This is a genomic window from Streptomyces sp. NPDC092369 (genome assembly GCF_044755245.1).
Taxonomy (GTDB): Bacteria; Actinomycetota; Actinomycetes; order Streptomycetales; family Streptomycetaceae; genus Streptomyces.
Genome location: NZ_JBIVQP010000007.1, coordinates 563,820 through 670,998, shown reverse-complemented (window position 1 = coordinate 670,998; position 107,179 = coordinate 563,820). Strand labels below are relative to the sequence as shown.

Annotated in this window: 105 protein-coding genes, 1 rRNA gene and 1 riboswitch (1 of these 107 running past the window's edge); of the genes, 66 read left to right on the top strand and 40 right to left on the bottom strand. The window is 70.7% G+C overall.

Annotation, left to right across the window (positions count from 1 at the left end; all coding sequences use genetic code 11):
• From rrf to ACIQI8_RS37945, 11 genes are all read left to right on the top strand, one after another.
• Window positions 1-95: ribosomal RNA gene (gene rrf / locus ACIQI8_RS37995) — 5S ribosomal RNA — on the top strand; the annotation flags it as partial.
• Window positions 96-202: 107 nt separating this feature from the next.
• Window positions 203-811: a CDP-alcohol phosphatidyltransferase family protein gene (locus ACIQI8_RS37990; RefSeq protein WP_402361305.1), complete on the top strand. Its 609-nt coding sequence runs from the start codon at window positions 203-205 to the stop codon at window positions 809-811.
• Window positions 812-923: 112 nt separating this feature from the next.
• A complete protein-coding gene (locus ACIQI8_RS37985) occupies window positions 924-3,419 on the top strand; it encodes a sugar phosphate nucleotidyltransferase (protein WP_402361302.1) in 2,496 nt (831 codons plus the stop codon).
• Between the two features lie 98 nt (window positions 3,420-3,517).
• Window positions 3,518-4,426 (top strand): DUF881 domain-containing protein, encoded by a 909-nt coding sequence (locus tag ACIQI8_RS37980; RefSeq protein WP_402361299.1) that lies wholly within the window; start codon window positions 3,518-3,520, stop codon window positions 4,424-4,426.
• Complete coding sequence (locus ACIQI8_RS37975; protein ID WP_003988855.1) at window positions 4,423-4,755, top strand: small basic family protein; 333 nt, start codon at window positions 4,423-4,425, stop codon at window positions 4,753-4,755. Before ACIQI8_RS37980 ends, ACIQI8_RS37975 begins: the two co-directional genes overlap by 4 nt.
• A gap of 5 nt (window positions 4,756-4,760) precedes the next feature.
• Complete coding sequence (locus ACIQI8_RS37970; protein ID WP_402361296.1) at window positions 4,761-5,624, top strand: DUF881 domain-containing protein; 864 nt, start codon at window positions 4,761-4,763, stop codon at window positions 5,622-5,624.
• A gap of 61 nt (window positions 5,625-5,685) precedes the next feature.
• Window positions 5,686-6,591: an FHA domain-containing protein gene (locus ACIQI8_RS37965; RefSeq protein WP_402361293.1), complete on the top strand. Its 906-nt coding sequence runs from the start codon at window positions 5,686-5,688 to the stop codon at window positions 6,589-6,591.
• Between the two features lie 19 nt (window positions 6,592-6,610).
• Window positions 6,611-7,348 carry a MerR family transcriptional regulator gene (locus tag ACIQI8_RS37960; protein ID WP_402361290.1) on the top strand — a complete coding sequence of 246 codons (738 nt, stop codon included), beginning with the start codon at window positions 6,611-6,613 and terminating at the stop codon, window positions 7,346-7,348.
• A gap of 84 nt (window positions 7,349-7,432) precedes the next feature.
• Entirely contained in the window at window positions 7,433-7,906 is a 474-nt protein-coding gene (locus ACIQI8_RS37955) for a bifunctional nuclease family protein (RefSeq protein ID WP_004002801.1), read from the top strand.
• A gap of 215 nt (window positions 7,907-8,121) precedes the next feature.
• Entirely contained in the window at window positions 8,122-8,805 is a 684-nt protein-coding gene (locus ACIQI8_RS37950) for a MerR family transcriptional regulator (protein WP_402361287.1), read from the top strand.
• A 67-nt stretch (window positions 8,806-8,872) separates the two neighbouring features.
• Window positions 8,873-10,279, top strand: a complete 1,407-nt coding sequence (locus tag ACIQI8_RS37945; RefSeq protein ID WP_402361284.1) for a DNA polymerase IV — start codon at window positions 8,873-8,875, stop codon at window positions 10,277-10,279.
• 224 nt (window positions 10,280-10,503) lie between these two features.
• Here the strand turns inward: ACIQI8_RS37945 and ACIQI8_RS37940 are convergent, their stop codons facing one another.
• The gene (locus tag ACIQI8_RS37940) at window positions 10,504-10,881 is read right to left on the bottom strand and encodes a PRC-barrel domain-containing protein (protein WP_402361281.1); all 378 of its coding nucleotides are present in this window, start codon (window positions 10,879-10,881) and stop codon (window positions 10,504-10,506) included.
• A 113-nt stretch (window positions 10,882-10,994) separates the two neighbouring features.
• Window positions 10,995-11,090: riboswitch (glycine riboswitch) on the top strand.
• A 176-nt stretch (window positions 11,091-11,266) separates the two neighbouring features.
• On the opposite strand from ACIQI8_RS37940, the gene gcvP reads away from it, so the two are divergent.
• Window positions 11,267-14,152, top strand: coding sequence for an aminomethyl-transferring glycine dehydrogenase (gene gcvP / locus ACIQI8_RS37935; RefSeq protein ID WP_402361278.1), 2,886 nt, complete (start codon window positions 11,267-11,269; stop codon window positions 14,150-14,152).
• Window positions 14,153-14,218: 66 nt separating this feature from the next.
• Here gcvP and ACIQI8_RS37930 read toward each other — a convergent pair whose 3' ends face one another.
• From ACIQI8_RS37930 to ACIQI8_RS37905, 6 genes are all read right to left on the bottom strand, one after another.
• Entirely contained in the window at window positions 14,219-14,638 is a 420-nt protein-coding gene (locus ACIQI8_RS37930; protein WP_402361275.1) for a molybdopterin-binding protein, read from the bottom strand.
• A 27-nt stretch (window positions 14,639-14,665) separates the two neighbouring features.
• Window positions 14,666-15,874 carry an ABC transporter ATP-binding protein gene (locus ACIQI8_RS37925; protein ID WP_402361273.1) on the bottom strand — a complete coding sequence of 403 codons (1,209 nt, stop codon included), beginning with the start codon at window positions 15,872-15,874 and terminating at the stop codon, window positions 14,666-14,668.
• A gap of 91 nt (window positions 15,875-15,965) precedes the next feature.
• Window positions 15,966-16,847, bottom strand: coding sequence for an ABC transporter permease (locus tag ACIQI8_RS37920; protein ID WP_402361380.1), 882 nt, complete (start codon window positions 16,845-16,847; stop codon window positions 15,966-15,968).
• A complete protein-coding gene (modA, locus tag ACIQI8_RS37915; RefSeq protein WP_402361270.1) occupies window positions 16,847-17,674 on the bottom strand; it encodes a molybdate ABC transporter substrate-binding protein in 828 nt (275 codons plus the stop codon). The genes ACIQI8_RS37920 and modA overlap by 1 nt, the downstream gene beginning before the upstream one ends.
• Before the next feature lie 217 nt (window positions 17,675-17,891).
• Complete coding sequence (locus tag ACIQI8_RS37910; protein WP_402361267.1) at window positions 17,892-18,287, bottom strand: molybdopterin-binding protein; 396 nt, start codon at window positions 18,285-18,287, stop codon at window positions 17,892-17,894.
• Between the two features lie 82 nt (window positions 18,288-18,369).
• Window positions 18,370-20,319, bottom strand: a complete 1,950-nt coding sequence (locus ACIQI8_RS37905) for an amino acid transporter (RefSeq protein WP_402361264.1) — start codon at window positions 20,317-20,319, stop codon at window positions 18,370-18,372.
• Between the two features lie 373 nt (window positions 20,320-20,692).
• On the opposite strand from ACIQI8_RS37905, the gene ACIQI8_RS37900 reads away from it, so the two are divergent.
• The 4 genes from ACIQI8_RS37900 to ACIQI8_RS37885 all read left to right on the top strand — a co-directional run bounded on the left by ACIQI8_RS37900 (window position 20,693) and on the right by ACIQI8_RS37885 (window position 24,942).
• Window positions 20,693-21,988, top strand: a complete 1,296-nt coding sequence (locus tag ACIQI8_RS37900; protein WP_402361377.1) for an extracellular solute-binding protein — start codon at window positions 20,693-20,695, stop codon at window positions 21,986-21,988.
• Between the two features lie 35 nt (window positions 21,989-22,023).
• Window positions 22,024-23,022: a carbohydrate ABC transporter permease gene (locus tag ACIQI8_RS37895; protein WP_402361261.1), complete on the top strand. Its 999-nt coding sequence runs from the start codon at window positions 22,024-22,026 to the stop codon at window positions 23,020-23,022.
• 65 nt (window positions 23,023-23,087) lie between these two features.
• On the top strand, window positions 23,088-23,852 hold the full coding sequence (locus tag ACIQI8_RS37890; protein WP_402361373.1) for a carbohydrate ABC transporter permease: 765 nt from the start codon (window positions 23,088-23,090) through the stop codon (window positions 23,850-23,852).
• A 55-nt stretch (window positions 23,853-23,907) separates the two neighbouring features.
• On the top strand, window positions 23,908-24,942 hold the full coding sequence (locus ACIQI8_RS37885) for an endo-1,4-beta-xylanase (protein ID WP_402361258.1): 1,035 nt from the start codon (window positions 23,908-23,910) through the stop codon (window positions 24,940-24,942).
• Between the two features lie 158 nt (window positions 24,943-25,100).
• Here ACIQI8_RS37885 and ACIQI8_RS37880 read toward each other — a convergent pair whose 3' ends face one another.
• Window positions 25,101-25,307, bottom strand: coding sequence for a DUF5999 family protein (locus tag ACIQI8_RS37880; RefSeq protein ID WP_124000496.1), 207 nt, complete (start codon window positions 25,305-25,307; stop codon window positions 25,101-25,103).
• A 388-nt stretch (window positions 25,308-25,695) separates the two neighbouring features.
• The gene (locus tag ACIQI8_RS37875; RefSeq protein ID WP_402361255.1) at window positions 25,696-26,280 is read right to left on the bottom strand and encodes a hypothetical protein; all 585 of its coding nucleotides are present in this window, start codon (window positions 26,278-26,280) and stop codon (window positions 25,696-25,698) included.
• A gap of 553 nt (window positions 26,281-26,833) precedes the next feature.
• Between ACIQI8_RS37875 and ACIQI8_RS37870 the strand changes: the two genes are divergently transcribed.
• Window positions 26,834-28,348 carry a glutamate-cysteine ligase family protein gene (locus ACIQI8_RS37870; RefSeq protein WP_402361252.1) on the top strand — a complete coding sequence of 505 codons (1,515 nt, stop codon included), beginning with the start codon at window positions 26,834-26,836 and terminating at the stop codon, window positions 28,346-28,348.
• 8 nt (window positions 28,349-28,356) lie between these two features.
• Here the strand turns inward: ACIQI8_RS37870 and ACIQI8_RS37865 are convergent, their stop codons facing one another.
• Window positions 28,357-30,126 (bottom strand): substrate-binding and VWA domain-containing protein, encoded by a 1,770-nt coding sequence (locus ACIQI8_RS37865; RefSeq protein WP_402361249.1) that lies wholly within the window; start codon window positions 30,124-30,126, stop codon window positions 28,357-28,359.
• Between the two features lie 186 nt (window positions 30,127-30,312).
• Between ACIQI8_RS37865 and ACIQI8_RS37860 the strand changes: the two genes are divergently transcribed.
• Window positions 30,313-31,113 (top strand): CPBP family intramembrane glutamic endopeptidase, encoded by an 801-nt coding sequence (locus tag ACIQI8_RS37860; RefSeq protein ID WP_402361246.1) that lies wholly within the window; start codon window positions 30,313-30,315, stop codon window positions 31,111-31,113.
• Between the two features lie 21 nt (window positions 31,114-31,134).
• On the opposite strand, the gene ACIQI8_RS37855 is transcribed toward ACIQI8_RS37860, so the two are convergent.
• Window positions 31,135-31,944, bottom strand: a complete 810-nt coding sequence (locus tag ACIQI8_RS37855; protein WP_402361243.1) for a PhzF family phenazine biosynthesis protein — start codon at window positions 31,942-31,944, stop codon at window positions 31,135-31,137.
• 172 nt (window positions 31,945-32,116) lie between these two features.
• Between ACIQI8_RS37855 and ACIQI8_RS37850 the strand changes: the two genes are divergently transcribed.
• A complete protein-coding gene (locus tag ACIQI8_RS37850; protein WP_402361240.1) occupies window positions 32,117-32,902 on the top strand; it encodes a cyclase family protein in 786 nt (261 codons plus the stop codon).
• The gene (locus tag ACIQI8_RS37845) at window positions 32,899-34,575 is read left to right on the top strand and encodes a thiamine pyrophosphate-binding protein (protein ID WP_402361237.1); all 1,677 of its coding nucleotides are present in this window, start codon (window positions 32,899-32,901) and stop codon (window positions 34,573-34,575) included. The genes ACIQI8_RS37850 and ACIQI8_RS37845 overlap by 4 nt, the downstream gene beginning before the upstream one ends.
• A 19-nt stretch (window positions 34,576-34,594) precedes the next feature.
• Here ACIQI8_RS37845 and ACIQI8_RS37840 read toward each other — a convergent pair whose 3' ends face one another.
• Complete coding sequence (locus ACIQI8_RS37840) at window positions 34,595-35,479, bottom strand: helix-turn-helix domain-containing protein (protein ID WP_402361234.1); 885 nt, start codon at window positions 35,477-35,479, stop codon at window positions 34,595-34,597.
• 146 nt (window positions 35,480-35,625) lie between these two features.
• On the opposite strand from ACIQI8_RS37840, the gene ACIQI8_RS37835 reads away from it, so the two are divergent.
• On the top strand, window positions 35,626-36,642 hold the full coding sequence (locus ACIQI8_RS37835; RefSeq protein ID WP_402361231.1) for an aldo/keto reductase: 1,017 nt from the start codon (window positions 35,626-35,628) through the stop codon (window positions 36,640-36,642).
• 13 nt (window positions 36,643-36,655) lie between these two features.
• Here ACIQI8_RS37835 and ACIQI8_RS37830 read toward each other — a convergent pair whose 3' ends face one another.
• Window positions 36,656-37,546, bottom strand: a complete 891-nt coding sequence (locus ACIQI8_RS37830) for an aminoglycoside phosphotransferase family protein (RefSeq protein WP_402361228.1) — start codon at window positions 37,544-37,546, stop codon at window positions 36,656-36,658.
• A 128-nt stretch (window positions 37,547-37,674) separates the two neighbouring features.
• Here ACIQI8_RS37830 and ACIQI8_RS37825 point away from each other — a divergent pair, with 128 nt between their 5' ends.
• A complete protein-coding gene (locus ACIQI8_RS37825; protein WP_402361225.1) occupies window positions 37,675-38,316 on the top strand; it encodes a PadR family transcriptional regulator in 642 nt (213 codons plus the stop codon).
• A gap of 90 nt (window positions 38,317-38,406) precedes the next feature.
• Here ACIQI8_RS37825 and ACIQI8_RS37820 read toward each other — a convergent pair whose 3' ends face one another.
• Complete coding sequence (locus ACIQI8_RS37820) at window positions 38,407-38,847, bottom strand: SRPBCC family protein (protein ID WP_402361222.1); 441 nt, start codon at window positions 38,845-38,847, stop codon at window positions 38,407-38,409.
• 131 nt (window positions 38,848-38,978) lie between these two features.
• Entirely contained in the window at window positions 38,979-39,167 is a 189-nt protein-coding gene (locus ACIQI8_RS37815) for a hypothetical protein (RefSeq protein ID WP_402361219.1), read from the bottom strand.
• Between the two features lie 198 nt (window positions 39,168-39,365).
• Between ACIQI8_RS37815 and ACIQI8_RS37810 the strand changes: the two genes are divergently transcribed.
• Window positions 39,366-39,911: a Clp protease N-terminal domain-containing protein gene (locus ACIQI8_RS37810; protein ID WP_402361217.1), complete on the top strand. Its 546-nt coding sequence runs from the start codon at window positions 39,366-39,368 to the stop codon at window positions 39,909-39,911.
• A gap of 121 nt (window positions 39,912-40,032) precedes the next feature.
• Window positions 40,033-41,031, top strand: coding sequence for an EamA family transporter (locus ACIQI8_RS37805; protein WP_402361214.1), 999 nt, complete (start codon window positions 40,033-40,035; stop codon window positions 41,029-41,031).
• 387 nt (window positions 41,032-41,418) lie between these two features.
• On the opposite strand, the gene ACIQI8_RS37800 is transcribed toward ACIQI8_RS37805, so the two are convergent.
• Both ACIQI8_RS37800 and ACIQI8_RS37795 read right to left on the bottom strand, forming a co-directional pair.
• Window positions 41,419-42,075: an FMN-binding negative transcriptional regulator gene (locus tag ACIQI8_RS37800; RefSeq protein WP_402361211.1), complete on the bottom strand. Its 657-nt coding sequence runs from the start codon at window positions 42,073-42,075 to the stop codon at window positions 41,419-41,421.
• Window positions 42,075-42,761, bottom strand: coding sequence for a pyridoxamine 5'-phosphate oxidase family protein (locus ACIQI8_RS37795; protein ID WP_402361209.1), 687 nt, complete (start codon window positions 42,759-42,761; stop codon window positions 42,075-42,077). The genes ACIQI8_RS37800 and ACIQI8_RS37795 overlap by 1 nt, the downstream gene beginning before the upstream one ends.
• A gap of 64 nt (window positions 42,762-42,825) precedes the next feature.
• Between ACIQI8_RS37795 and ACIQI8_RS37790 the strand changes: the two genes are divergently transcribed.
• On the top strand, window positions 42,826-44,169 hold the full coding sequence (locus tag ACIQI8_RS37790; protein WP_402361206.1) for an aminotransferase class I/II-fold pyridoxal phosphate-dependent enzyme: 1,344 nt from the start codon (window positions 42,826-42,828) through the stop codon (window positions 44,167-44,169).
• Window positions 44,170-44,204: 35 nt separating this feature from the next.
• Here the strand turns inward: ACIQI8_RS37790 and ACIQI8_RS37785 are convergent, their stop codons facing one another.
• Window positions 44,205-45,278, bottom strand: coding sequence for a DMT family transporter (locus ACIQI8_RS37785; RefSeq protein WP_402361203.1), 1,074 nt, complete (start codon window positions 45,276-45,278; stop codon window positions 44,205-44,207).
• Between the two features lie 74 nt (window positions 45,279-45,352).
• On the opposite strand from ACIQI8_RS37785, the gene ACIQI8_RS37780 reads away from it, so the two are divergent.
• Window positions 45,353-46,255, top strand: coding sequence for a LysR family transcriptional regulator (locus ACIQI8_RS37780; RefSeq protein WP_402361200.1), 903 nt, complete (start codon window positions 45,353-45,355; stop codon window positions 46,253-46,255).
• Between the two features lie 35 nt (window positions 46,256-46,290).
• Here ACIQI8_RS37780 and ACIQI8_RS37775 read toward each other — a convergent pair whose 3' ends face one another.
• Window positions 46,291-46,758, bottom strand: coding sequence for a pyridoxamine 5'-phosphate oxidase family protein (locus ACIQI8_RS37775; RefSeq protein WP_402361197.1), 468 nt, complete (start codon window positions 46,756-46,758; stop codon window positions 46,291-46,293).
• Window positions 46,759-46,918: 160 nt separating this feature from the next.
• On the opposite strand from ACIQI8_RS37775, the gene ACIQI8_RS37770 reads away from it, so the two are divergent.
• On the top strand, window positions 46,919-47,575 hold the full coding sequence (locus ACIQI8_RS37770) for a cysteine hydrolase (protein ID WP_402361194.1): 657 nt from the start codon (window positions 46,919-46,921) through the stop codon (window positions 47,573-47,575).
• On the opposite strand, the gene ACIQI8_RS37765 is transcribed toward ACIQI8_RS37770, so the two are convergent.
• Complete coding sequence (locus ACIQI8_RS37765) at window positions 47,562-48,053, bottom strand: Rieske (2Fe-2S) protein (RefSeq protein ID WP_402361191.1); 492 nt, start codon at window positions 48,051-48,053, stop codon at window positions 47,562-47,564. The two genes, ACIQI8_RS37770 and ACIQI8_RS37765, sit on opposite strands and share 14 nt — an antisense overlap.
• 203 nt (window positions 48,054-48,256) lie before the next feature.
• Here ACIQI8_RS37765 and ACIQI8_RS37760 point away from each other — a divergent pair, with 203 nt between their 5' ends.
• The 7 genes from ACIQI8_RS37760 (at window position 48,257) to ACIQI8_RS37730 (ending at window position 54,511) form a co-directional block, all read left to right on the top strand.
• Window positions 48,257-49,036 carry a HipA family kinase gene (locus ACIQI8_RS37760; protein WP_402361188.1) on the top strand — a complete coding sequence of 260 codons (780 nt, stop codon included), beginning with the start codon at window positions 48,257-48,259 and terminating at the stop codon, window positions 49,034-49,036.
• Entirely contained in the window at window positions 49,033-49,482 is a 450-nt protein-coding gene (locus ACIQI8_RS37755; RefSeq protein ID WP_402361186.1) for a DUF3037 domain-containing protein, read from the top strand. The genes ACIQI8_RS37760 and ACIQI8_RS37755 overlap by 4 nt, the downstream gene beginning before the upstream one ends.
• Before the next feature lie 147 nt (window positions 49,483-49,629).
• Window positions 49,630-50,391 carry a 3-oxoacyl-ACP reductase FabG gene (gene fabG / locus ACIQI8_RS37750; protein WP_402361183.1) on the top strand — a complete coding sequence of 254 codons (762 nt, stop codon included), beginning with the start codon at window positions 49,630-49,632 and terminating at the stop codon, window positions 50,389-50,391.
• 13 nt (window positions 50,392-50,404) lie between these two features.
• Window positions 50,405-51,175 (top strand): SDR family oxidoreductase, encoded by a 771-nt coding sequence (locus tag ACIQI8_RS37745; protein WP_402361180.1) that lies wholly within the window; start codon window positions 50,405-50,407, stop codon window positions 51,173-51,175.
• Between the two features lie 201 nt (window positions 51,176-51,376).
• Window positions 51,377-52,960 carry an ABC transporter substrate-binding protein gene (locus tag ACIQI8_RS37740; RefSeq protein WP_402361177.1) on the top strand — a complete coding sequence of 528 codons (1,584 nt, stop codon included), beginning with the start codon at window positions 51,377-51,379 and terminating at the stop codon, window positions 52,958-52,960.
• Between the two features lie 118 nt (window positions 52,961-53,078).
• Entirely contained in the window at window positions 53,079-53,762 is a 684-nt protein-coding gene (gene ung / locus ACIQI8_RS37735) for a uracil-DNA glycosylase (protein WP_402361174.1), read from the top strand.
• Between the two features lie 137 nt (window positions 53,763-53,899).
• A complete protein-coding gene (locus tag ACIQI8_RS37730; RefSeq protein WP_402361370.1) occupies window positions 53,900-54,511 on the top strand; it encodes a hypothetical protein in 612 nt (203 codons plus the stop codon).
• A 35-nt stretch (window positions 54,512-54,546) separates the two neighbouring features.
• Here ACIQI8_RS37730 and ACIQI8_RS37725 read toward each other — a convergent pair whose 3' ends face one another.
• Both ACIQI8_RS37725 and ACIQI8_RS37720 read right to left on the bottom strand, forming a co-directional pair.
• Entirely contained in the window at window positions 54,547-55,011 is a 465-nt protein-coding gene (locus ACIQI8_RS37725) for a hypothetical protein (protein ID WP_402361172.1), read from the bottom strand.
• A gap of 151 nt (window positions 55,012-55,162) precedes the next feature.
• On the bottom strand, window positions 55,163-55,678 hold the full coding sequence (locus tag ACIQI8_RS37720) for a DinB family protein (RefSeq protein WP_402361170.1): 516 nt from the start codon (window positions 55,676-55,678) through the stop codon (window positions 55,163-55,165).
• A gap of 150 nt (window positions 55,679-55,828) precedes the next feature.
• Between ACIQI8_RS37720 and ACIQI8_RS37715 the strand changes: the two genes are divergently transcribed.
• On the top strand, window positions 55,829-56,734 hold the full coding sequence (locus ACIQI8_RS37715) for a Gfo/Idh/MocA family protein (RefSeq protein WP_402361167.1): 906 nt from the start codon (window positions 55,829-55,831) through the stop codon (window positions 56,732-56,734).
• Here the strand turns inward: ACIQI8_RS37715 and lnt are convergent.
• Both lnt and ACIQI8_RS37705 read right to left on the bottom strand, forming a co-directional pair.
• Window positions 56,658-58,223, bottom strand: a complete 1,566-nt coding sequence (gene lnt / locus ACIQI8_RS37710) for an apolipoprotein N-acyltransferase (protein WP_402361164.1) — start codon at window positions 58,221-58,223, stop codon at window positions 56,658-56,660. The genes ACIQI8_RS37715 and lnt overlap by 77 nt on opposite strands.
• Window positions 58,224-58,294: 71 nt before the next feature.
• Window positions 58,295-58,780, bottom strand: a complete 486-nt coding sequence (locus ACIQI8_RS37705; protein WP_402361161.1) for a nuclear transport factor 2 family protein — start codon at window positions 58,778-58,780, stop codon at window positions 58,295-58,297.
• Window positions 58,781-58,880: 100 nt separating this feature from the next.
• Between ACIQI8_RS37705 and ACIQI8_RS37700 the strand changes: the two genes are divergently transcribed.
• Window positions 58,881-59,867 carry an MsnO8 family LLM class oxidoreductase gene (locus ACIQI8_RS37700; protein WP_402361155.1) on the top strand — a complete coding sequence of 329 codons (987 nt, stop codon included), beginning with the start codon at window positions 58,881-58,883 and terminating at the stop codon, window positions 59,865-59,867.
• Between the two features lie 22 nt (window positions 59,868-59,889).
• Here the strand turns inward: ACIQI8_RS37700 and ACIQI8_RS37695 are convergent, their stop codons facing one another.
• Complete coding sequence (locus ACIQI8_RS37695; RefSeq protein WP_402361152.1) at window positions 59,890-61,047, bottom strand: FAD-dependent monooxygenase; 1,158 nt, start codon at window positions 61,045-61,047, stop codon at window positions 59,890-59,892.
• 136 nt (window positions 61,048-61,183) lie between these two features.
• Here ACIQI8_RS37695 and ACIQI8_RS37690 point away from each other — a divergent pair, with 136 nt between their 5' ends.
• Window positions 61,184-61,924: an SDR family NAD(P)-dependent oxidoreductase gene (locus ACIQI8_RS37690; RefSeq protein ID WP_402361149.1), complete on the top strand. Its 741-nt coding sequence runs from the start codon at window positions 61,184-61,186 to the stop codon at window positions 61,922-61,924.
• Between the two features lie 18 nt (window positions 61,925-61,942).
• Here the strand turns inward: ACIQI8_RS37690 and ACIQI8_RS37685 are convergent, their stop codons facing one another.
• The 3 genes from ACIQI8_RS37685 to ACIQI8_RS37675 all read right to left on the bottom strand — a co-directional run bounded on the left by ACIQI8_RS37685 (window position 61,943) and on the right by ACIQI8_RS37675 (window position 63,757).
• A complete protein-coding gene (locus ACIQI8_RS37685) occupies window positions 61,943-62,512 on the bottom strand; it encodes a chloramphenicol phosphotransferase CPT family protein (protein ID WP_402361146.1) in 570 nt (189 codons plus the stop codon).
• Between the two features lie 49 nt (window positions 62,513-62,561).
• Complete coding sequence (locus ACIQI8_RS37680; RefSeq protein WP_402361143.1) at window positions 62,562-62,741, bottom strand: hypothetical protein; 180 nt, start codon at window positions 62,739-62,741, stop codon at window positions 62,562-62,564.
• A gap of 140 nt (window positions 62,742-62,881) precedes the next feature.
• Window positions 62,882-63,757: an undecaprenyl-diphosphate phosphatase gene (locus ACIQI8_RS37675; RefSeq protein WP_402361140.1), complete on the bottom strand. Its 876-nt coding sequence runs from the start codon at window positions 63,755-63,757 to the stop codon at window positions 62,882-62,884.
• Between the two features lie 369 nt (window positions 63,758-64,126).
• Here ACIQI8_RS37675 and ACIQI8_RS37670 point away from each other — a divergent pair, with 369 nt between their 5' ends.
• Both ACIQI8_RS37670 and ACIQI8_RS37665 read left to right on the top strand, forming a co-directional pair.
• On the top strand, window positions 64,127-65,278 hold the full coding sequence (locus tag ACIQI8_RS37670; protein ID WP_402361137.1) for a Gfo/Idh/MocA family protein: 1,152 nt from the start codon (window positions 64,127-64,129) through the stop codon (window positions 65,276-65,278).
• The gene (locus ACIQI8_RS37665) at window positions 65,275-66,201 is read left to right on the top strand and encodes a PmoA family protein (protein ID WP_402361134.1); all 927 of its coding nucleotides are present in this window, start codon (window positions 65,275-65,277) and stop codon (window positions 66,199-66,201) included. The genes ACIQI8_RS37670 and ACIQI8_RS37665 overlap by 4 nt, the downstream gene beginning before the upstream one ends.
• Window positions 66,202-66,238: 37 nt before the next feature.
• Here the strand turns inward: ACIQI8_RS37665 and ACIQI8_RS37660 are convergent, their stop codons facing one another.
• Window positions 66,239-66,709: a winged helix-turn-helix transcriptional regulator gene (locus ACIQI8_RS37660; RefSeq protein WP_402361131.1), complete on the bottom strand. Its 471-nt coding sequence runs from the start codon at window positions 66,707-66,709 to the stop codon at window positions 66,239-66,241.
• A 141-nt stretch (window positions 66,710-66,850) separates the two neighbouring features.
• Between ACIQI8_RS37660 and ACIQI8_RS37655 the strand changes: the two genes are divergently transcribed.
• Window positions 66,851-68,020: a thiolase family protein gene (locus ACIQI8_RS37655; protein ID WP_402361128.1), complete on the top strand. Its 1,170-nt coding sequence runs from the start codon at window positions 66,851-66,853 to the stop codon at window positions 68,018-68,020.
• A 146-nt stretch (window positions 68,021-68,166) separates the two neighbouring features.
• Here ACIQI8_RS37655 and ACIQI8_RS37650 read toward each other — a convergent pair whose 3' ends face one another.
• A complete protein-coding gene (locus ACIQI8_RS37650; protein ID WP_402361126.1) occupies window positions 68,167-68,949 on the bottom strand; it encodes a TVP38/TMEM64 family protein in 783 nt (260 codons plus the stop codon).
• Between the two features lie 50 nt (window positions 68,950-68,999).
• Here ACIQI8_RS37650 and ACIQI8_RS37645 point away from each other — a divergent pair, with 50 nt between their 5' ends.
• From ACIQI8_RS37645 to ACIQI8_RS37630, 4 genes are all read left to right on the top strand, one after another.
• Complete coding sequence (locus ACIQI8_RS37645) at window positions 69,000-69,725, top strand: DNA alkylation repair protein (RefSeq protein WP_402361123.1); 726 nt, start codon at window positions 69,000-69,002, stop codon at window positions 69,723-69,725.
• 271 nt (window positions 69,726-69,996) lie between these two features.
• A complete protein-coding gene (tuf, locus tag ACIQI8_RS37640; protein WP_402361121.1) occupies window positions 69,997-71,166 on the top strand; it encodes an elongation factor Tu in 1,170 nt (389 codons plus the stop codon).
• A gap of 116 nt (window positions 71,167-71,282) precedes the next feature.
• Window positions 71,283-72,128, top strand: coding sequence for a spermidine synthase (locus tag ACIQI8_RS37635; protein ID WP_402361119.1), 846 nt, complete (start codon window positions 71,283-71,285; stop codon window positions 72,126-72,128).
• Window positions 72,121-72,351: a hypothetical protein gene (locus ACIQI8_RS37630; RefSeq protein WP_402361116.1), complete on the top strand. Its 231-nt coding sequence runs from the start codon at window positions 72,121-72,123 to the stop codon at window positions 72,349-72,351. Before ACIQI8_RS37635 ends, ACIQI8_RS37630 begins: the two co-directional genes overlap by 8 nt.
• 18 nt (window positions 72,352-72,369) lie before the next feature.
• On the opposite strand, the gene ACIQI8_RS37625 is transcribed toward ACIQI8_RS37630, so the two are convergent.
• Both ACIQI8_RS37625 and ACIQI8_RS37620 read right to left on the bottom strand, forming a co-directional pair.
• On the bottom strand, window positions 72,370-73,350 hold the full coding sequence (locus ACIQI8_RS37625; RefSeq protein ID WP_402361113.1) for a threonine/serine dehydratase: 981 nt from the start codon (window positions 73,348-73,350) through the stop codon (window positions 72,370-72,372).
• Between the two features lie 28 nt (window positions 73,351-73,378).
• Window positions 73,379-73,828: a nuclear transport factor 2 family protein gene (locus ACIQI8_RS37620; RefSeq protein ID WP_402361111.1), complete on the bottom strand. Its 450-nt coding sequence runs from the start codon at window positions 73,826-73,828 to the stop codon at window positions 73,379-73,381.
• A 114-nt stretch (window positions 73,829-73,942) separates the two neighbouring features.
• Here ACIQI8_RS37620 and ACIQI8_RS37615 point away from each other — a divergent pair, with 114 nt between their 5' ends.
• Window positions 73,943-74,539 (top strand): TetR/AcrR family transcriptional regulator, encoded by a 597-nt coding sequence (locus ACIQI8_RS37615; RefSeq protein ID WP_402361108.1) that lies wholly within the window; start codon window positions 73,943-73,945, stop codon window positions 74,537-74,539.
• A 4-nt stretch (window positions 74,540-74,543) separates the two neighbouring features.
• Here the strand turns inward: ACIQI8_RS37615 and ACIQI8_RS37610 are convergent, their stop codons facing one another.
• Window positions 74,544-75,560, bottom strand: coding sequence for a hypothetical protein (locus ACIQI8_RS37610; RefSeq protein WP_402361106.1), 1,017 nt, complete (start codon window positions 75,558-75,560; stop codon window positions 74,544-74,546).
• Between the two features lie 238 nt (window positions 75,561-75,798).
• Between ACIQI8_RS37610 and ACIQI8_RS37605 the strand changes: the two genes are divergently transcribed.
• Both ACIQI8_RS37605 and ACIQI8_RS37600 read left to right on the top strand, forming a co-directional pair.
• Entirely contained in the window at window positions 75,799-76,236 is a 438-nt protein-coding gene (locus tag ACIQI8_RS37605) for a DUF4442 domain-containing protein (protein ID WP_124001482.1), read from the top strand.
• Between the two features lie 34 nt (window positions 76,237-76,270).
• Entirely contained in the window at window positions 76,271-76,846 is a 576-nt protein-coding gene (locus tag ACIQI8_RS37600; RefSeq protein ID WP_402361103.1) for a hypothetical protein, read from the top strand.
• Between the two features lie 57 nt (window positions 76,847-76,903).
• Here ACIQI8_RS37600 and galU read toward each other — a convergent pair whose 3' ends face one another.
• Window positions 76,904-77,890: a UTP--glucose-1-phosphate uridylyltransferase GalU gene (galU, locus tag ACIQI8_RS37595; protein WP_402361101.1), complete on the bottom strand. Its 987-nt coding sequence runs from the start codon at window positions 77,888-77,890 to the stop codon at window positions 76,904-76,906.
• A gap of 363 nt (window positions 77,891-78,253) precedes the next feature.
• Here galU and ACIQI8_RS37590 point away from each other — a divergent pair, with 363 nt between their 5' ends.
• The 4 genes from ACIQI8_RS37590 (at window position 78,254) to ACIQI8_RS37575 (ending at window position 85,357) form a co-directional block, all read left to right on the top strand.
• The gene (locus tag ACIQI8_RS37590; protein WP_402361098.1) at window positions 78,254-80,164 is read left to right on the top strand and encodes a ricin-type beta-trefoil lectin domain protein; all 1,911 of its coding nucleotides are present in this window, start codon (window positions 78,254-78,256) and stop codon (window positions 80,162-80,164) included.
• Between the two features lie 406 nt (window positions 80,165-80,570).
• Window positions 80,571-83,036 (top strand): beta-glucosidase, encoded by a 2,466-nt coding sequence (locus ACIQI8_RS37585; RefSeq protein ID WP_402361095.1) that lies wholly within the window; start codon window positions 80,571-80,573, stop codon window positions 83,034-83,036.
• Window positions 83,033-84,610 carry a carboxylesterase/lipase family protein gene (locus ACIQI8_RS37580; protein WP_402361092.1) on the top strand — a complete coding sequence of 526 codons (1,578 nt, stop codon included), beginning with the start codon at window positions 83,033-83,035 and terminating at the stop codon, window positions 84,608-84,610. Before ACIQI8_RS37585 ends, ACIQI8_RS37580 begins: the two co-directional genes overlap by 4 nt.
• A 96-nt stretch (window positions 84,611-84,706) precedes the next feature.
• On the top strand, window positions 84,707-85,357 hold the full coding sequence (locus ACIQI8_RS37575) for a DedA family protein (protein ID WP_402361089.1): 651 nt from the start codon (window positions 84,707-84,709) through the stop codon (window positions 85,355-85,357).
• Window positions 85,358-85,397: 40 nt separating this feature from the next.
• On the opposite strand, the gene ACIQI8_RS37570 is transcribed toward ACIQI8_RS37575, so the two are convergent.
• Window positions 85,398-85,931: a gamma carbonic anhydrase family protein gene (locus ACIQI8_RS37570; protein ID WP_402361086.1), complete on the bottom strand. Its 534-nt coding sequence runs from the start codon at window positions 85,929-85,931 to the stop codon at window positions 85,398-85,400.
• A gap of 75 nt (window positions 85,932-86,006) precedes the next feature.
• Between ACIQI8_RS37570 and ACIQI8_RS37565 the strand changes: the two genes are divergently transcribed.
• Window positions 86,007-86,804: an acyltransferase gene (locus tag ACIQI8_RS37565; RefSeq protein ID WP_402361083.1), complete on the top strand. Its 798-nt coding sequence runs from the start codon at window positions 86,007-86,009 to the stop codon at window positions 86,802-86,804.
• Between the two features lie 494 nt (window positions 86,805-87,298).
• On the opposite strand, the gene ACIQI8_RS37560 is transcribed toward ACIQI8_RS37565, so the two are convergent.
• Window positions 87,299-88,156, bottom strand: coding sequence for an EamA family transporter (locus tag ACIQI8_RS37560; protein ID WP_402361080.1), 858 nt, complete (start codon window positions 88,154-88,156; stop codon window positions 87,299-87,301).
• Window positions 88,157-88,248: 92 nt separating this feature from the next.
• On the opposite strand from ACIQI8_RS37560, the gene ACIQI8_RS37555 reads away from it, so the two are divergent.
• Complete coding sequence (locus ACIQI8_RS37555; protein ID WP_402361077.1) at window positions 88,249-88,824, top strand: helix-turn-helix domain-containing protein; 576 nt, start codon at window positions 88,249-88,251, stop codon at window positions 88,822-88,824.
• 29 nt (window positions 88,825-88,853) lie between these two features.
• Window positions 88,854-89,414: a YbaK/EbsC family protein gene (locus ACIQI8_RS37550; RefSeq protein ID WP_402361074.1), complete on the top strand. Its 561-nt coding sequence runs from the start codon at window positions 88,854-88,856 to the stop codon at window positions 89,412-89,414.
• A 46-nt stretch (window positions 89,415-89,460) separates the two neighbouring features.
• On the opposite strand, the gene ACIQI8_RS37545 is transcribed toward ACIQI8_RS37550, so the two are convergent.
• From ACIQI8_RS37545 to ACIQI8_RS37535, 3 genes are all read right to left on the bottom strand, one after another.
• On the bottom strand, window positions 89,461-90,651 hold the full coding sequence (locus ACIQI8_RS37545; protein WP_402361071.1) for a 4-hydroxybenzoate 3-monooxygenase: 1,191 nt from the start codon (window positions 90,649-90,651) through the stop codon (window positions 89,461-89,463).
• A gap of 116 nt (window positions 90,652-90,767) precedes the next feature.
• The gene (locus ACIQI8_RS37540) at window positions 90,768-92,405 is read right to left on the bottom strand and encodes an APC family permease (RefSeq protein WP_402361068.1); all 1,638 of its coding nucleotides are present in this window, start codon (window positions 92,403-92,405) and stop codon (window positions 90,768-90,770) included.
• Between the two features lie 134 nt (window positions 92,406-92,539).
• Window positions 92,540-92,947, bottom strand: a complete 408-nt coding sequence (locus tag ACIQI8_RS37535; protein ID WP_402361065.1) for a CoA-binding protein — start codon at window positions 92,945-92,947, stop codon at window positions 92,540-92,542.
• Between the two features lie 159 nt (window positions 92,948-93,106).
• On the opposite strand from ACIQI8_RS37535, the gene ACIQI8_RS37530 reads away from it, so the two are divergent.
• The 9 genes from ACIQI8_RS37530 (at window position 93,107) to ACIQI8_RS37490 (ending at window position 102,554) form a co-directional block, all read left to right on the top strand.
• Window positions 93,107-93,856, top strand: coding sequence for a cupin domain-containing protein (locus tag ACIQI8_RS37530; protein ID WP_402361062.1), 750 nt, complete (start codon window positions 93,107-93,109; stop codon window positions 93,854-93,856).
• Window positions 93,853-94,884, top strand: a complete 1,032-nt coding sequence (locus ACIQI8_RS37525) for a hypothetical protein (RefSeq protein ID WP_402361059.1) — start codon at window positions 93,853-93,855, stop codon at window positions 94,882-94,884. The genes ACIQI8_RS37530 and ACIQI8_RS37525 overlap by 4 nt, the downstream gene beginning before the upstream one ends.
• Window positions 94,881-95,996 carry a hypothetical protein gene (locus tag ACIQI8_RS37520; protein ID WP_402361056.1) on the top strand — a complete coding sequence of 372 codons (1,116 nt, stop codon included), beginning with the start codon at window positions 94,881-94,883 and terminating at the stop codon, window positions 95,994-95,996. The genes ACIQI8_RS37525 and ACIQI8_RS37520 overlap by 4 nt, the downstream gene beginning before the upstream one ends.
• Window position 95,997: 1 nt before the next feature.
• Window positions 95,998-97,017, top strand: a complete 1,020-nt coding sequence (locus ACIQI8_RS37515; RefSeq protein ID WP_402361053.1) for a hypothetical protein — start codon at window positions 95,998-96,000, stop codon at window positions 97,015-97,017.
• Window positions 97,018-97,075: 58 nt separating this feature from the next.
• Complete coding sequence (locus ACIQI8_RS37510; RefSeq protein ID WP_402361050.1) at window positions 97,076-97,603, top strand: hypothetical protein; 528 nt, start codon at window positions 97,076-97,078, stop codon at window positions 97,601-97,603.
• 78 nt (window positions 97,604-97,681) lie between these two features.
• Window positions 97,682-99,463 carry an asparagine synthetase B family protein gene (locus ACIQI8_RS37505; protein ID WP_402361047.1) on the top strand — a complete coding sequence of 594 codons (1,782 nt, stop codon included), beginning with the start codon at window positions 97,682-97,684 and terminating at the stop codon, window positions 99,461-99,463.
• A 221-nt stretch (window positions 99,464-99,684) separates the two neighbouring features.
• Window positions 99,685-101,037, top strand: coding sequence for an aldehyde dehydrogenase family protein (locus ACIQI8_RS37500; protein WP_402361044.1), 1,353 nt, complete (start codon window positions 99,685-99,687; stop codon window positions 101,035-101,037).
• A 168-nt stretch (window positions 101,038-101,205) separates the two neighbouring features.
• Window positions 101,206-102,009: a hypothetical protein gene (locus tag ACIQI8_RS37495; protein WP_402361041.1), complete on the top strand. Its 804-nt coding sequence runs from the start codon at window positions 101,206-101,208 to the stop codon at window positions 102,007-102,009.
• Window positions 102,006-102,554 carry a SixA phosphatase family protein gene (locus tag ACIQI8_RS37490; protein ID WP_402361038.1) on the top strand — a complete coding sequence of 183 codons (549 nt, stop codon included), beginning with the start codon at window positions 102,006-102,008 and terminating at the stop codon, window positions 102,552-102,554. Before ACIQI8_RS37495 ends, ACIQI8_RS37490 begins: the two co-directional genes overlap by 4 nt.
• A 65-nt stretch (window positions 102,555-102,619) precedes the next feature.
• On the opposite strand, the gene ACIQI8_RS37485 is transcribed toward ACIQI8_RS37490, so the two are convergent.
• Complete coding sequence (locus ACIQI8_RS37485) at window positions 102,620-104,626, bottom strand: amino acid transporter (RefSeq protein WP_402361035.1); 2,007 nt, start codon at window positions 104,624-104,626, stop codon at window positions 102,620-102,622.
• 107 nt (window positions 104,627-104,733) lie between these two features.
• On the opposite strand from ACIQI8_RS37485, the gene ACIQI8_RS37480 reads away from it, so the two are divergent.
• The 3 genes from ACIQI8_RS37480 to ACIQI8_RS37470 all read left to right on the top strand — a co-directional run.
• Window positions 104,734-105,360: a YigZ family protein gene (locus tag ACIQI8_RS37480; protein WP_402361033.1), complete on the top strand. Its 627-nt coding sequence runs from the start codon at window positions 104,734-104,736 to the stop codon at window positions 105,358-105,360.
• 175 nt (window positions 105,361-105,535) lie between these two features.
• Window positions 105,536-106,699: an exonuclease SbcCD subunit D gene (locus ACIQI8_RS37475; protein ID WP_402361030.1), complete on the top strand. Its 1,164-nt coding sequence runs from the start codon at window positions 105,536-105,538 to the stop codon at window positions 106,697-106,699.
• Window positions 106,696-107,179: the 5' portion of an AAA family ATPase gene (locus tag ACIQI8_RS37470; protein ID WP_402361027.1), read on the top strand. 2,525 nt of this gene lie beyond the right edge of the window; the window shows 484 of its 3,009 coding nt (coding positions 1-484); its start codon is at window positions 106,696-106,698; the stop codon falls past the right edge of the window. The genes ACIQI8_RS37475 and ACIQI8_RS37470 overlap by 4 nt, the downstream gene beginning before the upstream one ends.

The window sequence follows — 107,179 nt, the reverse complement described above, 5'->3', positions numbered from 1 at the left end:
AAACGCCCGGTTACATTCCGAACCCGGAAGCTAAGCCTTACAGCGCCGATGGTACTGCAGGGGGGACCCTGTGGGAGAGTAGGACACCGCCGAACTCCTTTTAGAGCTCCGGTTCTTGGGCATCAGCCCAAGAACCGGAGCTTTTTTGCGTTGAGGTAGGGTCAGGGGGCATCGTTGGAACGTTCCCACAGGAGGCCCCCGGGTGGAGGTCCAGGAGACCCGTGTCCAGACGGAACGGGTGCTCACCATCCCCAACATCCTCAGCATGGCGCGGCTGGCCGGTGTGCCGCTCTTCCTGTGGCTGATCCTGAGGCCGGAGTTCGGTGGTCCGCAGAGCGACGTCTGGGCCCTGCTGGTCCTGATGCTGAGCGGGATCAGCGACTATCTGGACGGCAAGCTGGCACGGCGTTGGAACCAGATCAGCAGCCTTGGCCGGCTGCTCGATCCCGCGGCCGACCGGCTCTACATTCTCTCGACTTTGGTCGGTCTGACCTGGCGCGAGATTCTGCCAATCTGGTTGACCGCTGCACTGCTGGCGCGCGAGCTGGTTCTCCTGGTGATGGTGGGCATCCTCCGGCGGCACGGCTATCCGCCGCCGCAGGTGAACTTCCTGGGGAAGGCCGCCACCTTCAACCTCATGTACGCCTTCCCGTTGCTTCTGCTCAGTGACGGAAGTGGATGGATCTCGTCACTCGGTGCTATTTTCGGATGGGCGTTCGCAGGATGGGGTACAACGCTGTATTGGTGGGCAGGAGTCCTCTACGTGGTACAAGTCCGCCGTCTGATCCGTGCGGACCCCAAGGCCGACTGACCCCGCCGTTGTGTGCTGCTCGTCGCCCGATGGCCCCCGGCGGAAAAGTGCGGGACAATCTGACGGGTGAAGTCGGCTAGACCGTCGTCTCTTCGAGGAGGACGCTTCCGACATGAAGGCCGTCGTGATGGCCGGAGGTGAAGGCACACGCCTTCGCCCCATGACCTCAAGCATGCCCAAGCCACTCCTGCCAGTGGTCAACCGCCCGATCATGGAGCATGTGCTGAGGCTGCTCAAAAGGCACGGGCTGAACGAGACCGTCGTGACTGTCCAGTTCCTGGCCTCCTTGGTCAAGAACTATTTTGGCGACGGCGAAGAGCTCGGAATGGAGCTCTCCTATGCCAACGAGGAGAAGCCACTCGGTACTGCGGGGAGCGTCAAGAACGCGGAAGAGGCGTTGAAGGATGATGCCTTCGTCGTCATCTCCGGTGATGCCCTGACCGACTTCGACCTCACCGAGCTCATCAATTTCCACAAGGAAAAGGGTGCGCTCGTCACCGTGTGTCTGACTCGGGTGCCGAATCCGTTGGAGTTCGGAATCACGATCGTCGACGAAGAAGGCAAGGTCGAGCGCTTCCTTGAGAAGCCGACCTGGGGACAGGTCTTCTCCGACACCGTGAACACGGGCATCTACGTCATGGAGCCCGAAGTCTTCGACTATGTCGAACCCGATGTGTCCGTCGACTGGTCCGGCGATGTCTTCCCGCAGCTGATGAAGGAAGGCAAGCCGATCTACGGCTATATCGCCGAGGGCTACTGGGAGGACGTCGGTACGCACGAGAGCTATGTGAAGGCCCAGGCCGATGTCCTGGAGGGCAAGGTCGACGTCGAGATCGACGGGTTCGAGCTCTCCCCGGGTGTCTGGGTGGCCGAGGGTGCCGAAGTGCATCCCGATGCCGTTCTCCGTGGGCCGCTCTACATCGGCGACTACGCCAAGGTGGAGGCCGGCGCCGAAATCCGTGAGCACAGCGTCGTCGGCTCCAACGTCGTCGTGAAGTCCGGGGCCTTTCTGCACAAGGCCGTCGTGCACGACAACGTGTACGTGGGGCAGCACAGCAATCTGCGTGGCTGTGTCATCGGGAAGAACACCGACATCATGCGGGCTGCGCGGATCGAGGACGGCGCGGTCATCGGTGACGAGTGCTTGATCGGTGAAGAATCGATCATCCAGGGGAATGTGCGGGTCTACCCGTTCAAGACCATCGAGGCCGGCGCCTTCGTCAACACCTCCGTCATCTGGGAGTCCAGAGGGCAGGCCCATCTCTTCGGCGCGCGCGGTGTCTCCGGAATCCTGAACGTGGAGATCACGCCCGAACTCGCCGTGCGTCTCGCCGGCGCCTATGCGACAACCCTGAAGAAGGGCTCTACGGTCACCACCGCACGCGATCACTCGCGTGGTGCTCGTGCGCTCAAGCGGGCGGTCATTTCCGCCCTGCAGGCCAGCGCCATCGACGTACGCGACCTGGAGAACGTACCGCTGCCCGTGGCCCGGCAGCAGACCGCTCGCGGTAGCGCCGGCGGGATCATGATCCGGACCACTCCTGGAGTGCCGGATTCCGTGGACATCATGTTCTTCGACGGGCGGGGAGCCGACCTGTCGCAGGGCAGTCAGCGGAAACTGGACCGGGTGTTCGCGCGGCAGGAGTACCGGCGCGCGTTTCCCGGTGAGATCGGGGACCTGTATTTTCCGGGCAGCGTCTTCGACTCGTACACGGGTTCGTTGCTGCGGAACGTCGACACCACCGGGGTCGCCGATTCCGGGCTGAAGGTCGTGGTCGACGCTTCGAACGGCAGTGCCGGGCTGGTGCTGCCCAGCCTGTTGGGCAAGTTGGGTGTGGACTCGCTGACCATCAACCCTGGCCTGGACGAGTCCAGGCCTACGGAGACCGGGGATGTGCGGCGGTCGGGGCTGGTGCGGCTCGGTGAGATCGTGGCGTCCTCGCGGGCCGCGTTCGGAGTGCGCTTCGACCCGGTCGGTGAGCGGCTTTCGCTGGTCGACGAGAAGGGCCGGATCGTCGAGGACGACCGCGCGCTGCTCGTCATGCTCGACCTGGTGGCCGCGGAGCGGCGCAGTGGGCGGGTGGCACTCCCGGTGACCACGACGAGGATCGCCGAGCAGGTGGCGGCCTACCACGGCACTCAGGTGGAGTGGACGACGACCTCGCCCGACGACCTGACCCGGGTGGGGCGTGACGAGACCACCATCTTCGGTGGTGACGGCAAGGGCGGCTTCATCGTCCCTGAGTTCAGCAGCGTCTTCGACGGTACGGCGGCTTTCGTACGGTTGATCGGACTGGTGGCGCGGACGCAGCTCACGCTCAGCCAGATCGACGCGCGGATTCCGCGTGCGCATGTCCTGAAGCGGGATCTGGCGACTCCGTGGGCGGTCAAGGGACTTGTGATGCGGCGGGTCGTCGAGGCGGCCGGAGAGCGCTTCGTGGACACCACCGACGGTGTGCGTGTGGTGGAGACCGACGGGCGCTGGGTGATGGTGCTGCCGGACCCTGCCGAGGCGGTCACCCATCTGTGGGCCGAGGGGCCGGACGACGCGTCCGCCCAGGCGCTGCTCGACGAGTGGTCGGCGGTCGTGGACAGCGCCGGCCGCTGAAAGACGAAGCACGCGTGCGTGCCGGACAAGTGTCCCCAAGGGGGCCTGTCCGGCACGCCGGTGGGGCCATTCGGAGGTAGCGGCCACGACGTGCGACGATGTGCGGCATGCCGCAGCAGCCCCCCATTCGGAGGACACCCACGCGCCGTCCGGACGCGTCCATGTCGCTGCTCACCAACGTCATGGATCACAGCCTCGACGACGGCTATGCCGAGGCGGCTGACCGGAAGAAGGCCGCGGGGGCCGGTGGCATGCCCAAGACCCTCCGCGCCAGGCTGGGTCTTGCCGCAGGGCTGGTGCTCGCGGCGCTGGTCGTCACCGTGGGTGCGGCGCAGGCGCGCGTGGCGGCTCCCGTCGTGGCCAAGGAGCGCGAGGAACTGATCGACCGTATCGATCGGGAGACCGACGCGGCCGACAAGTTGGAGGGCTCCGTCGACAAGCTGCGTGACGACGTGGGCGATCGGCAGCGGGCGGCCCTCAAGAAGAGCGGTGGCGAGGACCAGTCGGAGCTCGTGGGCATCCTGTCGGGTGCTGTCGCTGTCCATGGTCCGGGCGTGAAGCTCGTCGTGAACGACGCGAAGGAAGCCACCACCGGCGGCGACGGCAACCCGCGCGAGACCAACGGGTTTTCCGACACGGGTCGGGTGCGCGACCGGGACATGCAGCGCGTGATCAACGGGCTGTGGGAGTCCGGTGCCGAGGCCGTCTCCATCAACGGACAGCGGCTGACGGCACTGTCGGCGATCAGGGCCGCGGGTGACGCGATACTGGTCGACAACAAGCCACTTGTTCCGCCGTATACGGTGCTCGCCGTGGGGGACGGCAAGCGCTTGAGCACCAGGTTCCAGAACAGTGCCGACGGGCTGTATCTGCATGCCCTGCAGGAGAACTACGGGATCCGGACCGCCATCTCCACGGAGGCCGACGTCCGGTTGCCCGCCGCACCGAGTGTGATCGTCCGTACCGCACAGCCGAACACCGAGAAAAACGAGAAGGGCACATCGTGATCGCCGTACTGGGCCTCGTCGTGGGAGTCGTGGCCGGCCTCTTGGTCCGGCCCGAGGTTCCGGCGGTCGTCGAGCCTTATCTGCCGATCGCCGTCGTGGCGGCGCTGGACGCCGTCTTCGGCGGTCTGCGGGCCATGCTCGACGGCATCTTCGACGACAAGGTCTTCGTGGTGTCGTTCCTGTCCAATGTGGTCGTGGCCGCGCTGATCGTGTTCCTGGGCGACAAGTTGGGCGTGGGCGCTCAGCTGTCGACCGGTGTCGTCGTCGTCCTGGGGATCCGCATCTTCTCGAACGCCGCCGCGATCCGCCGGCACGTCTTCCGGGCGTGAGGCCGATGAGCGAGAACGAAGAGACGCCGGAGACGACGCCCGAGCACAGGCTGCGCAAGGAACTGCCCGAAGAGGTGCCCGCGACGGTTTCCGAGGCCGCCGAGCCGGCGGAGGCCGCGCAGACGCCCTCCGAGCCGACGCCGGGGCTGACCGGGCGCCAGCGGCTGGCGAAGGGTGTCTGGCCGCCGCGCGTCACCCGGGCCCAACTCATCGTCGCCGTACTGCTGTTCGGGCTCGGCTTCGGGCTGGCCGTGCAGGTCGCCTCGAACAGCGACAGTGACAGCGCCCTGCGTGGAGCACGTCAGGAGGATCTCGTTCGCATTCTCGATGAACTGGACGACCGTACTCAGCGTCTTGAGGACGAGAAGCAGGGACTGGAGAAGCAGCGCGACGAGCTGGAGAACAGCTCGGACCAGGCCGAGGAGGCCCGCAAGCAGACCGTCGAGAAGGAAGGGCAACTCGGCATTCTGGCGGGCACCGTGGCCGCGCAGGGACCTGGCATCACGATGACCATCGACGACACGAAGGGGACGGTCGAGGCGGACATGCTGCTCGACGCGATCCAGGAGTTGCGCGCGGCCGGCGCGGAGGCGATCCAGGTGAACGGCGTGCGAGTCGTCGCGGGCACCTACCTGACGGACTCCGACAAGAGCGTGAGCGTCGACGGGAACAAGATCAACGCGCCCTATCGTTTCAAGGTCATCGGCAAGCCGGAGGACCTGGAGCCGGCGCTCAACATCCCTGGAGGCGTGGTGCAGACTCTCGAGAAGGAGCAGGCCACCGTTACCGTCGAGCGGTCGACCAAGATCGTCGTGGACGCCTTGCGGGCGGCGAAGCAGCCTGACTACGCTCGGTCGTCCTCTCAGTGAACCGGCGGTGCATGGGGGCCGTCCGGCAGGGGCATGAGGTTGCGGGGGGTCGGCGCACCGAATGGGTGGTGCGTGGTGGAAACTGTCTGGTGGATACGGACGTTGTGAGGATGTCCGGGTCGGCCGGTGTATGCAATCAGGGTTCGTCCTGCCCCACGGGCGGGTCTGTTTCGGTCAAGGGGAATCGCCCGTGAAGTTGTTTGCGAAGTTGTTCGGCAAGAGCGCGCGAGAGGGTAGCGACAATGCGAACGCGACCGCTCGTCATCGCGCACAGCCAGACGCGGAAGGCGAGCGTCCGCTGTTCCGGGACCAGGTGGGCGGTCAGGGTGGCGACGTTTTCGGAGGTCAGGGCGCGCCGTCTGTTGACCCTGCGCAGTCCGGCGGCATAGGTTTCGGGCAGCCGTCAACCTCAAGTACGGGTGGAGGGTTTTCCCCTATGTCGGCCCTGGTGTGTACGAGGTGCGGTCACCGCAACGCGGAGAACAGTCGCTTCTGTTCCAACTGCGGTGCGCCGTTGCGAGGCGGCGCCGAGCGGCCGTCCGAGACGACTTCGACGATCTCCATCTCCGGTCTCGAGGCGTACGACGCCGAGGTGACCGGACAGACGCAGATTCCGGCGCTCTCTCCCGAGGCGCAGGCCGCGGTGGACGCGCTGCCGCTGGGCTCCGCGCTCCTCGTGGTGCGCAGGGGACCCAACTCGGGTAGCCGCTTCCTGCTGGACGGTGACCTGACCACGGCCGGGCGTCACCCGCAGAGCGACATCTTCCTGGACGACGTGACGGTCTCCCGCCGGCACGTGGAGTTCCGCCGCGCCGCGGACGGTTCGTTCACGGTGGCCGACGTGGGCAGCCTGAACGGCACGTACGTCAACCGCGAGCGGATCGACTCGGTCGCGCTGAACAACGGCGACGAGGTGCAGATCGGCAAGTACCGGCTGGTGTTCTACGCGAGCCAGCGAGGCTACTGACCCTCCACGGAGAAGGTCCATGCTTCATACACCGAGCGGCGGGGCCGGACACGGCGCCGCCGCCGCGGACAGTGGACTGATGAGCATCGGCACGGTGCTGAACGTGCTGCGCGACGAGTTCCCCGAAGTCACCATCTCCAAGATCCGTTTCCTGGAGTCGGAGGGGCTCATCGAGCCGCAGCGGACCCCCTCGGGGTACCGCAAGTTCAGCCCCGGAGACGTCGAGCGCCTCGGTCACGTCCTGAGGATGCAGCGGGACCACTATCTGCCGCTCAAGGTCATCCGTGAGCACCTGGACGCCATGGAGCGCGGTGAAGCCGTACTGCTGCCCGCAGTGGGACGTCAGCGGGACGGTGAGCCCGCCCTGGAGGCCCACGAGGGGCCCACGGCCGCCCGGATCGGCCGGGACGAGCTGCTGGCGGCGGCCGGCATCGGCGAGCAGGAGCTAGAGGAGTGGGAGTCGTACGGGCTCGTCGGGCCGTTGCCGGACGGGGCGTACGACGCGGAGGCGGCCACCGTGGCCGTGCTCGTCGTCGAGCTGGGCCGGTTCGGGATCGAGCCGCGACACCTTCGGGTGATGAAAGCGGCCGCGGATCGCGAGGCAGGGCTCGTGGACCAAGTGGTCGCCCCGTTGAAACGCCATCGCAATCCGCAGACCAGGGCCCACGCGGAGGCCCGTACGAAGGAGCTGGCGGCGCTCACCGTACGGCTGCACGCCGCGCTCGTGCAGACCGCGCTGGGCGTGCGCCTGCCCTGAGCCGGGCGCCACGCGGCGGCCGGATCATCCCCCCGTTCCCTGCCCGACTACCCAAACGTCCCGGGCACGTCCTAGGGTTGCTGTGTGAACGAGCTCGATGTCGTAGGTGTCCGGGTCGAAATGCCCTCCAACCAACCGATCGTGCTCCTGCGTGAAGTGGGAGGCGACCGTTACCTCCCCATCTGGATCGGGCCGGGCGAGGCTACGGCGATCGCCTTCGCCCAGCAGGGCATGGCCCCCGCGCGACCGCTGACCCACGACCTGTTCAAGGACGTGCTGGAGGCAGTCGGCCAGGAGCTCACCGAAGTGCGCATCACCGACCTGCGCGAAGGCGTCTTCTACGCCGAACTGGTCTTCGCCAGCGGGGTCGAGGTGAGCGCGCGCCCGTCCGACGCCATAGCGCTGGCGCTGCGCACGGGCACGCCGATCTACGGCAGCGACGGGGTGCTGGACGACGCCGGCATCGCGATCCCGGACGAGCAGGAGGACGAGGTGGAGAAGTTCCGCGAGTTCCTCGACCAGATCTCACCCGAGGACTTCGGCACCAGCAGCCAGTGAGACGCGGGGCGCGGACGAAATGCCGGCAATTGCCGGAGGCCACTGCGAGCGTCCTGGGCCTTGCTCCGGGCACATTCGGCTAGCCTTTCCCCGCGGTTGGGTGCGGGAAACCACTCCTAGGGTGATTATCACCCGGCGTGCCGAGTGTGGCGATCGTTGACGCACCCCTGGTGACTGCCTACCGTCGTGAAGGCAGGTCAAGGACGGAGGTCGGCGTGAGAAGCAGCGGCGACGGTACGGCTGGGGGTGCCCCGGGACACGGTCTCGGGGAGAGCGGTCCGTACCCTCCCCCAAGCTCTCAACTGCGTTCGAGTTGGGGGGATCCCCATCACAGCAGCGCGCCCGGCCACGTCCCGCAGCGGCCGGCGGCCGTGCCGAGCAGCGGAGGGGCGACGTCCATGGCGTCCGAGCAGATCGGCTACCGAGGTCCTACGGCCTGCGCGGCCGCTGGGATCACCTACCGCCAACTGGACTACTGGGCTCGCACCGGGCTCGTGGAGCCGAGTGTGCGGCCCGCCCACGGATCGGGCACGCAGCGGCTCTACAGCTTCCGGGACGTCGTCGTCCTGAAGATCGTCAAGCGGTTCCTGGACACCGGTGTGTCCCTGCAGAACATCCGCACCGCGGTCCAGCATCTGCGCGCGTGCGGTTTCCGGGACCTGGAGCGCATGACGCTGATGAGCGACGGCGCCACGGTCTACGAGTGCACCTCGCCGGACGAGGTCCACGCGCTGCTCCAGGGCGGCCAGGGCATCTTCGGGATCGCCGTCGGTGTGGTGTGGCGGGACGTCGAGAGCGCGCTCTCGCAGCTGCACGGCGAGCGCGTCGACACGGGCGAGACGCTGGTCGGGAACAATCCCGCGGACGAGCTGGCACGGCGCCGCAACCGGGCCGTCTGAGCGGCTCGAGGCGGCACCCGGCGGTCGTGCGGGTGCGTTGTCAGTGGCGTAGTGCAGCATCGGAGATGTGAGAAACGCGCCCACGATCCTGCATCTCGACATGGATGCCTTCTACGCCTCGGCGGAGCAGGCGTCCAAGCCGAGTCTGCGCGGGAAGGCCGTCGTGGTGGGCGGGCTCGGGCCGCGTGGGGTGGTCGCGACCGCCTCGTACGAGGCACGGGTGTTCGGGGTCAGGTCCGCGATGCCGATGGCCCAGGCGCGGCGGCTCGCGCCGAACGCCGCGTATCTGGTGCCGCGCTTCGGGTTCTACCGGGCGATCAGCGAGCAGGTCATGGGGCTGCTGCACTCGTTGTCGCCGCTGGTGGAGCCGCTCAGCCTGGACGAGGCGTTCGTGGACCTGGAGACCGATGGAGCCGCCTGGGACCGGGCGTCGGCGCGGCTGGTCGGGGAGAAGCTGCGCGCGGACATACGGGCGGTCACGGGGCTGACCGGATCCGTCGGCCTGGCCGCGTCCAAGATGCTCGCGAAGATCGCCTCCGAGGAGGCCAAGCCGGACGGCCTGGTGCTCATCGAGCCGGGGACCGAGAGGGCTCTGCTCGGGCCGATGCCGGTGCGGATCCTGCCGGGGGTGGGGCCGGCGACGGGGGACCATCTGCGGCGGGCCGGGATCACCACGGTCGACGATCTCGCCGAGGCCGGTGAGGACGAGTTGGTGCGGCTGTTGGGGAAGGCGCACGGGCACGGGCTCTACGCGATGGCGTTGGCGCGTGACGATCGGCCTGTCGTCGCTGAGCGGGGGACCAAGTCGGTGTCGGTCGAGGACACGTATGACGTGGACATCCATGACCGGGTGCGGGTGGGGCTGGAGGTGCAGCGGCTGGCGGATCGGTGTGTGCGGCGGTTGCGGGCGGCGGGGTTGTCCGGGCGGACGATCGTGCTGAAGGTGCGGCGGTACGACTTCTCGACGTTGACTCGGTCCGAGACCTTGCGAGGGCCCACGGATGATCCGGGAGTGGTGCGGGAGGCTGCCGGGCGGTTGTTGGAGTCTGTGGACACGACCGGGGGTGTGCGGTTGCTGGGGGTGGGGGTCAGTGGGCTTGCCGACTTCACGCAGGAGGATCTTTTTGCGCAGGCGGCGGGGGCGAGGGTGGGGGCGGGGAGCGGTGCGGATGCGGAGTTCTCTGATGCGGAGGTTGAGTCGGGGGAGGCGGAGGTGGTCGAGGAGCAGGTGGTTGCTGCTGCTGAGCGGCGGTGGCCTTCGGGGCATGATGTGCGGCATGCGCAATTCGGGCATGGGTGGGTGCAGGGGAGTGGGCTGGGGCGGGTGACTGTGCGGTTTGAGACGCCGGGGTCCGAGCCGGGGCGGGTGCGGACGTTTCGGGTCGATGACCTTGAGTTGGAGCCGGCGGATCCGTTGCCGTTGGTCGAGGGGGGCGGAGGGGCCGGGGTTTCGGTGGACGGGGTCCGGACGTGAGCGTCGGCTCTGGCGGGGCGGGGCGTTGCGCAGCCCGGCGTTGCGGGGTGCCGCCTGCGCCCACCCGTGCCGCCCCAGCAGCACGACTGCCCGCAGGCTGGTCGGGTGGGGGGGTGGGCGGAGTTGTGCCGCGGAGCCACAACGGCAGGACTGCCCGCAGGCTGGGCGGGTGGGGGCGGCGGGGGACTGTCCGCAGGCTAGGCGGGTTTTATTGGCCGGAGGCCTCAGGCGTCCGCGTCCTCTGTGCCTGCCAGCTTGCCGAAGTCTCTGTCCGGGAACGTTGGTGGGGGTGCTGTGTCGAGGCCGTAGTGGTGGTAGAGCTGGAGTTCTTGTTGGGGGGAGAGGTGGCGGCCCACTCCGAAGTCGGGGGCGTCTTTGATGAGGGCGCGTTCGAAGGGGACGTGGAGGGTGCCTTCGACCAGTTCGCTGGGCTCCAGGGGGACGAAGGCGTCCCGGGAGAAGAGGCCGGTGCGTATGGCGGCCCACTCCGGCACTCCGGTCGCGTCGTCGAGGTAGATCTCGTCGATCGTGCCGATCTTGGTGCCGTTGCGGTCGAACGCCTTGCGGCCGATCAGGTTGCGTGGATCGATGTCGGTCTGCACGGGGCCTCCACGTGGTCGCGACGCACTCGTAAACTCTACAAAAGAGCACATTGGTGATGGTGGCCACTCGAAGGCCCGTGCGGTGCGCTCGCTGATAGGCTGGGAGCGGCTGCTGACCCCGTGCGGGAGAGTCCTCCAGACATCATCGGAGGCGCCGAAGGAGCAAATCCTCCCCGGAATCTCTCAGGCCCACGTACCGCACGGACGAGGTCACTCTGGAAAGCAGAGCGGGTGTCGAAGGCCTCCGCTCTCACCGACGGTGAAAGCCGGGCTCCTTCGGGATGTCCGGTGAAGCTCTCAGGTCGAGATGACAGAGGGGGAGGCCGTCGGGGTACCCGTGCCGTGGTACCCCCCGAAGGTCGTGACCGACCAGGAGGCCTCCGCAATGACCGCCCATCGCACTCCGCTCTCCGAGCTCGAAGCGGGAATCCCGTTCGAGCAGCGCCACATCGGGCCCGACCAGGAGGCGCGGGCCAAGATGCTCGCGCAGGTCGGCTACGGCTCGCTGGACGAGCTCACCGCCGCCGCGGTGCCCGACGTGATCAAGAACGCCGATGCCCTGGACCTGCCCGGTGCGCGCACCGAGGCCGAGGTGCTGGCCGAGCTGCGGTCGCTCGCCGATCGGAACCAGGTCCTCGACTCCATGGTCGGCCTCGGCTACTACGGGACCTTCACCCCGCCCGTCATCCTGCGCAACGTGATGGAGAACCCGGCCTGGTACACGGCCTACACGCCGTACCAGCCGGAGATCTCGCAGGGCCGACTTGAGGCACTGCTCAACTTCCAGACCATGGTCGCCGACCTCACCGGCCTGCCGACCTCCGGCGCCTCGCTGCTCGACGAGGGCACGGCCGCCGCCGAGGCCGTGGCGCTGTCCCGGCGCATGGGCAAGAACAAGAAGGGTCTGTTCCTGGTCGACGCGGACGCGTTGCCGCAGACCATCGCCGTGATCCAGACGCGGGCCGAGCCGGCCGGCGTGGAGGTCGTGGTCGCCGACCTCGCCGACGGCATCCCGGCCGAGGTCGCGGAGCGGGAGATCAACGGCGTTCTCGTCCAGTACCCCGGCGCCTCCGGTGTCGTACGGGACATCAAGCCGTTGATCGACCAGGCGCACGGGCTCGGTGCGCTCGTCACCGTCGCCGCCGATCTGCTGGCGCTGACGCTGCTGAAGTCGCCCGGCGAGCTGGGCGCGGACATCGCCGTCGGTACGACGCAGCGGTTCGGTGTGCCGATGGGCTTCGGCGGACCGCACGCGGGCTACATGGCCGTACACGAGAAGTTCGCGCGCAGCCTGCCCGGGCGGCTCGTGGGTGTGTCCGTGGACGCCGACGGGCACAAGGCCTACCGGCTCGCGCTGCAGACGCGTGAGCAGCACATCCGTCGGGAGAAGGCCACCAGCAACATCTGTACCGCGCAAGTGCTGCTCGCCGTCATGGCCGGCATGTACGCCGTCTACCACGGGCCCGAGGGCCTCCGGGTGATCGCGCGGCGCACCCACCGCTACGCCACGATCCTGGCGGAGGGGCTAAGGGCCGGCGGGGTCGAGGTCGTGCACGGGACCTACTTCGACACGCTCACCGTGCGCGTGGAAGGGCGGGCCGCCGAGGTCGTCGCCGCCGCGCGGGACAACGGGGTCAACCTGTACCTCGTCGACGCCGATCACGTGTCGATCGCCTGTGACGAGACGACCGCGCGGGCCCAACTGCGTGCCGTGTGGGCTGCGTTCGGGGTCGCGGGGGACGTGGACGCGCTGGACGCGGTTGCCGGGGAGACGATTCCGCAGGCGCTGTTGCGGAGCGACGAGTTCCTCGTTCACCCCGTCTTCCAGCAGCACCGTTCCGAGACGGCGATGCTGCGGTACCTGCGCAAGCTGGCCGACCGTGACTACGCGCTCGACCGCGGCATGATCCCGCTGGGCTCCTGCACGATGAAGCTCAACGCGACCACGGAGATGGAGCCCGTCACCTGGCCCGAGTTCGGGCAGCTGCACCCCTTCGCGCCCGCCGAGCAGGCGCAGGGCTATCTGACACTCATCCGGGAGCTGGAGGAGCGGCTCGCCGAGGTCACCGGGTACGACAAGGTGTCGCTGCAGCCCAACGCCGGGTCGCAGGGCGAGCTGGCGGGGCTGCTCGCCGTACGCGGATATCACCGTGCCAACGGGGACGAGCAGCGGACCGTGTGTCTGATTCCGTCGTCCGCGCACGGGACCAATGCCGCGAGCGCCGTGATGGCGGGCATGAAGGTCGTCGTCGTGAAGACCGCCGGGGACGGCGAGATCGACGTCGAGGATCTGCGGGCGAAGATCGAGCAGTACCGCGACGAGCTGTCGGTGCTGATGATCACGTACCCGTCGACGCATGGTGTGTTCGAGGAGCATGTCGCGGACATCTGCGCGCAGGTCCACGAGGCCGGTGGGCAGGTGTACGTCGACGGCGCCAACCTCAACGCCCTTGTGGGGCTTGCCAAGCCGGGGCACTTCGGCGGGGACGTCTCGCACCTGAATCTGCACAAGACGTTCTGCATTCCGCACGGTGGTGGCGGTCCCGGTGTCGGGCCGGTCGGTGTGCGCGAGCACCTGGCGCCGTACCTGCCGAACCACCCGCTGCAGCCGGCGGCCGGGCCCGAGACCGGTGTGGGGCCGATCTCGGCCGCGCCCTGGGGGTCGGCCGGCATTCTGCCGATCTCGTGGGCGTACGTCCGCCTCATGGGCGGCGAGGGGCTGAAGCGGGCCACGCAGGTGGCGGTGCTCAGCGCCAACTACATCGCCAAGCGCCTGGAGCCGCACTACCCCGTGCTCTACACCGGGCCCGGCGGGCTGGTCGCGCACGAGTGCATCATCGATCTGCGGCCGCTGACCAAGGCGACCGGTGTGAGCGTCGACGACGTCGCCAAGCGGCTGATCGACTACGGGTTCCACGCGCCGACGATGTCCTTCCCGGTGGCCGGCACGCTGATGATCGAGCCGACCGAGTCCGAGGACCTGATCGAACTGGACCGGTTCTGCGAGGCGATGATCGCCATTCGCGCGGAGATCGAGAAGGTGGGGGCGGGGGAGTGGCCCGCGGACGACAATCCGCTGCGGAACGCTCCGCATACGGCGCGTGTGTTGGGCGGTGTCTGGGAGCACGCGTACACGCGTGAGGAGGCCGTGTTCCCGGGCGGGGTCTCGGTGGCCGACAAGTACTGGCCGCCGGTTCGGCGTATCGACCAGGCGTTCGGTGACCGGAACCTGGTGTGCTCCTGCCCGCCGTTGGATGCGTACGAGGACTGACAGCGCTGGATGGACGGAGAGGGCTCCTGCCGGATGTACGTCGGCGGGAGCCCTGCTGTTTCCGCGTCAGGTCGTCGACAGGGAGACTTCCGTCGACTTGATCAGCGCGACCGCGGGGTCGCCGGTCTTGAGGGCGAGGTCGTCGACTGCCGCGCGGGTGATGGCGGCGGTCAGGGCGCCGCCGTCAACGTCGATCTTGACCGAGGCCATCGCTTCGCCGGTGGTGATCTCGGTGATCGTGCCGGGGAGTTGGTTGCGGATCGAGAGGCCCGCGACTGGTCCTGTGGCGAGGGAGACCTCCGTCGACTTCACCAGGGCGCGGACGGGGGTGCCGGGGGCGAGGGCGAGGTCGGTGACGGCTTCGCGGGTGATCGCGGCGGTGAGGCTCTGGCCGCCGGTGAGGAGGATGCCGACCGTGGCCATCACCTCGCCGGGGGTGACGGTGGTGACGGTGCCGGGGAGCTGGTTGCGGATGCTGAGGGTCATGGCCCTCACCGTAGGCCTTGTGAGTGCTTATGCCGGGTACGCGTGTGTCTGCGTCGCCTTGACCGTCGCCCAGACCGAGGCGCCGGGGTGCAGCTCGAGTTCGGCCGCGGCGACCGTGGTGAGGTCTGCGGCGAGGGGGAGTTCGCCGGTGAGGTCGGCGCGGATCTGGTCGCCGTGGGTTTCCAGGCCCGCGACTTCGCAGTGCCAGAGGTTGCGGGCGCTGGTGGAGGTGGGGCGGGTGCGGTGGAGGGTGACGGCGCTGGGCGGGAACGCGACGAAGACCTCGCCGGTGAGGTCTTCCGCGGTGGTGATCTCGGTACCGGAGCCTGGGTCGAGGGTGACTGTGTGGCCGTCCGCGTGGCCCTTGTAGAGGTTGAGGCCTACGAGTTGGGCGATGTAGTCCGTGCGGGGGTGGCGGGCGATGTCTGTGGGGGTGCCTTCCTGGACCACGCGGCCGTCCTCGATGACCACGAGGCGGTCGGCCAGGACCATGGCGTCCAGGGGGTCGTGGGTGACGAGGACGGCTACTGCCTCGAACTCGGCCAGGTGGTGGCGGAGTTGGGTGCGGATGTCGAGGCGGGTGCGGGCGTCCAGGGCGGCCAGGGGTTCGTCGAGGAGGAGCAGGCGGGGGTTGGTGGCGAGGGCTCTTGCCAGGGCTACGCGTTGGGCCTGGCCGCCGGAGAGGTGGCGGGGTTTGGTGGTGGTGTGCGCTTTCAGACCCATGCGGGTCAGCCAGGTTGCCGCTTGGGCTCTTGCTTCTTTTTTTGTTGCGCCGTGGCAGCGGGGGCCGAAGGCGACGTTGTCCAGGGCGGTGAGGTGGGGGAAGAGGAGGTAGTCCTGGAATACGACGCCTACGGGGCGGGATTCGGGGGGTGTGCGGTGCAGAGGCGTGCCGTCGAGGTGGAGGTGGCCGGAGGTGAGGGGGGTCAGGCCGGCGAGGGTGCGTAGGGCGGTTGTTTTGCCTGCGCCGTTTGGGCCCAGCAGGGCTACTACGTCGCCGGGGGCGGCGGTGAGTTCGATGTCCAGGCGGAAGGTGTTGAGGTCTACGACGAGGTGGGCGTGCAGGCCGGTGGTCGGGTGCGGGTGCGGGTGCGGGTGCGGGTGCGTGGAGGGTGCCCGGCCTTCGGCCGGGGAAGAGCTCCCACCCGCACCACCCGTACTTCTTTCGTTGTCGGGTGCGGGTGGCCCCAGTGGGGGCTTCGCGCCGTCGGCGGCCGCGGGGGGAGTGTTCGTCATCAGGGGGTCATCCAGCGGGTGTTCGTAGACGAGCCGTCAGTCCCGTGAGCGCTCGCCTTCGGCAGGACGTCGTCGCTCCAGACCGTCCCCCTCACGCCGGACTCACCCACCGCTCCCGTAGCGCCGCCAGGACCGTGATCGAGACCGCCAGGAGGACCAGGCTCAGGGCGATGGCTGCTTCTGGGTTGTTCTGGAGGGCCAAGTAGACCGCCAGGGGCATGGTTTGGGTGCGGCCGGGGAAGTTGCCGGCGAAGGTGATCGTCGCTCCGAATTCGCCCAGGGCTCGGGCCCAGGCCAGGACGGCGCCTGCCGCGATGCCTGGGGCGATCAAGGGGAGGGTGACTCGGCGGAACGCCGTGAAGCGGGAGGCGCCCAGAGTTGTGGCTGCCTCCTCGTAGCGGGGGTCCGCCGCGCGCAGGGTGCCTTCCACGCTGATGACCAGGAACGGCATCGCCACGAAGGTCTCCGCCACGATGACGCCCGTCGTGGTGAAGGGGAGCGTGATGCCGAACCAGGCGTCCAGCCACTGGCCGACGATGCCGTTGCGGCCTAGGGCCAGGAGCAGGGCTACGCCGCCCACCACGGGGGGCAGGACCAGGGGGAGGGTTACCAGGGCTCGTACCAGGCCGCGGCCCGGGAAGTCCGTGCGGGCCAGCAGCCAGGCCAGGGGGACTCCGATCACCAGGCTTGCCGCCGTCGCCGCTGTGGCGCAGAGGAGGGACAGGCGGAGTGCCTGCCATACCTCCGTGCTGGTGAGTTGGGTGGAGAGGGCGCTCCACGGGGCTCGGACCAGCAACGCGATCAGGGGGAGCAGGAGGAAGGCCAGGCCCAGGAGGGCGGGGAGCAGGAGGGGGAGGGGGACGCCTCTGGTCACGCCTGTGCCTACGCCTCTGCTCACGCCCTTGCGGACACGCCTTCGCCGCGGGCCGGACTCCAGGGTCTCGGCCGCGGCGTCGGACGCGTCGCTCGGGATCACGGCTTGAGGAATCCGGCCTCGGTCAGCACCTTCTGGCCCTCGGCGGACTGCACCAGGGCGATGAACGCCTTGGCCGCCGCCGCGTTCGGCGCGTCCTTGAGGAGGGTGATCGGGTAGTCGTTGATGGCGTCCGACGATTCAGGGAAGTCCACGCCTTCCACCTTGCCACCCGCCGCCTTCACGTCCGTCTTGTAGACGACCGCGGCGTCGGCCTCCTTCAGGACCACCTTGTTGAGGGCGGACTTGACGTCCTCTTCGTAGGAGACCGGCGTGAGCTTCAACTTGCCTGCGTCCAGGGCCTTTTGAGCGGCGGCGCCGCAGGGCACCGTCTTGTCGCACAGGACGACCTTGAGGCCCGACCTGGTGAGGTCCTTGAGAGAGGCGACCTTGTCGGGATTGCCCGGCAGGGTGGCGATCTCCAACTGGTTGCGGACGAAGGTGGCGGGCGTGCCGACGCCGTCACCCTTGTCCGTCACGATCGCCATCGTCTTGGGACTGGCCGAGGCGAACACGTCGGCCGGGGCGCCGCCCGTGATGCTCGCGGCCAGCGAATCGCTGCCGCCGAAGCTGAAGGTGACCTTGGTGCCCGGGTACTGCTTCTCGAACTCCTTGCCCAGCGTCGAGAAGCTCTCCTGGAGCGAGGCGGCGGCGAAGACGGTGACCGTGCCGGACAGTTTCGGCGACGAGGAGGTCGACGCCGAGGAGTCCGACTTGGTGGAGTCGGAGTCCGAGTCGGAGGAGCACGCGCTCAGGGCCAGCAGCGCGGCGGCTCCGGCACCTGCCACTTGCAGGGTCCGGCGGGTCCTGCGCGCGGAACGGGTCATCACGGGTCCACTCCCTCTGTCTTCTCGTGGAGGAACCCCTCGGGCGCCTCCCGTGCGCCGATCATACTGGCGCATTTGCGAGGCGTAAGTCTCCTGTCGCATCGCATGAGCTGGAGCGATGCCGATGTGGGGTGGCATGTGCGTTCGTACGGGAGTGATGTGCCGGGTGGGTCGGATGTGGCTTTACGGGAGTGATCTGCCGGGTGAGTCCACCGAGTCACGTGCGGTCGACGTGGACGTTTGTCGACTTGACCCGGGCCGTGGCCTCCATGCCGACCTCCAGGCCGAGGTCCTCGACGGCCTCGCGGGTCAGCAGTGAGACGAGGCGGTGCGGGCCGGCCTGGATCTCCACCTGGGCCGCCACGTCCCCGAGTTTGATCGCGGTGACGATCCCGGGGAAGGCGTTGCGCACGGAGGTGTGGGACGGGGCCTCCTCCTCGCCGTCCGCCTTCGCGAGTTCGACCGAGAAGGCCGCCAGGTCGCGCCCCTCGATGAGCCGGCGGCCGCTGTCGTCGCGGTGGGTGGTCACCCGGCCGGCATCCGCCCAGCGGCGCGCGGTGTCGGGGCTCACGCCGAGCAGCCGCGCTGCCTGGCCGATTGTGTAGGACTGCATGCGGATCACGATAGGGCCGTGAACGCACCTTGCGGGATGAGCTGCGGGACAGAAGCCCCTTGTCGGACCCGCGTGGGCCGGGTCAGCCCGTGTGCACCCGCGGCCTGCGGTCGCGGTTCGGTTCCGCCTCGCGGAGTACCTCTCGGGTGACCGGGGCGACCTCGCCCTGGCCGAAGAGGAAGAAGCGCAGGAACTGGGCGAAGGGGCTGCCCTCGGTCCACTCGAAGTAGATGTGCGGGGTGCAGCCGGTCTCGTCGCGGACGTGCAGGAGCAGGGCGGCCAGGGCGTTGGAGATCGAGGACGACTCCAGGGTCAGCACCCGGTAGCGGTTGTGCAGGACCTCGCCCCGGACCGTCAGGCCCGACTCGAACTCGGACGGGTCGGTCACCGTGACCTCGACGAAGACGAAGTCCTCCTGCTCCGGCATGTCGTTGTCGTTGCGGATCTGCTCGATCTTGTCGCGGTACTCGGCCTTGTCGCGCTGGTCGGGCTCGTTGGCGATGAAGCGGATCTTGCGGCTCGCCATATCCCGGATGAATCGTTCCGCCATGGCGTCCAGCTCGACATGGGTGACGCGCAGCTCGAAGGCGCGGGCCAGCCGGGAGAGCAGGGAGACGAGGATGATGCCGGCGATGAAGCAGGCGCCGATCTTGACGCCGTCGGGCCGCTCGATGACGTTCACGACGGTGACGTAGAGCATGACCGCCGAGACGGCCGTGAAGGCGATGGTCCAGTTGCGTTGGCCGGCGCGGCGGGCGGCGATGGTCACGGCGATCGCCGCCGAGGACATCAGGACCAGTACACCGGTGGCGTAGGCGCCGCCCTGGGCGTCGACGCTCGCGTCGAAGATCCAGGTGACCAGGAAGGCGACCAGGGTGAAGACGATGACCATGGGGCGCACGGCGCGGGCCCAGTGCGGTGCCATGCCGTAGCGGGGCAGATAGCGCGGCATCAGGTTGAGCAGGCCCGCCATCGCGGAGGCGCCGGCGAACCAGAGGATGGCGATGGTCGAGACGTCGTAGACCGTGCCGAAGGCGCTGCCCAGGTACTCGTGGGCCAGGAAGGCGAGGGCGCGGCCGTTGGCCTGGCCGCCTGCCTCGAACTCCTTCTCCGGGATCAGCACGGTGGTGATGAAGCTGGTCGTGATCAGGAAGACGCTCATGATCAGCGCGGCGGCCGTGAGGAGCTTCTTCGTGTCGCGGATGCGGCCCTTGGGGTTCTCCTCGGTGTCCTCCGGGTCGCCCTGGACGTGCGGCATGACCGCGACGCCGGTCTCGAAGCCGGACAGACCGAGCGCGAGCTTGGGGAAGACCAACAGGGACACGCCGATCATGGCGAAGACGTTGCCGTGTTCGGCGGTCAGGGCGCTGGACCAGTCCGTGACCACGTGACCGGCCGTGGCGACATGCCAGATGCCGACGATCACCACGACGACGTTCAGCCCGAGATAGATCACTACGAGCGCGACCGCGACGCCGATCGCCTCCAGGAAGCCCTTGAGGAACACCGCGCCGAGCAGGGCGACCAGGACGAGGGTGATCAGCATCCGGTGGTCGTGCAGGGCGTCGGTGAGGTGCGGGTTCTCCACCAGGTGGGTCGAGGCGTCCGCCGCCGAGAGCGTGATGGTGATCAGGAAGTCGGTCGCGGCGAACCCCAGCAGCGTCAGGACGAACAGCTTGCCCTTCCAGAAGGACAGCAGCCGCTCCAGCATCGCGATCGAACCCTCGCCGTGCGGGCTCTCCTCCGCCACGCGCCGGTAGACGGGCAGGGCGCCGGCGAGCGTGACGACGACCAGCACGATGGTCGCCACCGGCGAGAGCAGTCCTGCGGCCAGGGCGGCGATGCCGGGCTGGTAGCCGAGCGTGGAGAAGTAGTCGACGCCGGTCAGGCACATCACGCGGTACCAGCGCTGGCCCTTGTGGGCGGGCTGCGCCTGGGCGGCCGGGCGCGCGCGGCCGGCCTTCCCCATGTCGGACAGTCCCTCCAGCATCCACTCACGCAGGCGACTGGGAGGGTGCTCGGTGGTGGCCATGGGTGTGCTCCTGAGGCGTCTCAGCGTGTGGGTTCCGGCCATCACGCGGACGGCCGAACCAGCGTAAGCGGAGAGTGACGTCAGGGCCTGTGCGGGACCGGGGCGCAGGCGTCAAGCTTCCGTTAAGACTGGCTGCGTCGCGGGCCGCGCCGTCTGAGCTGCGAGGGCGAAACATTCGCCATGACTCGCGAATATTACGAAGCACTCCCACCGATCTCGGGCGCTTGGGGATTCGCTGTGTCCAAGGGGTTGCCACTCTTCGGAAGCTGTCTCTAGGGTGCGGCAACAACGCATCTTTCAGGATCATCTCCGAAACTTTCGGTCACAGCGGACGGCCGTGGACGCGCCGTCCCGTACCCCCAAGGAGCGCATGATGGGCGACCGGGCACTGTCCCGCCGCGGCTTTCTCGCGGCCTCCGCCGCGGCCGGTCTGGGCGTGACGGCACTGAGCGGATGCGGCGGGGACTCGGACGGAGGGTCGTCCTCGGGGACGACCACCGTCGAGTGGTGGAACATCTCCACCACCCAGCCGACCAAGAGCGTCTGGGCCGCCCTGGCCAAGAAGTTCGAGGCGCAGAACCCCAAGGTGAAGCTGAAGATCGTCCAGCTGGAGAACGACGCCTACAAGTCGAAGATGACGGCCCTCACCGCCTCGGGGAAGCTCCCGGACGTCTTCCACACCTGGGGCGGTGGCGTCCTCAAGCAGCAGATCGACGCCGGGCTGGTCGAGGACCTCACCGACAGGACCAAGCCGTGGGCCGACGGACTGCTGCCGGTGGCGAAGCAGCCGTATCTCGTGGACGACAAGGTGTACGGGATCCCGTTCGACATCGGCATGATCGGGTTCTGGTACAACAAGGCGCTGTTCAAGCAGGCCGGCATCGGTCAACCGCCCACCACCTGGGGTGGCTTCCTCGATGCCGTGCACAAGCTGAAGGCCAAGAACATCACGCCCCTCGCCCTCGCGGGCAAGGAGACGTGGACCGGCATGTACTACTGGGCCTACCTCGCGATGCGCACCGCGGGCATCGACGCCCTGCAAAAGGCGAACGAGGACAAGGACTTCACGGGAGCCGGGTTCGTAGAGGCCGGGCAGCACTTCAAGGACCTCATCCAACTCCAGCCGTTCCAGAAGGGGTTCCTCGGGGCCGCGTACTCGACGCCGACCGGCCAGGCCGCGACTGTCGGTAACGGCAAGGCGGCCATGGAACTCATGGGCCAGTGGGCTCCGGTGGTCGAGGCGGACGCCGGCAAGGGGCTCGGCGCGAACCTCGGCTTCTTCCCGTTCCCCGCGGTCGAGGGCGGAAAGGGCGTCATCACCGAGGTGTTCGGCGGAGGCGGCGGACATGCCCTGCGCAAGGGCGCCCCACAGGCGGCCGTGGACTTCCTGAAGTTCTTCGCCTCCGAGGCCACCGACCTCGAACTCGTCAAGAAGACCGGCGCCCTGCCCGTGGTGCCGGCCGCCGCGAGCGCGCTGTCCGACCCCAACACCAAGGCCGTACAAGCCCAGTTGACGGGCGCCACCGGCTTCCAGCTCTACCTCGACCAGGCCTACGCCCCCGCCGTCGGCCAGGAGGTCAACGACAGCGTCGGCGCGCTCATCGCCGGCTCCAAGTCCCCCCAGCAGGTCGCGCAGTCGATCACCAAGGTCGCGAAGGAAGAGCAGTAGCCGCCGATGACCTCCACACTCCTCCCGGACCGCCGATGACCTCCACTTTCCTCCCGGACGAGCGGACCGGTCCCGAGCTCGCCGTCCCGCCCCCGACCAAGGACTCGGCCCGGGGGCGGGCCCGGCGGCGCACGCTGAACTGGCTCACCGCGGTCGGCTTCCAACTGCCCGCGCTGGTCCTGTTCGTGGGCCTGGTGCTGCTGCCGATGCTGTTCGCGGTGTACGCGGCCTTCTTCCGCTGGGGCGGCTTCGGCATGCCCTCCGACTACACGGGCGCGGACAACTTCACCCGGCTCTTCCAGGACCCGGTGTTCCTCGGCGACCTGTGGCGCTGCCTGGTCCTGGTGCTGCTGTCGCTCGCGCTCCAACTTCCGTTCGCGCTGGCCATGGCGGTCCTGCTCAACCAGCGGCTGCGCGGCCGGGCCGTGTACCGGATGCTGTTCTTCGCGCCGTACGTCCTGTCCGAGGCCATCACCGGCGTGCTGTTCAGCATGGTCTTCGCGCCGGACGCCGGGCTCGCCGACCATGTACTCGGCGGGATCGGCCTGGACGGTCTGGGCGGGGAGTGGTTCGCCGACCCCTCCTACGTCATGGCGACCCTGTTCCTGGTCATGACGTGGAAGTACTTCGGCTTTCACATGATGCTCTACCTCGCCGGACTCCAGTCCATCCCGGCCGAGTTGACGGAGGCCGCGCTGATCGACGGCGCCAACGCGTGGCAGCGGTTCCGCAATGTCACGCTCCCGCTGCTCGCGCCCACCCTGCGCATCAGCGTCTTCCTGTCCGTCATCGGGTCGATCCAACTCTTCGACCTGGTCTGGGTGGTGACCCAGGGCGGCCCCGACCACCACTCCGAGACGATGGCCGTGACCATGTTCCAGTACGGCTTCAAGCGCTACCAGGTGGGCTACGCCAGCGCGATCAGCGTGGTCATGTTCGGCATCTGTCTCGTCTTCGCCCTCGCCTACCAGCGGTTCGTGCTCCGCCGCGACCTCGAAGGGGCGACCACCACGATGAGGGGAGACGGCAAGTGACCCGCAAGGCCGGCGCCGTACGGACCCTGCCGCTGCACGTGATCCTCCTCGCGGTCGGCGCGGTGATGGTCGTCCCCCTGGTGTACGCGGCCCTGTCCGGCTTCAAGTCCACCGACGAGCTCTCCCGCAACCCCTTCGGACTGCCCGAGCACTGGCTGACCGGCAACTACACCGACATCCTCGGCTCCGGCGACTTCTGGCGGCTGGTCGGCAACAGCACGCTGATCGCGGTGGGTACGACCGTGCTGGTGGTCGCCGTGTCCGCGCTCGCCGCGTTCTCCTTCGCCCGATTCGCCTTCCGCGGGCGGGAGTTGCTGTTCACCGTGTTCACGATGGGGCTGATGTTCCCCTTCGCGGTGGCGGTCCTGCCGCTGTTCCTGCTGCTGCGCTCGATCGGTCTGCTCGACAACCCGCTCGGCGTGATCCTGCCCCAGGCCGCCTTCGCGCTGCCGATGACGATCATCATCCTGCGCGGCTTCTTCCGGCAGATCCCGGGCGAGTTGGAGGAGGCGGCCACGCTCGACGGGTGCAGCGCCTTCGGATTCTTCTGGCGGATCCTGCTGCCCATGGCGCGGCCCGCGCTCGGCACGGTCTCCGTGCTGGCCGTGGTCACCAGCTGGAACAACTTCTTCCTGCCGCTGCTGGTGTTCACCGACGCCAAGTTGTGGACCCTGCCGATCGGCGTCCAGCAGTTCCAGGGCCAGTACTCGGCGGAGTACGCCCGCGTCTTCGCCTACCTGGTCCTCGCGATGGTCCCCGCCCTCGCCTTCTACTCGGTCGCCGAGCGCCAGCTCGTCGGCGGCCTCACCGCCGGCGCGACGAAGGGATGACGCGCGCCGACGGACGTACGGCTCACCCACACACCCGCACGTGAGGAGTCGCACCATGCGCAAGAACCGTCTCAGACTGGCCGGAGCACTCACGGCCGTGCTGATCGCCGGCACGGCCCCGGGCGTTCAGGCGCACGAGAAGCCGCTCACCCTCGCCGACCTGGCCCAGCGCCACGGCCGCTACTTCGGCAGCGCCACCGACAACCCCGAACTCACCGACACCGCCTACAAGGCCCTGCTCGGCAGCGAGTTCGACATGATCACCCCCGGCAACGGCATGAAGTGGTACGCCACCGAGCCCGAACAGGGCGTCTTCGACTGGACCAACGGCGACGAGATCGTCGACCTCGCCCGCGGCAGACACCAGCGGGTCCGCGCCCACACCCTGGTCTGGCACAGCCAGTTGCCGAGCTGGCTCACCGATCGTGAGTGGGGCGCCGACGAGCTGCGGGCCGTACTGAAGAAGCACATCCAGACGGAGGTACGGCACTACCGCGGCAAGGTCTACTCCTGGGACGTCGTCAACGAGGCGTTCAACGAGGACGGCACCTACCGCGAGACCCTCTGGTACAAGACGCTCGGCCCCGGTTACATCGCGGACGCGCTGCGCTGGGCCCACCAGGCCGACCCGCACGCCAAGTTGTACCTCAACGACTACAACATCGAGGCGGTCGGCCCGAAGAGCGACGCCTACTACGCCCTCGCCAAGGAGCTGAAGGCGCGGCGCGTCCCGCTCGACGGCATCGGGCTCCAGGCCCATCTCGCCCTGCAGTACGGCTATCCCGCGACCCTGGAGGACAACCTCCGCCGCTTCTCCCGGCTGGGCCTCGACACCGCGCTCACCGAGGTCGACGTGCGGATGATCCTGCCCGCGACCGACGCGAAGCTCGCCCAACAGGCCGAGTGGTACCGGGATCTCACCGAGGCGTGCCTCGCGGTGCGCCGGTGTGCGGGGATCACGGTGTGGGACTACACCGACAAGTACTCGTGGATCCCCGCGTTCTTCCCGGGTGAGGGCGCCGCGCTGCCGTGGGACGAACAACTCCTGCCCAAGCCCGCGTACTTCGCGATCAGGGACGCGTTGAAGTAGCGCGAGGGAGAACGCAAGAGAATCCGTGGACTCACGCGCACGGACCCGGGGCACTACACGGAGTGATCGACCCCGAACGTGCGTCGGGGCCGGCTCGCAGTGTTCCTGCGACCGGCCCCTCAAGTCTCCGGGCGATGCGCCATACCGCCCGGTGGCGCTCAGGCGGCGGTCATCACCGGGTTGGTGCCCTCAGGGCGGTGCGGGGCGATGATCTGGCCGTCCGGCAGGAGCTCACCGGTGTCCTCGAAGAGCAGGACGCCGTTGCACAGCAGGCTCCAGCCCTGCTCCGGGTGGTGCGCCATGAGGCGGGCGGATTCCCGGTCGGCCGAGTCGGCTGAGGGGCACGGTGACTGGTGCTGGCACATTGGTGGGATCTTTCGCTGTGTCGTGAGGTGTGTGGTGGCTGTCTTGTCTGTCTCGCGGCTGGAAGTCTCGTCCATGGCCGCCCCCCGTTGTGATAAGTCGGTCAGAACCCAGTGTTGCCCCACGGGCGTCAATCCGCAGGGATTTAGCGGCACCGCTTCCTCACAGGTTGATGACGCATCACCCGGCCGGACGGTTCATTCCAACTGCACTGTCACTTTGGATGGTTCTCGGTGGCCTGATGGGGCTAGTCCGTCCAGGTCAGAGCGCGCTTCCGGCTCGTACGAGCGATGAATTGCTCGTACGAGCAGAATGGGGCCGGTAAATGCGAAGTACCCCGCCGACCGGAATTCCGGGGCGGGGTACGAGTGCCGTCGCGAAAGGGGGATGTCAGGCGGGCGAACCCAGGAGCGGGGCCGGAGTCACCCGATGGGTCAGCACCGGGAGCAGTTCGGCCACCCGGTGCGGGCGGTGGGCCGCGATACCGGGTGGGGCGGGCGCCAGCGGGACGAGCAGATCGGTGGCCGCGGGGTGGCCGGTGGCGCCGTCCGCGCCGCAGTCCCCGTGCAGCCACAGGGTGAGCATGTACAGGGCGGGCACGGAGAGCAGGCGGGGCTGGTAGTGCTGGGTCATGGTGTCTGCCTGGCGCAGGGCGCGCTCGGTGGCGGCGATGTAGGGCCCCTCGAAGAAGTGCGAGAAGGCCCAGCCGTCCGGGGTCAGCCGGGTCTCGGCCGCGGCCACCGCGCGCTCGCCGCAGCGGATCAGAAAACGCCACCCGGCCAGTCGGGTGGCGGATGCGCCTGCTGGGGTGATCTCGTCCAACACGTGTACGGGCAGGGGGAGTTCGGGTGTCGCGGGCCCCTGGGAGCGCAGCAGGGCAGGGGTCCTGGCCTCGCGGACCGCGGTGGGCGAGGCGAGTGCGGTGAGAACGGTGCGAAGGGCGGGCGCGGGAGCCGGGGGGACATGCAGCGGCATGGTGGGTCGCCTCTCATTCGACAGGCACGGTGGCGCGAGGGCGGGGGCGGACGGCGCTGTCTGCTCGCGGGGGCAGAGAGGCGGGAGCCGGGGTCTGGGAACGAGGAGTGTGGGTGAGGCCTGCCGCACGTCACCTCGACGGCAGGTTCCAGGACCGCGGGCGCCACCCCTCTGCCTTGTTCGCGGAGTTTATACGAGGAGTGTTCTGACGATGTTTCGTCTAGCCGCTTCCGGTGTACCCGGCAAGAGTGCATTCGGTCGGAGTTTCGCGGGGAACATCCCGATTCCGATCGAGCCCTGCTGCGGTGACCTCGGGAAATGCCGGGAAAGCGGTCGGCCCGTTCTCGTCGGCGTTTTTCACGAGTCTGTCGGACCGTCGATACTGCGTGATGTCGCATGCCCGGTGAATGTGCCGCCGGTCACATCTGGCCAGAGTAGCGGGCGGTGGGCCGGTTCGGGGACGTTATCCATCGGCTCGGCTGGGCATCATCCCACGTGACCCGGGACGCCGGCGGCCGATCTTCGGCCTGTCCGTGAGAGGAGGGATGCTCCGATGGGGGAGAAGGTCGTCGCAGGTGGGTTCGATCTGTCCGATCGGCAGCGTTACCGCGCCAAGCTTCGACGGTGTCTGACGGGGCTGGAGCGATTGCTGGAGCAGAAGCTGTTCGACCGGCCCCAGAACCTCATGGGGGTTGAGATCGAATTGAATCTGGCCGGCCCCGACGGTATGCCGAGAATGCTCAATGCGCAGGTGCTTGAACGGATCGCGAGCCGAGATTTCCAAACAGAACTCGCCATGTTCAATCTGGAAGTCAACATAGCCCCACATCGGTTGGGTGGTCGGGTATTCGACCAGCTCGCCGAGGAACTCCGTACGTCGTTGGCATATGCGCACCGGAAAGCGGGGGAACTCGATGCCGGAATCGTGATGATCGGTATTCTGCCGACCCTCGACCGGGACGATCTGATCTCCTCCAACCTCTCCGACGTCGACCGCTACACGCTGCTGAACGACCAGATCGTGGCCGCCCGCGGTGAGGATTTCGTCCTCGACATCGACGGCGTGGAACGGCTCACCTGCACCTCGAAGTCCATCGCCCCGGAGGCCGCCTGCACCTCCGTGCAACTGCACCTCCAGGTGACGCCCGACCGCTTCGCCGACGTGTGGAACGCCGCGCAGGCCGTCGCCGCCGTGCAGGTCGCCATCGGCGCCAACTCGCCCTTCCTGTTCGGCCGTGAGCTGTGGCGCGAGTCCCGGCCGCCGCTCTTCCAGCAGTCCACCGACACCCGCCCGCCCGAACTCCAGGCCCAGGGAGTGCGCCCGCGCACCTGGTTCGGGGAGCGGTGGATCACCTCCGCCTACGACCTCTTCGAGGAGAACCTGCGCTTCTTCCCCGCGCTGCTGCCGATCACCGACGAGGAGGAGCCCCTCGACGTCCTCGACGCCGGCGGCATCCCGAGCCTGGCCGAACTCGTCCTGCACAACGGCACGGTGTACCGCTGGAACCGCCCGGTCTACGGCATCGCGGACGGCGTCCCGCACCTGCGCGTGGAGAACCGCGTGCTGCCCGCGGGCCCCACCGTCACCGACGTCATCGCCAACGCGGCCTTCTACTACGGCGTCGTCCGTGCCCTCGCCGAGGAGTCGCGGCCGGTGTGGAGCAGGCTGCCCTTCGAGGCCGCCGCCGCCAACTTCGACGAGGCCTGCCGGCACGGCATCGACGCCCGCCTGGAGTGGCCCCGCGGCCGGTACGGCGGCACCGCGCAGATCGACGCGGTGACCCTCGTACGCGACGAACTGCTGCCGCTGGCCGAGGTCGGGCTGGACGCGTGGGGGGTGGAGCCGGCCGACCGGGATCTGTATCTGGGGGTCATCGAGGAGCGCTGCCGGCGCCGGGTCAACGGCGCGTCCTGGCAGGCGGCGACCTTCCACGGGGCGCTGGAGGCGGGGCTCGCGCGGGATGCCGCCTTCGCCGCGACGACTCGGCGGTACAGCGAACTCATGCACAAGGGAGACCCCGTGCACACCTGGCCGGTGGGCCCTCCGGAGCCCGTGCCGCTGGGGTGAGCCGCCGGTCAGTCGCCGGTGTCGCCCTGGGCGCCCGCCGCCACGATCGCCTTGAGGATGACCGTGTGGATCTGGGCCGGGTTGCTGACGGACTGGCCCGAGCCACCGGTGGCTTCGGCGATCTCCTGGGCCTCCCCCTTGTCGGCGTCGGGGCCCACGGCGATCACGATGAGCGGCACCGGGCGCTCGGGGTTGGTCAGCTTCTGCAACTGGGTGATCAGGGCGGTGCGGGAGATGCTGCCCGGGTCCTGGTTGACGCCGTCGGTGAGGATGACCAGGGCGTTGAACTTCCCGTCGGCGTACGACTCGGTGGCCGCCTTGTACGCGGCGAGCGTGGTGTCGTAGAGCCCGGTGGCCCCGTCCGGGACCGGCTTCAGGGCGCTGAACGCCGCCGACAGCTTGTCGCGCTGGGTGCCGGCGGCCTTCTGGTCGCCGAGCCGCTCGGTCGGCACCAGGACGCGGTAGTCCTTCTTGCCGTCCAGCTTGGTGGAGAACTCCCACAGGCCGATCTCGTCCTCCGGGGTGAAGGTGGCGAGAGCCTGCAGCAGCGACGCCTTGGTCACGTCCATGCGCGACTGACCGGTCTTCGGCACCGGCTCGGACATCGACGAGGAGGCGTCCACGACCGTGGTGATCCGCGCGCTCTGCACGGTGATCGTCCAGGTGCCCAGCGCCTCCTGCAGCGCCGCGTCCTCGGCCGGCTGGGGCGCGGCCTCCGCGTACGGCTGCGGGCTGCTGCCGCCGGCCTTGGCGACCACGGCCGCCGGCGCCTGGTCGTCGTCCGTGCGGAAACCGTACTTCTCCAGCAGCCGCAACTGCTCGGGCTGGCGCAGGTAGTTCATGAACCGCAGCGCGGCCCGGCTCTGGTCGGTGGTCAGCTGATCGACCATCGCGTACGGGTAGTTCAGCCGGGGCGAGCCGTCCTTCGGGTAGAACATGTCGAGGCTGCCGTCGGTGTCGTTCGACGTGTTGTACGCGTACGCCGCCTGCTCGGTGAGGATCAGCGCCTGGTTGCGCTTGGGGTTGCCCTGCTCGGTGCCCGAGGAGTCCCGGGGCAGCGTGTCCAGGACCTGGCCGTCGGTGTCCGAGGTGCGCTGCGAGAGCGTCTTCATCATCGCCGCGGCCTGGGTGTCGCCGTTCTTGAGACCGGAGGCGGCCGTCCCGATCCGGGTCAGCGCGAGCAGCCCGGTCGCACTGCGCGAGGGGTCGGCCGCGCCCAGCTTGAGCGAGTCGCTCTGCAGGGTGGCGCCGGCCAGTTCGATCCAGCTGTACGTCTTCTTCGGCCACCCCAGCGCCTTGGCCGCCGTCGGCACCATCGCCACGCCGACCGGGGTGGAGGCCACGGCGCCCGACGGGGTCACGTCGGTCGCGCCGCTGTCGGCGGTGATCCGCTGGATCCACAGGTCGGCGTCCGGCACCCACACCTGCTCGTCGATCTTCTTGCCCGCGCCGAGTGTGTCGGCGACCTTGTACGACTCGCGGGCGTGCACCGTGACGGCGACGCAACGGCCGTCGGAGGTGATGTCCTCGGTGCGGGCGCGCTTCGCGGCGGCCGTCAGGGCGGGGGCGATGTCCGGGGAGGCGGCGAGCGAGAGCCGTACCGGGTCGTCCTGGCAGTTCGACCCGAAGGAGAGCAGACCGCTCTTCGCGGCAGCCGCGGTGCCGCCGGCGACGGTGAGGACGAGGGCCGTGGCGACGGCCACCGTGCGGCGGCGGGCGCGGGGACGGGGGTCGCTGACGCCCGCCCCATACTGAGTGGGCAAGCTGTGACGTCCCATGACGGTGGTGCCCCTCCCTGTTGAACCTCGTGCCGGATTGCAGCCGTACGGCATGGAACGGGGGAGGCACGCCCGTACGGCGTCCGTCCCCCCGACGGCCTGTCACGCACGATCTTCGTAAGTTCTTTCGAGACCCTAGCGGGGCGAAGATAGGCATGAGGCGGGATTGAACAACTGGAGGCAGGTGTGCAGGCAGAGGCGGGTCCGGTGGCCGATTCTTTTCCTCAGGAGCGGCCCTCGCGACGGATTCTGCGGGACGAGACACTGCTCGTTCTGGGACTTTCGCTCGGTGCGAGTGGAGTGTCCGCCCTGATCAGTTTTGTCGGATCGGTCACGAAACCGGGAGGTCTCAAGGACCAGGCGGCGACACTCAACGCGTCGGCCGCGCCGGGCCGTCCCTGGCTCGATCTCGCCTGGCAGTTGTTCGGGATCACCTCGGCCCTGGTGCCGGTCCTGCTCGTCGCGCACTTCCTGCTGCGGGAGGGGCAGAGCCTGCGCACGCTCGGCTTCGACCGCACCCGGCCGTGGCCCGACCTCGGCCGGGGCGCGGGGGTCGCGGCGGTGATCGGCAGCACCGGGATCGCCTTCTACCTGGCCGCTCGCGGGCTCGGCTTCAACCTCACGGTGGTGCCGGAGGCGCTGCCCGACGTGTGGTGGAAGTACCCGGTGCTGATCCTGTCGGCGATGCAGAACGCGATCCTCGAAGAGGTGATCGTCGTCGGGTATCTGCTGCGCCGGCTGAGGCAGTTGGGCTGGACACCGGGAGCCGCGCTGGTGGCCAGTTCCGTACTGCGCGGTAGCTACCACCTCTACCAGGGCATCGGCGGCTTCCTCGGCAACATGGTGATGGGCCTGGTGTTCGTCTTCCTGTACCGCCGATGGGGCCGGGTGGGTCCCCTGGTGGTGGCGCATTCCCTGCTCGACATCGGGGCGTTCGTGGGGTACGCGCTGCTGGCGGGGAAGGTGGGGTGGCTGCCGACGGCGTGACCGTCGGCAGGACCCCAGGCCCTAGGCGAGCAACTCGCCCTCGATCACGGTGACCGCGCGGCCGTTGAGCAGGGTGCGGTCGCCGCGCAGTCGGGTGCGGACGCGCCCTGAGCGGGGCGAGGCCTGCAGGCCGGTCAGGTCGGGGCGGCCCAGACGCTCGGACCAGAAGGGCGCGAGGGCCGTGTGCGCGCTGCCGGTGACCGGGTCCTCGTCGATGCCGATGCGCGGGAAGAAGCAGCGGGAGACGAAGTCGTAGCCGGTGGCCGGGTTCTCGGCGCGCGCGGTGGCGATGACGCCCCGCTCGGAGTACGCGGCCAGGGCCCGGTGGTCCGGCGCGAGAGCGCGCACCGTCTTCTCGTCCGCCAGCTCCAGCACGAGGTCGCCGACGTTCGGGCCGGTGTCGAAGGCGACGAGCGGCTCGGCGCCCAGCGCCTCGGCGACACCGGACGGGACCTCGACCGGGGTGAGCGGGGCCGTCGGGAAGTCCAGGGTGATCGAGCCGTCCGCCTCCGGCGTCGCCCCGAGGACACCACTGCGGGTGGCGAACCGCACCGGCCCCTCGTGCGCGCCGGTGCTGTGCAGGACGTGGGCCGTGGCGAGCGTCGCGTGACCGCACATGTCGACCTCGGTGGCGGGCGTGAACCACCGCAGCGCCCAGTCGGCGCCGCCGCCCCCGGGCAGCGGGTGCGCGAACGCGGTCTCGGCGTGATTCACCTCCAGGGCCACCTGCTGGAGCCGTTCGTCGTCCGGGAACGCGTCGAGGAGCAGGACCCCGGCCGGGTTGCCGGTGAAGGGACGGTCGGTGAAGGCATCGACGATTCGGAGAGGCATGCCGCTGACGGTAGGGGGCGGGTGGCCTGGGCGGCCAAGGCCAATTCGGCGGTACTGGACCGATTTTGGGGCGCGCAGGTGGCGGCCCGTATTCGGCTCTACCGTGGAGGCGCAGGCGCGCGTCAGCGTGTTGTGCGCGGTCGTGAGTCCAGCACCGTCCCAGGAGGCCGTCATGTCCCAGCCGTCCGTTCTCGCCGCGCTGCTCGCCGGGTTGCGCGGGGGTTCGATCGAGGTCGTCGATCTCACGTCGCCGCTGTCGTCGGCCACACCGGTGATCCAGTTGCCGCCGGAGTTCGGGCAGACCCAGGTGTTCGAGCTGGAGGAGATCAGCCGGTACGACGACCGGGGCCCGGCCTGGTACTGGAACAACTTCCGCAGCGGTGAGCACACCGGCACCCACTTCGACGCGCCGGTCCACTGGGTCACCGGAAAGGACCTCACGGACGTGGCGTCGATTCCGGCGGGCCGGCTGCTCGCGCCGGCGGCCGTGCTGGACTTCTCCGAACAGGCCGCCAAGGACGCCGACTTCCTCGTCGAGGTGAGCCACATCAAGGCCTGGGAGGCCGAGCACGGGCCGCTGCCCGACGGGGGCTGGCTGCTGCTGCGCACCGGCTGGGACGCCCGCTCCGAGTCGCAGGAGGCGTTCCTCAACGCCGACGAGAACGGTCCCCACACGCCCGGTCTGTCGGCGGAGTGCGCGCGCTGGGTGGCGGAGGAGGCGCCGGTCATCGGGCTCGGCGTGGAGACGGTCGGCACGGACGCGGGGCGGGCGCACTCGTTCGAACCGGCGTTCCCCTGTCACTCGTATCTCCTCGGCAGTGACAAGTACGGGCTCACCCAGCTGCAGAACCTCGGCGCGCTGCCGCCCACCGGGGCCGTCGTCATCGCCGGGCCGCTGCCCATCGTCAGTGGATCCGGTGCCCCCGCGCGCGTGCTCGCCCTGGTGGAGCGGTCGTGAAGGTCGCCGAGGCCGTCGGGCGGGCGCTGACCGCGGCCGGGGTCGACCACGTCTTCGGCGTGGTCGGTTCGGGCAACTTCCACCTCACCAACGCCATGGTCGCGGCGGGCGCCCGCTTCGTCGCCGCCCGGCACGAGGGCGGCGCCGCCACCATGGCCGACGCGTACGCCCGCACGAGCGGCACCGTCGCCGCGGTGAGCGTGCACCAGGGGCCGGGGCTGACCAACGCCGTCACCGGCATCGCGGAGGCGGCCAAGAGCCGTACTCCGTTGCTGGTCCTTGCCGCCGAGGCGACGCAGCCGAACTCCAACTTCCGGATCGACCAGGCGGTCATCGCGCACTCGGTCGGCGCCGTCACCGCGCGCCTGACGACGGCCCACGACGCGGTCGCCCAGGCCCTCGCCGCGCTGCACCGGGCCCGGCACGAGCGCCGTACCGTCCTGCTGGACCTGCCCCTGGAGGTGCAGGCCCTGGACGTGCCGGACGAAGTGGCGCGAGCCTTGAGCGCGGAGCAGGGACTGGATGCGCCACAGGCCTTCGCCCCGGCGCCCGAACCCGTGCCGGTCGAGCCCTCGACGGCCGAACTGGCCGAGCTGGTACGGCTGTTGCACCGCTCGCGCCGCCCGGTCTTCGTGGCCGGCCGGGGTGCGCGTACGCCGGACGCGCGGGACGCGCTGGTGGAGCTCGGCGAACAGCACGGCGCGCTGCTGGCCACCTCCGCGGTCGCCCGGGGCCTGTTCCAGGGCGGCGACTGGTCGCTCGACGTGTCCGGCGGCTTCGCCTCACCCCTGGCCGCGGAACTGATCCAGGGCGCCGATCTGATCGTCGGCTGGGGCTGCGCCCTGAACATGTGGACCATGCGGCACGGCAACCTCATCGGCGCCGACGCCACCGTCGTACAGGTCGACGACGATCCGTCCGCGCTCGGCGTGCACCGCGAGGTCGCCCTCGGCGTCACCGGTGACGTGGCACGGACCGCGCGGCGGGCGCTGGAGTCGGGCGGTCGGCGGCGCGAGGGGTACCGGACGCCCGAGATCGGGGCCGCCCTCGCCGCGCGGGCGCGGTGGCGGGACGTGCCGTACGAGGACGAGGGCACCCGTGAGCGGATCGATCCGCGGACGCTGAGCATCGCGCTGGACGGCCTGCTCCCGGCCGAGCGGGTCGTGGGCGTGGACTCCGGGAACTTCATGGGCTATCCCAGCGCGTACCTGTCGGTGCCGGATCACGAGGGGTTCTGCTTCACGCAGGCCTTCCAGTCGATCGGCCTGGGCCTCGCGACCACGATCGGCGCGGCGCTGGCCCGCCCGGACCGGCTGCCGGTGGCCGCCCTCGGCGACGGCGGGTTCCTCATGAGCGCCGTGGAACTCGACACCGTGCGCCGGCTCGGACTGCCGATGGTGGTCGTCGTGTACAACGACGACGCCTACGGGGCGGAGGTCCACCACTTCGGGCCCGAGGGCCACCCGCTGGACACGGTCACCTTCCCGGAGACGGACCTCGCCGCGATCGCCCGCGGCTACGGCTTCGAGGCGGTCACCGTCCGTACCGGGGCCGACCTCAAGACGGTCGAGGACTGGCTCTCCGGGCCCCGCACGGCGCCCCTGCTCATCGACGCCAAGGTGACGCGCGACCACGGCGCCTGGTGGCTGGAGGAGGCGTTCCGGGGCCACTGAGCCGGCCCGCCGAGCGGCTTCAGGGGCGTGGGGCGTCCGATTGTGCGGCCGGTGCGGGGTGTTGGGAGGACCGGGACCAACTGGCCAGCAGCTTCAGGCGTTCCGCGGAGGCGGACCCTGGTTCGACGGTGGAGAGGCCCAGGATCTGCTCGGGGTCGTCGGTGGGGGCGAACGCCTCGTAGCCCAGGACGAGTTCGCCGACGACGGGATGGTGGTAGCGCTTGGTGCCGTGGGTGCGCTGGAAGACGTCGTGGTCGGCCCACCAGTGGCGGAAGTCCGCGTCCTGGACGGAGAGTTCGCCGACGAGCTCCGCCAGGGCGGGGTCGTGCGGATGGCGTCCCGCGTACAGGCGCAGTGAGGCGACGATGCCGCGGGCGGACCCTTCCCAGTCGGCGTACAGGGCCCGGAAGTGGTCGTCGAGGAAGACCAGCCGGGCCATGTTGCGGCTGCGGGCGGGCAGGGCCTCGAAGTCCGTGTACAGGGCGCGGGCGAGGTCGTTGGCGGCCAGGACGTCCATGCGGCGGCCGTAGACGAGGGCGGGGACGTCGGTGAGGCTCTCCAGCAGCAGGCGCAGACCGGGGCGTACGCGCTGCGGGGGCAGCGGGCGAGGGCGGGTGCGGGTCGGTCTGGCGATCCGGAACAGATGGGCGCGCTCCAGATCGTTGAGGCGCAGGGCACGGGCGATCGCGTCCAGGACGGACGCGGAGACGTTCAGGTGGCGGCCGCGCTCCAGGCGGACGTAGTAGTCGACGCTGACGCCGGCGAGCTGGGCGACCTCCTCGCGCCGCAGACCCGGCACGCGGCGGGTGCCCGGCTGGGGCGCCAGACCCGCCTCTTCCGGGGTGATCCTCGCGCGGCGCGAGCGGAGAAAGTCCCGCAGCTCGCTGTTCGGTTCCTGGGCCATGCCTCCACCGTAGACCGGGTGACCTGGGGAGTGGCCGTGTCAAAGGGGGTCTGCCGGACCCCCGGTCGGAGCGGGTCTCCCACCCCGGCCGCGAGCGGTGCTGCTCTGGTGGAAGGCAAGTGAGCACGCAGATGGAGGTACCTCTCATGAAGCGCAGGATTCTCGGCGGCACCGGCATGTCGGTGAGCGAGTACGCGCTCGGCGCGATGATGTTCGGCGCGATGGGCAACACCGACCACGACGAGTCGGTCCGCATGATCCACACGGCGCTGGACGCCGGGATCAACCTCGTCGACACCGCCGACGTGTACTCCGGTGGCGAGTCGGAGGTGATCGTGGGCAAGGCGCTGCAGGGCAGGCGCGACGACATCGTCCTGGCCACCAAGTTCGGGCTGCCGATGGGTGAGGACCCCAACCGGCGCGGCGGCTCGGCCCGTTGGATCCGTCGCGCGCTGGAGGACAGCCTGCACCGCCTGGACACCGACCACGTCGACCTCTACCAGATGCACCGCCCCGACCCGCACACCGACATCGACGAGACCCTCGGTGCCCTGTCGGACCTGGTCCGGGCCGGGAAGATCCGTGCCGTGGGCGGCTCGTTCTTCTCGCCCGAGGAGATCGTCGAGGCGCAGTGGACGGCCGAGCGCCGCGGTCACCAGCGCTTGCGCACCGAGCAGCCGCCGTACTCGATCCTCACCCGTGGTGTGGAGAGCCGGGTGCTGCCCACCGCCCAGCGCTACGGCATGGGCGTGCTGACCTTCGGCCCGCTCAACTCCGGCTGGCTCTCCGGTCGCGCGGATCCCACCGCCGGACACCGCAGCGCCGGCGCCGGGGCGAAGATGTTCGACCTCACCCAGCCGGGTGTTCAGGCCAAGGCCGACGCCGTGGGCAAACTGACCGCTCTGGCCGCCGAGGCCGGCCTGCCGCTGCCTCATCTGGCCACCGCTTTCGTCCGGGCGCATCCGGCGGTCACCGCGGTGCTCATCGGGCCCCGCCGCCCCGAGCAGCTGGCCGACCTCCTCGCCGCGGCCGACGTGGAACTGAGCGACGACATCCTCGACCGCATCGACGAGATCGTCCCGCCCGGCGTCGACGTGAACTCCGGCGACTTCTACATCGACCCCACCCCGCCGATCACCGACAAACGCCTGCGGCGCCGCTGAAGGCCGCTCGCGGTCATTGCGTCGACTCCAGAAGGCGGTCGAGTGTCCGGCGTCCCAAGCTGCTCATCGCCGGATTGGTCTCGACGTAGTACCAGACAAGACCCACTGCCTGTTCGAACGCCCATGCCTTGCCGCGCTCCCACTCCAGATCGTCACAGGCAAGTCTCCGCCGGAGTACTTCGCGCGGGCCCGGCCGCAACAGGTGCCAGGCGCTGACCAGATCCAGCGCGGGGTCCGCCGCGCCGAAGCCGCCGGTGTCGAGCACACCGCTGAGCCGGTCTCCCTCGACCAGCACGTTGCCGGGGATCAGGTCACTGTGGCTCATCACGTCGGCACCCGTGCGGGGCAACTCCCGGAAGTGGCTCCACACTTGGCGCAGCCGGTCCACGTCGAGCAGCCCCTCGCTCTCCGCGAAGCACTTCGCCATCCAGTCGTCGTGGTGAGCGAGGACGCCACCGCGGTTGTCGCCGCTGAAGACCCGCCCCCGCGTGCCGGCGTCCCGCAGGGCCGCGATGAAGGCCGCGAGGTCCTCGGCGAAGGCGTCCGATCCGCTCGGGTCGGCATCGGAGGCGACCGTTCCCGGCAGCCAGGTCTGGACCGACCACGGCATGGGGTAACCCGCTCCGGGCTTTCCCAGGGCGACGGGTTCGGGGACGGGGAACCGGGACACCAGTGCCAGCTCCGCGCTCGCCCGGGCTTCCTGTTCCAGCACCGCCAGTGCCTCGGAGGCATCGGCGAGGCGCAGGGGGAAACGCGCCGAGAGGTCGTTCCCGATCCGGAAGATGGCATTGACGGTCCCGGTCGACGACACGCGTCGAATCGTCTCGCCGCTCCATCGGGGGAACTGTTCCCGGATCAGGGCCGCGACGATGTCGGTGGTCACGTCCACTTGGTCAGCGTGCATGAACAGCCAGTATTCATACGCCGGGGTCCGGATCCACTGAGATTGTCGAGAGGGGGCTTGCCAGGCGATCGCTACCGATATATCGTTGACGCATCGCGACAGATCAACGAATGAATGGAGTGATTGCGATGCGTTCCCATGGACACGAGCATGGACACGGTGGCCCCGGCTCTCGCGGCCGAGGCGGTTTCGACGGTCGGCGCGGCGCCTTCGGGCCCTTCGGACCGGGAGGTCCGGGTGGACCTGGTCCCGGTCCCGGCTTCGGTTTCGGTGGACCCGGGTTCGGTCCCGGGCCCTGGGGCCCGAGGGGCCGGGGCGGACCGCGCGGCAGGGCACGGCGAGGCGACGTACGCGCGTCGATCCTGGCCCTGCTCAAGGACCGTGCGATGCACGGTTACGAGATGATCCAGGAGATCGCCGAGCGCAGCGGCGGGGCGTGGAAGCCCAGCCCCGGTTCGGTGTACCCCACCCTCCAACTGCTGGAGGACGAGGGCCTGATCGCGAGTGAGTCCGAGGGCGGCAAGAAGCTGTTCTCGCTCACCGACGCCGGCCGCACCGCGGCCGACGAGGGCCCGGACGCGCCCTGGGAGGAAGCCACCCGAGGCGTCGACTGGGAGGCCCTGGGCGAGATCCGGCAGGCCGGCTTCGGTCTGATGGAGGCCTTCGGCCAGGTCTGGAAGACCGGCAGCAAGGAGCAGCGCGAGAAGGCGCTGAGCGTCATCAACGACGCTCGCAAGAAGCTGTACCTGATCCTCGCCGACGAGGACTGACGAGAACCGGTAGGTACTGACGGCCTCCCCGCCGTGAGCGAGGCGCCCCGTGGAGCGATCCGCGGGGCGCCTTCGTGCGTCCGGCGCGGGTCAGGCCACCGGCCGGGCCACCAGACCGTCCAGCTTCCGCAGTGACTCGTCCAGCGCGGCCGTCGCCGAGTCCTTGAGCTTGCCCGCCATCAGCGAGACGGCGGCACCGGTGAACTCGCCGTCGATGCGCACCGTCGTGGCGTCACCGTCGGGGATGAGCGTGTAGCGCGTGGAGACGGTCACCTGCATCGGCCCCTTGCCGCGAATGGCGAACACCCGGGCCAGCTCCAGCTCCTCGATGGTCCAGTCGACCTCCGCCGGGAAGCCCATCAGCTTCATGTTCTCCTGGAAGGTCCCGCCCACCGCGAGTGTCTCGGGGCCGCCCTTGGGGAAGTTGGTGTGGGTCGCGTTCCACTCGCCGTACGCGGACCAGTCGGTGAGTTGTGCCCACACCTTCTCGGCGGGGGCTCCGATGCGTGCCTCCGCGCTGACTTCGGCCATGCGACCACCCCTTCGGTTCGGGCTCCGGTGTCGCGGAACGTAGCCGCACGGACCGCAATGTTCAAGACTGATGAACCGTCAGAAATGAACCGGCGGAAAGGGGTCGGCGGAAAGGGAGTACCGGAAACCCTTCAGCCGACCCGTCGTATCTGCGCCGCGTCGAAGAGATCCCACGCGCGCGGGAGCGCGCTCTCGTCGTGGCAGTGCCAGGCGTCCCAGAACAGGTCGGCGGGCAGTGCGTCCTCCGGGGCGTACACCCGGTACACGTACTGTTTGCCGTCGACGGCCGGCAGTGCGACCAGCCAGCACCTGCTCTCCACGTCCCTGAGGGACGAGCGACTCGGGCGCCGCGGTTGCGCACCGGGCGCATCACACAGCGGCGCGCGCCCCCGCGCCGAGAACGGCCTGATCTCATCCGTAAGGAGGAGATTTCGGCCGTCGGACTCCACTCTGTGTGGGACGGGAAGATGCTTCCGCCCGGGGATGACCGAATGCCCTGGGACTGATGGGGTGGGGATGTGCAACCCCGGATCCCTCGGCAGTCGGTCGGCGAGCAGGCCCTCGGCCCTCGCGCGGACACCGCCGCCACGCTCAGTGCGGAGCTGGCAGCGGTCGTCACCGCTGCCCGCCGCCGCGCGGTGCGGGACGGGGACCGGCAGATCGACACGGCGCACCTTCTGCACTCCCTTCTCGAGTACGACGCCGACGTGCGCGCCGTCTTCGACGACGGTCCCGAGATCGCCCGGCTGCTCGGCTACCTCGTGCAGCGCAGCATCGGCTACGGACTGCGCTGGCAGGGCAGCGTCGAGGACTCCGGCGCGGTACCCGTGGTGCAGGAGAGCGAGGGCCTGTCGCCGCTGGCCGCCGGCGCGATGGGGAACGCCTGCGACCGCGCTGCCCGGCGCGGCGACGAACCGGCCTGCGGGGTCGACCTGCTCGCGGCGCTCGTCGTGGACCCGCAGGCGCGCGCCGTCGAGGTGCTGGACCGGGCCGGAATCGACCGGCACGAGGTGACCGCCCGCGTCGAGGACTTCCTGTCCCAGTCCGGCTCGTCCAGCCGATGACGGCGAAGAGGGATGAAGGCGAAGAGGGGATGAAGGCGAAGACGGCGGTCCGGCTCGTCCAGCCGGTGAGACAGGAGTCATCGGGGGTGACGCTCCTGTCGTGCCCTGTCATCATGTCCGGGTGCAGACGTCGAAGAGCAGTCAGGGCAGTGCCGGCAAGGGCGTCGGGCTCGGTCTCGCGATCGGATCGGCGATCGCCTTCGGAGGGTCCGGGGTCGCGGCCAAGCCGTTGATCGAGGCAGGCCTCGACCCGCTCCACGTGGTGTGGCTGCGGGTGGCGGGCGCCGCCCTGGTGATGCTGCCGGTCGCCGTCCGCCACCGCGCGCTGGTCCGCCGACGCCCCGCGCTGCTCGCCGGGTTCGGACTGCTCGCCGTGGCCGGCGTCCAGGCCTGCTACTTCGCCGCGATATCCCGGATACCCGTCGGGGTCGCGCTGCTGGTCGAGTACCTCGCGCCCGCCCTCGTCCTCGGCTGGGTGCGGTTCGTGCAGCGCCGGCCGGTGACGCGTGCCGCCGCGCTCGGCGTGGTCCTCGCCGTCGGCGGCCTCGCCTGTGTCGTCGAGGTCTGGTCGGGCCTGAGCTTCGACGCGATCGGCCTGCTGCTCGCCCTCGCCGCCGCCTGCTGCCAGGTCGGCTACTTCGTCCTGTCCGACCAGGGCAGCGACGCCGGCGAGGACGCCCCCGATCCGCTGGGCGTGATCGCGTTCGGCCTGCTGATCGGCGCGCTCGTCCTGACCGTCGTGGCCCGCCCCTGGACCATGGACTGGTCCGTGCTCAGCGGCTCCGCCGACATGAACGGCACCTCCGTGTCCGCCGCCGTCCTGCTGGCCTGGATCGTGCTGATCGCCACCGTCCTCGCCTACGTCACCGGAGTGGTCTCCGTGCGCCGGCTCTCCCCGCAGGTCGCGGGCGTCGTCGCGTGTCTCGAAGCGGTCATCGCGACCGTGCTGGCCTGGGTCCTGCTCGGCGAGCACCTGTCCGCCCCGCAGATCATCGGCGGCGCGATCGTCCTCCTCGGCGCGTTCATCGCCCAGTCGACCGCCCCGGCCAAGGGCTCCCCGGACCCGGTGGCGAGCGGCGGCCCGGAACGCGAGCTGTCCGCGAGGGGCACGGGCACGTGAGCGGCCGAGGCGGCGACGGAGCCGGCCGTCTGAGCCGCCAACTGCATGGTGGGGGCGGGCCGTCTGCGTGGCCGACCGCATGGTGGGGCCGGTCGTCTGAGGGACCAACTGCACGGTGAGACTGGCTGTCTGAGCGGCCGACCGCACGATGGGGTCGGTCGCCTGAGTGGCCGACCGCGCGGTGGGGCCGGCCGTCCGGGCGGCCAACTGGACTGTGGGGCTGGTCACCTGAGCGGCCAATCGCGCGATGGGGTCGGTCACCTCAGTGGCCAACCGCGCGGTAGGGCCGGCCGTCCGAGCGGCCAACTGGACTGTGGGGCTGGTCACCTGAGCGGCCAATCGCGCGGTGGGGCCAGCCGTCTGAGCGGCCGACCGCACGGTGGCCGGTCACTTGGTCGGCGTCCACACTCCCCGCCGCCGCACCTGATGCTCCCGGGCCGCCGCGTCCCCGGTCCCGTCCCGCTCCGCGAGCCCCGCCACGATCCGGTCCTGCACGTCCGCCGGTTTGTGACTGGCGTACTTGAACTTCGCCTGTACGTCGATGACTTGGAGCACCAGCCCCCGGATCCCGGAGAGCATCCGGCCGTAGGGCTCCTCGCCCGCCGCCGCCCGCGCGGAGCCGCCCTCCGGCTGGAAGTGGCCGACCTGGCGGTTCAGCAGCTCGGCCTTCTGTGCCGGATCGTCCACGACCCGGGCCAGGCAACGGAGTTGGACGGCCGCGTAGAAACTGGTCGGTACGCCGTGCTCGGACGGGGTGTCCGGCGGGGCCTGCCAGGGACCGGGGATGTACGCGTAGTCGTCGACCACGCTCAGCAGCACGTCCGGGGATGCCTCCAACGCCGGCCAGAGCGGGTTGGGCCGGGCGAGGTGCGTGACGACCTCGCCCCGCTCGCCGCGCTCGGGCTCGTAGGCGAAGTGCAGCGGCTGGACGTGCGGCGGCTGCCCCGGCAGGCCGTTGACGGCGAGCTGCCCGAAGTCGTGGACGGAGAGCCAGTGTTGCCACTCGGCGTCGTCGCGGGGCGCGTCCCAGGGGTGGATCAGCATCACGGCACGGCCAGGTAGTCGGGGAGCTCGATGCCGGGGGTCAAGTCCGCGTCGGACACCGGGGTTTCGTAGCCCTTGCGGAGTGGGACGACGCCGGCCCAATGGGGGAGGGACAGGTCCTCGGGCTCGTCGTTGACCCCGCCGGTGCGGAGCTTGGCGGAGACCTCGTTCAGGTCGAGGCGGATCACGGCGGTGGCGGCCAGCTCCTTCTTGTTCGCGGGCCGGGAGTCCGCCGCGCGGCCCGGGACGACGTGGTCGACGAGGGAGTCGAGGGCCGCGCGCTTCTCCTCCGGGTCCGTCACGTCGTAGGCGATGCCGTGTACGACCACGGACCGGTAGTTGATCGAGTGGTGGAAGGCGGAGCGGGCCAGGATCAGCGCGTCCACGTGCGTCACCGTCAGGCACACGGCGAGCCCCGGGTCGGCCTTGCCGGTCATCCGCAGCGGGCGCGAGCCGGTCGAGCCGTGCACGTAGAGCCGGTCACCGACCCGGCCGTACAGCGTGGGCAGCACGACGGGTGCGCCGTCGCGGACGAAGCCGAGGTGGCAGACATAGCCCTCGTCGAGTATCGAGTGCACCAGCTCCTTGTCGTACGACGCCCGGTCCGGGGAGCGGGTGGGGACGGTGCGGTCGGTCGGCGTGTAGGCGGCGGGCTGCGACGTCGTCGGCTGGGCGGTCCCCTGCATGGCGTTCTCCGTAGGCGTTCGTGGCGTGTTGCGTCCGATATTGCACTAGTGCATAATCTTCTTTGTGCTAGAAGGATATCGGATCGAAGGGCGACGCGCAGCCGAGATCGCGGCGAGCGTCGAGCGTGCGGTGGGCGCCGGGGCGCTGGAGCCGGGGCAAGTGCTGCCGCCCATGCGGGAGTTGGCGGTCAAGCTGGGGGTGAATCCCAATACCGTCGCGTCCGCGTACCGGATCCTGCGGGAGCGAGGGGTGATCGAGACCGCCGGGCGCCGAGGCAGCCGGGTGCGGTCCAAGCCGGCCACCACCGGGCGGGAGTACGTCCGCACGGACGTGCCCGAGGGGGTGCGGGACGTGGCGAACGGCAATCCGGACCCGGCGCTGCTGCCGTCCCTGGGCGAGGCCTTCGCGTCGGCAGCAGCGCGGGGCGACCGGGAGCCGGTGCTGTACGGCGACGCCCTCGTGGAACCGGAGTTGGCGCGGATCGCGCGCGCCGAACTGGACGCCGACGGGGTCCCTGATGGCCCCGTGGCACTCGCCTCGGGCTCGCTCGACGTCATCGAGCGCGTGCTCGCGGCCCATCTCAAGTCCGGGGACACCGTCGCCGTCGAGGACCCCGGCTGGGGCAGCCTGCTCGACCTGGTCCCGGCGCTCGGGCTGCGGGTCGTACCGGTCGGCGTCGACGACGAAGGGCCGCTCCCCGACGACGTACGGCGGGCTCTCGCCGGCGGGGCGCACGCCCTGATCGTCACGGACCGCGCGCAGAACCCGACCGGCGCCGCGGTGACCGCCACGCGTGCGCGTGCCTTGCGCGCTGTGCTCCGGGAGCATCCGGAGGTCCTGCTGATCGAGGACGACCACGGCCTCGGCATCGTCGACCTGCCGCTGCATCCGCTGGCCGGCGTCACCCGCCACTGGGCCTTCGTCCGCTCGGTCGCCAAGGCCTACGGACCCGATCTGCGGCTCGCCGTGCTCACCGGGGACGCCGTCACCGTCGACCGCGTGAACGGGCGGCACCGGCTCGGCCCCGGCTGGGTCAGCCACCTCCTTCAGCGGGCGGTGGTGCGGCTGTGGACCGACGGCGCGCTCGACACGGCGGCGGTGGCGAAGGCGTACCGACGACGGCGCGACCTGCTGATCGACGCGCTCGCGGCACGCGGGGTGGCGGCCAATGGGTGCAGCGGACTCAACGTCTGGATCCCGGTACCGGACGAGACCGGCGCGGTGTCCCGACTCCTGCACGCAGGCTGGGCCGTGGCCCCGGGCGCCCGCTTCCGCCTGAACGCGCCGCCGGGCATCCGGGTCACCGTCGCGACCCTGACCGACTCGGAGGCGACTCCGCTGGCGGACGCGATCGCGTCGGCGGTGGGACCGGCGGAGGGGAAGGCGACGGGGCGGAGGTATGTGTAGCGGGGGTGGGCGGAAGGGGGTCTGTGGAGGGGCGCCTAGGCCTTCGAAGTGGCCGCGGATTCCGCGGTTTTGACCGTGACACCGGCCTCGACCATGGCACCGGCCTGGACTGTGACACCCGCCTCGACCATGGCACCGGCCTCGGCCGCTCTCCGCCCCCGCCCGAGCCGCCGCTTCCGCGGCCTCGCCTGCGTGAGCGCCGCCCCCGCCAGCACGATCGCCGCGCCGACCGGAGTCGACCAGGTCAGGGACTCGCCGAGGATCGTGACACCGGCGGCCGTGGCGATGACCGGGATGAAGTAGGTGACCATCTGCGCGGTGGTGGGGCCGACTTCGGCGACCAGGCCGTACTGGATGAGGACGGCGAGGCCCGTGCCCAGGGCGCCCAGGGCGGCGATCGCGAGGAGGGGGCCGGGGGAGAGGTGGTCCGGGAGCGAGGTGAACAGGGGTGTGACGACGGCCAGTTGGACCGTCGCCAGCAGCAACTGCGCGCCCGTCAGGGAGAGGTGCGAGTGGCCGGTGCCGGCGAGGGTGCGGCGGACGTGGATCCAGCCGATCGGGTAGCTGAGCGAGGCCAGCAGGGCCATCGCCGTGCCCGTGGCGTCCAGGCCGTGGAAACCCTGCCAGGCGCCGAGGACCGTCAGGACGCCGAGGAAGCCGATACCGAGGCCCGCCACGCGGACGCGGGTCGGCCGGTCCTCGGAGAGGGCGACCAGGGACAGGGCCATGCCCCACAGCGGGGAGGTCGCGTTGCAGATACCCGCGAGCGTGGAGGGGATCGTCAGCTCGGAGTAGGCGAAGAGGGAGAACGGCAGGGCGTTCAACAGGAAAGCGGCGACCGTCAGATGGAGCCATGTCCGGCCACCGCCCGGCAGACGCTCCCGCTTCACGACCATCGCCGCCGCCAGGACCGCCGTACCGAACACCAGTCGCCCCAGGGTCACTTGGAACGGGGCGTACCCCTCCGTGCCGACCTTGATGAGGAGGAAGCTGAAGCCCCAGATCAGGGAGAGGGCGCCAAAGCGGAGGCGCCAGTCGGTGCGGGGTGCGGTGGCGGTCTTGGCGGCCCGGGGCCCGGTGGCGGTCTCGGAGGTCGAGGCGGTGGTCATGGCCGTAACGATGCCGCACCTGATCTCGTAGCACCATCGAGATTTCGGCATCGGTATCTCGTAGCATCACTTACATGTTGAATCTGGAGCGCCTGCGCACCCTCGACGCCCTCGCCCGGCACGGCTCGGTCAGTGGGGCGGCCGACGCGCTGCATGTCACCACCTCCGCGGTCTCGCAGCAGATGTCCAAGCTGGAGCGGGAGGTGAGTCAGCAGCTGCTCGCCAAGAACGGTCGGGGGGTGCGGCTCACCGATGCCGGGCGGCTGCTGGCCGAGCACGCGGCGCGGATCCTGTCGCAGGTCGAGCTGGCCCAGTCGGATCTGGAGGCGCAACGCGGGCAGGTGGTCGGCGAGTTGAGGGTGTCGGCGTTCCCCACGGCCGCGCGCGGGCTGTTTCCCCTCGCGCTCGCCGATCTGCGCGCCGAACATCCGGCGCTGCGGGTGCGCTCCACCGAGCTGGAGCCGGAGGCCGGCATCGCCGGAGTGGTCCGCGGCGACCTCGACCTCGCGGTCGTCCTCGACTGGTACAACAAGCCGATGCCGCTTCCCGACGGGCTGGTGAAGGCGCCCGTCCTGGACGACCCGGCCGACCTGGCGATGCCGGCCCGGCACCGGCTCGCCGGGCGCGACGAGGTGGACCTCGGGGAGCTGGCCGAGGACGAGTGGATCACCTGGGGCGAGGGCGAGTTCTGCCACGAGTGGCTGATGTTCACGCTGCGCTCGCGCGGGATCGAGCCGATCGTCGCACACCGGGCCGCCGAGACCCACACCCAACTGGGCCTCGTCCAGGCCGGGTTGGGTGTCTGCATCGCCCCGCTGCTGGGCCGCCACCCGATGCCGGCCGGCGTGGTCACCGTCCCGCTCGTCCAGCGGGTGCGCCGGCATGTCTACGTCGTCTGGCGGGCGGACGCCGACCGCCGCCCCTCGATCAGGGCGGCGGTACGGGCGTTGCAGGACGCGGCGCGGAAGGTGGGCTGACCGTCGTTCGGATCGGCCCGGCGTCGCGTGCCCCGTTACCGCCCGCCCAGCTTCCGGAAGTCCCAGGACACGATCTTGTCCGGCGTCAGCCGTATCCAGGCGTGCCTGCCGTCGTGCGGCATCTCCTCCAGACGGAAGTTCTTGCGGGCGAACAGGGTTTCGGGGACGTCGAGTTCGGCGCGCAGCTCCCCGGTGCGGGGGGCCTCGCCCACGAACTCCACGGCCCCGGACAGCTCGACGCCGCGCAGCTCGTCGTACTCCTCGCCGGTGTCGACCACGATCGCGACCCGGGGATCACGGCGCAGGTCGGTCCACCGCTTGCTGCGCACCACGGAGTACAGCCACATCGAGGTCCCGTCCCAGGCGAACCACAACGTGCTGACGTGCGGCGCCCCGCCCACCGACACCGTGGCCACCCGGCAGGTGCGTTGGCTGGTGAGGAACTCGTCCAGTTCCCCAGGCGTCATCATGATCTTCCGGCCCCGACGCTGAGTGACGGTCATGCGGCCCCCTCTTCTCTCACGTCGTGTCAGAGGAACTCCAGTGATCCTCTGACATCACGTCAGAAAAGGATGGGTCGTCTTCCTTCCCCGCGCAATGGTGGCTAGTCTCGCCCGCTCAACACCGCTCGCTCCGGACCGCCCGCCGCGTCGAGGGAGAATCGTGCCGTCGCAGCAACAGCTCAGCGAACAACTCGACCCGGCGACCACGGTGTTGCTCACCGTCGAGTGCCAGCAGGGGGTCGTCGGACCGGACAGCGCACTGCCCCAACTCGCCCACGAGGCACGCTCGTCGGGAGCCCTGGCCAACGTCGCCCGGCTGGTGGCCGCCGCCCACCAGAGCGATGTCCAGGTGATCCACGCGATCGCCGAGCGCCGCCCCGACGGCCGCGGCGCCAACCACAACGCACGGCTCTTCCGGGCCGCCGAGCGGCTCCCCGTCCAACAGCTCTCCGGCACCACGGCGGTCCGCGTCGCCGCCCCCATCGAGGTCGCCGAACAGGACCTGGTCGTACGACGGTTGCACGGGCTGTCTCCGATCCAGGGCACCGACGTCGACGCACTGCTGCGCAACCTCGGCTGCCGCACTCTTGTGGTGAGCGGGGTCTCGGCCAACGTGGCGATCCCCAACACCGTCTTCGACGCCGTCAACCGTGGCTACACGGTCGTCGTGCCCGCCGATGCCATCGCGGGAGTGCCCTCCGACTACACCCCCGCGATGATCCGCCACACCCTCGCATTGGTCGCTACGGTCGCGACCACGGACGAGGTGCTGGGCTGCTTTGTGGGGCCCCGGCGCGCGCGGGTCAGCCCAGCGTGATCGAGTCCCCGGTCACGGTGATCGTCTGCTCGGGCAGGGGCTGGGTGGCGGGACCCTTCTTCACACTGCCGTCCGCCACCGAGAACTCGCTCTTGTGGCACGGACAGACGATGACGTCACCGGTGATCTGGGTGACCGGGCAGCCCTGGTGGGTGCATTTGGACGAGAAGGCCTTGTAGGTGCCGGCCGTCGGCTGGGTCACCACCACGGCCGGGTCCTTGAAGATCTTGCCGCCGCCCTCGGGTATGTCGGCCGTCTTCGCCAGGGCCGCGCCACCCGCGCCGGACGAGGCGCTGCTGCTCGAGTCCGAGCCGCCGCTCGCGTTGTCCCCGGCCTGGGTGTCGGAGGAGCCGGAGGAGGACGAGTCGTCGCTCGATCCGCACGCGGTGAGCGCGGCGGCGAGTCCCGCCGCGCCCACCGCCGCCACGACGGTTCGTCGGGTGGGGGTCGGGGCGGTGTGGAGCGATTCGCTGGTCATGCGGACGTTCCCTTCCATGGCATGTTTCGTAGATCTGTACAGGGGTACGGGCGTCGACCACCCGTTGTTCATGGGTGTCGCGATCCTGACGCGGGTGGGACCAGAGGTGGGTAAAGCCGCGCTGTCGCTTTGCTGTCGGTGTCGGCGCGCCGCGCCCCGGGGGCCGTCTCGGGGGCCGGTCAACACCCCAGTAACCTGGGGCGATGCTCAAGGAAGTCACCGCCACCCGCTACATCACGCCGCTGCGTGAGGGCGGTTCGCTGCCGGGACTCGTCGAGGCCGACGACCTCGGGACGTATGTCATGAAGTTCACCGGCGCGGGACAGGGCCGCAAGACGCTGGTCGCCGAGGTGGTCTGCGGTGAACTCGCCCGGAGGCTGGGCTTCCGGATGCCCCGGCTGGTGACGGTCGACCTCGATCCGGTGCTGGGCCTCGGCGAGCCCGAGCAGCAGGTGCAGGAGCTGCTGAGGTCCAGCGGTGGCGCCAACCTCGGCATGGACTTCCTGTCGGGTGCCCTCGGCTTCGATCCGCTCGCCTTCACGATCGGTCCCGAGGAGGCCGGCCGGATCATCTGGTTCGACGCGCTGATCAACAACGTCGACCGCTCCTGGCGCAACCCCAACCTGCTGATGAGGCGCGGCGAGCTGTGGCTCATCGACCACGGCGCCACCATGATCTGGCACCACAACTGGCCCGGCGTGGAGAAGTCCGCCGCCCGCCCCTACGACGCCTCGGACCACGCCCTCGCCCGCTTCGCGCCGGACGTCACCGCGGCCGCCGCCGCGCTCGCGCCGCTGGTCACCGAGGAACTCCTCGCCGAGGTGACCGCCGAGATCCCCGACGCCTGGCTGACCGGCGAACCCGGCTTCGACACCCCGGACGACCTGCGGCGGGCCTACGCGCGACCCCTGCTCACCCGCGCCTTCGACATCCACGCGCGCGTGACCGGCATTCCCGCCACCGGCATCGAGGAGGGCAAGTGAGCGAGACCAGCATCTACATGGCCGGACATGTCACCGAGCGCCACATCACCCGGGCGGGCCAGGGCGGCGGCCGGGACGTCTTCGAGTACGCCCTGCTGCGCGTCGTGCCCCGCGTCGAGCGCGGCGAGTGCATCAACGCCGGGGTGCTCGTGTACTGCCGCGCCAAGGCCTACGTCGGCGCCCGCACCCACCTCGACGAGGCCCGGCTGCTCGCCCTCGACCCCGACGCCGACGTGGCCGGGATCCGGGCCGCTCTGGACGCCGTGGAGCGCGTCTGCGGGGGCGGCGGGGCGGCCGGGCAGGCCGCGGGCGACGACCCCGGGCAGCGGTTCCGCTGGCTCGCCGCGCCCCGCTCCACGGTCGTGCAGCCGGGGCCGGTGCACACCGGCCTCACCGTCGATCCGGCGGCCGACGCGGAGCGCTTGCTCGGCCTGCTGGTGAGGTAATGGATCACACCTGCCTCGTGTGCCGTTGACACCGGGTGCCAGGGCTTCTAGCGTCACGTACGCCGAGGGTACTAAGCGGTCGCTCACCGAAGCGCGATCCGGGGCACTCCGGCCGGCGTACTTTCCCCAGGGCGAGGAGAACCAGCAATGTCCACCACTGAGCAGCGGGTCGCCGTTGTGACGGGCGGCGCGCGCGGCATCGGCGCCGCCACCGCCGTACGACTGGCCGCCGAGGGCCGCGCGGTCGCCGTGATCGACCTCGACGAGGCCGCCTGCAAGGACACCGTGGAGAAGATCACCGCGGCCGGTGGCCGGGCGATCGCGGTGGGCGCCGACGTCTCGGACGAGGCGCAGGTGGAGGCCGCCGTCGCGCGCGTGGTCGACGAGCTGGGCGCCCCGACGATCCTGATCAACAACGCGGGAGTGCTGCGCGACAACCTGCTGTTCAAGATGAGCGTCGCCGACTGGGACACGGTCCTGGGCGTGCACTTGCGCGGCTCGTTCCTGATGGCCAAGGCCGTCCAGAAGCACATGGTGGACGCGGGCTTCGGCCGGATCGTCAACCTCTCCTCCTCCTCGGCGCTCGGCAACCGCGGCCAGGCCAACTACGCGGCCGCCAAGGCCGGTATGCAGGGCTTCACCAAGACCCTCGCCATCGAGCTCGGCAAGTTCGGCATCACCGCCAACGCCGTCGCCCCGGGCTTCATCGCCACCGAGATGACCAAGGCCACCGCCGAGCGCGTCAAGATGGGCTTCGAGGAGTTCAAGGCCGCCGCCGCCACCCAGATCCCGGTGGCCCGCGTCGGCGAGCCCGAGGACATCGCCAACGCCATCGCCTTCTTCACCAACGAGGCCGCCGGCTTCGTCTCCGGCCAGGTGCTGTACGTCGCCGGCGGACCGCTCGACTAGGGAACCCGGGACCATGACTGAACAGCCTGAACTGCCCGAACTCTCCGGCAAGGTGGCCGTGATCACCGGCGCGAGCCGCGGTATCGGCTACGGCGTCGCCGAGGCGCTGCTCGCCCGCGGCGACCGCGTCTGCATCACCGGCCGCAACGAGGACGCCCTCAAGGAGGCCGTCGAGGCCCTCGGCGCCGAGCGCGTCATCGGCGTGGCCGGCAAGGCCCACGACGAGGCCCACCAGGCCGTCGTCGTCGAGCGCACGATGGAGGCCTTCGGCCGCATCGACTTCCTGGTCAACAACGCTGGTACGAACCCGGTGTTCGGCCCGATGGCCGACCTCGACCTGAACGTCGCGCGCAAGGTCTTCGAGACCAACGTCATCTCGGCGCTCGGCTTCGCCCAGAGGACCTGGCACGCCTGGCAGAAGGACAACGGCGGCGCCATCGTCAACATCGCCTCCCTCGCCGGTGTCTCCGCCTCGCCGTTCATCGGCGCGTACGGCGTCAGCAAGGCCGCGATGATCAACCTGACGCTCCAGCTGGCGCACGAGTTCGCGCCCGGGGTGCGGGTCAACTCCATCGCGCCGGCGGTGGTGAAGACCAAGTTCGCCGCCGCCCTGTACGAGGGCCGCGAGGCGGAGGCCGCCGCCTCCTACCCGCTGGCCCGGCTCGGCGTGCCCTCCGACATCGGCGGCGCCGCCGCGTTCCTCACCTCGGACCAGTCCGACTGGATCACCGGGCAGACCCTCGTCGTCGACGGCGGCATCTTCCTCAACGCCGGCGTCGGCTGACACGGGCGATCACCAAAGCACTCGAAGCGGGCGTCGTCGGACACGGACGGCGCCCGCTTCCGCGTGCGGGAAAGGTACGGACCTTTGACAACGTCGTCATAAACCCGCTGATCAAGTGCCCTTTCGTGAACCCGGTTGTGCCGGCCGAAGGCTGCGGTATGGTCTGCCGACCCTTGGTACGGCGGATCGAGGAGCGAGCACGTGTTCAACCGGAATCGACCCCTTCGACGGGTGGCGGCCCTGGCGTCCATATCGTCCCTGGTGACCGGGTGCGGCGTGCTCTCGTCGGACTCCTCGGACGACGCGGGACCCATCGAGGTCGGGACCACCAGCGCCCCCAGCACCCTGGATCCGGCCGCGTCCTGGGACAGTTCGTGGGAGCTGTTCCGCAACATCTACCAAACGCTGCTCAGTTACCCCACCGGCGCGACCACCCCGCAGCCCGACGCGGCCGACAACTGCCGCTTCACGGACGGCTCCAACACGACGTACCGCTGCGAACTGCGCTCCGGGCTGAAGTTCGCCAACGGGCACGCGCTGGACGCGAGAGCGGTCAAGTACTCGATCGACCGGATCGGGAAGATCAACGTCAACGGCGGGCCCGCCGGTCTGCTCGGCAGCCTCGACCGGGTGCAGGCGCTGGGCGACAGGGAAGTCGTCTTCCACCTCAACAAGCCGGACGCGACCTTCCCGTTCGTGCTGGCCACGCCCGCCATGTCGATCGTCGACCCCGCCAAGTACCCGGACAACGCCCTGCGCAAGGGCAACGGGGTCGACGGGTCGGGCCCGTACACACTGGCGGGCTACGAGGACGGCAAGAAGGCCCAACTCGCCAAGAACGACAACTACAAGGGCTACGCCGACCGCAAGAACGACGCCGTCACCATCCACTACTACCGGGACTCGGCCCCCATGGTCACCGCGCTGCGCGACGGCACCCTCGATCTCGCCTTCCGCGGCCTCGACCCCGACGACGTCGTCGGACTCCAGCGCCACGACTCGGACGGGGAGCTCGAACTCGTGGAGGGCTCCGGCACCGAGATCAACTACCTGGTGTTCAACCCGAAGGACCCGTGGGCCGGACGGGCCGCCGTCCGCAAGGCGATCGCCCAGGTCGTCGACCGTGCCGCGATCGCGCACAAGGTCTACAAGGGCACCGTCGAGCCGCTGTACTCCATGGTCCCCAAGGGCCTGACCGGACACACCACCGGCTTCTTCGACGACTACGGCGACCCCAGCGCCGCCAAGGCCCGCACGATCCTCTCCGACGCCGGCATCACCCAGCGCGTGCCGCTCACCCTCTGGTACACGACCGACCGCTACGGCTCCTCCACCAAGCTGGAGTTCCAGGAGCTCAAGCGGCAGTTGGAGGGCTCGGGACTGTTCACGGTCACCCTGAAGAGCCGCCCCTGGAAGACGTATGTGACGGGCTACCAGAAGGGCGAGTACCCGGTCTTCGGACGCGGCTGGTTCCCCGACTTCCCGGACGCCGACAACTTCATCGCCCCCTTCGTCGGTGAGCAGAACGCGCTCGGTACGCCCTATCCCGCGCCCGAGATCACCGGCGAACTGCTGCCGCGCTCGCGGGGCGAGAGCGACCGGGGCAACGTGGTCAGGGACTTCGAGGAGGCGCAGCGGATCCTCGTGGACGACGCCCGGCTGCTGCCGCTGTGGCAGGGCAAGCAGTACGTGGCCGCGAGCGACGACATCTCCGGTGCGGAGCAGGCCCTGGACCCGTCGACGATCATGTTGATGTGGACGCTGTACCGCAAGACCAGCTGGTAGCGCGGGGTTGGGCGGTGAGCGGGCCGATTGTCAGTGCCCGCCTGTAGGTTCTGAGACCTGGCGGTGACCGCGCATCGGTCCCCGCCCACCGTTCACCGCACACCGTAAGGAAGTTGACGTGACCGACACCGCCATGCTGCCCGAGTCCTGGCGCGGAGTCCTGGGCGACGAGCTGCAGCAGCCCTACTTCAAGGAGCTCACGGAGTTCGTCGAGGAGGAGCGTGCGCAGGGTCCCGTCTATCCGCCGCGCGAGGAGGTCTTCGCCGCGCTCGACGCCACGCCGTACGAGCGGGTGAAGGTCCTGATCCTCGGTCAGGACCCGTACCACGGCGAGGGCCAGGGCCACGGACTGTGCTTCTCGGTCCGCCCCGGCGTCAAGGTTCCACCGTCCCTGCGGAACATCTACAAGGAGATGCACCAGGAGCTGGGCACGCCGATCCCGGACAACGGCTACCTGATGCCGTGGGCCCAGCAGGGCGTCCTGCTGCTCAACGCGGTGCTCACGGTCCGTGCCGGTGAGGCCAACTCGCACAAGGGCAAGGGCTGGGAGAAGTTCACCGACGCGGTGATCCGCGCGGTGGCCGACCGCCCCGACCCGGCGGTCTTCGTCCTGTGGGGCAACTACGCGCAGAAGAAGCTCCCGCTGATCGATGAGACCCGGCACGTGGTGGTCAAGGGCGCGCACCCCTCCCCGCTGTCCGCGAAGAAGTTCTTCGGCTCCCGCCCCTTCACGCAGATCGACGAGGCGGTGGCCAAGCAGGGCCACGACCCGATCGACTGGACCGTCCCGAACCTGGGCTGACCACCGCCGGGCCGGTTCCGCACGGGGCCGGCCCGGTGCCGCCTGACCGGGAATGTCAGTGCCTGCGGTTAGCGTCGGTGCGGACAAGCGACCGGCCGACGGACCAGGCGCCGGCCGACGAGTGGGCGGAGTACGTGGTGGCCAAGGGACAGGAGCAGACGGCGCCCGATGCCGTGATGACACGGATCGGACAGGTCGTCATGCTGCATCACGCGGGCGACCGCGAGGAGGCCCGGCACCGCTTCCTCCAGCTCTGGGCGGAGATCGGCGAGCACGGCGACCCCCTGCACCGCTGCACGCTGGCCCACTACATGGCCGACACCCAGGACGACCCCGCGGACGAACTGGCGTGGGACCTGCGGGCGTTGACGGCCGCCGAGGAACTCACGGACGAGCGGCTCGCGGAACACGAGGAGGCGCACGCGGACGGGGGGTTCGTCGACGGCGACGGCAAGAAGCCCGGCGCGCGCGAGGGAGCGCTCGCGGTGCGTGCCCTGTACCCCTCTCTGCATCTGAACCTTGCGGCGGACTACGTCAAGCTCGGCCGGGGCGGCGCCGCCCGCACCCATCTGACCCGGGCCCGGGGTGCTGCGGGGGCACTCGCGGACGACCCGTACGGAGACGGCGTGCGGGCGGCCATCAGCAGACTGGAGCTGAGGCTGGCGGAGGAGGGGACCGGCGGGGACGGAAGCTGGGGCCCGCCCCGCACCGGAGAAGGCGGCTGGGGTCCGCCGCGCCAGCGGCCCTGACGCACGTCCACCTCACCGCCCGCCACCCCTCGCCCTCACCTCCCGTACGACTGCTTGCAGATCAGCGACTCCGGGCTGTCCGCCTTCCAACCGCCGTACTTCCGGCCCAGCGCGCACACGTCCGCCGTGTTCTTCGGGACCTGCTTGGTCACGTCGGGGATCTCGACGCCCGGCTGCGGCTTCACGTGGTGCGGGTGCTGCGGCTTCGGGTGCGCCTGCCGTGGGTGGTGGGGGTGCGGCTGCGGGTGCGAGCGGGGGACCGGCGGCTGCTGGGCGGCGGACGGTGCCGAGCGCTTCGCGGTGCGGGGCGCGGGCCCGGTCGGGTCCGGGCGGCGGGAGGGGCCGATCATCTCCAGCGCCTCGCGGGCCGGCGCCTGCACGACCTGCGGCTCCGCCCGGCCGTCGGGGCGTGGAGCGGACGGCTGGGTCGGTGCCGCGGGCGGGCCGGGCGCCGGCGGGCGCTGGACGGTCACACAGCCGGAGAGGGCCGAGACAGCCACGGTGACCAAGAGCGTTGCGGTGGTCGTCGTTCGATGCACCCGCGCAACAATGACGTCTTCGACGGCCCGGGCGACAGCGGACGAGCACAGGTTGGCCCGCACGAGTGATCTCCGCCCCCGTACGGAGGGGGCGTGCGCGGCCGGGGTGACGTCAGTCGCCGGTGGCGCCGTCGAGGCGCTCGCGGAGCAGGTCGGCGTGGCCGTTGTGCCGCGCGTACTCCTCGATCATGTGGGTGTGCAGCCAGCGCAGGTTGAACTGCTCGCCGGTGCGCCGGTGCTTGCCCTCGGTGAGGTCGTCCAGGGCGAAGCGGGCCGCGTTGCGCCGGGCCGCCTCGATCTCGGCCTCCCAGGTGGCGCGGGCCTCGGCCCAGGTGTCCGCCTCGGAGACGTGGAAGTCGCCGTCCGCGTCCTCGTCGGTGCAGTAGATCGCCCCCGCGTCCTCGTTCGCGAGCACCCGGCGGTACCAGCTGCGCTCCACCTCCGCCATGTGCCGCACCAGCCCCATCAGGGTCAGCTCGGACGGCGCCGCGGAGGCGGTCCTGAGCTGGGCGTCGGTCAGGCCCTCGCACTTCCACGCCAGGGTCTGCCGGTGGTAGTCCAGCCAGCCCTCCAGCATGGTGCGTTCGTCGGCGGTGGTCGGGGGTTCGTGGCGCTCGATGCTCGTCATGGCCGTCATCCTCGCGCGGCGCGAGCCCGCCGACCAACGGGTTTACGGTGCCGCACGGCCGCCACCCGCTCGCCGGCCGGCGTCCGCCCCGGCCGCCGTATGCTTCCGGGCAGGTAAGAGCACGCGCAGGCAAGCGACAGGGGAGCCCAAGTGAAGGTCGGCTGCATCGGACTCGGCGACATCGCGCAGAAGGCCTACCTGCCCGTCCTCGGCGCCCTCACCGACGTGGAGCTGCACCTGCAGACCCGGACACCCGCGACGCTCGCCCGGGTCGCCGACAGCCTCCACCTCCCGGCCGGGCAGCGGCACGCCACTCTCGACGCGCTCCTCGCCCAGGACCTCGACGCCGCCTTCGTGCACGCGCCCACCGCAGTCCACCCGGACATCGTGACCCGGCTCCTGGAGGCGGGCGTACCGACGTACGTCGACAAGCCGCTCGCCTACGAACTCGCCGACTCCGAACGGCTGGTGGCGCTCGCCGAGCGGCACGACGTGTCCCTCGCGGTCGGCTTCAACCGGCGCTTCGCGCCCGGGTACGCCCAGTGCGCCGACCATCCGCGCGAACTGATCCTGATGCAGAAGAACCGGATCGGGCTGCCGGAGGAGCCGCGCGCGATGGTCCTCGACGACTTCATCCACGTCGTGGACACCCTGCGCTTCCTCGTGCCCGGCCCGATCGACGACGTGACCGTGCGGGCGCGCGTCGAGGACGGGCTGCTGCACCACGTCGTGCTCCAGCTGGCCGGGGACGGGTTCACCGCGCTCGGGGTCATGAACCGGCTGAGCGGTTCGGCCGAGGAGATCCTGGAGGTGTCCGGGCAGGACACCAAGCGTCAGGTGGTCAACCTCGCCGAGATAATCGACCACAAGGGCCAGCCGACGGTACGGCGGCGCGGTGACTGGGTGCCGGTGGCCAGGCAGCGCGGCATCGAGCAGGCCGTCCTCGCCTTCCTGGACGCGGTGCGCGCGGGCAAGGTGCTCAGCGGCCGGGACGCGCTGGCGACTCATGAACTGTGCGAGCGGGTGGTACGTGCGGTTCAGGGGTCGGCCGCCTGAGTCGCACGGCCCGCGCGCCCTCGAACGCGCACCACAGGGCGAGTACGAGGATCGCGCCGTGCACCGGCCAGTCGCCGAAGCGGACGTACGCCGTCGTGCCGGTCGCCAGCGGAATGTCGTACACCCGGGCCGTGCTGTCGTCCGTGCCGAGCCACGAACCCAGGCGCTGTCCGCTCGCGCCGTAGACCGCGGAGACGCCGGTCAAAGTCGCGTGGACCATCGGGCGACCGGTCTCGGCGGCGCGCAGGGCGGCCAGCGAGGCGTGCTGCTCGGGGGCCCAGCTGTGCTGGAAGGACGACGTGGACGACTGGGCGATCAGCACGTCGGCGCCGTCCTGGGTGAGATGGCGGCTCATGTCGGGGAACGCCGACTCGAAGCACACCATCGGGCCGACGCGCAGGCCGTGTCCGACGTTCATCACCACCTGCTCGGTGCCCCGCTTGCGGTCCTCGCCGGCCGCCTTGCCGACCGAGGTCGCCCAGCCGAGCAGGGAGCGCGCCGGGATGTACTCGCCGAACGGCACGAGCCGCATCTTGTCGTAGCGGTCGCCGGTGAGGCCGTCCGGTCCGACCAGCACCGAACTCTTGTAGATGCCGGGCTTGTCGGAGCGCCGCGCGTCCACGTTCACCATGATGTCGGCGCCCGTCTCGCGGGAGAGCGCCGCGATCCGTCCGGCCAGATCGGGCCGGCCCGCCAGGTCGTAGCCGACGCTGCTCTCGCCCCAGACGATCAGGTCCGGATGCTGCGCGGCGAGGGAGCGCGTGAGCTGTACCTCGCGGTCGAAGCGCTTGTCGACGCCGACGACGACGCCCGGCTGGACGACGGCGATCCGCGTCTCCCCGTCGAGGTCGGGGCGCGGTGACCACACCCAGGCCGCCGAGGTGGCGGCGGCCGTCGCGACCAGGCCGGCGACGGCGGGCACGCGGGACTCGCGCACCGAGACGAGCACGGCCACGCAGACGTTGACGGCCACCACCAGGAAGCTGAGCAGCCACACCCCGCCCACCGAAGCCAGCCGCAGCGCCGGTGCCACCTGCCACTGACTGGAGCCGAGCATGCCCCACGGGCCGCCGAGCCCCTGCCAGGAGCGGACCAGCTCGACCATCAGCCAGCCGGACGGCAGCACCGCGAGCGCGGCCAGCACCCGTCCGGGCCCCGGGACCCCGCCCAGGAAGCGGTGCACCAGCCAGCCCCACGGGGCCCACAGGGCGCCCAGCAGCGCGGCGATCAGGAAGATGAACACGGACAGGCTGGGCAGCAGCCAGTGGTGCACGGCCACCAGGAACCCGAACCCGCCCCACCAGCCGTCGTACGCCGCCCGTTTCCCGGTCGGCGCGGAGCGGACCAGGAGCAGCCACGGGACCAGGGCCACATAGGCCCACCACCACAGCGACGGGGCCGGGAACGCGACCAGGGGCAGAGCGCCGGCCAGCACGGCGATCGCCGAGCGCCGCCACGGGGAGGCGAGCCACTGACCGACGGTCTTCATACGCGCCTCCCTACCCCGTGGGTGGCTTCAGTGTGCGTGTTTTCGATCATCCGGGCCAGAGTGCCCCGGGTTCAGTCCGTCACACCCGCCTTCGCCGGCTCGGGCAGCCGGCGCCACTTCTCCTGCACGACCACCTCGGACAGCCGCCAGCCGTCGTACGTCCGCAGCAGTCCGAAGGAGTAGCGCCCGCCGCACACGAAGTCCGGCGCGGCCGACTCCGTCCCGTCCGCCGCGAAACGCATCGGATTGACGTAGTCCGCCCGCACGCGCGCGGTGTCGCCGGTGTCCTGGTCCAGGGTCCCGAAGGCGACCCGGCGGTTGACGATCAGATGCTGCCTCATCGAGAACAGCCGCAGGTTCTCCTCCAGCCACGCGGCCACCTGCCGTGCGTCCCCCTCGATCCCGCCGGCCGAGCGGTAGTCCGCACGCCCTTCGGGGGTGAACAGTCCTCGATACGCCTCCCAGTCACCGTCGTCCACGGCCACCGCGTACTCGGTGACCACCTCGTCGACGGCCAGCCGGTCCATCACGGTCGCCAACTCCACGCGCTGCGTCATGTGATCAGTGTTGGGTGTCACGCGTGCCGGGCCAAGGGGCGCGCGACGATATTCGGTCGGCGCCCGATCGGCGCTCGGACGCGCTTTCTATACTGGCGCGATGATCAGCATCCCGATCGGCGCCCTCGAAGTGGCCATGGTCCAGACGGGTGCCCGAGCCCTCGACACGGTACGAGACACCACGGCCTTCGCCCAGGGCGTCGAACAACTCGGCTATCAGCGGCTCTGGTACGCCGAGCACCACCACTCCCCGGCGATCGGCGCGTTCCCGCCGGTCGTCCTGACCGCGCACGCGGCCGCTTCGACGGCGTCGATCCGCCTCGGCTCCGGGGGAGTCATGGCGCCGAACCACGCCCCGATCATGCTGGCGGAGCAGTTCGGCACGCTGGCCGCGCTGCACGAGGGACGGATCGACCTGGGCATCGGCCGCGGCCCCGGCACCTTCGACGAGCCGACCATGCGGGCACTGCGACGCGGCGCCGGACCGACGACGGACGCGGAGTACCGCGAGGATGTGTCCGAGATCCTGCGCCTGCTGGTGGACGAGGTGCCTCAAGGACCGCTCCCCGAGCCGTGGTTGCTGTCCTCCAGCACGGCGGGTGCCGCGCTCGCCGCGGAACTCGGCCTGCCGATCGCCTTCGCCCACCACATCCGCCCCGACAACACCCTTGCCGCGCTCGCCCATTACCGCGAGCACTTCACCCCGTCCCGCTGGTGCGAGCGCCCTCGCGTGCTCCTGTGCGTGGAGACGGTGTGCGCCGACACGCAGGAGCGGGCCGCCTGGCTGTCGGGCCCGATGGACGTGGTCAAGGCCGGACTCCTCAAGGACCGGAGCGACTTCCCTTTCCCGACACCCGAAGAGGCGGCCGCCCACGTCTTCACCGAGGGAGAGGCCCGGGCCCTGGCGGGCTTCCGCGCCGCACAGGCCAACGGCACCCCTGAGACCGTCGCCAAGCAGCTGAGCGACCTGGCGGCCCTGACCGGCGCGGACGAACTCATGCTGGTGACGCCCGTGTACGCGCTGGCCGACCGCCTCAGGTCGTACGAACTCGTCGCGGGGTACGGCTCGTTGGAAGCGGCGTCCTGACCGGCACACGGGAAGCGGCCGCCTAGCCGTCGGTTCCCCACGCGGTCGAGTGCGGACCGAACCTGTTCTCGGTCGCGTAGGCCGCCATACGGGCATTCCGTGCCTGTGCCTCGGGCCCGTCGGGCAGGTGGTAATCACCGCCCGCCCGCGCGGAGTTGGCCTGCACGCGCGTGGCGGTCGAGAGCCGTCGGCGCACGTAACGGTCGAGGGCGTCCGGCACTTCGGCCGGTGTCGCGTCCGTGAGGGCGTCGCCGAGCGCGCCCGCGTCCATGATCGCCTGGGCGGCGCCCTGGGCCTGGAACGGCACCATCGCGTGCGCGCTGTCGCCCAGGAGGGCGACCCGCCCGAGGTTCCACCGGGTGAGGGGAGTGCGGGTGTAAATGCCGTAGCGGAACACCCGGCCCGCACGTTCGAGGACGGTGAGGATCCGCGGGTCCCATCCCTCGAACTCGCGCAGCTGCTCGCCCGGTTCGGCCTGCGCGGTCCACGACTCCTGGGCCTCCTTCGTGCCGAACACGCCCACGACGTTGAGGAGTTCGCGGCGCCGCACCCAGTAGTGGACGACGTGCCTGCCGGGTCCGAGCCAGCCGGCGTACTCCGGCAGGTCCAGATCGGCCACCGCGTCGGCAGGGAGCAGGGCCCGATAGGCGGCGGTCTCCGAGAAGGCGGCTTCGTCGGCGCCGAAGAGCCACTGCCGTGCCGCCGACCGCACCCCGTCCGCGGCCACGACCAGATCGGCGTCCAGGCGCTCGCCGCTCGCCGTCGTGACACCGGCGGACCTGTCGTCCTGGTCGATGCCCACGACAGCGGTGTTCAGGCGCACCGACTCGGGCGGCACCTCGGCGGCCAACGCCTGGTGCAGATCGGCCCGGTGGACCTGCAGATACGGCGCCCCGAACTCGTCCTCCGCCGCGCGGCCCAGGTCGTAGCGGCAGAACTCGGACCCGTCCGACCAGGTGCGGAAGCTCACGTACGAAGGGCGTACGGCGTGCGCGGCGACCGCGTCGAGCAGACCGAGCCTGCGCAGGACGCGTGTGGCGTTGGGCGCGAGCTGGATCCCGGCGCCGATCTCGGTGAACCGTGCCGTCTGCTCGACGAGCGTGACCTCGTGGCCGGCCCGGCGCAGACTCAACGTCGCGGCCAGTCCGCCGATGCCCGCGCCCACGACGATCGCTTTCATGGCAGGACCTCCCCGCGACGGTGCGGGCAGGCTACCGAACGGAATCCGGCCGCCGTACGAGGCATTCCGGCCCGATCAAGGAGGGGACTAAGGTGATCGATGATCGATCATTCAAGCCCGATCTCTGGAGGCCACTATGACCCGCCCCGTCACGATCGTCACCGGCGGCAGCCGGGGAATCGGAGCCGCGACCTGTCTGCGGCTCGCCGCGGACGGCCACGACGTGGTCGTCGGCTATTTCCAGGACGCCGACGCGGCCGAGGGGGTGGCCGAGGGCGTGCGCAAGGCCGGCGGCCGGAGTGTCGCCGTGCGGGTGGACACGTCCGTCGAGGCCGAGGTCGAGCACCTCTTCGACGTGGCGGAGCGCGAACTGGGGCCGGTGACCGGGCTGGTGAACAACGCCGGCGTGACCGGCCCGCTGGGTCGCCTCGCCGACACGGAGACCGCCGACCTGCGCCGGGTCGTCGACGTCAACGTCACCGGCACGCTGCTCTGTTCGCGCCGGGCCGCGCAGCTGATGGCGGCGCGGGGGAGCGGTGTCATCGTCAACGTGTCCTCGGGCGCGGCCACGTTGGGCAGCCCCGGCGAGTTCGTCCACTACGCGGCGAGCAAGGCTGCGGTCGACACGCTGACGCTGGGGCTCTCCAAGGAACTCGGTCCGGACGGGGTCCGCGTCAACGCGGTGGCGCCCGGCGCCGTCGACACCGACATGCACGCCACGATGGGCGACGCGGAACGGGCCTGGCGGATGGCGCCCGGCATCCCGCTGCGCCGGCCTGGACGGGTCGAGGAGATCGCGGCCGCGGTGGCCTGGCTGATGTCGTCGGAGGCGTCGTACGTGACGGGGACGGTGCTGCGGGTGGCCGGCGGGCGTTGACGGCGCCGGTGTCGACCTCTACCGCGCGTCGCGGAGCCGTTCGAACGCCGTCGGCCGGGGCCTGCCCGGCAGGAACTCCTTGATGCGGACGGCGCATTCACGGGCCGTCAGCTCGGCGGTGTCGCACTCGATGTCGTAGATCCCGTGCGCGTGCACCTGCTCCGACTGGGCGGCGGCGAGGCCCACCGGGCGGTCGCCGCGCTCGCGTTCGCGGCGCTCCAGCTCCTCGGCCGGACAGCGCACCCCGACGAGTACGACGTCCTGCGGCACCAGCACAGACAGGCAGTCCCGCAGCCGCCATTGGGCGCTGAATACGTGGTCCACGATGACGTTGTTCCCGGCGGCGGCCATCCCCGCGACCGCCCGGTGGAAGCCCCGCCAGGTCCGGTGCAGGACGGTGGCGAGTTCGTCGGGCGGGATCGGGTTGCTGGAGCGCATGGCGTGGAACGCGTCGACCGGCAGGTAGAAGTACGGCTCGTCGAGAAGGGGCAGCAGCTCCGCCGCGATGCTCGACTTGCCCGAACTGGACGTGCCGTTGAGGAAGATGACGAGCCCCTGCCGGGGCGGGACGCTGCTCAGATGCTCCACGGAGGGATCATCGCAGACACCCTCCGCTCGACCACGGCTCCGCCGGCGCTCAGGCCGCCTCGATGACGGCGCCTCGGATGGCGGCCGCCCACTCGACCACCAACAGCTCGTACTCCGCGCGCTCCTGAGCCGACAGGGAGCCGCCGGCGCGGAGCCACAGGGCGCGGATCCGCTCGTTCACCTCGGCAGCGGACCGTACGGAACCAGGGGTCAGGGAATCGGGGGACATGCCGACAAGCCTAGGGGCAAGCACTGACAGTGCGCTACCGGGTGGCTACTCAACTCGTATGTGATTGGTCACGGGTGACGGGGTGAGGTCGCTCGTACTGACTCCGGGGTCAGCTCAACTCCCTTGATCCGCCCGGCGGTTCAGCCCGCGGACTCCGCAGCGTGCGGGCTCAGCGCGCCCGTCGAGACCAGCGCGATGATGACGATGCCGAGCGCGACGCGGTAGTAGACGAACGGCATGAAGCTTTTGTGAGAGATGAACTTCATGAACCATGCGATCACCGCGTATCCGCAGAAGAACGCGATCACCGTTGCGAAGATCGTCGGGCCCCAGTCGACATGACCCTTCTCCAGTGCGTCCTTGGTCTCGAACAGGCCGGAGGCCAGCACGGCCGGGATGGCGAGCAGGAAGGAGTAACGGGCCGCGGCCTCACGCTTGTAGCCCATGAACAGGCCGCCGCTGATGGTGGCGCCGGACCGGGAGACACCGGGCACCAGCGCCATCGCCTGGCAGACGCCGTAGATCAGGCCGTCCCGAACTCCCAGGTTCTCCAGCGTCTTTCGCTGCTTGGGGGCGCGGTGCTTGCCGCCCGACTCGTCGCGCGCCGCGAGCCGGTCGGCGATGCCGATGACCACGCCGATGACGATCAGCATCGTCGCGGTGATCCGCAGATCGCGGAACGGCCCCTCGATCTGGTCCTTGAACAGCAGCCCGAGCACGCCGATCGGAATCGAGCCGACGATCACCAGCCAGCCCATCTGGGCGTCGTGGTTCCCGCGCATCTCCTTGTTGAACAGGGAGCGCGCCCACGCCGAGATGATCCGCCCGATGTCCTGGCGGAAGTAGATCAGCACCGCCGCCTCCGTGCCGATCTGCGTGATCGCCGTGAAGGCGGCTCCCGGGTCCTTCCAGCCGGAGAAGGCGGCGGTCAGCCGCAGATGCGCGCTGGAGGAGACGGGAAGGAACTCGGTCAGCCCCTGGACGAGTCCGAGGATGAGGGATTCAAACCAAGACATGAAGTTACGGAGTCCAAGCGCTGATCGTGACGGGGCGACGGGCACACCGCGCCGCCGGGCGCGGTGATCACGGTGAGTCCAAGGAAGCCTAGCGTCCCGCGAGGACAGGCCCGGCACAGGGTCTTCACGAGCGGGCGGGGGACTTGGGGCCGAGTGTGTCCGATGGCCGACCATGGGATCGAGCGCCTGGACGTCCGGTCGTCGCCCGCTCGCCCGTCCCCGGCAACAGGGTGTTGACCTGCGGCGGGAACGGAGCTTACGTTTCGGTGGAGGGGAAAGCGCTTGCTGCACGGTCGTCGTCGTACCGGCCGTGCCGTTTGTCCTGCCCTTTCGTCGGCTCGTCGTCTCCGAGGAGTGCTGATCTCGTCCATGTCCACACCTGCGACCGCCCCCCTGGCCGCCCGGCGCGTCCGGGCCGCCGTCATCGGTACCGGCGCCATCGGCCGCGGCTCCCATCTGCCCGCGCTCGCGCAGCTCGCCGAGGAGGGGGAGACGGAGGTCGTGGCCGCCGTTGACATCGATGCCATCGCGGTCGAGGAGTTCTGCCGGGCGGGCGGTGTGCCGAACGCGTACACCGATCTGGACCTGATGCTCCGCGAGCAGCGCCCCGACCTCGTGACCATCTGCACCCCGCCCACCCTGCACCGCGCGCAGACGATCGCCGCGCTGCGCGCCGGGGCCTGGGTGTGGTGCGAGAAGCCGCCGGTGCCGACGCTCGCCGACTACGCCGCGGTGGAGGCCGAGGAGGGCACGGACGGCGGCCCGTACGCCTCGATCGTCTTCCAGCACCGGTTCGGCTCGGCGTCCAGCCATGTGCGCGGGCTGCTGGCGAGCGGTGCGCTGGGCCGGCCGCTCGTCGCGCACTGCCAGACCACCTGGTACCGCGACACCGCCTACTACGCGGTGCCCTGGCGCGGGCGCTGGGCGACCGAGGGCGGCGGGCCCGCCATGGGCCACGGCATCCACCAGATGGATCTGATGCTCGACCTGCTCGGCCCGTGGCGGGAGGTGCGGGCGATGGCCGGCCGGCTCGTCCACGACGTGGAGACCGAGGACATCTCGACCGCGCTGGTCCGCTTCGAGAACGGTGCGATGGCGACGGTCGTCAACAGCGTCCTGAGCCCCGACGAGGTCAGCCGTATCCGCATCGACTGCGAACGCGCCACCGTGGAACTGACCCATCTCTACGGCCACTCCAACGCGAACTGGCGCATCACCCCGGCTCCTGGCGTGCCGGCCGACGAACTCGCCGCGTGGCGGGACTTCGGCCCGGACGTGCCCAGTTCGCACCTGGCGCAACTGCGCGAGCTGGTCGCGAGCATGCGCGCGGGGGAGCGGCCGCGCGGCAGCGGCGCCGACGGGCGCACCAGCCTGGAGCTGATCGCCGCGCTGTACAAGGCCGCGTTCACGGACGCGACGGTCGAGGCGGGCGAGATCGGCCCGGGCGACCCCTTCTACACGGCGATGCACGGCGACGCGCCCGGCTGGGCCCCCGCCGCCGCGAAGGAGGTGTCCGCGTGACCGGACTGCGTCTCGTGCACGCCCACGGCGACCGGATCACCCTCACCGAACCGGCCACCGGCGTCGAGCTGTTGAGTTACGTGTACGCCGCCGAGGCCGCGTGGGAGGCGCCGAAGCCGTACCTCCACCCGATCCGCACCCTGGCCGGCGACATCGTCACCGACTACCGGCCCAACGACCACCGGTGGCACAAGGGCCTCCAGCTCACGGCCTCGCACCTGTCCGGCGCCAACCTGTGGGGCGGCAACTCCTACGTGCACGGCGAGGGCTACCTCGAACTCCCCGAGCGCGTCGGCTCGATGACCCACGTCGGCTTCGACGAGGTCGCCGCGCACGAGGACCGGGCCGTGATCGCCGAACGGCTCACCTGGCACCCCTACGACGGTGAACTGTGGGCCGAGGAGGCGCGCCGGATCGAGGTCCACGACGTGCGTCCGGAGTCCGGGTCCTGGGCGCTGACCTGGACCAGCGCGGTCACCAACCGCCGCGACGAGCCGCTGCGGTTCGGCAGCCCGACCACCGCGGGGCGTGAATCGGCCGGCTACACGGGCCTGTTCTGGCGCGGCCCGCGCGCCTTCCGCGACGGCCGCATCATCGGACCGGACGGCGAGGGGCCGGAGCTGATGGGCACCCAGAGCTCCTGGCTCGCCCTCTCCGGAGAGCACGACGGCACCGACGGCCACGCCACGCTCGTCTTCGCGCACGCCCCGGAGAACGACCATGCGGGGGCTCAAGGCGCCCACCCGGCCCACTGGTTCGTGCGCAACGAGCCCTTCGCCGGCATCGCCCCCTCGTGGTCCTTCTACGACGAGTTGGAGCTCGCCCCCGGCGACACCCTCACCCGTCGCTACCGGGTCGTCGTGGCCGACGGGGCGTGGGAGCGCGAGGAGATCACCAAGTACCTTGCGGCGCACCCGTGGTGAGCCGCGGTCGGTAGATCCGCATCAGGCAGGTGTGGCGCTACGCCGCCGTCGGACCCTTCACCGTCCATCCCGGAGCCTGGGGGTGGGCGGTGAGGTCCTCGTGGCGCACCTCGTCGCCACAGGCCCGGCAGGTGACGACCGGGACCAGTTCGTTGCCGCAGACGTGCTCCACCACCATGGGGCGATCGTCCTCCGTACGGAGATGACGGTCGCCCCACTCCATCAGGGTCATCAGGACCGGCTCCAGCTCAAGGCCCGCCTGCGTCGGCCGGTACTCGAAGCGCTGCGGACGCTCGCTGTAGGCGCGCTTCGTCAGGATCCCCACGTCGACGAGCCGGCGCAGCCGCGTGGTCAGGATGTCGCGCGGGGCGCCGATGTTGCGCACGAGCTGGTCGAAGCGGCCGTTGCCCAGGCAGACCTCGCGCAGGACGAGCAGGGAGTACTTCTCGCCGACGAGCGCCAGGGTGTCGGCGATGGAACAGGGACGCGGAGTTCTGGCGGCGGGCATACCTGCAGTGTAGAGGAGGGTTTGATTTTCCAACTCACAGAGCTATGGTGAGTTTGGATTTCCTACTCACTAGTAGGCGCCGTAGTCCGTGGCATGCCCCTGCGTGTCCGGCGCGGCTCGGCGGTCAAGGAGGCCGGCACCATGCGCGACGCAGTCATCGTCGAAGCCGTACGCACCCCCGTGGGCAAGGGCAAGCCGAACGGCTCCCTCGCCCACGTCCACCCGGTGGAACTCCTCGCCCACACCCTGCGCACCCTCGTCGAGCGCTCCGGCGTCGACCCCGCGCTGATCGACGACGTCATCGGCGGCACCGTCGACCAGGTCGGCGAGCAGGCCATGAACACCACCCGCTACGCCGTCCTGTCGGCGGGCTTCCCCGACACGGTCCCCGCGACCACCGTGGACCGCCAGTGCGGCTCCTCCCAGCAGGCCGTGCATTTCGCCGCCCAGGGCGTCCTCTCGGGCGCGTACGACCTCGTCGTCGCCTGTGGCGTCGAGTCGATGAGCCGGGTGCCGATGTGGTCGAACGTGCCGCCGGGCAAGGACCCCTTCGGCTCCGGAGTCGCCGAGCGCTACCCGGAGGGCCTGGTTCCGCAGGGCATCAGCGCCGAGCTGATCTCCGCCAAGTGGTCCATCACCAGGGACCAGATGGACACCTTCGCGGTCTCCTCGCACCGGAAGGCGGCGGCCGCCTGGCAGGCCGGTCTCTTCGACGCCGAGGTCGCGCCCCTGGACGGGGTGGCGCGCGACGAGTGCGTCCGGCCCGACAGCACCACCGAGATCCTCGCCGGCCTCAAGCCCGCGTACTACGACCCCGCCTTCGCCGAGCGCTTCCCGCAGATCGAGTGGAACGTCACCGCGGGCAACGCCAGTCCCGTCAATGACGGTGCCTCCGCCGTGCTCATCACCTCCAGCGAGACCGCGGCCCGACTCGGCCTGCGCCCGCTGGCCCGGCTGCACAGCTTCGCCGTCACCGGTTCCGACCCGCTGCTCATGCTCACCGGCGTCATACCGGCGACCGAGAAGGTGCTGCGCCGGGCCCGCCTGGATCTGGGCGACATCGACCTGTTCGAGGTCAACGAGGCGTTCTCCAGCGTCGTCCTGGCCTGGCAGCAGGAGACCGGCGCCGATCTCGCCAAGGTCAACGTGCACGGCGGCGCGATCGCCCTCGGCCACCCGCTCGGAGCCAGCGGCACCCGGCTGACGACCACTCTGGTGCACGCGATGCGCGAGCGCGGCGCCCGCTATGCCTTGCAGACGATGTGCGAGGCGGGCGGACTGGCCAACGCGATGATCCTCGAAGGGGTTTGAGGCATCGGAGGGGGATGAGCGGGCGTCAGGCCCGCGCGGGCGTACGGGCGTCAGGGCCTGCGCAGGCAGTCGTCAGGGCCTGCGCCGGCACACAGGCGTCAGGGCTTGCGTAGGCAGGCGTCGGGGCTTGCGCTGGGCTACAGGCGTCAGGGCTTGCGCAGATGGTGGCGCTTGCGCCAGGCCATCACCGCGCCCGCCACCGTCGGCAACGCGATGGAGGCGAGGGCGATCAGGAAGATCGGCGAGGTCGGGGCGGAGGCGCGGGCGCCGGCGACGACGTAGGCGGCCGTGTTCGGGATCGAGCCCAGCGCGGTCGCCACCAGGAAGGACGTCCAGCCCATCCGGGAGACGGCGGCGGCGTAGTTCACGCCCCAGAACGGCAGCCCGGGGAAGAGCCGCGCCGCCAGCATCGAGCGCATCCCGTGCCGGCTCAACTGCCCGTCCGCCGCCTTCAACAGCCGCCCGCGCAGCAGGGGCCGCAGGGCGTCCTGGCCCAGCAACCGGCCCAGACCGAAGGCGAGCCCGGCGCCCACCACGGTGCCCACCAGCGCCGTGCCCAGACCCACGGCCGAGCCGAACACCGCGCCGGCGGCCAGGTTCAGCAGCGGACGCGGTACGAACGCCACCGTGACCAGCCCGTACGCCGCCGCGAACCCGAGAGCCGCCGTGAGCCCGCCCACGTGCGGTGGCCAGCCGTCCGCGAGCAACTTCTGCGGCTCGAAGAGCAGCACACTCGCGCCGGCCGCCGCGAGCAGCGCGACCAGCAGCGAGAAACGGGACCAGGGCGAGCGCAGCACTCTGCCGCAGCGCGCGAGCGGGCTCGTGGGCACTGGGGCGGTGACTACGCGCACGGGAACGAGAAGCTCCGTGGCGGTGGCCCGGGGAGAGACCGTGGCGGTGTCACCAGAGCGGGTGGTGGCATCGAGCATGCCCGCGACACTAACGGACGCATGTGTGTGATCGCCGTATGGTTCGTCTCATGAACGTCACAGACACGAGCACATCGGACGTGCCGTTCAGCACACTCGCGGACACCGTGCTGGAACGGTTGACGGCCACTTACGCCGCCGCGGCCGATCCGGAGCGCGCGGCTGCGATGCGGGCGTACATGAAGGACGTGGCCCCCTTCCTCGGCCTGACCTCCCCTGACCGTCGCACCCTGTCCCGCGCCGCCGAGGCCGGCCTGCCGCGCCCCGCGGAGGCCGACTGCACGGCGATCGCCCTGCGCTGCTGGCGACTGCCCGAGCGCGAGTACCAGTACTTCGCCGTCGACTACCTGCGCCGCCACGCGCGCGTGTGCACGTCCGGCTTCCTGCCGGTGGCCCGGCACCTCGTGTCGACCAAACCCTGGTGGGACACCGTGGACGCGCTCGCCGCCCATGTCGTCGGCGGCCTCGTGGCGGCCGACCGGAAACTGACCCTGGACATGGACGCCTGGATCGGCGACGAGGACCTGTGGATCGCCCGCACCGCCCTGCTCCACCAGCTGCGCTACAAGGAACGCACCGACACCGAACGCCTCTTCGCGTACTGCCTGCGCCAGTCAGGACACCCCGACTTCTTTGTCCGCAAGGCCATCGGCTGGTGCCTGCGCGAGTACGCCAAGACCGATCCGGAGGCCGTACGGGAGTTCCTGGCGCGGGAGCGGGGACGGTTCGCGCCGCTGTCGGTGCGGGAGGCGCTGAAGAACATCGGCGGGGCCTGAACCCGACGGGCCCGAATTCGCCCGTGGAGAAAACCATTCGCCCCTGGGCAGGGCGTCGGCAATAATCGGAGCCATGTTCCGGTACGCCTTCCCTCTCGCAGCATCCGCGGTCGCGGATGCCCCGAAGGCTGCCGTTCCCGTCATCGTCGCCGCAGTCGACGGCGCTCGAAGCTGACCCTCTCCGGATCGTCCGGCGGACCCCGCAGGGGGAGGGTCGGCGAGTCCTTGGGGTCCCCGCTTTTCACCACTGAAGAGGCTTCGAGGTACAGCCATGCCCAAGACGGCATACGTGCGCACCAAACCGCATCTCAACATCGGCACCATGGGCCACGTCGACCACGGCAAGACCACTCTGACCGCCGCCATCACCAAGGTGCTCGCCGAGCGCGGCACCGGCACCTTCGTGCCGTTCGACCGCATCGACCGCGCCCCGGAGGAGGCCGCCCGCGGCATCACCATCAACATCTCGCACGTCGAGTACGAGACCGACACCCGGCACTACGCGCACGTGGACATGCCGGGCCACGCCGACTACGTCAAGAACATGGTCACCGGCGCCGCGCAGCTGGACGGGGCGATCCTCGTCGTCTCCGCGGTCGACGGGATCATGCCGCAGACCGCCGAGCACGTCCTGCTCGCCCGCCAGGTGGGCGTCGACCACATCGTCGTCGCCCTCAACAAGGCCGACGCGGGCGACGAGGAGCTCACCGACCTCGTCGAGCTGGAGGTCCGCGAGCTGCTCACCGCGCAGGGCTACGGCGGCGACACCGTACCCGTCGTACGGGTCTCCGGACTGAAGGCCCTGGAGGGCGACCCGCGCTGGACGGCGTCCATCGAGGCGCTGCTCGACGCCGTGGACACGTATGTGCCCATGCCCGAGCGGTACGTGGACGCGCCGTTCCTGCTGCCGGTGGAGAACGTGCTCACCATCACCGGCCGCGGGACGGTGGTGACCGGTGCGGTCGAGCGCGGGGTCGTCCGGGTGGGCGACCGGGTCGAAGTGCTCGGCGCCGGTCTTGAGAGCGTCGTCACCGGCCTGGAGACCTTCGGCAAGCCGATGGACGAGGCGCAGGCCGGCGACAACGTGGCGCTGCTGCTCCGCGGGGTGCCACGGGACGCCGTGCGGCGCGGGCATGTGGTCGCGGCGCCGGGGAGTGTCGTGCCCAGTCGGCGCTTCTCCGCCCAGGTGTACGTCCTGTCGACCCGTGAGGGCGGACGGACGACACCGGTGTCCACGGGGTATCGGCCGCAGTTCTACATCCGGACCGCGGATGTGGTCGGTGACGTCGACCTCGGCGAGACGGCCGTCGCGCGGCCCGGGGAGACGGTCGCCATGACCGTCGAGCTGGGGCGGGAGGTACCGCTGGAGCCGGGGCTGGGGTTCGCCATTCGTGAGGGTGGTCGGACCGTCGGGGCCGGGACTGTGACCGCCCTTGTGTGAGGGGGGTTGAGGTGAGTGGGGGACTGCGGGCCGGCGGTGGCCGGTCGCGCAGTTCCCCGCGCCCCTTCTCGGCGTCTCCGGACCCGGCGTTGCTCAGCACCAGCGACAATGAGGGCGTGAGCGAGCCCATACCCGTGATGCGCGATGTCGATCACGGCACCGCCAAGCTGATGCCCGACGTCGACCGGAAGCGGGCCTGGCTGCTGACGGTCGACGGGGCGCCGCAGTCGTACGTCGATCTGGACGAACCGGCGTACCTGGAGTTCGAGTACGTACGACGGCTGGGGCACGTGCTGGACACCGTCGGCGAGCCGGGGCGTCCGCTGGACGTCCTGCATCTCGGTGGCGGTGCGCTGACGCTGCCGCGGTATGTGGCCGCGACCCGGCCGGGCTCCCGGCAGCAGGTCGTCGAGATGGACCAGGGGTTGGTGGACCTGGTCGTGGAGCACCTGCCGCTCCCCGCCGGCGCCGCCATTCAACTGCACACGGCGGACGCCCGGGCCTGGCTGGAATCCGCCCCGACGGACTCCGCCGACGTCCTGGTGGCGGACGTGTTCGGCGGCACTCGGATCCCGGCGCAGTTCACGTCCGTGGCGTACGCGCGCGAGGCGGACCGGGTGCTCCGTGACGACGGCGTCTACCTGGCGAACCTCGCCGACGCCGCGCCCTTCGCCTTCCTGCGCTCCCAACTCGCCACCTTCGCCGCGGTGTTCGAGGAACTGGCCCTGATCGCCGAACCGGCCGTACTGCGCGGCCGCCGCTTCGGCAACGCGGTACTGATCGCCGCGCACCACCCCGTGAACACCGCCGCCCTGACGCGCCTCACAGCCGCGGACGCCTTCCCGGCGCGGGTCGAACACGGCGCGGCCCTAAGGGATTTCATGGGCGAAGCACGTCCGGTACGGGACGAGGACGCCGTCCCGTCACCCGAGCCGCCGGAGGGGGCGTTCGGTATTGGCTGACGTGACAGGTCCGGGCGAGGTCACCTTCTCCGACGTGTGGATCCTCGGCGGATTCCTGCTCTTCGGGGTCGTGGCGGTGGCCTACAACGCCCGGGGCATCAGGAAGTCCCCGGAGCGCAGTTGGAAGCACGGGTGCGTGCTGGCCTGGGGCGCCACCATCTATCTGGGCCTGGTCCTGTACGGCTTCGTCTGGGCGTTGGTCCACGCCATCGACAACAGCTGAGCAGGCGGGCGGAGTTGGTCAGGACTCGCCGACGCGAGCGGCCCCGACCCACTGGCGATAGGCGGCCACATCGACGTTGCTCCCGCACACCACGGTGACCACATGTCGCCCGGCGAAGCGGGCGCGGTTTTCCAGGAGGGCTGCGATGCCGAGGGCCGCCGAGGGTTCGGCTACGAGGCCGGCCTGGGCGAAGAGCATGCGCATGGCGGTGATGATCGAGGACTCCTGGACCAGGACGGCGTCGTCGGCGACCACGAGGAGGTCGTCCAGGACGGCGGGGATGGGGCGGCGGCCGTCGACACCGTCGGCGATCGTGTCGGTGGAGTCGGTGGTGATGACCCGGCGGTTGCGCCAGGAGTGGGTCATCGCCGGTGCGCCCAGCGGCTGGACGCAGATCAGCTCGACGTCGGGGGCGAAGGTCTTCAGTACGTGGCCCACGCCGGTGGCCATCGCCCCGCCGCCCAGAGCGACCAGGACCGTGTCGAACTTGGCTGCGGTGCCGACCAGTTCGAGGCCGATGGTCGCCGCGCCCTCGCAGGTCTCGATGTCCAGGCTGTCCTCGACCAGTCGGATGCCGTCGGCCCGCGCGATGGCCACCGCCCGGTCGCGGGCCAACTCGTGGTCGCCGTCCACCAGTTCCAGCCTGGCGCCCAACGCGCGGATGCGGTCCAGCTTGGTCGCGGTCGCGAAGCGGGACGACACGACGGTCACGTCGAGCCCACGGGCCCGGCCGGACCAGGCGAGGGCCTGACCGAGGTTGCCCGAGCTGGCACATACCGCGGCGCGCTGACCGCTTTCGGCGAGCAGACTCGCGACCACCTCGGTGCCGCGGGCCTTGAAGCTGCGTACCGGATTGGCCGTTTCGAGCTTGATGCTCACCATGCACCCGAGATCGGGCTCCAGTGCCTCGCAGCGGTACAGCGGAGTGTCGAGGAAGATCGGGTCGATCAGACGGCGGGCCGCCCTGATCCGGTCGGTGTCCAGTCGCGTCTCCAGCACGAGACGGAAGCGTAGTGCCGGCGGCGCTTCAGACGGCGTTGCTCGCCCGTACGTCCGCGACCAGCGCGTCGAGTTGGCCGCGGACCCGCGCCCCGGTGAGGTGGTCGAAGTAGTCGCGGGATTCGACGATCTCGCCGTCGCGCACCCGCAGTACGAAGATGCCCGGCAGCCTGAAGGGTTCGCCGGTCTCCGTCACGGTCCCCTCGTACGCGAACTCGGCGACGATGACCTCGGGGTCGGCCGTCTCGTGGATCGTGATGTCGGTTGTCCGGCGGCGCAGTTGGGGCACGTCGTCGGTCGGGGTGAAGTGCTCGCGCAGTTCGTCGCGGGTGCGCAGCGCGGGCGCGCGGAGCGGGTGGAAGGGGTGGACCACGTCCGTCCGCTCCGCGTACAGGTCGGGCAGTTCGCTCCAGCGCCCCTCCGCGACGCCGTTGACCAGTGCGAGGAACACCTCGCGGGGGCTGAGGACTTGACTCAAGGCGCTCTCCTGTCGTCATCGCCGACGCGCGGTGGCGTCGAACTACTATCCGGAGTACGGACTCCGAGTATACGGAGTCGCGACTTCGGATAACTGCGTACGAGGGAAAGCGCGATGAGCAGCACCCCAGGTAAGAGGGAGACCGATGGCCGACGTCCGCTGCGCGTCGACGCGCGGACCAACCGTGAGCGGATCCTGACCGTCGCCGAGGAGGTCTTCGGGAAGGGCGGACAGTCCGCGTCCACGGAGGAGGTCGCCCGCCTGGCCGGCGTCGGGATCGCCACGGTCTTCCGTCATTTCCCCACCAAGGCGGCGCTGTTGGAGGCCGTGCTCGTGCAGCGCTTCGACCGTCTGCGTGACCAGGCCGAGGCGCGGGCGCACGCCACGGACCCGGGCCCGGCGTTCTTCGACTTCTTCCGTCACCTCGTCGCCGACGCGGCCGGCAAGATCGCCATAGGCGAGGCGCTGATCGACGCCGGTGGCGACGGCGGCGATGAGGCGGCTCGGGCGTCGGACGGACTGCGTCGAGCCGTCGGCGCGCTGCTCCAGCGCGCCCAACGCGCGGGCGCCGTCCGGGACGACGTCGAACTGCCCGAGGTCTACGCCCTGCTCGTCGCCACCTCACAAGCCTCCGCGCGCGCCCACCTTCAGGAGGAGGTACGCGCGCGGATGCTCACCATCGTCTTCGACGGCCTCGCGCCGGACAGGTAGACGGTCACCCTCCGGTCGGCGTCCCCGCCAGCCGTACCGTGCTGAGGATCTTCATGATCGTCGCGTCCGGGACCTCGCCCTTGACGCCCGTCGCCCCGTACAGGCTCCAGGCCACGAAGTCACCGGCGGAGTTCTTGAAGCCGAACGTGATGGCCTTGCCGTCGCTGTTGCACTTCGACTTGCCGATCTGCGGGCTGTTCTTCGAGCGCGCCCAGGCGTAGCTGCCCTCGATGCCGGCCTTCGTCGTGTACGCCTTGGCCTTCTTGTCGAAGGTGATGCTCTTCTTGTCGGGCTGCGTGTAGCCGCCGAAGACCCACCAGGGCACCTGGTTCACGGCGACCTCGTTGGTGTCCTTGGCGCCGTCCGAGCCCTTGGTGCCGACGGCGGCGAGCGGGGTGTCGTCCGTGCGGCCGTCCTTGTCGTCGTCGGAGGTGCACCACTTGGACTTGAAGTACGCCGGCGCGGACATCACGATGAGCGGCTTGCTGTCGGCGTTCTTCGCGCTGTCCTCGAAGCCGATCGTCAGGCCGGGGGACTGGACCTCCCAGTCCGCCGGTACGTCGAAGGCCGTGCCCCACTTCGGGTTGGTGACGACCTTCCAGCCCGGGATGGTCGCCTTCACGGTGTCGCCGCCGCGCGGGTTGTCGTCGGAGGCGGACACGCTCGGCTCGGCGGACGGGCTCGTGGAGGCCTTGGTCTCCGTCGCCTTGGCGTCGTTCGCCTTGTCGTCCTTGTCGCCGCCCAGGACCAGGAACCCGGTGACGCCCGCCGCCACGACGACGGCCGTGGCGGCCACGATCGCGACCAGTTTCGTACGGTTGCCGCCGCCACCGCTCGGCGGCTGGGGCGGGCCCGCCGGAGCCGGGGTGCCCCACTGCGGCGGCTGCTGCGCATAGGGGTTGGGCTGCTGGAAGCCCGGCTGCTGGTACGGATTCGGCTGCTGATACCCCGGCTGCTGGTACGGGTTGTTCTGCGCTTGCGGGTTCTGCTCGCCCCCGGGCGGCTGCTGTCCTGGCCACATGGGGAGCCACCCTAGTCCCGCGCAGGACACGATTCGGTCACCGCGACTTGTCAGGGCCGTAGCAAAACGAGGGCGCTCGGGCGGGGCGGCGGGCGAGGCAGCGCGTACGGCATCGCGTACGGCGTCGAGCAAGACATCGAGCAAGACATCGAGCAAGGCATCGAGACAGGAGTCACCGCACAGATCTGGCCACCCGTCGCTACTCGTGGGTAACATGCCGGTCATGAGCGCAGATCAGATGTCCATCGGCGAGTTGCTCGCCGCCACGGTGCCGATGGTTCGCACGCTGAACCTGGAGTACCTGGAGACCACTCCGGAGCGGGCCGTCCTGGCGCTGCCGGACCAGAGCGAGTACCGCAACCACGTGGGCGGCCCGCACGCCGGGGCCATGTTCACGCTGGGTGAGTCGGCCAGCGGCGCGATCGTGCTGGCCGCGTTCGGCGACCAGCTCTCGCGCGCCGTGCCGCTGCCGGTCAACGCCGAGATCGCGTTCAAGAAGATCGCCCTCGGCCCGGTCCGGGCCACCGCCACCCTCGGCCGCCCCATCGCCGACGTCATCGCCGAACTCGACGAGGGCAAGCGCCCGGAGTTCCCCGTCACGGTCGCCATCCAGCGCGAGGACGGAGCGGTCACGGGGGAGATGACGGTGCTCTGGACTTTGCGGCCGAACGGCTGAGCCCGTCCTTCTCCCCTGCTGTTGAATGAGCGGAATGAACGAGGCTGCCGTTTCCCGACTTCGTCAAGCCGTCGGTCGTATCCAGCAGGAGTCCCGTGAGCGTGCTGCCACGGGGCGTGGCCCGGAGGAGGCCGATGACGTCGCCGGGACATTCGCCACGGACGGCGCGCTCGGCTTCGACCCGTTTCCTCTTCTCCGGGCACTGCACATGGCAGGTTCGCACGCGGTGGTCATAGGTCAGGTCGCCGGCATCATGCACGGTTCGACCGAGCTGACCGGCGACCTCGACCTGCTGTGGGACGGTACGCCCGAACAGGCGCGCGCCCTGCGTGACGCCCTGACCGCCGGGGGCTGCACCGAACTGCCCGACCTGGGCCGTCCTCAGGAGGCCTACCAGGTGACCTGCGTCAGCGGCGACCTGTGCACCCCCGCCCTCCCCTGGGGCGACATGGACGTCGCGCCCTGTCTGGACCGGGCGTTGAGCGCCCACGATCCGTCTGGCTTCACCATCCGTTACACCGCGCTGGACGACCTGATCCGGATGCGGCGCTCGCTCGGCCGCCCCAAGGACCACCGCCGCGCGGACGAACTCGTTCATCTGCGCCGCTGAGTCCGTCGCCCGTCGCCCGTCGGCGAGTGGCCGCCCTGTCCGTGGCGGAACGTGTGATCACGCCACCAGCCGCCGCCCCGCCCCACCCCTCTCGTTCCGACTCCCCAGTCCCGCCACGAACTCCTTGAGCCAGGCGGTGAATTCGGGGCCCAGGTCGTCTCGGGCGCAGGCGAGTCTGACCACCGTGCGGAGGTAGTCCGCCTTGTCGCCGGTGTCGTAGCGCAGGCCGTCGAAGACGACCCCGTGGACCGTGTCGGTGGTGGCCAACTGGTGCAGAGCGTCGGTGAGTTGGATCTCGCCGCCGCGGCCGGGAGGGGTGTGTTCCAAGGTGGTGAAGACGGCCGGGTCGAGGACGTAGCGGCCGATGACCGCGTACCTGCTGGGGGCGTTCTCGGGCGACGGCTTCTCCACCAGGCCGGTGACGCGGACCACGCCGTCCTCGGCGGTGGGCTCCACGGCCGCGCAGCCGTAGAGGTGGACCTGCTCGGGCGGTACCTCCATCAGCGCGACCACGCTGCCCGTGTGCCGGTCGCGGATGTCGAGCATCCGGCTGAGCAGGGTCTCGCGGGGGTCGATCAGATCGTCGCCGAGCAGGACGGCGAAGGGCTCGTCGCCGACGTGGCGGCGGGCGCAGAGCACGGCGTGGCCGAGGCCGAGCGGCTCGCCCTGGCGGATGTGATGGATGTTGGCCAGCCGGGCCGGATCGCGTACGGCATCCAGACGTACCGCGTCACCCTTCGCCGCGAGTGCCTGCTCCAACTCGAAGGCGTTGTCGAAGTGGTCCTCGATGGCCCGCTTGTGTCGTCCGGTCACCATCAGTACGTCGTCGAGCCCGGCCGCGGCGGCCTCCTCGACGACGTACTGGATGGCCGGCTTGTCGACCACCGGCAGCATTTCCTTGGGCGTTGCCTTGGTCGCGGGCAGGAACCGGGTGCCGAGTCCGGCCGCCGGGACGACGGCCTTGCGGACCGAGCGGGTCGTGCCGGCCGTGCGGGCCGGGGCGGAGGCCGGAGTCGGGGTGTGCGGAGTGTGGGGGGTGATCATGCGGCCCATGCTGGCGCGGGTGGATGAGAGCGGGCCGAGAGGGACCTCGGAGGTCGCTGTGGAGCCGTCCGGGAACTTGAAGATTTGGTGTGCCAACCGTCCTTGCGTGCACACATACGGAGGGCTGACCCACGGGTAACTCGAATATGGGTGCGGATACCGTCGGTAACTTATCTGAAGTTTCATCGTTTTGAACTTCGGTCACTCGAACTTCTTGTTTCCTGTGAAGCGATTGTGCGAAGGTGAGCGGCCTTATAGCACACCACGTCAGGCGTGTCGTAGGTATGCACCAATGAGGAAACCTGCTTTCCGGTGGACAGGCATTCGCCTTGCCGGTCCTGCGGCTTGGAAGGAATTGGTTCAGTGCAATCCCCTTACCCCCCACTCCCTCCGTACGCGCCCCGCCCCGGGTCGGACCCCGGCGAGTCCGACCGCGAGCTCCTGGCGCAGTCGACTCAGGGTGCGGCCAGCGCCGTCGGCGCGCGCGCGAGCGCGTTGCTGCTGGCCCGGCACTGGAGGGCGACTTACGAGTACGCCGTCATATGCCTGGCCACGGTCGAGCACCCGTCGTCCATGGCCGCCACCGCCGCGTTCCACCGAGTGCTCGGCAAGACCGCGGGCGGCGCCCTGCGCCCCCAACTCCTCGTCGCCGTGCGGGACACGGTCAAGGAGTGGGTCGCGGACGACCGTATTTCCGCCGCCCTGCCGGAACTCCGCAAGCCCACCGGCGGTCGCGGGCTGCGCGCCGCCCGGTCCGAGACGTCCGAAAGGCGGCGGCTCGCCGAACGCGCTTTCCGTAAACTTCCGGGCGCTTCCCAATGCCTCCTGTGGCATGTCGAGGTCGAGGCCGAACCCATAACCGTACCGGCCGGTCTGTTGGGAGTGGACCCCGGTACCGCCTTGACCGCGCTGGACCAGGCGCGCGAGCAATTCCGCATCGGCTGCGTCCGCGCCCACCACGATCTCGCGCCCTCCCAGGAATGCCGTTTCTACAACCGACTCCTCGACGTCCCGCTGCGCCGGGGCGGCGCCCTGCTGCCGGACGTCCGCCAGCATCTGGCGCACTGCCGCTACTGCCGTTTCGCCGCCGAGCAACTCAGCTATTTCGAGAGCGGGTTGGGGGCGCTGCTCGCCGAGGCCGTGCTCGGCTGGGGCGCCCTGCGCTATCTCGAATCGCGTCCCGGCCGGAGCGTCGACCGAGTGGCGCCCGGCCGCCCGGCCCCGGCCGCGGTCATCGGCCGGCACCGTCCCGTCATGCCGCGCAGGCACACCAAGGCCGCCGTCGTGGGTATCGGCCTGACCTCCCTCGCGCTGCTCGCGACGGTCCTCGTCGCCAAGGGCTGGTCCGACGACAACGGTGTCCCCGACCCGCACGCCACCTGGGGCGCTCCCAGCGGCAACACCGCCCTCCCGCCGCGCTCGGCGGAAGGTGCCTCGGCCGACGGATCATCGCCCTCGGCCGCCTCGGTGGGCCAGCCCGTGGAGGTCGGCCGCGGCCGGCTGCGCAACCCCGCCGACGGGCTCTGCCTGGACATCAAGGGCGGCCGGGCCCTGCCGGGCGTCGCCGCCGTGCTCGCGGACTGCTCCACCGCCGCCTCGCAGCAGTGGTCCTATCAGGACGACGGACTGCTGCGCAGCGGCGCCGACCCGACCCTGTGCCTCGACGCCGACTCGGGTTCCGGCGGCGGCTCGGTCGTCGTGGCCGGCTGCCTCGTGCACGCCGGAGAAGTGCGCTACGACCTCACCGTCCGCGGCGAGTTGTTGCTGCGCGGCGGCAAGGGGCTTCTCGTCGCGGCCGGCAAGGGGAAGAAGGCGGAGGACGTCGTCGTCGCCGAACGGGACGGGTCCGCCCGGCAGCGCTGGGTGCTGGAGGCGGGCATCGACGGCGAGGGGAGCGCCTCCGCCGGCAATTCCGGGGGCGCGGAGTCCGGCAAGGGGGGACCGGGGGAGAACGGCCGGCCCGAGGGGGATTCAGGCGCGGGCGGTGCCGAGGGGTCACCCGGCCTCCAGGCTCCGCCCGAGCCGTCCCAGAGCGGGCTGCCCGGTGAGGGACAGCCCGAGGGCGAGCCGTACGAGACACGGGTAGCCCAGGTCGGCGACGAGTCCGGTTCCGGGTCCGGGGGAGCGGTGGATCCGGCCCCCGCGCCGGCCCCCGCCGTCGTGTCCGGCACCGCGGACGGACTCCGCACCCTCCCGGGCGAACTGCTGGACACCGTCGCCGCGATCACGACCCCGCTGACGACAGGACTCGGCTCGGCCATCCACCTCCACTGAGGCACTTCCACTGAGGCGCCCTCACCAACACGGCTTCACCGAGGCGCCTTCACCAAGGCGCCCCCATTGAGGCACCTTCACCGACGCACCTTCACCGACGCACCTTCACCGACGCACCTTCACCGAGTCACAGCCACCCCGGGGACGCTCTCCGCACCGCCTCCCGGGGTGGCCCTTCTTCTGGTTCACCTTCGGTTGTTGTCGGCATCCCGCCCTTTCTCGTTCAGGTCATTGACACGAGTCACCACGAGTCATAGTTTTCCCGCCGCGCCAGTGGTGTCCAACGGGGTGTCAAGTCGGTCCTGACGCATAGTGCGTTCAGTTGCCGAACACGGACACGGACCGGGGGCGCCGGGCGCACTGCGGTCCACATCGTCGTGCCCGCACACCGAAGGAGTGACGGCTCATGTCCGACACCGTCTCCCGGCGGTCCGCCCTGCGTCTGCTGGGCGGATCGATCGCCGTCGCCGCGGCGGCCACCGGCGCTCTCACGCCGCCCGCCCGCGCACTGGACAGACCCGACGCGGGGGCCGGACCCCGCGTCGAAGGCCTCATCGCCAAGCTCACCCTCGACGAGAAGATCTCCTTGCTGCACGGCGCCACCGACCCGGCCTCGCTCGGCCAGGCGGGCTACGTCCCCGGAGTGAAACGCCTCGGCATCCCCCCGCTCCGCCTCGCCGACGGCCCCGCCGGCGTCCGCGTCACCCGGCACGCCACCGCCCTGCCCGCCCCCGTCCTGCTGGCCTCCGCCTTCGATCCCCAACTGGCCCGCCGCTACGGCCGGGTGATCGGACGCGAGGGCCGCGCGCTCGGCCAGGACGTCCTGCTCTCCCCGATGGTCAACCTCATCCGCACCCCCTACGCGGGCCGCAACTTCGAGACCTTCAGCGAGGACCCGCTGCTCGCCTCCGGCCTGGTCGCCGCCGAGATCCAGGGCATCCAGGGCGAGGGACTCATCGCGACCGTCAAGCACTTCGCCCTCAACAACCAGGAGAAGGACCGCGACTCCATCGACGTGCGGGTCGACGAACAGACCCTGCACGAGATCGAGTTGCGCGGCTTCGAGGCGGCCGTCGACGCCGGCACCGGCGCGGTGATGGGCGCCTACAACAAGGTCAACGGCACCTTCTCCTGCGAGAACAGGACCCTCCTCACCGACGTCCTGCGCGACCGATGGGGCTTCGAGGGCTGGGTGATGACCGACTGGTTCGCCGCGCACAGCACGGTCAAGGCGATCACCGCGGGCCTCGACATGGAGATGCCCGACGGGACCCATTTCGGTACGGCGCTCAAGACCGCCGTTCGGGGCGGCAGCGTGCCAGAGCGCTACGTCGACCGTGCCGTCCGCCGCCTCCTCGCCGTCATGGACCGCTTCGGGCTCCTCGACGGCAGCGCCCCGCCACGCCCCGCGCGCGACGCGCAGGCGGGCGCGGCCGTGGCCCTGGAGATCGCCAAGGCGGGCGCGACCCTGCTGCGCAACGAGCACCGCACACTCCCGCTCTCCCCGGGCGGCAGCGTCGCGGTCGTCGGCCCCACCGGCACCCTGCCCTTCGTCAGCGGTGGGGGCAGCGCACACGTCGTCCCCGACCACGCCGACAGCCCCCTGGATGTCATCAAGTCCCGCGCGGGAAGGGTTACTTACTCCCTCGGCGAGGATCTCTTCGGCAAGGCGATCCCCGCCTCAGCGCTCAGCCCGGCCTTCGACAGCGAAGGCCAACAGGTCGGCGCGGGAGTGAGTTGGACGTACGACGGCACGCTCACCGTCTCCGACGCCGACGAGTGGACCTTCGTCATCCACTACTCCGCCATCCCCACCCTGCGCCCCAAGGTGCTGCTGGACGGCGCGGATCTCTTCCCGCTCGCCCCCGGCTACGGCGAGTACTTCTCCGGCGGCCTGGTCTCCGCCGCCCCGGACGGACTGGCGGTGCGCCGTAAGACCCTGAGCCTCGCCAAGGGCGCGCACCGGCTCCAGATCACCGCGCAGGGCGGGGACGCCGGACAGGTCTTCCGGCTGCGCCGCATCACCGGCGCGACCCGGGCGCAGGACGTCGCCGAGGCCGTCGAGGTCGCGCGCGCAGCCCGTGACGTCGTCCTCTTCGCCTACGAGGACGCCACCGAGGGCCTCGACCGTACGACCGTCGCGCTCCCCGGTAACCAGGCGAGACTCATCGAGGCGGTCACGGCGGTCAACCCCCGCACGACCGTCGTCCTCAACACCTCGTCCTCGACGTCGATGCCGTGGCTGAGCGGCACGGGCGCCGTCCTTCAGATGTACTACCCGGGCCAGGAGGGCGCCGCCGCCACCGCCGCCGTCCTGTACGGCGACTGCGACCCCGGCGGCCGGCTCACCCAGTCCTTCCCGGTCGACGACGACCACCACTCGGTCGCTGGAAACCCGCGCCGTTATCCGGGAGTTGACGGCACCGAGGAGTACTCGGAGGGCATCCACGTCGGCTATCGCTGGTACGACGCGAAGGGCGTGCGGCCCCTGTTCCCCTTCGGCCACGGACTGTCGTACACTTCCTTCTCCTACGGGGATCTGTCCGCTCGCTGGAACCGGCACGGTCTCGACGTGACCTTCGTGGTGCGCAACAGTGGTCGGCGGGACGGGATCGCCGTGCCGCAGGTGTACGTCGGGCGGTCGCCCGAGCTCCGACTCGACCAGGCGGTACGGGTGTTGGGCGGTTACCGACGGCTGGCGCTGCGGCCGGGGGAGCGGCGCCGGGTCACCGTGCGCGTCGACGCGCGCACGCTGTCCTCCTGGGATCCGAAGCGGCACGACTGGGTGCTCGGGACCGGGCGTCGGGCGGTGTGGGTCGGGGCGTCGTCGGGGGATCTGCGGTTGCGGACGAATGCGGAGGTGGCGCGGTGACACGGTTGATGCGGCGTTTCGGTATCGCTCTCACGGCTCTCGCGGTCGCGGTCGTCACTCCGTCGCCCGCCGCGCAGGCCGGTGAGTCGGGCTCCGCGCACGGCGGCCCGGTCGTGCACACCGACGCGGGGGCGGTGCGCGGCCGAATCACCGCCGAGGGACGGCAGTTCCTCGGCATTCCGTACGCCGAACCGCCGGTCGGGAAGCTGCGCTGGCTCGACCCGAAGCCCGTGCGGCCCTGGCAAGGAGTGCGCTCCGCGCTGGACTTCGGCAACAAGTGCGTACAGACGTCGAGTTGGGACCCCGGATACGAGCAGCCCTCGTACACCGAGGACTGTCTCGACCTGAACGTGTACGTCCCGAAGGGATCCGGGCGGCGCGCGGTCATGGTCTGGTTCCACGGCGGCGGACTCACCGCGGGCGCGGGGCAGGACGTCGTGCCGGACGCCTTCGCGAAGCAGACCGGGACCGTCGTCGTGACCGTCAACTACCGCCTCGGGGCGATGGGTTTCCTCGCCGCGGCGGGCCTCGACGACGAGGCACGCGACGGCGTCTCCGGCAACTTCGGACTGCTCGACCAGCAGGCCGCCCTGCGCTGGGTGCGCGCCAACATCGGTCGCTTCGGCGGCGATTCGGACCGCGTGACCATCGCCGGCGAGTCGGCGGGCGGCCGTTCGGTCTGCACACAGCTCGCCTCGCCGACCGCGAAGGGCCTGTTCCGCGCCGGGATCATCGAGAGCGGCGCCTACGACGACTGCGGCGCCCGTACGCATCGGACGGCCGTGAGCGAGGGCGCCGCCTTCGCGCAGAGGCTCGGCTGCACGACCGTCGCGTGTCTGCGCGGCAAGTCGGCCGCCGAGATCCTCGCGGCGCAGGACGACTTCGACTGGGCGCCGGTGGTCGGCGGGACATTCCTGCCACGGCAGCCCGAGGAGGCCCTGGCGAGGGGCGCCGCCGCCGGAGTGCCGGTGCTGAACGGGGCGAACCACGACGAGGGACGGCTGTTCGCGTTCTCGCAGTTCGACCTGAACGGCACCCCGCTCACCGTCGAGCAGTACCCGGAGGCCATGCGCGCCGACTTCGGCGAGGAGGCGCTGGCCCGCTACCCGGTCTCGGCCTACCCCTCGCCGACCATCGCGTACGCCACCGCCCAGGGCGACACCCTCTTCGCCTGCCCGGCGCTGCGGCTCGACGGCCTCCTCGCCAAGCGCGGCCCGGTCTACTCGTACGAGTTCGCCGACCTCACCTCCCCGCCCTTCGCCTCCCTGCGCAACCTGCACACCGACTTCGACTTCGGCGCGACCCACGTGAACGAAGTGCAGTACCTGTTCCGGCACTTCGGTCTGGAGTCCCCGCTCAACGCCGAACAGCGGGCGCTGGCGCGGCAGATGGTGGCGTACTGGGGATCCTTCGTACGGGACGGTGTGCCGCGGGCGGCCGGGCAGCCGCCGATGCCCGGCGGACCGGGCGTGGTGCTCTCGCTGCGCACGGCGTCCAAGGGCGGGAACGTCCTCAGCACGTCCGTCCACCGGGACCACCGGTGCGATCTGTGGGACGGTGCCGCCGCGCGGTGACCCGGTAGGCTTCCCGGCGTGCGCCGCGCACGGCGCGCGCCGGGAATGCCCGCGAACGTAGGGGTACGAACGGCCACGATTCGGGAGGAACCGGCGTTGCACGTCCAGGAATGGCTCGACACGGTACCCGCGGCAGCCGTCTATGCCGTGGTGGCGCTGGTCATCGGTCTGGAGAGCCTGGGCATCCCGCTGCCGGGCGAGATCGTCCTGGTCTCGGCGGCGCTGCTGTCCTCGCAGCACTCGGGCATCAACCCGGTCGTCCTCGGCGCCTGCGCGACCCTCGGTGCCGTGATCGGCGACTCCATCGGCTACGCGATCGGCCGCAAGGGCGGACGGCCGCTGCTGGCCTGGCTCGGCAAGAAGTTCCCACGGCACTTCGGTGAGGGGCACATCGCCACCGCCGAGCGGTCCTTCGAGAAGTGGGGCATGTGGGCCGTCTTCTTCGGCCGCTTCGTCGCCCTGCTGCGGATCTTCGCCGGGCCGCTCGCGGGTGTCCTGCACATGCCGTACTGGAAGTTCCTGATCGCCAACGTCCTCGGCGGCATCTGCTGGGCGGGCGGCACGACGGCGGTCATCTATTACGTCGGTGTGGTCGCCGAGGACTGGCTGAAGCGGTTCTCCTACCTGGGCCTGGCGGCGGCCGTCCTCTTCGGGCTCGCGTCGATGCTGGTGATCAGGCGCAGGGCGAAGAAGGCGGCGGCGCAGCGGGAGGCGGCCGAGGCGGAGCCCGTCCCGGCCGTCGACTGAGGCCTGCCTGTCCGTTCTTCGGCTGTCCGTCGACTGACGTCTACGGCTTCTCGTACAGCTCGTCGTGGGACTTCGCGAGCTCCGCGTACAGCGTTCCGTTGAGGGTGACGCCCTCGCGCTCCTCGGCGGTCAGTTCCCGTCGCACCTTCGCCGGCACGCCCGCGACCAGTGACCCGGGCGGCACCTGCGTCCCCTGCAGCACCAGCGCCTGCGCGGCGACGAGTGAACCCGCGCCGATCACCGCGCCGTTGAGGACCGTCGCGCCCATGCCGATCAGGCAGTCGTCCTCGACGGTCGCGCCGTGCACGACCGCGTTGTGCCCCACCGACACCCGCTCACCGATGCTGACCGGAAAGCCAGGGTCCGCGTGGAGCGTGCAGTTGTCCTGGATGTTGGCCCGCGCGCCGACGGAGATCCGCTCGACGTCACCGCGCAGGACGGCCCCGTACCAGACGCTCGCGCCTGCCCCCAGTGTCACGTCCCCGATGACCGAGGCCGTGGGCGCCACGAACGCCGTTCCGTCGATCCTCGGCTCCCTGCCGCCGATGCCCGTGATCAGTGCCTCGTGCGTCATCGACCTCTCCTCGTCGTCGGTACTCAGCGCACCGTACGCCACCCGGTAGGGCGAAGATCACAGCCCCTCGACCTCATGGGTGCACCTCGCCGTCAGTACGGTGAGCGGGTGCCGAAGCGCAAGAACACGTTCTCATCCTGGCGTCACCGTCTCGTCCAGCGCGCCGTGCACGCGGGCTGGGCCTGGGTGCAGCGCACGGGCTCCGTGACCGCCGACTCCCCGGGACGGTTCCGCTTCGGCGCGATGGGAACCGGTACCAGACTCGCCTTCCCGCTCGGCACGGTCTTCGGCGAACCCTGGATCCATCTGGGCGCCCACTGCATCGTCGGCGAACAGGTCACCCTCACCGCCGGACTGATGCCCGACCTCGACCTCGGCCCCGACCCGATCCTGCGCCTCGGCGACGGTGTGGTCCTCGGCCGCGGCAGCCACGTCATCGCCGACACGACGGTCACCATCGGCAGCGACTGCTACTTCGGGCCCTACGTCTACGTCACGTCCACGAACCACTCCTACGACGATCCCCACGAGCCCATCGGCAAACAGTGGCCCCGGATGGAGCCGGTGGAGATCGGCCCGGGCTGCTGGATCGGCACCGGCGCGGTGATCCTCCCGGGCGCGCGGATCGGCCGGAACGTGGTCGTGGCCGCCGGCGCGGTCGTCCGCGGCGAGGTCCCCGACCACGCGGTGGTGGCGGGCGCACCGGCCCGGGTCGTACGCCGCTGGACCGCGGCGGAGGGCTGGCAACCGCCCCTCAGAACCCCCGCACCCGTCCCGATCCCCGACGGGGTCACCCCCGAACAGCTGCTGGCGCTCTCGGAGTTGGACGAGGAGACGGTGGAGCGGCTGGCACAACTCGACGTGGAGTCGTGACGCACGCGCCGCGGGTTCGTCGGAGTGGTCGGCGCCCTGCTGGGGTTGGGGCGGATGCGAATGGGGTCCTGTTCTGGGACACGAGGACGGGGACGGGGATGGGGACGGCGACTGGGGCTGGGGCTGATGCGCATCGTGCCCCGCGCTCGGAGCGGGGCCGAGCCGGACGCCGGATCTCCAGGCGTCGGCTCAGGCCGTGGCGCGCTCTGGCCCGGCTCTCCGACCGGGGCGGGCGGGGCGTAGACCTCGCCTGCGCTTGGGGCGCGTCGCGTGGTCGACCCTGTCCCCGCTTGGAGTGAGTCACAGGGCTGGCCCTGCCCCTCCTCGGGGTGCGCCGGACGCTTGTACTCGCTCCCGTTCGGGGTGAGCCGCACGCCTGGTCTCGCTCCCGCGCGGAGTGAGCCGCACGCCTGGTCTCGCTCCCGTTCGGGGTGAGCCGGGTGTCAGACCTGGTCGCCCTCGCGCCGAGGCGAACGTCGGCCCCGAACCTCCGCTCACCCTGCGGCCAGCAGCAACGTGCCGAGAAGGGCCAGGCCCGCGCCCGCTGCCTGGACCGTGCGGAGGCGTTCGTGGAGGAAGCCTCGGGCGGCCAGGGACGTGACCACGGGGTAGAGCGAGGCCAGGACCGCGGCCACCGTGATGGGGCCGTGCTGGGCGGCGATCGAGTACGTGCCGTTCGCGGCCACGTCCGCCAGGCCGACGAAGGCGAGGGTCGGCAGGGAGGCCCAGGGGAAGCCGGTCGGGGGGAGGGCCTCGGCGCCGCGTCGGACGGAGACGTACAGGGCGAGGCCGCCCGCGGCGACGTTCGTCAGGCGCTGCACGAAGAGGGCGAGGAAGAGGCCGGTGACGGTCGTGGAGGCCTCCGCGATCAGGGCGAAGACCGCGCCGAAGCCGAGGGCCGCGATGAGGGTGAGCACGATGGCCTGGCGTTGGACCGGCGCGCCGCGCAGTTGGGGGCCGCCCGCGAGGACTACTCCGGTGACGGCCACGGCGATCCCCGCGACCTGTATGAGGCCGGGACGTTCGCCGAGGACCAGGCCCACGCCGACCGGGACGGCCACGCTCAGGGTCGCGAGCGGCGAGACGACGCCCATCGGGCCCAGCGCGAGTGCCTTGTAGAAGGAGATCATCGCGACCGGCCCCGCCAGCCCGGCCGCGACCGCGAACCACAGGCGCGGTCCCGCCTCGCTCCAGCCGCCCGTCGCCGCCACGACCGCGCCGAGCACGGCCGCCGCGATCACCTGCGAGACCACGACCACCGTCAGCGCCGAGAGACGCCGGGTGAGCAGGCCGCCGCCGAAGTCGGCCATGCCCCACAGGAGGCTGGTGGCCAGGGCGAAGAATGCTGTCACGGTCGCCTCGCAGTACAGTTCGGTGAACGATCCGGTGCACCACACCGTAGTTCACTGCATTGAACTCTGTCATTCAGAATATTGGACGTAAAGTGGCGGACCTCGACCTGCTGAACCAGTCCCTGGCGCGCAACGTCAAGCGCTGGCGCAACGAACGCGGCTTCACCCTCGACGCGCTCGCCGCCCGGGCCGGAGTCAGCCGCGGCATGCTCATCCAGATCGAGCAGGCCCGCACCAACCCCAGCATCGGCACGGTCGTGAAGATCGGGGACGCGCTCGGCATCAGCATCACCACGCTGCTCGACTACGAGCAGGGCCCCCGGGTCCGTATCGTCCCCGCCGACCAGGCGGTGCGGCTCTGGCACACCGACGCCGGCAGCTTCAACCGCCTCCTCGCCGGCACCGAGGCCCCCGGTCCGCTGGAGATGTGGGACTGGCGCCTCATGCCCGGCGACCACAGCCCCTCCGACCCGCACCCCGCCGGCACGGTCGAGCTCGTGCACGTCACGGCCGGCGAGCTGACCCTCACCGTCGACGGCGAGAAGTACCCCGTCCCGGCCGGTTCGAGCGTCTCCTTCGAGGCCAACAGCCCTCACACGTACGGCAACGAGGGCCGCGCACCGGTCGAGATGATCATGTGCGTCTCGGTTCCCGGCGTGCGTCCCTGAGGCCCCGAGGCGTTTGTTAGCGTGCCGCCATGGACGCACCCATCGGACACTTCGACCACGCCACCCCCGCCCCCGAGGCCCTCGACGACCTGATCGGCCCGGTCGCCGAGGCCGTACGCCGGTGGCGCGGCAGCGTCCCCGTCGAGCAGATCGTCTACGTCGAGACGGACCCCGAGTGGGCCGACACCGCTACCTTCGTGGAGCACTACGGCCGGGAACTGCTGGAGCGGTCGGCGAACTGCGTGGTCGTCGCCGGCAAGCGGGGTGGTGAGACCACCCTCGCGGCGTGTGTCGCCCTGTCCACCACCCGGGTCGACGTGAACGGCACGGCCCGCCGCCAACTCGGCGCCCGCAAGGCCTCGTTCGCGTCGATGGACACCGCGACGGGCGAGACCGGCATGGAGTACGGCGGCATCACCCCGATCGGACTGCCGGACGGCTGGCCGCTGTTGGTGGACTCGGCCGTCGTCGACCTGCCCTACGTGCTGGTCGGCAGCGGCCGGCGGCGCGGCAAACTCCTCGTGCCGGGCAAGGCGTTCACCGAACTGCCCGGCGCCGTGGTCCTGGAGGGCCTGGGAGTGGCGGTCTGACCGGTCGCCCGCCGACACGTCCGACCGGGGTTTGCCCAGCGCCCTGTCAGGTGGCGGAGTCCTTGCCGAGGTACTGTTCCGCGAACGCGCCGGCCGCCGCGGGCGAGGTGAACAGCCGGCGCAGGCGGGCGAGGGTGGTGCCGGCGCGGAACGGGTCGCCCGAGGACGTGCCGTGGTAGACGTCGGACAGCCACTGCGAGAACTCCTGGTAGTCCCACACCCGTCGCAGACACGCGTCCGAGTAGCCGTGCAGGCCGGCCGCCTCGCCCTTGGTGAGGTAGGAGACCAGTCCGTCGCCGAGCAGGAAGGCGTCGTGCAGGGCGAGGTTCATGCCCTTGGCCGCGATGGGGGCCGTGAGGTGGGCCGCGTCCCCGGCGAGGAAGAGCCGGCCGAACACCATCGGTTCGACCACGTAGTTGTGCATGTCGAGAACACGCTTCTCGATCAGCCGTCCCTCCGTCAGGGGCGGCCGGTCGGCGGCGCCGAGCCGCTCCTGCAGCTCGCTCCACACGCGGTCGTGCGACCAGTTCTCCGGGTCGTCGCCGGGCGGGCACTCGAGGTAGTAGCGGGTGATCTCGGGGCTGCGCGCCATGTGTCCGGCGAATCCGCGCGGATGGATGCCGAACAGCACGCAGTCCGAGGAGGGCGGCGCCTCGGCGAGCAGCGCCAGCCAGCCGATGCCGTAGTCGTGCCGCGCGACCCGGGCCCGCTCCGGCAGCACGGTCCGCGTCACCCCGCGCGCCCCGTCGCAGCCCGCGACGAAGTCGCAGTGCACGAGCTGCCGTCGACCGGTCTCCGGGTCGGTGTACGACACCGAGGGACGGTCGGAATCCATGTCGTGCAGCCGCACGTCCCGCACGCCGAACCGAATGGCCCCGCCGCGCACGTCCGCGTACTCGCGCACGAGATCCGTGACGAGCAACGGCTGCGGGTAGACGAAGTGGTGATGTCCCGTCAGTTCGTGGTAGGAGAACCGGTGGCGCCGTGTCTCGAACCGGAACTCGCACTCGGTGTGCAGCTCCGCCCGCGCCAACAGGTTGTCCGCGAGACCCCGTTGCTCCAGGCCCCGTACCGCCCACTCCTCGATCACACCGGCCCGGGGCCGCCGTTCTATGAACTCGCGGCTCTCCACCTCCAGGACCAGGCAGTCGACGGAGGCGGCGCGCAGGATGTTGCCGATGGTGAGGCCGGCGGGTCCGGCACCCACGATCACCACGGGGAAGGAGGCGGAGGTCACCCGAGCATTATGACGGTGGCCCGTCAGACGCGGCAGGGTTCACCGCGGCCGACGGGCCGTCGCAGCAGGGGAGTTGGTGGGGGATGTGTGGCGGTGGCGTGTGCGCCGTACGGGAGTCAGTGCGCGGGCGCGTCCGTCACCACGACCTCCTCGATGCTCCGCTCGATCTCCTCCGTCGGGGAAGCGGTCGCCCGCGCCCAGTAGTAGATGGCGACCGAGAAGGCGGCGATGAGCAGCATGTCCCACCACAGGGCGATGCGGCCGGAGCCGCCGAAGCCGCCCTGCGAGGAGATCACGCCCATGCCCAGCAGATAGACCGGCAGCCACTGGGCGGCCCTGAAGTCCAGCCGCGGCGCGTCCGGTTGGCCGGTCGAGGTCGCGTACCAGGCGTAGCCGCCGAGCAGGACGTAGCCGAGGACGATGGCGATGCCCAGCCGCCACAGGGTGTCCCAACCGGCCCAGTAGATGATGAGGTTGGCGACCACGAACGACAGCGGTGAGAGCACCTTGCCGGCGGGCAGTCGGTAGGGGCGGTCGTGGTCCGGCAGCCGGTCGGCGAAGACGCCGTAGGCCAGGGGCGCGCCCGCGTACATGAGGACGCTCGCCGAGGTGATGAAGCCGACCAGCTCCTGCCAGCTCGGGAACGGCAGGAAGCAGACCACGCCGGTCACGAAGGAGATGATCAGGCCGAACCATGGCACGCCCCGGGCGTCGGTGCGGGCGAAGAGCTTGGGCGCGTAGCCGTTCTTGGCCAGGCCGAAGGAGACCCGGGAGGTGGCGGTGGTGTAGATCAGGCCGGTGCCGCCGGGGGAGATGACGGCGTCGAGGTAGAGCACCACGCTCAGCCAGCCCAGGCCCACCAGGGTCGCCAGACCGGCCCAAGGGCCGCTGATCCCTTCGTATGTGAGGTGCGCCCAGCCGTGCGCGAAGGTGCTGTGCGGCAGCGCGGCGATGAACACGACCTGGAGCAGCAGGTAGATGACCGCGCCGATGGCGACCGAGCCGAGGGTCGCGCGGGGCAGGTCCCGCTTCGGATTGCGGCTCTCGCCCGCCAGTTGGATCGCCTGCTCGAAGCCCAGCAGCGCGAAGATGATGCCGCTGCCGCTGATGGCGCTGAGCACGCCCTTGGCGCCGAAGGGGGCGAAGCTCTCCGAAGTGAAGTTGCCCGGATGGAAGTTGCCGGCCGCGATGATGAAGATGGCGCCCAGCGGGACGGCGATCTTCCACCAGGTGGCGGCGCTGTTGGTGTGCGCGAGGGCGCGGACGCCGAAGAAGTTGACGGCGACGAACACGGCCATCAGGACGACGGCCGTGCCCAGGCCGCTGGGGGTGAGCGTGCCGTCGGCGTGCTGGAGGCCCTGCGCCCAGTGCCAGTGACCGGCGTAGCCGATCATCGCCTCGACCTCGATCGGGGCGACGGTCGCGGCCTGCAGCCAGGAGAACCAGCCGAAGGACATGCCGGCCAGGCCGCCGAAGGCGTAGTGCGGATAGCGCGCGGTGCCGCCCGCGACCGGGAACATGCCGCCGAGTTCGGCGTGCACCAGGGCGAGCAGCACGATCGCGACCGCGCCGATCACCCACGAGACGATCGCCGCGGGTCCGGCTGCCACGACCGCCTTCTCGGCGCCGTAGAGCCATCCCGAACCGATGATGGAACCGACGGAGGCCCACATCAGACCGATCAGTCCGACGTCCCTCCGCAGGCCGCTCGGGCCTCTTGTCTCCGCCGCACGGGCGTGTTCGACGCTTACCATTTTCTCAGCGGCCTCTCATGAAATGTATATAAACTTTCAGTGCCTGAGAGGTTGCATGTTAGAAATCAGAAAAGGGCGCGCAGAAGACCCCTGGCGCAATCTTGACCAGGGTGAGGGCGGATCGTGGACGGCGCCTAACGCAGGCGCGGGATTTCGATCGCGGGGCACCGGTCCATGACCATCTCCAGGCCGGCGGCGCGGGTGCGGTCGTAGGCGCTCTCGTCGATCACGCCGAGCTGGAACCAGACGCCCTTCGCGCCGATGGTCACGGCTTCGTCGGCCACGGCCCCGGCCAGGTCGCTGTTGACGAACACGTCGACGACGTCGACCTCGAACGGGATCTCCGCCAGCGACGCGTACCCCTTCTCCCCGTGCACCGTCTCCGCCTTCGGGTGCACGGGCACGATCCGCTTCCCGAAGCGCTGCAGGACGGCCGCGACCCCGTAGGCCGCGCGCTGCTGGTTCGACGACAGGCCCACGACCGCCCAGGTGTCGCCGAGCTCGGTGAGGATCTTGCGGACAGTCGCTGAGTCGCCGTACACGCTCGGTCTCCTCCGGTTCGGGGTCTGCGCAAGGCACGAGACCTGTTACTGAGGCACAACAGGAGGCGGGGCGTGATGATTCCTCGATTACATGTGCTGTTCTTGACCTTCGGCTTACCATGCGAACGCCTATGTGAACGGCTCTTGGGGGAGGCGCGTTTGTTCGGCAGTGCAGGTGAAGAGGGGTCCGGGCTGCCGCGGGGGGTCCGGCTGTACCGGCTGGGCGCGGACGGCTCCGTCGTCCTCGCGGATCGGGACGGCGCCCGGGAGCTGGGGCCCGAGCGGGACCTGCTGCGGTTCATCGACGACGGACAGTTCGCCCACTATCTGGTCGGGGACGCCGCCACCTCGCCCGAGCGGCCCTCCAACGCCACCGTCAAACTCGGCATCGTCGGCCCGCGCAGCGCCTTCACCCCGCACGCGCACGGCGGCGAGCACTTCGTCCTCAGCCTCGGCCACGCGTCCTGCGGGCTGTACGACAGAGAGCGCGCCCGCGTCACCGAAGTCCCGCTCGTCCCCGGCGAGTTGATCCGCATCCCGGAACTGATGCCGCACTCCTTCGCCAACCGCGGCACGGCCCCGCTGACCATCCTGGCCGCCAACACCGGCTACGGCATCGACCACGAGGACTACGCGATCACCGCGCCCGAGGCGGAACGCAGAGCCGGCGGCCCGGCGTACGACGACCTCGGCTCGGCGTACGACGACCTCGGCTCGGCGTACGACGACCTCGGCTCGGCGGGCGCGCGCACGACCACCCTCGCCGCCACCGACTACCTTCAACTGGCCGCCGCCCTGCGCGACATCGAGCGGGTCCAGCGGGTGCGCGGGCCCGGCGTCACCACCGCGCGGGAACGGCTGGCGGCCCGGTTGCGCCGGCTCGCCCAAGGACTGGAGGGCCGTCGGTGATCTGTCCGCACTGCGAGAAGTCCCTGCTGCGCAAGGAACGCCCCGGCAACGTCTGCGGCAAGTGCGGGCGCCGGTACGCCCTCGACCCCAAGACCAACCCGCTGAAACTCAACGACCTGCGGGTCCGCCGGGTCGTCCTCAAGCTCGGCCAGGACGGCCAAGTGCCTTGTACGCCGGGGCAGTTGTGGTACGCCCTGTCCCGTAAGTCGCTGCGGGAGACGCAGGTCGACATGGGGTGCGCCGTCGCGTTGACCTTCGTCGGCGTCGTCGTGGGAGGCATGGGGCTGGGCTCCGACGTCGTGGGTGTCGCCGTCGGCGGTGGTCTGTTGCTCCTCGCCGCGATCGGTTTCGTGGTCGCGAGGCTGGCGGGCATGGGCCGGGGGCGACCGGCGCTCACCCGGCAGGCCTTCCGATCCGGTCCGTTGAAGGAGTGGAAGAGCGTCTACGGCGCGCTGCCGGACGGCGTGATCGACGACAGCGGCTTTCCGACACCCAGGCCGTCGGACGGGGGCGCCGCGACCGACGGGATCGTCCTCGTCTGCCCCGACCGCTCCATCGCCGTGTTCCTCGACGCGGCGGGCCTGACCTCCCGTTACGGGGTCACGCTCGTCGCCAAGCCGGCCGATGTGGCCGCCGCCCCCGCCCAGGGACCGGTACTGGTACTGCACGACGCCGACGCGCCGGGCCTCCTGCTCGCCCACCAGGTCCGCGCCGCGCACCCCGAACGCCGGGTCGTCGACATCGGTCTGCCGCTCGCCGCCGTGCGGGGGGTCGCGCGCGCGGTGCCCGTGCGGGGCGACGTGCCGAAGGTGCGGGACATGGAACTGCTGGAGGAGAGCAGGGAGTTCAGCCCCGCGCAGCTGAAGTGGCTGGGCAAGGGGTGGGGGTTCCCGCTCGTCGGGGTGCCCCCAGCCAAGCTGCTGGCCGTCGTCTCCCGGGCCGTGGAGCGGGCCCGCGCGACGGACGATCCGGTGCGCCGGCGGGCCGCCTCCGTGGGCTTCCTGACCTGGCCGGAGGAGGGGAGATGATCTGCCCCAACTGCCGGGCCTCCCTGCTGGCCAAGGAACGTACGGGCAACGTGTGTTCGCGCTGCGGGCGCGCGTACGCCGTCGACCCCAAGGTGTACGGCCGGGGCATGAACGACACGCGCATCCGGCGTATCGCCGAGAAGGTCACCGACGGGGGTCGCCGACAGATCACCGTCACCCAACTCTGGTACTCCGCCCGGACCGTGAACAACTCCTGGACGGCGGTCCCGAGGAGCGGACGGCCGAGGTGGGTCGGGCGCACGGTGGGATGGATCCTCGGCGTCGGGCTCGTGGTGCTCGGCATCCTCATACAGGACGTGCCCTACGCCGGATTCGGGTGGTGGGCGTGCGTGGGTGTGGCCGCCCTCGTGTGGGTGGTGGCGAAGGGGGAGCCGTACCGCCCTCAACGCCATGCCGGTTCGTATCTGTCCCCCTCGCTGTCGGACTTCAGGGCGATGGTCTGCGCGCGGTGGGTGCAGGCATACGGAGACCTGCCGACCGGGATCGTGGACGACCAGAGGTATCAGGAGCCATACGAGCCGACCGGCCTGCGCAAGGACGGCGAGTGGCAGTCGGAGCCCGTTGAGGTGCTCTGCCCGGACCAGGCCGTCCGCGTCTTCCTGTCGGCCAACGGATTCCCGCGACGCCTGAACCTGACGCTCGCCGCCGGACTCGCCGAACTGTCCGGCACCGGGCCCCTGGTGGTGCTCCACGACGCGAGCGCACGCGGCCTCCAACTGGTCGCCGACGCCCGCGCGGCCGAGACCCGGCGGGCGGTGGTGGACGCGGGGCTGCCGGTGCGGGCGGTCCTCGACAACCGTGGATCCGTGCGTCTCTACGAGGATCCGCCGGCCGCCGTACTCGGCGACCCGTCCGAACAGCCCGACTGGCTGAGGAAGTTGGTGCGGAGCGCGCCCAGGGAGGCTGACTGGCTGACCAAGGGCTGGGTCAGCCCCGTCGCCGCGGTTCCGCCCGCTCTGCTGGAGTCGGCCGTCGAGCGGGCCGTCCGCGAGGCCCGCGCCACAGCGGGGAGGCAACGGCGCCAGGCCGCCGAGGTCGGCTTCATGAGCTGGCCACAACCTTCCAATACACCGGTGAGGGACGGGAACTGACATGCCGACGACCACGAACCCGGTCGGCCGGCTGCTGCTGGAGCGGGCGATCGCCCTCGCCGCGCAGCGCGCCGCCGCCCCCGGGAACCTCCGCTTCACCGAACGCCAGCTGTACTACGAGACCTGCCGCGTCCTGCGCCCGACACCCGCGCCGGTACGCCGCATCCCGCACAGCCCGGCCCCACCGTTGCGACTGTCCCGGTTCACCGAGGTGTTGCATGGCGCGGAGTGGGCCGCGGGGTTGCCGGGGCTGCTGCCGGCTCCCATGTCCGGTGTCCCGACGATCGGCGGCCCGGCCCGCGAACCCGACCTCTACGACTACGCGCTGCCCCGGCTGCTGATCTGCCAGGACCGCGCCATCGCCCAGATGCTGCTGGCCAACCACGTGCACCTGGAAGCGGCCTGTCCGATCCTGAGCGCCGAGGACGACCTGCCGCTCGACCCCCGACTGGTGACCGCCCTGGAACGGGCCGAGGGCGCGACCGTGCACGTCCTGCACGACGCGAGCCCCGCGGGGATCGCGTTGCCGGGCCGGGTGCGCGAGGAGTCGGGGCAGGTGGCCTCCCGGGCACGCGGGAGGAGCGGGCCGGGACTGGCGCCGGTGGGCGACGGGCCGGGTCCGGAGTTCGCCCCGGTGCGGGCGGAACTCGGTGGAGTGCCTGCCGGGGTGCCCCAGGATCTCGGTGCGGCGTCCGCCCGGGTGTCCGAAGGACTCGCGGCGCTGCCCGTCCGTGTCGTCTCGCTCGGGCTCGTGCCCCGGCACGCTCGGACGCTCGGCCTCGTGGCCGGGCGCAGGCCCCGCCCGGTGCCGCCGCTCGGACCGTTGCCGCCCGGGCTTCGGCCCGCCGAGGTCGACTGGCTCAGCGCGGGGCGGTTCGCCGAGGTCGCCGCGGTGCCGCCGGCCAAGCTGCTGCGTGCCGTGCTGCGGCTCACCCGGGGGCCCCGGCCGGCCCGTCACTCCGTCTGGGGCGAGCTGCGCGGTCTGCGCACCGCCGGGTTCATGACCTGGCCCGACGCATGAACCGCCGCCGCCCCGACGACCGTAAGCCCTTCCGCCGCAGACCCGAGGACCTACGACGATGATCCGCCCACGCGAAATCGGCTACACGGACGAACTGCTCGCCGACGGCAGCGTCCACCGCACCTACGAGGACGGCCGGCAGGAATGGCGTCGCCGCGGACCGTCCGGCGAGGTCTTCTGGCGGGACGACCGGGAGAACACCGGGACGGACGAACTGCTCGGCGACAAGATCGTCAAGCGGACCCTCGCCGACGGCACGGTCACCTACGGACGGGACATCGGTTACGGCCGCACGCTCTGGGGGCGCGGCGAGACCCTCATGATCAACCGGACGTCGTTCGGCGGCCGGATGGGCGCGCTCCTCGTCGGCCTCGGCGTGGCCGGACTCGCCGTCACCGCCGCCCAGTTGCCGCCCCTCACCCTCTCACCGGAGGAGGAAGAGGAACTGCGCCAGCAGGCACAGAGCGCGTCCTCCGGAGGCGACGGCGGCGGGGGAGGGGACGGCGGCAGTGGCTCCGAGGGTGACTGGGACGGCGGCGACTGGGGTGACGACGGTGGGGGCTGGAGCGACGACGACTTCGGCTGACCGAGCACGGCCGCCTGCGGACAAGACGGCGCGCGTACAGGGCAGTTCGCGTACGCGGCAACAGGAAAGGACTCTCCGATGACGCGCTTTTGCGTCAGTCTCGCGTCGGACAGCGCGGGGACCGCGGACGCCGACGGTCGGCCCGGCGCCGCCGACGCGCACCTCGCCACCATGGGCGCCGCCGCGGTCGCACCCGGTCTCGCCCTCGTACCGGACGAAACCGGGCACGCCCAGGGGCCGTTCGAGGCGGACGGCATGCGGGCCGTCGGTGAGGTCACCCTGCACAACCGGGCCGACCTCCTCACCGCCCTCGCCACCGACGGAGCTCCCGCCCCTCAAGATGCCGGCGACGGCGAGCTGTTGCTGCGTTGCTGGGCGCGGCTCGGCGCGAAGGGTGTCGCGCTCGCCGAAGGGATGTTCGCCCTTGCCGTCCTCGACGGCCGCGACCTCGTGCTGATCCGCGACCACGTCGGCGCCCGCACCCTGTTCTACGCCCGCGCCGCCGACGCCTGGGCGGCCTCAACGTCCCTGCGCGCACTGCGCCGTTGGCCCGCACTGGGCACCCGTATGAACCTGTCCGCCGTACGTTCCTTCCTCACCTTCGCCTATCTGCCGGGCGACGAGACGCTGTTGGAGGGCGTGCGCGAGGTGCTGCCCGGCCGGGTGCTGCGGCTCGCGGCTGACGGGACCGTGACGGAGACGGTCTACTGGGAGCCCCAAGAACGGCTACCCGAGCGGGAGTTCGGCGGAACCGACGACCATGTCCTCACCCTGCGCGCGCTCCTCGAAGAGGCCACCGCACGGCGGCTGCCCGAGGCCGAGGCGGTCGGTGTTCTGCTGTCGGGCGGGATCGACAGTTCGCTCGTCACCGCGCTCGCCGCGAAACTGCACGGCCACCCCGTGCACACGTACTCCATCAGCTTCGGTGACGAACTCCCCAACGAACTCGGCTACTCGGGCCTCGTCGCCACCCACTGCCACACCCGGCACCGGGTGCTGACGGTCTCCGGTACGGCGGTCGCAGCGCGCCTCGCCGACACGGCCGCCCTGCTCGACAGCCCGGTCGGCGACCCGCTGACCGTGCCGAACCTGCTGCTCGCCGAGGCGGTCGCGGGCGACGGCCTGCGGACCGTCCTCAACGGGGAGGGCGGCGACCCGGTGTTCGGCGGACCCAAGAACCTGCCGATGCTGGTGCAGGAGATGCACGCGGGGGCGCCGGGAGCGGACGGTTCGCCCTGGTACGAGGACCGGGCCACCGCCTATCTGCGCTCCTACCGCAAATGCTGGACCGACCTCCCGGACCTGCTGACCGCCGACGCGCTGTCCGCCCTGGAGTCCGCGCCGTCGCCGCAACGCTTCGTCGAGCCCTACCTCACGGGCCCGGACCGGATGTCCCACCTCCTCAACCAGCTCCTCCACTGCAACCTCCGCACCAAGGGCGCCCACCACATCCTCACCAAGGTCGAACGGCTCACCGCCTCCCAAGGGCTGCAGGGCCGCGCCCCGCTCTTCGACCGCCGGGTGATCGACCACGCCTTCGCGACCCCGCCCACGCTCAAGTTCCGGGGCACGAGCGAGAAGTGGGTCCTGAAGGAAGCCGTACGGGACCTGCTGCCCGCGACCGTCGTGGACCGTCCCAAGAGCGGGATGCGGGTTCCGGTGCAGCAGTGGCTGAGCGGGCCGCTGCGGGAGTTGGGCGGTGATCTGCTGCTGGGCCGGGCCGCGCGGCAACGGGGGTTGTTCCGGCCCGAGACCGTACGGACCTGGCTGCGCGGCGAGGGCACGCTGCTGCCCCGGCAGGGCGGGAAGCTGTGGCTGGTGCTCACGCTGGAGCTGTGGCTGCGGGCGTACGACCTGTGAACCGGGTCAACGCGCGATTGCTGTGAACAGGGTCAACGCGAAGCCTGCGATCCGGGTCAACGCGCGATCGCTGTGAACCGGGTCAACGCCGAGCCTGAGAACTCGTTCAACGCGGTGGCTGTGAACCGGGTCAACGCGAACGGGCCCTGTGAAGCCCGATGCAAGTGAACCGGTCGAACCCGCCGGTGTCTTGTGAACAGCACGATGGAGGCAACCGCACTGTGAACACCACCCTCATCAACCCCCGCACCGGCCGCGACCGAGGCACCGCCCCCGTCGCCCGCGAGAGCGAGGTGCGGGCCGCCGTACAGACCGCCCGCGCCGCACTGCCCGCCTGGTGCGGCCTCACCCCCAAGGAACGGTCCCGCCGACTGGAGCGGCTGGCCGCACTGGTGGAGGAGCACGCCGACGACTACGTGGCCCGCGAGGCCGCCGGCACCGGCAAGCCCGCGAGCGAGACGACGGGCGAGGTGGCGCAGGTGGCCGACCTCTTCCGGTTCTACGCCTCCGCCGTCCGCGCCCAGTCCGTACCGGCCGCCGGACGACTGGTCGACGGACATGAGAGCTGGGTGCGCTGGGAACCCCTCGGGGTCGTGGCGGTCGTCGTGCCCTGGAACTACCCGCTGATGATGGCCACTTGGCGGTGTGCCCCGGCCCTGGCCGCCGGCAACACGGTGGTCGCCAAGCCCGCCGAGACCACCCCCGACACCCTCGCCCTGCTCGCCGAACACGCCGCCGAAGCGCTCGGCCCCGGAGTCCTCACCGCACTCCCGGGCGACCGGCAGACCGGCCGGCTGCTGGTCGACGCCCACGTCGACATGGTCGCCTTCACCGGCAGCGCGACGGCCGGCGCCGATGTGGCCGCGCGGGTCGGCGGGCGCCGGGTCAGTCTCGAACTCGGCGGCAACGCCCCCGCGCTCGTCCTGCCCGACGCCCCCGACGACACCTGGACCCAGCTCGTCCACGCCTGCGCCTACAACGCCGGGCAGAGCTGTGCCGCCCCCGCCCGGGTCATCACCCTGCGCGAGAACTACGAGGAGACGGTGGAGCGGTTGGCCGCCGCGGCCCGGGACTGCCTCGCGGGCCGGGACTTCGGTCCGCTCAACAACCCGGACCAGCTGGCCCGTTACGACGGCATCGTCAAGTCCTCCGCCGCCGGGCGGAACGTGGCCGCCGACATCGCCCCCGGGCCCGGCGAGGAGAACGGCTTCTGGCGCCCCACCCGGATCCTGGCCGACCTCCCCGACGACGACCCGGCGGTGGTCGAAGAGGTCTTCGGCCCGCTGCTCACCGTGCAGTCGGCGGAGGACCTGGACGCGGCGGTCACCCTCGCCGACGGAGTCCCCCAGGCGCTGGCGGCGAGCGTATGGACCCGCGACCTGACGACCGGGCTGGATCTCGCCGGCCGCCTGAACGCGGGGGAGGCCTGGCTCAACTGCCACCTCGTGCAGACCGCCGAGCTCCCGCACGGCGGCCGAGGCGCCTCGGGCCACGGCACGGACCTGAGCACCCTGGCCCTGCCCGAGTACCAACGCCCGAAGACCATCACCGCCCGGCTGGTAAGGGGGAACTGACGGCGTCGGCCCACGCGCTTGGGGCAATCCGGGACCTCGATCCGGGACCTCGATCCGGGACCTCGATCCGAGGCCCCTTTCCGAGGCCTCCTTCCGGGGCCTCACTGAAGGTCCCCGATCCGTGAGCCGTGATCCGTGTTCGTGATCGCTGTCCGGAAAACGCGCAGGATGCCTGCGCTCGGCCCGCCGCCCGCCTACGCTCGCTGCGTGCTGCGCATCACCGACGCCCGAACCGGTCGACCCGTCGACGCCGCCCCTGTCCGCCGACGGCTGACCAGGGTCGAGGCCCATGTGCGGGGCCACGACACCGGCGCGCTGCGCGTGCTGCTGGTCGCCGATCTCCTCGTCCGCACGCTGGAACTCGGCGGTACCCCGGTCTGGCCCCTGCTGACCGGCGACCGGGACCAGGCGGAACTGCGGGCCGACGGCGCCGCGCTGGGCATCCACCCCTTCGAGGACGCCCGGGACGTCGGCTCCGGACTGGGCGAGTCGCAGGTCGTCCACGTACTGGAGGCGGACGGCTCGGCCCCCGGGGACGGGGTCCTGGTCGCCGTAGCACCGGTGGACGTCGCGGCGGATGATCTCGGCCGTCCGGAGGCGCTGCGGCCCGGGGGCCTGAGTGCGAACCGCACCGACCCCGCCGTCCTGCGCCTCGCCCTTCTCTCCCTGCCCCGCGCCATGCCCGCGCGGCTCGACAAGGCCGCCCTGACCGAGGCCGGTGACACACTCCGGCGCTGGCGGCGGACCGTCGCCGGGTGGGCGCGGCAGCCCTCGCGGCCGGTGCCCGACGAGGTTCGCACCCGTCTGCGCGCGGCCTGGGAGGACGACCTGGACGTTCCGGAGGTGCTGCGCGTGCTGGCCGACGTGGAGGCGTCGACCGAACTGCCTGAGGGGGCGCGCTTCGAGACGTACGTCTACGCCGATCGGTTGCTCGCACTCGAACTCTCCCGCGACCTGGGATCCCCGGCGTGACCGCCCGCGCGGGCGTCGGTCAGCTGCGTCGGCTGGTCGTGCTGCGGCACGCCAAGTCCGCCTGGCCGGCGGGTGTTCCCGATCACCGACGGCCGCTCGCCCCGCGCGGCATCCGGGACGCCCCCGCCGCGGGCCGCGCGCTCGCCGAGCACGACCTGCTGCCGGACCTCGCCCTGTGCTCCACCGCCGTACGGGCCCGCCAGACCTGGGAGTTGGCCGCTGCCCAGTGGGGCACCCCGCCGCCGGTCCACCATGACCCGCGCCTGTACGGCGCCGACGTCCCCGAACTGCTCGACGTCGTGCACGAGGTGTCAACGGAGGTGGAGACCCTGCTCCTGGTCGGGCACAACCCAGGCCTGGAGGAACTGGTCCTCGAACTCGCCGGGGACGATCTCGACAACGCCCTCGACGAGGTGCGGCTGAAGTTCCCGACCTCCGCGATCGCCGTACTGGCCTGGCACGGCACCACCTGGGAGACCCTCGGCCCCGGCACGGCCCTGCTGACGAACATGCTCGTCCCGCGGGGCAAGAAGAACGGGAACTAGAACGGGACGCGGAGCGGGAAGCAGGCCGGAAAGAGGCGCCGCCCGCGGACCCGCCCCCAACTGCCCTACCCCACATGCACCCACGGCCGCCGTTCCGGATCCGGTTCCGCCCGGCGCAGCACCTCGCGGGTGACCGGCGCGACCTCGCCGTGACCGAAGACCAGGAACTGGAAGAGGTGGCTGACCGGGTTGCCCTCGGTCCAGCTGAAGTAGGCGTGCGGGACCTGGCCCGTGCGGTCGCGGATCGACAGCAGGATCGCGGCGATGGTGTTGGGCACGGTCGGGCCCGAGACCCGCAGCCGCCGCACCCCGTGCTTCTCGTCGCCGTGCACGGTGACGTCCGACGTGAAGTCGGAGGAGTCCCGCACGAACACCTCCAGGAACAGGGGCGGTTCACCTTCGGGGATGTGCGTGTGGGCCCGCTGCTCGTACTCCTTGGCGCGGTACTGGCCGGTGGTGTGGTCGTCCGGCTCGTTGGCGATCAACTGGACCGGTCCGCGGCTCGCCGCCTCGTCCACAAGACGGGCTGCCGTGTCGTCGAACGTGACCTCCGTGGCCCGCAGTTCGAAGGCCCGGTGCACCCGTGAGACGAACGAGGTCACCATGATGGCGAGGATGAAGATCAGTGCGATCTTGAGGCCGTCGGGCCGCTCCACGACATTCGTGACCAGGGTGTACGCGAAGACCGCGGTGATCACCCCGAAGCCGATCGCGGCCCGCCGGTGCCCCCGCTTGTGCACGGCCACCGTCGACGCGAACGCCGCGGACAGCATCAGCACCAGTACACCGGTCGCGTAGGCCCCGCTCTGCTTGTCGACGTTCGCGTCGAACCACACCGTGATGAGGACGGCGGCGACCATGAACACCAGCACCAACGGCCGCACCGCCCGCGTCCATTCGGGAGCCATGCCGTAGCGCGGCAGATAGCGCGGTACGAGGTTCAGCAGACCGGCCAGCGCCGAGGCGCCCGCGAACCACAGGATGGCGATCGTCGAGACGTCGTACACCGTGCCGAAGACCTGGCCCAGATGCTCGTGCGCGAGATAGGCGAGCGCGCGTCCGTTGGCCGGGCCGCCGGTCTTGAAGTCGTCCTGCGGGATCAGGATCGTCGTGGCGAGGCTCGACAGGAGCAGGAAGCAGCTCATGATCACGGCGGCCGTGGTGAGCAGCTTGCGGGTCTCCCGGATCCGGCCGGTGGGCTTGGCGTACGTGTCCGACGGGTCGCCCTTGACCTGGGGCATCACCGCCACGCCCGTCTCGAAGCCGGACATGCCGAGCGCCAGCTTCGGGAAGACCAGCAGCGCCACCCCGACCATGGCGAGCGGCGAGGAGTGCTCGGCGGTCATCGCGTCCGTCCAGTCACCGATCCGCACCGGATGGCTCAGCACCTCCCAGGCGGAGACGGCGAGCACGACCACGTTGAGGGTCAGATACGTCCCGACCAGCACCACCGCGATTCCGATGGCCTCCCGGAAGCCCTTCAGGAACACCCCGCCGAGCAGACCGACCAGCACCAGGGTGATCCAGAGGTTCTCGCCCTCCAGCCAGTGCGGGGCGAAGGGGTTCTCCACGACGTGCGCGGCGGCGTCGGCGGCCGACAAGGTGATTGTGATCATGAAGTCGGTGGCCGCGAACCCGAGCAGCACCAGCACGAAGATCTTCCCCGACCACCACGAAAGGAGCCGCTCCAGCATGGCGATCGAGCCCTCGCCGTGCGGGCTCTCGTGCGCCACCCGGCGGTAGACGGGCAGCGCGCCGAGCAGGGTCAGCCCGATCAGCACCAGCGTCGCCAGCGGGGAGAGCAGCCCGGCGGCGAGGGCGGCGATGCCGGGCTGGTAGCCGAGGGTGGAGAAGTAGTCGACGCCGGTCAGGCACATGACCCGCCACCAGGTGTGGCCCTTCTCCTCGGGCTGCGGGGCGGCATGCGGTCCCTGATGCCGGGCCGACTGCTGACTGAGTCCGTCCAGGAGCCAGGAGCGCAGCCGGGCCTTGACGCCCGGGGACGGTGAGGTGGAGGTCGAGGAGATCGGGGAGTTCACGCTGCCACTCTTGTCCACCTCTGCGCCGCTCATGCCGTGCCCCCCTGTACGCGTCGCGGCCGGGCCGCCCCCGATGGGTCCCTGACATCCTCGCCCGCACCGCCGAAGGGGGCGACAGCACCAGGTCATAGGGTGGACGGATGCAGGACGAGTACCGCACGGTCGCCCGCGCGGGAGTGCACGAGACCGAGGTCAACCGCTCCCGCTTCCTGTGCGCGCTCGCCCCGGCGGCCACCGAGCAGGAGGCCCAGGCCTTCGTCGCCGCGATCCGCAAGGAGCACGCCGACGCCTCCCACAACTGCTGGGCCTACGTCATCGGCGCCGACGCCTCCGTCCAGAAGGCGAGCGACGACGGCGAACCGGGCGGCACCGCAGGCGTCCCCATGCTCCAGATGCTGCTGCGCCGCGAGATGCGTTACGTCGTCGCGGTCGTCACCCGCTACTACGGCGGGGTCAAGCTCGGCGCGGGCGGACTGATCCGCGCGTACGGCGGCGCGGTCGGCGAGGCCCTGGACGAACTCGGCACCCGTACCCGCCGCCGCTACCGCCTCGCCACGGTCACCGTCGACCACCAACGCGCCGGCAAGGTCCAGAACGACCTTCGGGCGACCGGCCGCGAGGTCCGCGACGTGCGCTACGCCGAGGCCGTCACGATCGACATCGCCCTGCCGGACGCGGACGTGGACGCCCTCCGGTCCTGGCTCGCGGACGCGACCGCGGGGTCGGCGGTGTTGGAGCTGGGCGGGGAGGCGTACGGGGACGCGTGACGCGCCTTCAGCCGCCGGGTCGGCCGTAGGCGGCCGGTAAGCGTCGCTTGCCGCGGAAGTCGGGGTCTGTGGGGGATCAGGTGCCGAAAGGCGTTAGCGTGGTGGCTGCTGACCACGGGTCGGCACAGGTGTCCGGGTATCAGGCAGGGGGAATCGTGCGGGTCGGAGCGGGTTCTTGAGGTTGTTGCACACTTCCGACTGGCATCTCGGGCGGGCTTTCCACCGGGTCAACATGCTCGACGCCCAGGCCGAGTTCATCCGCCACCTCGTCACCACCGTGCGCGAGCACGACGTGGACGCGGTGGTCGTCTCGGGAGACGTGTACGACCGGGCGGTCCCGCCGCTGGCCGCGGTCGAGCTGTACGACGACGCCCTGCACCGCCTCGCCGACCTCGGCGTGCCGACGGTGATGATCTCCGGCAACCACGACTCGGCCCGCCGCCTCGGCGTCGGCGCCGGACTCATCGACCGCGCGGGCATCCACCTGCGCACCGAGCCTTCGGCCTGCGGGACGCCCCTGGTGCTGTCCGACGCCCACGGGGACGTGGCCTTCTACGGCCTCCCGTACCTCGAACCGGCCCTGGTGAAGGGCGAGTTCGGGGTGGAGAAGGCCGGTCACGAGACGGTCCTCGCGGCGGCCATGGACCGCGTCCGCGCCGACCTCGCGATCCGCGCACCCGGCACCCGGTCCGTCGTCCTGGCGCACGCCTTCGTCACCGGCGGCGAGGCCAGCGACAGCGAGCGGGACATCACCGTCGGCGGGGTCGCCGCCGTGCCCGCGGGCGTCTTCGACGGTGTCGACTACACGGCCCTCGGCCATCTGCACGGCTGCCAGACCATCACCGAGCGCGTCCGCTACTCCGGCTCCCCGCTCCCGTACTCCTTCTCCGAGGCCGACCACCGCAAGACCATGTGGCTCGTCGACCTGGACGCGACCGGCGCGGTCACCGCCGAACGCCTCGACTGCCCGGTGCCGCGCTCCCTGGCCCGCCTGCGCGGCACCCTGGAGCACCTGCTCGCCGACCCGGCGCTCGCCCGGCACGAGGAGGCGTGGGTCGAGGCCACCCTCACCGACCCGGTCCGCCCGGCCGACCCCATGGCCCGGCTCGCCGAGCGCTTCCCGCACACCCTCAGCCTCGTCTTCGACCCGGAACGCTCCCCGGACGATCCCGACGCGACCTACGCCGGACGGCTCGCGGGCCGCAGCGACCAGCAGATCGCCGAGGACTTCGTCGCCCATGTCCGCGGCGCCGGACCCGACGAACGCGAACAGGGCGTGCTGCGCGACGCGTTCGACGCCGTGCGCGCCGACGAGACCGTCCGGGAGGTGGCACGGTGAGGCTGCACCGGCTCGACATCACGGCCTTCGGCCCCTTCGGCGCCGCCCAGTCCGTCGACTTCGACGAACTCTCCGCCGCCGGCCTGTTCCTGCTGCACGGCCCGACCGGCGCGGGCAAGACGTCCGTCCTCGACGCGGTCTGCTACGCCCTTTACGGCACCGTCCCGGGCGCCCGCCAGAGCGGCCAGGGCCTGGCCCTGCGCAGCGACCACGCCGCACCCGGCGCCCGCACCGAGGTCACCCTCGAACTGACCGTCGCCGGACGCCGGTTGGAGGTCACCCGACAGCCACCGTGGGAGCGCCCCAAGAAGCGCGGTACGGGTACGACGCTGGAGAAGGCGCAGAGCTGGCTGCGCGAGTACGACGCCACGGCGGGCGCCCCGAAGGACCCCGGCGCCTGGAAGGACCTGAGCCGCTCGCACCAGGAGATCGGCGAGGAGATCACCCAGCTGCTCGGCATGAGCCGCGAGCAGTTCTGCC

Excerpts from the sequence above, each read along its gene's own strand:
- ACIQI8_RS37985 (WP_402361302.1), top strand. The coding sequence starts at position 924 with ATGAAGGCCGTCGTGATGGCCGGAGGTGAAGGCACACGCCTTCGCCCC.
- ACIQI8_RS37520 (WP_402361056.1), top strand. The coding sequence starts at position 94,881 with ATGATCTGCCCCAACTGCCGGGCCTCCCTGCTGGCCAAGGAACGTACG.
- ACIQI8_RS37600 (WP_402361103.1), top strand. The coding sequence starts at position 76,271 with ATGAACGAGGCTGCCGTTTCCCGACTTCGTCAAGCCGTCGGTCGTATC.
- ACIQI8_RS37655 (WP_402361128.1), top strand. The coding sequence starts at position 66,851 with ATGCGCGACGCAGTCATCGTCGAAGCCGTACGCACCCCCGTGGGCAAG.
- ACIQI8_RS37930 (WP_402361275.1), bottom strand. The coding sequence starts at position 14,638 with ATGACCCTCAGCATCCGCAACCAGCTCCCCGGCACCGTCACCACCGTC.
- ACIQI8_RS37645 (WP_402361123.1), top strand. The coding sequence starts at position 69,000 with ATGAACGTCACAGACACGAGCACATCGGACGTGCCGTTCAGCACACTC.
- ACIQI8_RS37610 (WP_402361106.1), bottom strand. The coding sequence starts at position 75,560 with ATGTGGCCAGGACAGCAGCCGCCCGGGGGCGAGCAGAACCCGCAAGCG.
- ACIQI8_RS37510 (WP_402361050.1), top strand. The coding sequence starts at position 97,076 with ATGATCCGCCCACGCGAAATCGGCTACACGGACGAACTGCTCGCCGAC.
- ACIQI8_RS37900 (WP_402361377.1), top strand. The coding sequence starts at position 20,693 with ATGGGCGACCGGGCACTGTCCCGCCGCGGCTTTCTCGCGGCCTCCGCC.
- gcvP (WP_402361278.1), top strand. The coding sequence starts at position 11,267 with ATGACCGCCCATCGCACTCCGCTCTCCGAGCTCGAAGCGGGAATCCCG.
- ACIQI8_RS37925 (WP_402361273.1), bottom strand. The coding sequence starts at position 15,874 with ATGACGAACACTCCCCCCGCGGCCGCCGACGGCGCGAAGCCCCCACTG.
- ACIQI8_RS37495 (WP_402361041.1), top strand. The coding sequence starts at position 101,206 with ATGCCTGCGCTCGGCCCGCCGCCCGCCTACGCTCGCTGCGTGCTGCGC.
- ACIQI8_RS37800 (WP_402361211.1), bottom strand. The coding sequence starts at position 42,075 with ATGCTGATCCACCCCTGGGACGCGCCCCGCGACGACGCCGAGTGGCAA.
- ACIQI8_RS37505 (WP_402361047.1), top strand. The coding sequence starts at position 97,682 with ATGACGCGCTTTTGCGTCAGTCTCGCGTCGGACAGCGCGGGGACCGCG.
- ACIQI8_RS37835 (WP_402361231.1), top strand. The coding sequence starts at position 35,626 with ATGAAGCGCAGGATTCTCGGCGGCACCGGCATGTCGGTGAGCGAGTAC.
- ACIQI8_RS37515 (WP_402361053.1), top strand. The coding sequence starts at position 95,998 with ATGCCGACGACCACGAACCCGGTCGGCCGGCTGCTGCTGGAGCGGGCG.
- ACIQI8_RS37705 (WP_402361161.1), bottom strand. The coding sequence starts at position 58,780 with ATGACGCAGCGCGTGGAGTTGGCGACCGTGATGGACCGGCTGGCCGTC.
- tuf (WP_402361121.1), top strand. The coding sequence starts at position 69,997 with ATGCCCAAGACGGCATACGTGCGCACCAAACCGCATCTCAACATCGGC.
- ACIQI8_RS37965 (WP_402361293.1), top strand. The coding sequence starts at position 5,686 with ATGGGTGGTGCGTGGTGGAAACTGTCTGGTGGATACGGACGTTGTGAG.
- ACIQI8_RS37870 (WP_402361252.1), top strand. The coding sequence starts at position 26,834 with ATGGGGGAGAAGGTCGTCGCAGGTGGGTTCGATCTGTCCGATCGGCAG.
- ACIQI8_RS37785 (WP_402361203.1), bottom strand. The coding sequence starts at position 45,278 with ATGACCACCGCCTCGACCTCCGAGACCGCCACCGGGCCCCGGGCCGCC.
- ACIQI8_RS37905 (WP_402361264.1), bottom strand. The coding sequence starts at position 20,319 with ATGGCCACCACCGAGCACCCTCCCAGTCGCCTGCGTGAGTGGATGCTG.
- ACIQI8_RS37830 (WP_402361228.1), bottom strand. The coding sequence starts at position 37,546 with ATGCACGCTGACCAAGTGGACGTGACCACCGACATCGTCGCGGCCCTG.
- ACIQI8_RS37980 (WP_402361299.1), top strand. The coding sequence starts at position 3,518 with ATGTGCGGCATGCCGCAGCAGCCCCCCATTCGGAGGACACCCACGCGC.
- ACIQI8_RS37650 (WP_402361126.1), bottom strand. The coding sequence starts at position 68,949 with ATGCTCGATGCCACCACCCGCTCTGGTGACACCGCCACGGTCTCTCCC.
- ACIQI8_RS37780 (WP_402361200.1), top strand. The coding sequence starts at position 45,353 with ATGTTGAATCTGGAGCGCCTGCGCACCCTCGACGCCCTCGCCCGGCAC.
- ACIQI8_RS37890 (WP_402361373.1), top strand. The coding sequence starts at position 23,088 with ATGGTCGTCCCCCTGGTGTACGCGGCCCTGTCCGGCTTCAAGTCCACC.
- ACIQI8_RS37700 (WP_402361155.1), top strand. The coding sequence starts at position 58,881 with ATGATCAGCATCCCGATCGGCGCCCTCGAAGTGGCCATGGTCCAGACG.
- ACIQI8_RS37865 (WP_402361249.1), bottom strand. The coding sequence starts at position 30,126 with ATGGGACGTCACAGCTTGCCCACTCAGTATGGGGCGGGCGTCAGCGAC.
- ACIQI8_RS37660 (WP_402361131.1), bottom strand. The coding sequence starts at position 66,709 with ATGCCCGCCGCCAGAACTCCGCGTCCCTGTTCCATCGCCGACACCCTG.
- ACIQI8_RS37570 (WP_402361086.1), bottom strand. The coding sequence starts at position 85,931 with ATGACGCACGAGGCACTGATCACGGGCATCGGCGGCAGGGAGCCGAGG.
- ACIQI8_RS37880 (WP_124000496.1), bottom strand. The coding sequence starts at position 25,307 with ATGTGCCAGCACCAGTCACCGTGCCCCTCAGCCGACTCGGCCGACCGG.
- ACIQI8_RS37895 (WP_402361261.1), top strand. The coding sequence starts at position 22,024 with ATGACCTCCACTTTCCTCCCGGACGAGCGGACCGGTCCCGAGCTCGCC.
- ACIQI8_RS37765 (WP_402361191.1), bottom strand. The coding sequence starts at position 48,053 with ATGACCAGCGAATCGCTCCACACCGCCCCGACCCCCACCCGACGAACC.
- ACIQI8_RS37850 (WP_402361240.1), top strand. The coding sequence starts at position 32,117 with ATGTCCCAGCCGTCCGTTCTCGCCGCGCTGCTCGCCGGGTTGCGCGGG.
- ACIQI8_RS37840 (WP_402361234.1), bottom strand. The coding sequence starts at position 35,479 with ATGGCCCAGGAACCGAACAGCGAGCTGCGGGACTTTCTCCGCTCGCGC.
- ACIQI8_RS37605 (WP_124001482.1), top strand. The coding sequence starts at position 75,799 with ATGTCCATCGGCGAGTTGCTCGCCGCCACGGTGCCGATGGTTCGCACG.
- ACIQI8_RS37615 (WP_402361108.1), top strand. The coding sequence starts at position 73,943 with ATGAGCAGCACCCCAGGTAAGAGGGAGACCGATGGCCGACGTCCGCTG.
- ACIQI8_RS37550 (WP_402361074.1), top strand. The coding sequence starts at position 88,854 with ATGGACGCACCCATCGGACACTTCGACCACGCCACCCCCGCCCCCGAG.
- ACIQI8_RS37760 (WP_402361188.1), top strand. The coding sequence starts at position 48,257 with ATGCTCAAGGAAGTCACCGCCACCCGCTACATCACGCCGCTGCGTGAG.
- ACIQI8_RS37970 (WP_402361296.1), top strand. The coding sequence starts at position 4,761 with ATGAGCGAGAACGAAGAGACGCCGGAGACGACGCCCGAGCACAGGCTG.
- ACIQI8_RS37680 (WP_402361143.1), bottom strand. The coding sequence starts at position 62,741 with ATGTCCCCCGATTCCCTGACCCCTGGTTCCGTACGGTCCGCTGCCGAG.
- ACIQI8_RS37675 (WP_402361140.1), bottom strand. The coding sequence starts at position 63,757 with ATGTCTTGGTTTGAATCCCTCATCCTCGGACTCGTCCAGGGGCTGACC.
- ACIQI8_RS37960 (WP_402361290.1), top strand. The coding sequence starts at position 6,611 with ATGCTTCATACACCGAGCGGCGGGGCCGGACACGGCGCCGCCGCCGCG.
- ACIQI8_RS37720 (WP_402361170.1), bottom strand. The coding sequence starts at position 55,678 with ATGACGAGCATCGAGCGCCACGAACCCCCGACCACCGCCGACGAACGC.
- ACIQI8_RS37855 (WP_402361243.1), bottom strand. The coding sequence starts at position 31,944 with ATGCCTCTCCGAATCGTCGATGCCTTCACCGACCGTCCCTTCACCGGC.
- ACIQI8_RS37875 (WP_402361255.1), bottom strand. The coding sequence starts at position 26,280 with ATGCCGCTGCATGTCCCCCCGGCTCCCGCGCCCGCCCTTCGCACCGTT.
- ACIQI8_RS37910 (WP_402361267.1), bottom strand. The coding sequence starts at position 18,287 with ATGCAGTCCTACACAATCGGCCAGGCAGCGCGGCTGCTCGGCGTGAGC.
- ACIQI8_RS37795 (WP_402361209.1), bottom strand. The coding sequence starts at position 42,761 with ATGCAGGGGACCGCCCAGCCGACGACGTCGCAGCCCGCCGCCTACACG.
- ACIQI8_RS37480 (WP_402361033.1), top strand. The coding sequence starts at position 104,734 with ATGCAGGACGAGTACCGCACGGTCGCCCGCGCGGGAGTGCACGAGACC.
- fabG (WP_402361183.1), top strand. The coding sequence starts at position 49,630 with ATGTCCACCACTGAGCAGCGGGTCGCCGTTGTGACGGGCGGCGCGCGC.
- ACIQI8_RS37775 (WP_402361197.1), bottom strand. The coding sequence starts at position 46,758 with ATGACCGTCACTCAGCGTCGGGGCCGGAAGATCATGATGACGCCTGGG.
- ACIQI8_RS37690 (WP_402361149.1), top strand. The coding sequence starts at position 61,184 with ATGACCCGCCCCGTCACGATCGTCACCGGCGGCAGCCGGGGAATCGGA.
- galU (WP_402361101.1), bottom strand. The coding sequence starts at position 77,890 with ATGATCACCCCCCACACTCCGCACACCCCGACTCCGGCCTCCGCCCCG.
- ACIQI8_RS37485 (WP_402361035.1), bottom strand. The coding sequence starts at position 104,626 with ATGAGCGGCGCAGAGGTGGACAAGAGTGGCAGCGTGAACTCCCCGATC.
- lnt (WP_402361164.1), bottom strand. The coding sequence starts at position 58,223 with ATGAAGACCGTCGGTCAGTGGCTCGCCTCCCCGTGGCGGCGCTCGGCG.
- modA (WP_402361270.1), bottom strand. The coding sequence starts at position 17,674 with ATGACCCGTTCCGCGCGCAGGACCCGCCGGACCCTGCAAGTGGCAGGT.
- ACIQI8_RS37695 (WP_402361152.1), bottom strand. The coding sequence starts at position 61,047 with ATGAAAGCGATCGTCGTGGGCGCGGGCATCGGCGGACTGGCCGCGACG.
- ACIQI8_RS37885 (WP_402361258.1), top strand. The coding sequence starts at position 23,908 with ATGCGCAAGAACCGTCTCAGACTGGCCGGAGCACTCACGGCCGTGCTG.
- ACIQI8_RS37540 (WP_402361068.1), bottom strand. The coding sequence starts at position 92,405 with ATGGTAAGCGTCGAACACGCCCGTGCGGCGGAGACAAGAGGCCCGAGC.
- ACIQI8_RS37670 (WP_402361137.1), top strand. The coding sequence starts at position 64,127 with ATGTCCACACCTGCGACCGCCCCCCTGGCCGCCCGGCGCGTCCGGGCC.
- ACIQI8_RS37565 (WP_402361083.1), top strand. The coding sequence starts at position 86,007 with ATGGGTGCACCTCGCCGTCAGTACGGTGAGCGGGTGCCGAAGCGCAAG.
- ACIQI8_RS37820 (WP_402361222.1), bottom strand. The coding sequence starts at position 38,847 with ATGGCCGAAGTCAGCGCGGAGGCACGCATCGGAGCCCCCGCCGAGAAG.
- ACIQI8_RS37585 (WP_402361095.1), top strand. The coding sequence starts at position 80,571 with ATGTCCGACACCGTCTCCCGGCGGTCCGCCCTGCGTCTGCTGGGCGGA.
- ACIQI8_RS37825 (WP_402361225.1), top strand. The coding sequence starts at position 37,675 with ATGCGTTCCCATGGACACGAGCATGGACACGGTGGCCCCGGCTCTCGC.
- ACIQI8_RS37745 (WP_402361180.1), top strand. The coding sequence starts at position 50,405 with ATGACTGAACAGCCTGAACTGCCCGAACTCTCCGGCAAGGTGGCCGTG.